This window comes from uncultured Campylobacter sp. (assembly GCF_905372745.1).
In the GTDB taxonomy this organism is placed as follows: Bacteria; Campylobacterota; Campylobacteria; order Campylobacterales; family Campylobacteraceae; genus Campylobacter_A.
Genome location: NZ_CAJPQR010000001.1, coordinates 1 through 115,343 on the forward strand (window position 1 = coordinate 1; position 115,343 = coordinate 115,343).

General features: G+C 45.3%; 106 protein-coding genes, 1 tRNA gene and 1 pseudogene (1 of these 108 running past the window's edge). 52 read left to right on the plus strand and 56 right to left on the minus strand.

Going from position 1 to position 115,343, the window contains the following annotated elements:
- A pseudogene (locus tag QZ157_RS00005) lies at positions 1-224 on the plus strand (methyl-accepting chemotaxis protein); the annotation flags it as partial.
- A gap of 237 nt (positions 225-461) precedes the next feature.
- Here the strand turns inward: QZ157_RS00005 and QZ157_RS00010 are convergent.
- Complete coding sequence (locus QZ157_RS00010; RefSeq protein WP_295140135.1) at positions 462-1,061, minus strand: prepilin-type N-terminal cleavage/methylation domain-containing protein; 600 nt, start codon at positions 1,059-1,061, stop codon at positions 462-464.
- A gap of 198 nt (positions 1,062-1,259) precedes the next feature.
- On the opposite strand from QZ157_RS00010, the gene QZ157_RS00015 reads away from it, so the two are divergent.
- From QZ157_RS00015 to QZ157_RS00025, 3 genes are all read left to right on the plus strand, one after another.
- On the plus strand, positions 1,260-1,724 hold the full coding sequence (locus tag QZ157_RS00015; RefSeq protein WP_295140138.1) for a hypothetical protein: 465 nt from the start codon (positions 1,260-1,262) through the stop codon (positions 1,722-1,724).
- Between the two features lie 113 nt (positions 1,725-1,837).
- Positions 1,838-2,095, plus strand: coding sequence for a hypothetical protein (locus tag QZ157_RS00020; protein ID WP_295140140.1), 258 nt, complete (start codon positions 1,838-1,840; stop codon positions 2,093-2,095).
- A gap of 82 nt (positions 2,096-2,177) precedes the next feature.
- Positions 2,178-2,576: a hypothetical protein gene (locus QZ157_RS00025; protein WP_295140143.1), complete on the plus strand. Its 399-nt coding sequence runs from the start codon at positions 2,178-2,180 to the stop codon at positions 2,574-2,576.
- A 216-nt stretch (positions 2,577-2,792) separates the two neighbouring features.
- Here the strand turns inward: QZ157_RS00025 and QZ157_RS00030 are convergent, their stop codons facing one another.
- The 3 genes from QZ157_RS00030 to QZ157_RS00040 all read right to left on the minus strand — a co-directional run bounded on the left by QZ157_RS00030 (position 2,793) and on the right by QZ157_RS00040 (position 6,737).
- Entirely contained in the window at positions 2,793-3,611 is an 819-nt protein-coding gene (locus QZ157_RS00030; RefSeq protein ID WP_295140145.1) for a DUF2314 domain-containing protein, read from the minus strand.
- Positions 3,612-4,181: 570 nt separating this feature from the next.
- Positions 4,182-5,000 carry a cytochrome-c oxidase gene (locus QZ157_RS00035; protein ID WP_295140148.1) on the minus strand — a complete coding sequence of 273 codons (819 nt, stop codon included), beginning with the start codon at positions 4,998-5,000 and terminating at the stop codon, positions 4,182-4,184.
- A gap of 192 nt (positions 5,001-5,192) precedes the next feature.
- Positions 5,193-6,737: an inorganic phosphate transporter gene (locus QZ157_RS00040; protein ID WP_295140151.1), complete on the minus strand. Its 1,545-nt coding sequence runs from the start codon at positions 6,735-6,737 to the stop codon at positions 5,193-5,195.
- 130 nt (positions 6,738-6,867) lie between these two features.
- On the opposite strand from QZ157_RS00040, the gene QZ157_RS00045 reads away from it, so the two are divergent.
- Positions 6,868-7,305 carry a GatB/YqeY domain-containing protein gene (locus QZ157_RS00045; protein ID WP_295140154.1) on the plus strand — a complete coding sequence of 146 codons (438 nt, stop codon included), beginning with the start codon at positions 6,868-6,870 and terminating at the stop codon, positions 7,303-7,305.
- Between the two features lie 1,300 nt (positions 7,306-8,605).
- On the opposite strand, the gene QZ157_RS10580 is transcribed toward QZ157_RS00045, so the two are convergent.
- The 15 genes from QZ157_RS10580 to QZ157_RS00120 all read right to left on the minus strand — a co-directional run bounded on the left by QZ157_RS10580 (position 8,606) and on the right by QZ157_RS00120 (position 23,852).
- Positions 8,606-9,868 (minus strand): methyl-accepting chemotaxis protein, encoded by a 1,263-nt coding sequence (locus tag QZ157_RS10580; protein ID WP_363147455.1) that lies wholly within the window; start codon positions 9,866-9,868, stop codon positions 8,606-8,608.
- Between the two features lie 13 nt (positions 9,869-9,881).
- A complete protein-coding gene (locus tag QZ157_RS00055) occupies positions 9,882-10,385 on the minus strand; it encodes a PAS domain-containing protein (RefSeq protein WP_295140157.1) in 504 nt (167 codons plus the stop codon).
- A 25-nt stretch (positions 10,386-10,410) separates the two neighbouring features.
- The gene (locus tag QZ157_RS00060; protein ID WP_295140159.1) at positions 10,411-11,661 is read right to left on the minus strand and encodes a type II secretion system F family protein; all 1,251 of its coding nucleotides are present in this window, start codon (positions 11,659-11,661) and stop codon (positions 10,411-10,413) included.
- Positions 11,658-13,415, minus strand: a complete 1,758-nt coding sequence (locus QZ157_RS00065; RefSeq protein ID WP_295140162.1) for a GspE/PulE family protein — start codon at positions 13,413-13,415, stop codon at positions 11,658-11,660. The genes QZ157_RS00060 and QZ157_RS00065 overlap by 4 nt, the downstream gene beginning before the upstream one ends.
- A gap of 59 nt (positions 13,416-13,474) precedes the next feature.
- Positions 13,475-14,368, minus strand: coding sequence for a transformation system protein (locus QZ157_RS00070; protein WP_295140165.1), 894 nt, complete (start codon positions 14,366-14,368; stop codon positions 13,475-13,477).
- Positions 14,361-15,185, minus strand: a complete 825-nt coding sequence (locus tag QZ157_RS00075) for an ATP-binding protein (protein WP_295140168.1) — start codon at positions 15,183-15,185, stop codon at positions 14,361-14,363. The genes QZ157_RS00070 and QZ157_RS00075 overlap by 8 nt, the downstream gene beginning before the upstream one ends.
- Positions 15,175-16,776: a pilus (MSHA type) biogenesis protein MshL gene (mshL, locus tag QZ157_RS00080; RefSeq protein ID WP_295140169.1), complete on the minus strand. Its 1,602-nt coding sequence runs from the start codon at positions 16,774-16,776 to the stop codon at positions 15,175-15,177. Before mshL ends, QZ157_RS00075 begins: the two co-directional genes overlap by 11 nt.
- Positions 16,754-17,179 carry a hypothetical protein gene (locus tag QZ157_RS00085; RefSeq protein WP_295140171.1) on the minus strand — a complete coding sequence of 142 codons (426 nt, stop codon included), beginning with the start codon at positions 17,177-17,179 and terminating at the stop codon, positions 16,754-16,756. The genes mshL and QZ157_RS00085 overlap by 23 nt, the downstream gene beginning before the upstream one ends.
- Positions 17,158-17,820: a type 4a pilus biogenesis protein PilO gene (gene pilO / locus QZ157_RS00090; RefSeq protein ID WP_295140174.1), complete on the minus strand. Its 663-nt coding sequence runs from the start codon at positions 17,818-17,820 to the stop codon at positions 17,158-17,160. Before pilO ends, QZ157_RS00085 begins: the two co-directional genes overlap by 22 nt.
- Positions 17,820-19,331 (minus strand): hypothetical protein, encoded by a 1,512-nt coding sequence (locus tag QZ157_RS00095; protein WP_295140177.1) that lies wholly within the window; start codon positions 19,329-19,331, stop codon positions 17,820-17,822. The genes pilO and QZ157_RS00095 overlap by 1 nt, the downstream gene beginning before the upstream one ends.
- A 107-nt stretch (positions 19,332-19,438) precedes the next feature.
- Positions 19,439-20,308 carry a GTPase Era gene (gene era / locus QZ157_RS00100; RefSeq protein WP_295140179.1) on the minus strand — a complete coding sequence of 290 codons (870 nt, stop codon included), beginning with the start codon at positions 20,306-20,308 and terminating at the stop codon, positions 19,439-19,441.
- Positions 20,305-21,627, minus strand: a complete 1,323-nt coding sequence (gene hslU / locus QZ157_RS00105; protein WP_295140181.1) for an HslU--HslV peptidase ATPase subunit — start codon at positions 21,625-21,627, stop codon at positions 20,305-20,307. Before hslU ends, era begins: the two co-directional genes overlap by 4 nt.
- A gap of 7 nt (positions 21,628-21,634) precedes the next feature.
- Positions 21,635-22,168 (minus strand): ATP-dependent protease subunit HslV, encoded by a 534-nt coding sequence (gene hslV, locus QZ157_RS00110; RefSeq protein WP_009494476.1) that lies wholly within the window; start codon positions 22,166-22,168, stop codon positions 21,635-21,637.
- Positions 22,169-22,615 (minus strand): 50S ribosomal protein L9, encoded by a 447-nt coding sequence (gene rplI / locus QZ157_RS00115; RefSeq protein WP_002945216.1) that lies wholly within the window; start codon positions 22,613-22,615, stop codon positions 22,169-22,171. It abuts the gene before it with no gap.
- Between the two features lie 13 nt (positions 22,616-22,628).
- Positions 22,629-23,852 (minus strand): argininosuccinate synthase, encoded by a 1,224-nt coding sequence (locus tag QZ157_RS00120; RefSeq protein WP_122873877.1) that lies wholly within the window; start codon positions 23,850-23,852, stop codon positions 22,629-22,631.
- Positions 23,853-24,018: 166 nt separating this feature from the next.
- Here QZ157_RS00120 and QZ157_RS00125 point away from each other — a divergent pair, with 166 nt between their 5' ends.
- From QZ157_RS00125 to QZ157_RS00140, 4 genes are read left to right on the plus strand one after another with little or no spacing between them, the layout of a single operon-like run.
- Positions 24,019-24,264, plus strand: a complete 246-nt coding sequence (locus tag QZ157_RS00125) for a S4 domain-containing protein (protein WP_295140191.1) — start codon at positions 24,019-24,021, stop codon at positions 24,262-24,264.
- Positions 24,261-24,662, plus strand: coding sequence for a tRNA (adenosine(37)-N6)-threonylcarbamoyltransferase complex ATPase subunit type 1 TsaE (gene tsaE, locus QZ157_RS00130; protein WP_295140193.1), 402 nt, complete (start codon positions 24,261-24,263; stop codon positions 24,660-24,662). Before QZ157_RS00125 ends, tsaE begins: the two co-directional genes overlap by 4 nt.
- Positions 24,655-25,383 (plus strand): LPS export ABC transporter ATP-binding protein, encoded by a 729-nt coding sequence (gene lptB, locus QZ157_RS00135; RefSeq protein ID WP_002947715.1) that lies wholly within the window; start codon positions 24,655-24,657, stop codon positions 25,381-25,383. The genes tsaE and lptB overlap by 8 nt, the downstream gene beginning before the upstream one ends.
- On the plus strand, positions 25,383-26,645 hold the full coding sequence (locus QZ157_RS00140) for an RNA polymerase factor sigma-54 (RefSeq protein WP_295140197.1): 1,263 nt from the start codon (positions 25,383-25,385) through the stop codon (positions 26,643-26,645). The genes lptB and QZ157_RS00140 overlap by 1 nt, the downstream gene beginning before the upstream one ends.
- A 100-nt stretch (positions 26,646-26,745) precedes the next feature.
- Here QZ157_RS00140 and QZ157_RS00145 read toward each other — a convergent pair whose 3' ends face one another.
- The 5 genes from QZ157_RS00145 to QZ157_RS00165 form a co-directional block, all read right to left on the minus strand.
- Entirely contained in the window at positions 26,746-27,351 is a 606-nt protein-coding gene (locus tag QZ157_RS00145; RefSeq protein WP_295140199.1) for a hypothetical protein, read from the minus strand.
- A 110-nt stretch (positions 27,352-27,461) separates the two neighbouring features.
- Positions 27,462-28,277, minus strand: coding sequence for an adenylosuccinate lyase (locus tag QZ157_RS00150; RefSeq protein WP_295140202.1), 816 nt, complete (start codon positions 28,275-28,277; stop codon positions 27,462-27,464).
- Between the two features lie 35 nt (positions 28,278-28,312).
- Positions 28,313-29,035: an arginyltransferase gene (locus QZ157_RS00155; RefSeq protein WP_295140205.1), complete on the minus strand. Its 723-nt coding sequence runs from the start codon at positions 29,033-29,035 to the stop codon at positions 28,313-28,315.
- Positions 29,029-29,250: a hypothetical protein gene (locus QZ157_RS00160; protein ID WP_122867930.1), complete on the minus strand. Its 222-nt coding sequence runs from the start codon at positions 29,248-29,250 to the stop codon at positions 29,029-29,031. The genes QZ157_RS00155 and QZ157_RS00160 overlap by 7 nt, the downstream gene beginning before the upstream one ends.
- Positions 29,243-30,709, minus strand: coding sequence for an acetyl-CoA carboxylase subunit A (locus QZ157_RS00165; RefSeq protein ID WP_122867933.1), 1,467 nt, complete (start codon positions 30,707-30,709; stop codon positions 29,243-29,245). The genes QZ157_RS00160 and QZ157_RS00165 overlap by 8 nt, the downstream gene beginning before the upstream one ends.
- Positions 30,710-30,985: 276 nt before the next feature.
- Here QZ157_RS00165 and QZ157_RS00170 point away from each other — a divergent pair.
- Positions 30,986-31,062 (plus strand) — tRNA-Arg (locus QZ157_RS00170).
- Between the two features lie 308 nt (positions 31,063-31,370).
- On the opposite strand, the gene QZ157_RS00175 is transcribed toward QZ157_RS00170, so the two are convergent.
- The 10 genes from QZ157_RS00175 to pbpC form a co-directional block, all read right to left on the minus strand.
- Positions 31,371-32,150, minus strand: a complete 780-nt coding sequence (locus QZ157_RS00175; RefSeq protein WP_295140209.1) for a MetQ/NlpA family ABC transporter substrate-binding protein — start codon at positions 32,148-32,150, stop codon at positions 31,371-31,373.
- Positions 32,151-32,338: 188 nt separating this feature from the next.
- Positions 32,339-33,112, minus strand: a complete 774-nt coding sequence (locus QZ157_RS00180; protein WP_295140211.1) for a MetQ/NlpA family ABC transporter substrate-binding protein — start codon at positions 33,110-33,112, stop codon at positions 32,339-32,341.
- A 153-nt stretch (positions 33,113-33,265) separates the two neighbouring features.
- Complete coding sequence (locus QZ157_RS00185; RefSeq protein ID WP_295140212.1) at positions 33,266-34,039, minus strand: MetQ/NlpA family ABC transporter substrate-binding protein; 774 nt, start codon at positions 34,037-34,039, stop codon at positions 33,266-33,268.
- A gap of 257 nt (positions 34,040-34,296) precedes the next feature.
- Positions 34,297-34,971 carry a methionine ABC transporter permease gene (locus tag QZ157_RS00190; protein WP_295140214.1) on the minus strand — a complete coding sequence of 225 codons (675 nt, stop codon included), beginning with the start codon at positions 34,969-34,971 and terminating at the stop codon, positions 34,297-34,299.
- Positions 34,971-35,927 (minus strand): methionine ABC transporter ATP-binding protein, encoded by a 957-nt coding sequence (locus tag QZ157_RS00195; protein WP_295140218.1) that lies wholly within the window; start codon positions 35,925-35,927, stop codon positions 34,971-34,973. The genes QZ157_RS00190 and QZ157_RS00195 overlap by 1 nt, the downstream gene beginning before the upstream one ends.
- 43 nt (positions 35,928-35,970) lie before the next feature.
- On the minus strand, positions 35,971-36,957 hold the full coding sequence (locus QZ157_RS00200) for a diaminopimelate dehydrogenase (protein WP_295140221.1): 987 nt from the start codon (positions 36,955-36,957) through the stop codon (positions 35,971-35,973).
- Between the two features lie 60 nt (positions 36,958-37,017).
- On the minus strand, positions 37,018-37,161 hold the full coding sequence (locus QZ157_RS00205; protein WP_002952601.1) for a hypothetical protein: 144 nt from the start codon (positions 37,159-37,161) through the stop codon (positions 37,018-37,020).
- A 40-nt stretch (positions 37,162-37,201) separates the two neighbouring features.
- Positions 37,202-39,823: a valine--tRNA ligase gene (locus tag QZ157_RS00210; RefSeq protein WP_295140226.1), complete on the minus strand. Its 2,622-nt coding sequence runs from the start codon at positions 39,821-39,823 to the stop codon at positions 37,202-37,204.
- 130 nt (positions 39,824-39,953) lie between these two features.
- Entirely contained in the window at positions 39,954-45,107 is a 5,154-nt protein-coding gene (locus QZ157_RS00215) for a FixG Ig-like domain-containing protein (RefSeq protein WP_295140229.1), read from the minus strand.
- Positions 45,107-47,275 (minus strand): penicillin-binding protein 1C, encoded by a 2,169-nt coding sequence (gene pbpC / locus QZ157_RS00220; protein ID WP_295140231.1) that lies wholly within the window; start codon positions 47,273-47,275, stop codon positions 45,107-45,109. The genes QZ157_RS00215 and pbpC overlap by 1 nt, the downstream gene beginning before the upstream one ends.
- A gap of 101 nt (positions 47,276-47,376) precedes the next feature.
- Here pbpC and fumC point away from each other — a divergent pair, with 101 nt between their 5' ends.
- The 19 genes from fumC (at position 47,377) to QZ157_RS00315 (ending at position 66,264) form a co-directional block, all read left to right on the plus strand.
- Positions 47,377-48,804 carry a class II fumarate hydratase gene (gene fumC, locus QZ157_RS00225; protein ID WP_295140234.1) on the plus strand — a complete coding sequence of 476 codons (1,428 nt, stop codon included), beginning with the start codon at positions 47,377-47,379 and terminating at the stop codon, positions 48,802-48,804.
- A gap of 10 nt (positions 48,805-48,814) precedes the next feature.
- The gene (locus tag QZ157_RS00230; protein WP_295140237.1) at positions 48,815-49,336 is read left to right on the plus strand and encodes a hypothetical protein; all 522 of its coding nucleotides are present in this window, start codon (positions 48,815-48,817) and stop codon (positions 49,334-49,336) included.
- 321 nt (positions 49,337-49,657) lie between these two features.
- Positions 49,658-50,806: a hydrogenase small subunit gene (locus QZ157_RS00235; protein ID WP_295140239.1), complete on the plus strand. Its 1,149-nt coding sequence runs from the start codon at positions 49,658-49,660 to the stop codon at positions 50,804-50,806.
- Between the two features lie 2 nt (positions 50,807-50,808).
- The gene (locus QZ157_RS00240; protein ID WP_295140241.1) at positions 50,809-52,527 is read left to right on the plus strand and encodes a nickel-dependent hydrogenase large subunit; all 1,719 of its coding nucleotides are present in this window, start codon (positions 50,809-50,811) and stop codon (positions 52,525-52,527) included.
- An 11-nt stretch (positions 52,528-52,538) separates the two neighbouring features.
- Positions 52,539-53,222: a Ni/Fe-hydrogenase, b-type cytochrome subunit gene (cybH, locus tag QZ157_RS00245; RefSeq protein WP_295140243.1), complete on the plus strand. Its 684-nt coding sequence runs from the start codon at positions 52,539-52,541 to the stop codon at positions 53,220-53,222.
- Positions 53,222-53,896 carry a HyaD/HybD family hydrogenase maturation endopeptidase gene (locus QZ157_RS00250; RefSeq protein ID WP_295140246.1) on the plus strand — a complete coding sequence of 225 codons (675 nt, stop codon included), beginning with the start codon at positions 53,222-53,224 and terminating at the stop codon, positions 53,894-53,896. Before cybH ends, QZ157_RS00250 begins: the two co-directional genes overlap by 1 nt.
- Positions 53,893-55,434 (plus strand): hypothetical protein, encoded by a 1,542-nt coding sequence (locus QZ157_RS00255; protein WP_295140248.1) that lies wholly within the window; start codon positions 53,893-53,895, stop codon positions 55,432-55,434. Before QZ157_RS00250 ends, QZ157_RS00255 begins: the two co-directional genes overlap by 4 nt.
- The gene (hypF, locus tag QZ157_RS00260; protein ID WP_295140251.1) at positions 55,418-57,643 is read left to right on the plus strand and encodes a carbamoyltransferase HypF; all 2,226 of its coding nucleotides are present in this window, start codon (positions 55,418-55,420) and stop codon (positions 57,641-57,643) included. Before QZ157_RS00255 ends, hypF begins: the two co-directional genes overlap by 17 nt.
- A gap of 51 nt (positions 57,644-57,694) precedes the next feature.
- Positions 57,695-58,108, plus strand: coding sequence for a nickel-responsive transcriptional regulator NikR (gene nikR / locus QZ157_RS00265; protein WP_295140253.1), 414 nt, complete (start codon positions 57,695-57,697; stop codon positions 58,106-58,108).
- Between the two features lie 131 nt (positions 58,109-58,239).
- The gene (nhaA, locus tag QZ157_RS00270) at positions 58,240-59,424 is read left to right on the plus strand and encodes a Na+/H+ antiporter NhaA (protein WP_295140256.1); all 1,185 of its coding nucleotides are present in this window, start codon (positions 58,240-58,242) and stop codon (positions 59,422-59,424) included.
- Between the two features lie 4 nt (positions 59,425-59,428).
- Complete coding sequence (locus QZ157_RS00275; RefSeq protein WP_295140259.1) at positions 59,429-60,712, plus strand: DUF2157 domain-containing protein; 1,284 nt, start codon at positions 59,429-59,431, stop codon at positions 60,710-60,712.
- Positions 60,709-61,236 (plus strand): GDYXXLXY domain-containing protein, encoded by a 528-nt coding sequence (locus QZ157_RS00280; RefSeq protein ID WP_295140262.1) that lies wholly within the window; start codon positions 60,709-60,711, stop codon positions 61,234-61,236. The genes QZ157_RS00275 and QZ157_RS00280 overlap by 4 nt, the downstream gene beginning before the upstream one ends.
- 238 nt (positions 61,237-61,474) lie before the next feature.
- Positions 61,475-62,281, plus strand: coding sequence for a hydrogenase nickel incorporation protein HypB (hypB, locus tag QZ157_RS00285; RefSeq protein WP_295140265.1), 807 nt, complete (start codon positions 61,475-61,477; stop codon positions 62,279-62,281).
- The gene (locus QZ157_RS00290) at positions 62,281-62,595 is read left to right on the plus strand and encodes a HypC/HybG/HupF family hydrogenase formation chaperone (RefSeq protein ID WP_295140267.1); all 315 of its coding nucleotides are present in this window, start codon (positions 62,281-62,283) and stop codon (positions 62,593-62,595) included. The genes hypB and QZ157_RS00290 overlap by 1 nt, the downstream gene beginning before the upstream one ends.
- Positions 62,592-63,689 (plus strand): hydrogenase formation protein HypD, encoded by a 1,098-nt coding sequence (hypD, locus tag QZ157_RS00295; RefSeq protein ID WP_295140270.1) that lies wholly within the window; start codon positions 62,592-62,594, stop codon positions 63,687-63,689. Before QZ157_RS00290 ends, hypD begins: the two co-directional genes overlap by 4 nt.
- Before the next feature lie 12 nt (positions 63,690-63,701).
- Entirely contained in the window at positions 63,702-64,751 is a 1,050-nt protein-coding gene (hypE, locus tag QZ157_RS00300) for a hydrogenase expression/formation protein HypE (RefSeq protein WP_295140272.1), read from the plus strand.
- 145 nt (positions 64,752-64,896) lie between these two features.
- Complete coding sequence (gene hypA, locus QZ157_RS00305) at positions 64,897-65,238, plus strand: hydrogenase maturation nickel metallochaperone HypA (protein ID WP_295140274.1); 342 nt, start codon at positions 64,897-64,899, stop codon at positions 65,236-65,238.
- Between the two features lie 141 nt (positions 65,239-65,379).
- Positions 65,380-65,670 (plus strand): hypothetical protein, encoded by a 291-nt coding sequence (locus tag QZ157_RS00310; protein WP_295140276.1) that lies wholly within the window; start codon positions 65,380-65,382, stop codon positions 65,668-65,670.
- A gap of 210 nt (positions 65,671-65,880) precedes the next feature.
- A complete protein-coding gene (locus tag QZ157_RS00315) occupies positions 65,881-66,264 on the plus strand; it encodes a hypothetical protein (RefSeq protein WP_295140279.1) in 384 nt (127 codons plus the stop codon).
- 993 nt (positions 66,265-67,257) lie between these two features.
- Here the strand turns inward: QZ157_RS00315 and QZ157_RS00320 are convergent.
- The gene (locus QZ157_RS00320; RefSeq protein ID WP_295140282.1) at positions 67,258-68,121 is read right to left on the minus strand and encodes a leucine-rich repeat domain-containing protein; all 864 of its coding nucleotides are present in this window, start codon (positions 68,119-68,121) and stop codon (positions 67,258-67,260) included.
- Positions 68,122-68,373: 252 nt separating this feature from the next.
- Here QZ157_RS00320 and QZ157_RS00325 point away from each other — a divergent pair, with 252 nt between their 5' ends.
- Positions 68,374-69,030 (plus strand): prepilin-type N-terminal cleavage/methylation domain-containing protein, encoded by a 657-nt coding sequence (locus QZ157_RS00325; RefSeq protein WP_295140484.1) that lies wholly within the window; start codon positions 68,374-68,376, stop codon positions 69,028-69,030.
- Positions 69,031-69,301: 271 nt separating this feature from the next.
- On the opposite strand, the gene QZ157_RS00330 is transcribed toward QZ157_RS00325, so the two are convergent.
- A complete protein-coding gene (locus QZ157_RS00330) occupies positions 69,302-71,851 on the minus strand; it encodes an AsmA-like C-terminal domain-containing protein (protein WP_295140283.1) in 2,550 nt (849 codons plus the stop codon).
- Here QZ157_RS00330 and mltG point away from each other — a divergent pair.
- From mltG to QZ157_RS00375, 9 genes are all read left to right on the plus strand, one after another.
- Entirely contained in the window at positions 71,781-72,743 is a 963-nt protein-coding gene (gene mltG, locus QZ157_RS00335; RefSeq protein WP_295140287.1) for an endolytic transglycosylase MltG, read from the plus strand. The two genes, QZ157_RS00330 and mltG, sit on opposite strands and share 71 nt — an antisense overlap.
- Before the next feature lie 64 nt (positions 72,744-72,807).
- Positions 72,808-75,024: an NADP-dependent isocitrate dehydrogenase gene (locus QZ157_RS00340; RefSeq protein ID WP_295140290.1), complete on the plus strand. Its 2,217-nt coding sequence runs from the start codon at positions 72,808-72,810 to the stop codon at positions 75,022-75,024.
- Between the two features lie 12 nt (positions 75,025-75,036).
- Positions 75,037-75,924: a malate dehydrogenase gene (locus QZ157_RS00345; protein WP_295140293.1), complete on the plus strand. Its 888-nt coding sequence runs from the start codon at positions 75,037-75,039 to the stop codon at positions 75,922-75,924.
- A 54-nt stretch (positions 75,925-75,978) separates the two neighbouring features.
- On the plus strand, positions 75,979-76,671 hold the full coding sequence (locus QZ157_RS00350) for an NlpC/P60 family protein (protein WP_295140296.1): 693 nt from the start codon (positions 75,979-75,981) through the stop codon (positions 76,669-76,671).
- A 295-nt stretch (positions 76,672-76,966) separates the two neighbouring features.
- A complete protein-coding gene (locus QZ157_RS00355) occupies positions 76,967-77,278 on the plus strand; it encodes a 4Fe-4S dicluster domain-containing protein (RefSeq protein WP_295140298.1) in 312 nt (103 codons plus the stop codon).
- Positions 77,275-78,435 (plus strand): 2-oxoglutarate synthase subunit alpha, encoded by a 1,161-nt coding sequence (locus QZ157_RS00360; protein WP_295140301.1) that lies wholly within the window; start codon positions 77,275-77,277, stop codon positions 78,433-78,435. The genes QZ157_RS00355 and QZ157_RS00360 overlap by 4 nt, the downstream gene beginning before the upstream one ends.
- Positions 78,425-79,270, plus strand: coding sequence for a 2-oxoglutarate ferredoxin oxidoreductase subunit beta (locus tag QZ157_RS00365; RefSeq protein WP_295140304.1), 846 nt, complete (start codon positions 78,425-78,427; stop codon positions 79,268-79,270). Before QZ157_RS00360 ends, QZ157_RS00365 begins: the two co-directional genes overlap by 11 nt.
- The gene (locus QZ157_RS00370) at positions 79,267-79,827 is read left to right on the plus strand and encodes a 2-oxoacid:acceptor oxidoreductase family protein (RefSeq protein ID WP_295140306.1); all 561 of its coding nucleotides are present in this window, start codon (positions 79,267-79,269) and stop codon (positions 79,825-79,827) included. Before QZ157_RS00365 ends, QZ157_RS00370 begins: the two co-directional genes overlap by 4 nt.
- A gap of 82 nt (positions 79,828-79,909) precedes the next feature.
- Positions 79,910-80,401 (plus strand): flavodoxin domain-containing protein, encoded by a 492-nt coding sequence (locus tag QZ157_RS00375; RefSeq protein ID WP_295140309.1) that lies wholly within the window; start codon positions 79,910-79,912, stop codon positions 80,399-80,401.
- A gap of 426 nt (positions 80,402-80,827) precedes the next feature.
- Here QZ157_RS00375 and QZ157_RS00380 read toward each other — a convergent pair whose 3' ends face one another.
- The 13 genes from QZ157_RS00380 to murJ form a co-directional block, all read right to left on the minus strand.
- Entirely contained in the window at positions 80,828-81,601 is a 774-nt protein-coding gene (locus tag QZ157_RS00380; protein ID WP_295140312.1) for a hypothetical protein, read from the minus strand.
- A gap of 52 nt (positions 81,602-81,653) precedes the next feature.
- Entirely contained in the window at positions 81,654-82,289 is a 636-nt protein-coding gene (locus QZ157_RS00385) for a YggS family pyridoxal phosphate-dependent enzyme (RefSeq protein WP_295140314.1), read from the minus strand.
- Positions 82,286-83,398 carry an RIP metalloprotease RseP gene (gene rseP, locus QZ157_RS00390; protein WP_295140317.1) on the minus strand — a complete coding sequence of 371 codons (1,113 nt, stop codon included), beginning with the start codon at positions 83,396-83,398 and terminating at the stop codon, positions 82,286-82,288. The genes QZ157_RS00385 and rseP overlap by 4 nt, the downstream gene beginning before the upstream one ends.
- Positions 83,399-84,618: 1,220 nt before the next feature.
- Positions 84,619-85,515 (minus strand): hypothetical protein, encoded by an 897-nt coding sequence (locus tag QZ157_RS00395; protein WP_295140320.1) that lies wholly within the window; start codon positions 85,513-85,515, stop codon positions 84,619-84,621.
- A 150-nt stretch (positions 85,516-85,665) separates the two neighbouring features.
- A complete protein-coding gene (gene pgsA, locus QZ157_RS00400; RefSeq protein ID WP_295140323.1) occupies positions 85,666-86,208 on the minus strand; it encodes a CDP-diacylglycerol--glycerol-3-phosphate 3-phosphatidyltransferase in 543 nt (180 codons plus the stop codon).
- Positions 86,209-86,535, minus strand: a complete 327-nt coding sequence (locus tag QZ157_RS00405) for a hypothetical protein (protein ID WP_295140326.1) — start codon at positions 86,533-86,535, stop codon at positions 86,209-86,211.
- Positions 86,532-87,317, minus strand: a complete 786-nt coding sequence (locus tag QZ157_RS00410) for an enoyl-ACP reductase (RefSeq protein WP_185898859.1) — start codon at positions 87,315-87,317, stop codon at positions 86,532-86,534. Before QZ157_RS00410 ends, QZ157_RS00405 begins: the two co-directional genes overlap by 4 nt.
- Positions 87,317-88,213 carry a 4-hydroxy-tetrahydrodipicolinate synthase gene (dapA, locus tag QZ157_RS00415; protein WP_295140330.1) on the minus strand — a complete coding sequence of 299 codons (897 nt, stop codon included), beginning with the start codon at positions 88,211-88,213 and terminating at the stop codon, positions 87,317-87,319. Before dapA ends, QZ157_RS00410 begins: the two co-directional genes overlap by 1 nt.
- The gene (locus tag QZ157_RS00420; protein WP_295140332.1) at positions 88,206-89,459 is read right to left on the minus strand and encodes a pitrilysin family protein; all 1,254 of its coding nucleotides are present in this window, start codon (positions 89,457-89,459) and stop codon (positions 88,206-88,208) included. Before QZ157_RS00420 ends, dapA begins: the two co-directional genes overlap by 8 nt.
- Before the next feature lie 8 nt (positions 89,460-89,467).
- Positions 89,468-90,541 (minus strand): quinone-dependent dihydroorotate dehydrogenase, encoded by a 1,074-nt coding sequence (locus QZ157_RS00425; protein ID WP_295140334.1) that lies wholly within the window; start codon positions 90,539-90,541, stop codon positions 89,468-89,470.
- A 41-nt stretch (positions 90,542-90,582) separates the two neighbouring features.
- Positions 90,583-92,307, minus strand: a complete 1,725-nt coding sequence (locus QZ157_RS00430; RefSeq protein WP_295140337.1) for an ABC transporter ATP-binding protein — start codon at positions 92,305-92,307, stop codon at positions 90,583-90,585.
- Entirely contained in the window at positions 92,304-93,692 is a 1,389-nt protein-coding gene (cysS, locus tag QZ157_RS00435; protein ID WP_295140339.1) for a cysteine--tRNA ligase, read from the minus strand. The genes QZ157_RS00430 and cysS overlap by 4 nt, the downstream gene beginning before the upstream one ends.
- Entirely contained in the window at positions 93,679-95,079 is a 1,401-nt protein-coding gene (gene murJ / locus QZ157_RS00440; RefSeq protein WP_295140342.1) for a murein biosynthesis integral membrane protein MurJ, read from the minus strand. The genes cysS and murJ overlap by 14 nt, the downstream gene beginning before the upstream one ends.
- Before the next feature lie 110 nt (positions 95,080-95,189).
- On the opposite strand from murJ, the gene QZ157_RS00445 reads away from it, so the two are divergent.
- Genes QZ157_RS00445 through QZ157_RS00475 form a run of 7 tightly spaced genes read left to right on the plus strand, consistent with a single transcriptional unit; the run spans position 95,190 to position 102,099 of the window.
- Positions 95,190-97,103 (plus strand): flagellar assembly protein A, encoded by a 1,914-nt coding sequence (locus QZ157_RS00445; protein WP_295140345.1) that lies wholly within the window; start codon positions 95,190-95,192, stop codon positions 97,101-97,103.
- A gap of 2 nt (positions 97,104-97,105) precedes the next feature.
- Positions 97,106-98,242 (plus strand): ABC transporter permease, encoded by a 1,137-nt coding sequence (locus tag QZ157_RS00450; protein ID WP_295140348.1) that lies wholly within the window; start codon positions 97,106-97,108, stop codon positions 98,240-98,242.
- Positions 98,243-98,986, plus strand: a complete 744-nt coding sequence (locus QZ157_RS00455; RefSeq protein WP_185898851.1) for an ATP-binding cassette domain-containing protein — start codon at positions 98,243-98,245, stop codon at positions 98,984-98,986.
- Positions 98,976-99,908 carry an MlaD family protein gene (locus tag QZ157_RS00460; RefSeq protein WP_295140353.1) on the plus strand — a complete coding sequence of 311 codons (933 nt, stop codon included), beginning with the start codon at positions 98,976-98,978 and terminating at the stop codon, positions 99,906-99,908. Before QZ157_RS00455 ends, QZ157_RS00460 begins: the two co-directional genes overlap by 11 nt.
- Positions 99,905-100,468, plus strand: coding sequence for a hypothetical protein (locus QZ157_RS00465; protein WP_295140356.1), 564 nt, complete (start codon positions 99,905-99,907; stop codon positions 100,466-100,468). The genes QZ157_RS00460 and QZ157_RS00465 overlap by 4 nt, the downstream gene beginning before the upstream one ends.
- Positions 100,469-100,496: 28 nt before the next feature.
- A complete protein-coding gene (gene ruvA / locus QZ157_RS00470) occupies positions 100,497-101,051 on the plus strand; it encodes a Holliday junction branch migration protein RuvA (RefSeq protein WP_295140358.1) in 555 nt (184 codons plus the stop codon).
- A gap of 13 nt (positions 101,052-101,064) precedes the next feature.
- On the plus strand, positions 101,065-102,099 hold the full coding sequence (locus QZ157_RS00475) for a D-alanine--D-alanine ligase (protein WP_295140360.1): 1,035 nt from the start codon (positions 101,065-101,067) through the stop codon (positions 102,097-102,099).
- 135 nt (positions 102,100-102,234) lie between these two features.
- On the opposite strand, the gene QZ157_RS00480 is transcribed toward QZ157_RS00475, so the two are convergent.
- On the minus strand, positions 102,235-102,885 hold the full coding sequence (locus QZ157_RS00480) for a type II secretion system protein (protein WP_295140363.1): 651 nt from the start codon (positions 102,883-102,885) through the stop codon (positions 102,235-102,237).
- Between the two features lie 114 nt (positions 102,886-102,999).
- On the opposite strand from QZ157_RS00480, the gene QZ157_RS00485 reads away from it, so the two are divergent.
- The 3 genes from QZ157_RS00485 to murF all read left to right on the plus strand — a co-directional run bounded on the left by QZ157_RS00485 (position 103,000) and on the right by murF (position 106,101).
- Positions 103,000-103,230 (plus strand): type II toxin-antitoxin system Phd/YefM family antitoxin, encoded by a 231-nt coding sequence (locus tag QZ157_RS00485; protein WP_002947827.1) that lies wholly within the window; start codon positions 103,000-103,002, stop codon positions 103,228-103,230.
- A complete protein-coding gene (locus QZ157_RS00490) occupies positions 103,230-104,399 on the plus strand; it encodes an alpha/beta hydrolase (protein ID WP_295140369.1) in 1,170 nt (389 codons plus the stop codon). Before QZ157_RS00485 ends, QZ157_RS00490 begins: the two co-directional genes overlap by 1 nt.
- A 265-nt stretch (positions 104,400-104,664) precedes the next feature.
- Positions 104,665-106,101: a UDP-N-acetylmuramoyl-tripeptide--D-alanyl-D-alanine ligase gene (gene murF, locus QZ157_RS00495; protein ID WP_295140372.1), complete on the plus strand. Its 1,437-nt coding sequence runs from the start codon at positions 104,665-104,667 to the stop codon at positions 106,099-106,101.
- 650 nt (positions 106,102-106,751) lie between these two features.
- On the opposite strand, the gene QZ157_RS00500 is transcribed toward murF, so the two are convergent.
- Positions 106,752-107,321 carry a hypothetical protein gene (locus tag QZ157_RS00500; RefSeq protein WP_295140375.1) on the minus strand — a complete coding sequence of 190 codons (570 nt, stop codon included), beginning with the start codon at positions 107,319-107,321 and terminating at the stop codon, positions 106,752-106,754.
- A 184-nt stretch (positions 107,322-107,505) separates the two neighbouring features.
- On the opposite strand from QZ157_RS00500, the gene QZ157_RS00505 reads away from it, so the two are divergent.
- Together QZ157_RS00505 and QZ157_RS00510 are read left to right on the plus strand one after the other, a co-directional pair.
- Positions 107,506-108,591, plus strand: coding sequence for a glycoside hydrolase family 3 N-terminal domain-containing protein (locus tag QZ157_RS00505; protein ID WP_295140377.1), 1,086 nt, complete (start codon positions 107,506-107,508; stop codon positions 108,589-108,591).
- A 401-nt stretch (positions 108,592-108,992) separates the two neighbouring features.
- The gene (locus QZ157_RS00510; RefSeq protein ID WP_295140380.1) at positions 108,993-110,312 is read left to right on the plus strand and encodes an amidohydrolase; all 1,320 of its coding nucleotides are present in this window, start codon (positions 108,993-108,995) and stop codon (positions 110,310-110,312) included.
- A gap of 267 nt (positions 110,313-110,579) precedes the next feature.
- On the opposite strand, the gene QZ157_RS00515 is transcribed toward QZ157_RS00510, so the two are convergent.
- The 5 genes from QZ157_RS00515 to rarD all read right to left on the minus strand — a co-directional run bounded on the left by QZ157_RS00515 (position 110,580) and on the right by rarD (position 114,922).
- Positions 110,580-111,155, minus strand: a complete 576-nt coding sequence (locus QZ157_RS00515; RefSeq protein WP_295140382.1) for a hypothetical protein — start codon at positions 111,153-111,155, stop codon at positions 110,580-110,582.
- Positions 111,156-111,265: 110 nt separating this feature from the next.
- Positions 111,266-112,546: a dihydroorotase gene (locus QZ157_RS00520; RefSeq protein ID WP_295140384.1), complete on the minus strand. Its 1,281-nt coding sequence runs from the start codon at positions 112,544-112,546 to the stop codon at positions 111,266-111,268.
- On the minus strand, positions 112,543-113,475 hold the full coding sequence (locus QZ157_RS00525) for an aspartate carbamoyltransferase catalytic subunit (RefSeq protein ID WP_295140387.1): 933 nt from the start codon (positions 113,473-113,475) through the stop codon (positions 112,543-112,545). The genes QZ157_RS00520 and QZ157_RS00525 overlap by 4 nt, the downstream gene beginning before the upstream one ends.
- Positions 113,476-113,542: 67 nt before the next feature.
- Positions 113,543-114,001 carry a hypothetical protein gene (locus tag QZ157_RS00530; protein ID WP_295140390.1) on the minus strand — a complete coding sequence of 153 codons (459 nt, stop codon included), beginning with the start codon at positions 113,999-114,001 and terminating at the stop codon, positions 113,543-113,545.
- Between the two features lie 30 nt (positions 114,002-114,031).
- Entirely contained in the window at positions 114,032-114,922 is an 891-nt protein-coding gene (gene rarD, locus QZ157_RS00535) for an EamA family transporter RarD (RefSeq protein WP_295140393.1), read from the minus strand.
- 153 nt (positions 114,923-115,075) lie between these two features.
- On the opposite strand from rarD, the gene QZ157_RS00540 reads away from it, so the two are divergent.
- Positions 115,076-115,343, plus strand: the 5' end (the start) of a protein-coding gene (locus tag QZ157_RS00540) for a class II 3-deoxy-7-phosphoheptulonate synthase (protein ID WP_295140396.1). Its footprint extends 1,070 nt past the window's final position; the window shows 268 of its 1,338 coding nt (coding positions 1-268); the start codon lies at positions 115,076-115,078; its stop codon lies off the right edge, out of view.

Consider the following 115,343-nt stretch of genomic DNA (forward strand, 5'->3'; position numbering starts at 1 on the left):
AAATCGAAGCTAACGCAAACGTACTAGCTCAAAGCATCAACGAGATGAGCGAGAGTATCAGAGAGCAAAGCGAGGGCATAAATATGATAAATCAAAGCGTGAGCCAGATAGATGATATAACCAAGCAAAATATCGGTATCGTAAGCACCACGAACGAAATCACGTCTCAAATCGACGACATGGCTAAAACGATAGTCGCAGACGTAAGGAAAAATAAATTTTAATCAAGCCGAATTTGGCTCTGGCGGGCTTTGTCGTAAATTTAGCCCGCCTTTAATCTTTTTTAAATGCATAAAGATATCCGTGTAATAAAAAGAGTCCAAAATAACTTATCTCAACGGTTTTTAATACTAAGTTTCTTGTGCAGTTTTTTATATACAATACATAAGGCTCTCTTTAACCTAAGCTCAAACCAAGGAGTATTTGGTCTTGAGTCAAGATTTTTATAATCTACTATTAAATCAGATATCTTCGTAACTTACTGTCATTGCACCGGTAATTGGGGCAACGGTTATAGTGGCTTTTTTGTGCTTTGTTTCAACTTTTATTACACAAGGAGATTGATAAAACGCACTGTTTATTGCATCATTACCATATCCTCTTGCTAAATTTCTAGGGTCTAATATACGACCGTATTCGTCAAAACCTATCTGATGCATTGGATCCGGCTGATAAACGACAGGGCAGTCGATATCGGCATATGTTACGCCGTATTTCTTATCTAAAACTCCTTCTATATCTCTTCCTATTTCACTTTTACTTATTACATAACTATTACTGCTTACCCTAATTCTCCAACGCTTCGTATACCAATTTGGATCAGTTGGATCGAATGTATTATCTTGCATCGCTAAAAGCTGAGTTTTTCTAACGGCAGCCATGATGTCGTCTACGGCAGAGCCTAACTGATCCCGGTCTAGTCTAGGTAAAGCAGCTAAAGCTAAAATGCCTACTGCGACTATAACAATGACGAGTTCTAGCATCGTAAACGCTTTTTTAAATTTATAGGATTTTTTGTTTATATAACGCTCTGTATTTAGGCAATCACTAATTTTACTCATATCTATTCTTTTTAAATATTTTTTAAGTTAATTTTACAACTTTGATTATAAAATCAAGCTAAATTTAATTTCAAATTTGATATTTTTGCCGTATATTTTTTAAATTTTAGTAAAATATTATAAAGGTATTTTAAAAGAATTGTTTAAAGACGCTAGTAGTAGAATATAAAATGTAATCTTAACTTAAAGGAATTTGGATTGAAAAACTTTTTGCAATCTGTCTTTATACTCGCCGCTTTTACCGCCGTCCTCTTTTATCTTTCGTATTTGGGAGTTAAATTTGATAAATTTGGCTCAAGCCCAGTGCCGACGCATTTTACCGTCACGCCGGACACCAAGATAGACCCGAACTCCGAGCTAGCCAAATACGTAACGCAAGAGGAAGTGGACGATTTTGCTTTTAGATACTGGGATATAGACGAATACGAGGAAAACAACGCCACCCTTAACGCTTTAAGAAATTTGCTGAGACTAAAAGATACGGATAAGATTTTAAATTTTATGACAAGAAACGGGCTTAGCGCCGACGTAAAGATGAAGGCAGGCACTACTCCGCTGATGTATGCTAGCTTTTATGACGACGAAACCACGGCAAAAAGACTCATGGAGATGGGCGCAAACGCTCATGCGAAAGATAACTACAAACTCTCGCCCCTGGCATAGAAAATAACTCTACAAAGACCGTTAAGCTACTGCTTGATAGCGGAGTTAAATTTAGCAATAAAGAAAAAATTCAAAGATATTTAAAAGCGCCCCAAAACGATAGGATAAAAAGCTTGACTATCAACGGAGATAATATATTTGTAGAGTATGAAGTAAAATACGGTCAGAAAAACGAAGGCTCAAAAGGCTGGATATTGCCTTTTGATTATATTACCTTTGGCAACTTTACCGAGATGCTACAAATACTATTTAGTATGGGGTATTTTGACGAGAATGGCAACTATTTTAAAGATATGGAATATATGCCAAACTACGAACCTATGCTAAATTTGCTACTAGACAACAACATTTCGGGGCAACCTACTTACTAGCAAGGAGCTGAAAGAGGCGTATAAAAAATGCTATATAAGACACAAGTGGGCAGTTGAAGACAAAGAAAAATACATCTATAAAATGAATCAAGGCAGAGACGAAGAGGCCGAAGAAAAGATAAAGAAAAAGTATGATAAATACAAATATGCTCCTTACTGGCACATATATCAAGACGGCCTCTTACAATACAAACCAAAGCCGATAGACCCGAAAAAGATAGAAGAATTTGACAAAGAGATAGACTACTATAAGCAACATTGTTCAGATGAAAATTCTACGTTTAAAGATACCGAATCTTTTGTAAAATGGGCAAATGAAGAAAAAAGATGGGAATATGTACGGCAGTTTTTAGAAGCGCACAAAAACAACCCCGCAAAGGTAATCTATATCGACGCCAATATAAGCAGTCAAGACAAAGAAAAGCTAATATCCAATAAACTAATCCAAAAATTAAGTAGTAAAAATGCCGCAGAGCGATAACAACGCAACGATAAATAACGATGAGCTAAACCTAGTCGTAGAAGAAGCATCTAAAGAGATAGCGGGCTGTTAAATTCTTTTGTAAGCCAGTAACCGCGATTTTGCTTTTATACGACACTAGGCCAATTTACCGACGGCAAAGAGCCGCGTGCGCGGCGCTATAAGCTCGCAAAGTGAAATTTGAGCCGTAAATTTAAGCTTTCTTGCGAGTATAAACTACTCGTTAAGCGCCTGCACTACGTGATCCCAGCCAAGCGCCCTAGCGTAGTCTAGTGCGGTTTTGCCGTGGATATTTTTAGCGTTTTTATCAGCGCCCTTAGCGAGCAAAATCTCGACCGCCGTACGGTTGCCGGCAATCGCCTCGCGGTGGAGCATCGTATAGCCCTCATCGTCGGCCTGCGTTATCTCTTTTGGATTTTGGCTTAAAAACTTTTGCAACTCTTCTTTCATATTTACGCTCATCGGATGCTCGATGAGATTTTGCGGATGCGTATCTTGCTCGTAGGCTAGCAAAACTACGTCCGGATCGCCGAAATCCAGCCCCCATGCCTCGTCGTGTTCGGCACGCTCGTCCTTACCCATAGCTTTACGCATGGCTTGCACGCTAAAGCCGCCGTATGCTCTACCGTCTACCGCAAACATCCAGTCGCTGATTTGCTCTAGCGGCACCGCGACTTCGTCGCCGCTTGCGACGCTAGTTAGTATGCCTGGGTCGTTGGCCAGCACGCCGTAAACGCGCTCGCCGTCAAAATACACGTCGTTTATCCACATGTGCTCGACCTCCGTATGGCCGCCGATATCTTGCGAAAAGGCAACCTTGACGCAAGCGAAGTCAAGCCCCGGGATAATGCGGTGATTTTCCCAGTATAGCTCGCGCCAAAAGTACCCAAAGCTCTCTCTAGCCTGCCTAAAAGCCTCTAGCATCGCCGCGTCTTCGCCGTCTGCATAAAACACAGGTTCGTTTTCTTCTTTGTTTGCGCCTTTGCTGTTTTTTGCGTCCGACTCGTCGCCTAATATCTTTTTAAATAGTCCCATATTTTTCCTTTAATTTGAGTTTGTATTTGTTTAAATTTACCGCAAAACCCTCGCGTAAATTCGCCTATTTCGGTGGCCCGTGCGCTCAAGGCTATGGGGGGGGGTGCGAAGGGAATGCAAATCGTCGCGTCTTGATTTAAAAAACGAGTCGCGAATGCTAAAGCCGTTTTCGGACTTTTCGTTTGTATCCATCGTCTGCTCCTTTCGTTTGTTTTCCGCTTTTTAGCGCGTTTGACTTGTGGCGGCTGCTTGCTTTTTAGCTTAAACTCAGAGCCGCGTTTTTAAGCTCTTATCGCTTTATGTGCGGCGATTGATATAATTTTAGCCGCGAAATTTTAAGCTAAATTTATAAAACCGCTTCGTCTAAATTTAGGCTTTAGATTTTTGCCGCTTTGCATCCGCAAAACCGATATGCATTCCGGCTGATTTAGCATGATTTTGCGCGCTTGTTAGATTTAACCGCGAATTTAGGCTAAATTTAAGCTTGTTTATCCGTTTTGCCTAGAGTGCAAAATTTATCTGCAAATTTAGTCGACGCGTTTAAATTTAGTTTGAGATTAGCCGCGAAATTTAGTCGCAAAATCTCTCGTCGGCGCGATTTTGCTTGCGTTTTTTAAAAAATTCTTCTTTATTTTTAGGATCCGCAAAATACTCGTCTTGCTTTTGCAGGCTTTTTTCTAGTAAGCCTTCGGCATTTTTGAGCGCGGCTTTGCGATCTTTAAATTTAGACGGAAATCGCTCTAAAAACACCGCCTCGTAAGGGTGGGCTTTCGTCCATTCGTTTGCCCGCGAAACGGCGGCTCGTTGCTTTTTTAGATCGCAAAAGGCGTAGGGATTTATCACGTCGCCTACAAGCTTAACGAAGGCTAAATTTACGTCCATAGTGGAGGCAAATACCGGGTCTTTTACGTCTAAGACCTCGGTAAAAACGATGAATCTATTTTTGCCGGCATAAAACCAAAATGCCGCCTCGTCCTTTAGCCCCAGATCAAAGGCGCGCGCGGCAACCGTCATTAACGTGCTAGGCGCGACTAGCCCCGGCGCGTCCTCGATGATTTTTATCGCCTTTTGCAGACTTTCTACGTTATTTTCCATGAGTAGGCCATCTATCGCATCGTAAACGCGTACGTAATTAGGCATGCCGCCGCTTGCCGAGTAGAGATTTGAGACGTAGATATCGACGGAATTTACTTTTTGGGGCGCATCGTCGGCCGTTTGCGATACGAATTTAGCATTTTTGCTCGGCGTAAAATTTAACGCATCTGCCCTAGGCATCGGCGTTTTCGTGGATATCGCGGGATCTTCTTGTTTCATAGCTGCGTATCCTTGCGCGTTTATGATCGTAAAAGCAAGCGAGGCCGCAAGCGCGGCGGATAAAATTTTACTCATATTTTTCCTTTTTAAAAATTACCGACTGAGCGCAAATGCCGAATGCAAGCGATAAATTTTAAACGCAAATTTGCACGGCAAAGAGCGTGCTAAATTTAGCCCAATTTTATAAAATCGGCGACGATTTTACGAGCTTTAGATTAAAATTTACGCAAGCAAACGACAAATCCGCGCCCAAACTACGGGTTAAATTTATAATCCTAGCACCGTTTTTAACAGCATATAAATGAGCGCCGCCGAGCCGCCTGCGATAGGTAAAGTGATGACCCATGCAAGCACGATAGGTTTGACCATTTTCCAGTTGGCGTCGCGGTTTAGGATACCGATGCCAAGCACCGCACCGATGAGGATGTGCGTCGAGGAAACAGGGATACCTAGCTTGGTAGCTAGCAGGATAACGGTACTAGCGGCTAGCTCGGCACTAAAGCCCGTCGTAGGTAGGATCTCGGCCAGCTTGCTACCGATCGTGGTGATGACCTCTTTGCCTAGAAACCAAAGCCCGACAACAAGCGAGATACCAAACGTCACCATCGCGATGCCCGGCACCGGAGCGGTGGCGTTTATGGAGCCTGTTTTTAGTACGTCTAGGATCGCGGCAAATGGGCCCACGGCGTTTGCGATGTCGTTTGCGCCGTGAGAGAAGGCGAACGAGGAGGCCGTAAATATCTGAAACCACGAAAAAATGCGGTTCGTGCTCTTTTCTGCGTTATCTTTTTTCATCACGTTTATCATCGCAAGCGTGGCGAGATATGTGACGATACCGATGACGCATATGATCCAGATCGTGCCGATGAATCCGATGTCTAGATTTAGGTGCGCTAGGCCCTTAAATAGCATCATCGAGGAGATGATGATCGCGCCGATGCCCGCCACCATCGGGATGTGTTTGCGCATGGCTTTTGACGTGTCGATCTCTTTTTCGCGCTCTTTCATGGCTTTGATGGCGAGCTTGTATTCGCTGCGTTCGCCACTTTCAACGTCATCCTCGTCAAGGACCGCGATCTTGCTTAGTATTCTTATCTGTTCGCTTTCGGGTTTTGTTTTTAGCTCTTGCAGATAGCGCTCTTTGTAGGCTTTACGCTCGCGTTTTAGTACCTTTAGCTCAAGGGTAAATTTGCGAGTAGGAATCAAAATTTTAGATTTTATGTAGCCGTAAATGAAGTAAGAAAGGATGCCTCCTAGCAGCGGCGAGATCACCCAGCTCACGGCGATCCTACCTATCTCACCCCAGGAAACCATAGCTAGAGCCTTATCTCCGCCCATCGTCGTAAAGCCCATGGTAAGCCCGGCGCCGACGATACCGCCCACGATCGAGTGCGTCGTGGAGATAGGTAGGCCTTTTTTAGACGCGATAAATAGCCAAATACCGGAGCTCAAAAGCGCCGACATCATAATCAGCACAAAAAGCATCGGCTCGGTGCCCTCCTGCGGGAAGCTCACGATGCCCTCGCGGATGGTTTTGGTTACCTCTCCGCCGGCGAATATCGCGCCGCTGAGCTCGAAAATAGCGGCTATAACTAGGGCTTGCTTTATCGTGACGGTCTTGGCGCCTACGCTCGTGCCAAAGGAGTTTGCGACGTCGTTGCCGCCGATATTAAACGCCATAAAGATACCGAAAATACTAGCGATACTGAAAAGCAAAAAGTGATGAGTTGGGATGTACTGATAGCCCCAAATGAAAAATCCAAACGCGGTAATTATAAAGATCGCAAAGGCAAAAAGATTGTCGCTTCTCAAGCAAGTCCTTTTAAAAATGAATGGTTAATTATAGCTACATTTTTCTTAAGCAAGCCAAATTTAGGCGGTTTTATTAGCTTTAAATTTTAGCTTCGTTATAATTCGACCACTTAAATTTAAAGGAGAAAAAGTGACTATCAGAGAGAAAATTTTAGATGATATCAAGACTGCGATGAAAGAAAAAGATAACTTTCGCCGCGATACGCTAAGGCTCATAAACTCGGTCATCAAACAAGTCGAAGTCGATGAGCGCGCCGAGATGACCGACGAAAAGGTGCTACCGATCTTGCAAACTCAGATCAAACGCCGCATGGACTCTATCGAGCAGTATAAAAACGGCGATAGGGATGATCTGGCACAAAACGAGCAAAAAGAGATCGACATCATAAACGGCTATCTACCGAAGCAACTAAGCGCAGACGAGCTGGAGGCCGAGATAAAAGCGATCATCGCAGGCCTTGGCGAGGGCGCAAATATCGGCACTGTAATGAAAGCGGCCAAAGAAAAAATCGGAGCCAGAAGCGACGGAAAGAGTATAAGCGAGTGCGCAAAGAGGTTGCTGGGCTAAATTTGCATTTAAATTTGACCGAATTTGCTTTGGGATTTGGTCAAATTTGAGGTGAGGGCAGGCGAGCGTCGCTTGCTTTTACTTTTTGTTAAGTTGGCTAAAATTAAAATGCTTAAATAGCGGGCGCAAACTTATTATGTTTCACTACTTACGGTTTTTATCGGCGCATTTTGTACGCCGTTTCTAAGGTAAATTTAGCAAATTACGGGTTTTTGCCTTTCATAAATTTGTATTTCGAGATTTTATGCAAGTACTTTCAATGTGCCGTTGCTAGCGATTTAGCGCGATTTCGGCAAATTTAGCGGCTAGCCATACTTGGGCTTTTGCTTGCGCTTGTTAAATTTAGCGGCTGTACTTATCTACGAATTTTTATAAAAAGCTTGTAAATTTTAGGTATAAATAAGCTAAAACGCCGATTGTCAGGACTATTTGACCGAGTTCAGCTTCAAGTCTCGGTAAACGGAAACTAGTTTTTGTCTTTATATTTTGATCGGTATAAAATAAATCGTAAAATTTTAATGCGTGTCGCCTTTAAATCAGCCGAGGTTAGCGGGTTTTGGGTCTAAATCCGGTTAAATTTCAAGTTGGTAAAATTTCCAGCCATTGTTTAGTTTGGTATTTAAAATTTGCGGCTTTGCATTTGATTTTTGGTTGGATTGGCAAACCTTGCGCTTTAAATTTTGGAGAGAACGGCGATATTTCTTAAAAGTTTTTAACTTAACTATATTTTTAAAAAGCGTAAACATAGCGAAGTAGATATGCTAAAGCGCGACGGCAAGGAGTTTATACTTGGTCTGCTATGCTGGTAAGTTTAGTTAATACCTATATTATCATAGTTCCTTTAATATGGCACGTTTTATTAGTGGCAAACAAAGCAAAGCTAGCAGGGAGCCTCGACTTGCTTTATCGCTACAAGCAGACAAAGGCATGCTAAATATAGATTAGCTAAATTTAAAAGTAACTTCTCAAGCATAGCGCAATGATAACGCTAAGTAAAAGTAAATTTTACACTTCATTTAAAGAACATATTTTGCTTTATGCGGCTTAGCTATGGATGTAGAGAGGCTGGGTTTGGATATATGGCAACACCAAAGATACAAAATAAGCAAAGCGCTTGCGATGAAGTTTTGATAAAAAGGTTGTATTGCATTATTTTAAAATCTATAAGAGTTATATATAGCAAGATGAAGTAGCGGATAATAATCCGCTCAAGCTTATTTAGCGCAAATTCGATACTTGGGCGACATTTGCTGTATATAGGCTTGGAATTTAAGCCAAATGACTTAAATTCCAAGGTTTTTTATTTGGCGCTTTCTTCTATGGCCAAGTCTATGATTTTAAATATCTCGCCGCTTGCTTGTTTGACTTTTGTAAATCTATCGACGAATTTTTGGATATCTTTTATGTCGTATCCGTTCTTTGACTCTTCTAGATTTGCCATTACTAGGTCGCTGATTTGTGTTGCCGGTACGCTAGCTTTTTCAAAGCTTTTTGAGTTTGCGAAATACGGCGCGGCGCTCTCATACCATGCGTTTAAATTTTGAACCTGACGCTCCATATTTTCATCATATCCTCTTTCGTTTATAACGTTAGAGTAAGCCGTTTGCAAATACGTTACGCGGTTAATCTTACCGATGATGCCGATGGTTTTATTTTCGACGTATTTTGAAATTTTTGCGCTCTGCGTCGCGCCCTGGCTAAAGACGTTTACGGCATCTTTAAATTTAGCTACGCTTACATTGGCTACTTGCGCTATTTGCGTGATTTTGTTGGAATTTTCGTTTAAATCGTTTGTCTGTTGCTGAAGAGTTTGGATGTTTATACCTATCTCGCTAGTGGCCTTTTGCGTATTTTCGGCTAGTTTGCGTACCTCGTCGGCAACGACGGCAAATCCTCTACCGTGTTCGCCGGCTCTAGCGGCTTCTATAGCGGCGTTAAGAGCAAGTAAATTCGTCTGCTCGGCGATATCTTTGATTAAATTTACAACCGAAGAAATCTCCTCGGTTCTATGCGTTAAATTTCTAATAGCTTCCGTAGACTGGCTTATTAGGAGTTCAAGGTCGCCCATATTAACGCTTAGCTCGCTTACCGCGGACATACTTTCGTTTGCCTTAGATGAAGTATCTTGCGCCATAGTCGCTATTTGAGTTAGATTTTTAATGCTTTGATTTAGGTCGTTTTGTACTTCCAAAATACCGTCGTTACCGTTTCCTAATTCGCTAAATTTTTCCGAAAGCAGACCTCTTACCTTGCCTTTTTGTCCGGCTTTTATGCCCTCTACGCCCTCGCTCATCGAAACGGCGTTACTTTTAAAAAGGCCGCGAAAACCTTCCGTAAAGATATTCCTATATGTTATTCCGCTTTCTGCAGATTTTACGCAAGTTCCCATTTCTCGCTGTAAAGCTTCGATTTGATCAAGCAAATCGTTTATTCCAAGGGCGATTTTACCAATCTGCGAATTTGGATCGATTTGTAAAATTCTAGGTTCTAAAAAGCCGTTTCTGGCCTGCTCGACTACGTTTAAAATTTCATCGTAATTTACTTTTTCTTTCTTAAAAAACATTTTTTTCCTTGGTTTATAGTCTTTGCAAGTTATTCATTAGCTCATCGTAGCTTTTATTTTTTTCTTGTAATATGCTGTCAAGAAGTTTTGATGAAGCATCCATTCCGCCGTTTTTTTCGGCTTCTAAAAGTTGCTTGTAGAGCGGTATAATAACATCTAGCGCTTTTGGATTGGGCTTACGGCGAACAGAATAATAACCGATAATTTCGCCATTTTGATCCAGGGATGCGGTTACGTTGGCAAATACCCAGTAAAAAGAACCGTCAAAGCTTTTGTTTTTAACATAGGCAAAAACTTCTTTTTTATTTTTTACATACTCCCATAAAATTTTAAATACTATGCGAGGCATATCAGGATGCCTTACGATGTTGTGAGGCTTACCGATAAGCTCGTTACCTTTTGCTCCTACTATTTGAGCAAAAGGTATGTTGCAGTATATTATTCTGCCCTTGGTATCTGTTTTAGAGACCAAAAAAGCATCGCTATTTACCTGTCTTTCCTGAAAGTTTTGTTGCATTAGCTTTCTTCCTTTTTCCTATTTCTTATTTGCGACCCTGAACCGCATTTCCAAGATCCCACATAGGCATAAATATACCAAGAGCCAAGAGTATAACCATGGCCGCCATAAACAAAAGCATAATAGGCTCTATATAGCCTGATATATTATCTACTAGGTCGCTAAATTTGGCTTTGTAATAATCCGTTACTTTCTCAAGCATTGCGTCTATTGCACCGCCTCTTTCTCCTGCGCTTAGCATCTGAATAAGCATACTCTCGTAAAGTTCGGTATCTCTCATAGCTTCAGTTAGTGATATACCTCTTTGGACGGCTATTTTTATAGTTGCGAGCTTATCGTGTATTTCTTGGTTGTCAACTGTCAATGTCGCCGTTTCCAAAGCCTCCGCTATCGGGATACCGGCTCTAACTAGTTCTGTAAAAATTAGGTTAAATCTATTCATGGTAGAATAAAATATGATTTTATTTATTAAGTACACCTTTAATAAAAATTTATCAAAGCCATACTTAAAATCTTGATTGGTTTTATATAGATGCTTCATAATGAAAATAGTAGCTATAAAACCAATTAACATATAAAGACCGTAATTACTAAGAGCGCTTTCTATGCCGAGTAGGATAATAGTCGGGGTTGGTAGATCTGCCCCAAGTTGCTCAAAAATCTCTCTAAATTTAGGTACGACATACATCATAAGTACTATAAAGGCAATGGCCATAGCCGACATTACGGTTATGGGATATCTCATAGCTTTTTTAAATTTTCTCTGATTTTCCCAAATTTCTTGCAATATATCAGATAGTTTTTGTAAAGACTCCGACATATTACCTGTATTTTCACCTAGTTTTATCATGGCTATAACTACATCGCCTAATTGATTTTTAAATTTCATAATAGCATCGGTAAGGCTTTGACCTTGGTTAAGATCGTCGTTTAGCGTCGTAAATATCGCCTTTAGTTTTTTATCTTCCGTTGACTTTGCCACCTCTTTTATGCTGTCGTGGATTGAAATTCCGGCATTTGTCATAACGCTTAATTGTCTAAAAGAAGCAATTAGATTATTTATCTTTATCTTTGAGCCGCCTAAAAAGACGGACATTTTTTCTACCAAATCTCCAAACTGTTCTTGAATGGGAACATTTTTTGTTTCTCCGACTTTTACGACTACGCCGGCATTCCTAGTTTTTGCTATGGCTTGCGCCTCGCTTTTATTATTGGCCTTTAGGGTCATCTTTTGCCTACGACCGTTAGCCATATATTCTACTTCAAAAAATTTCATATTTTAGCCACCCTAAATACTTCATCTATCGTTGTAACGCCTCTAGCTGCTCTTATGATTCCGTCTTTAAACATATCTATAAAGTGTTCTCTGTATGCAACTTCTTTAATGGCTTCTTTTGTCGTACCGTTTGCTATCATTGCTGAAATAGTATCGCTTATCGGTAAAACCTCGCTTATCATTTCTCGGCCCATATATCCCGTTTGAGAGCATTGATCGCAACCGACATGTTTGTAAAACTGATATTCTTGCGGTAAAAAGTCTTTAAACTGCTCTTGTAAATTTGAAGGTAAAATCGTCTTTTGTTTGCAGTTCGGACATAATTTTCTTACAAGTCTTTGAGCCTCTATGGCTACCAACGCTCCACTAATAAGATAAGGTTCTATGCCCATATCTGCTATTCTAGTAACCGCGCTTATCGCATCGTTCGTATGCAGCGTTGAAAATACTAAGTGACCGGTTAAGGCTGCTTGAATAGCAATGCGAAGAGTTTCCTGGTCTCTGATCTCGCCTATCATTATAATGTCGGGATCTTGTCTTAAAATAGAGCGAAGAGCGGCGGCAAACGAAAGACCGACTTTTTCATTGACGTGGACTTGTTGAATCATATTTAGTTGATATTCCACCGGATCTTCAACTGTAATGATCTTAGTCTCTACGCTTTTTATATCGTTTAGAGCCGCATATAGCGTAGTTGTTTTACCGGAGCCGGTCGGGCCGGTAACCAATATAATACCGTAAGGTGCCTTCATTGCTTTGTTAAATTTCTCAAAAGTAGCCGGATGCATACCTAAATTCTCAAGGCTTATTAGAACTTTTGACTTATCTAGGATACGTAAAACTATACTTTCGCCATGTAAAATAGGCAATGTAGAGATACGAAAATCGTATTCTTTGCCTGCTACTTGAGCTGAAAATCGACCGTCTTGAGGTTTTCTACGCTCTGCTATATCCATATTAGAAAGTAGCTTCATACGCGATACTAAAGGGGGAAATAAGTCTTTGTCAAATATAAAAAGCTCGGCTAGCATGCCGTCTATACGACCTCTGACGACGCAGTTTGTCGTAGTAGCTTCTATATGTATATCGCTTGCCCTACTAACGATAGATGTTCTTAAGATAACTTCAATAAGTTTTAAAATACCAGAACTATTTTCGTCGGCATTACCGCCAATAACCGTTGTAGACGAGAGCTCTTTTCTAATTTCTGCTACGATGCCTTTGACGCTATCGTTTAGCTCGACTTTGCTAAGATATTTGTCTATTTTGGCAGGATCTGCAATAACGGTTTTTAGTAGCTTTCTGCTAAATATAGACTGAAGCCTATCTTGGGCTGACATATCAAATGGATTTTTAAAGGCGACATATACCGCAATTTCATCTTCTTTGACAGGAAGGGCTTCGTGCGTTTTAAGTTGCGTCAATGGTGCTTTTTCGCAAAGCCTATAATCTATGTCCACATTATCTAGTTCAATATACTCTAGTTTAAATTTAGAAGCTATATATTTTAGAAAATCTTTTAAATTTACTGCAAAATTCTCTGTTATTTCATTTATATTTAATCTTTGTTTTTTATACAATTCACCTAAGATATCGTAGACGAGTTCGTCTTTTAAGTCTGGTATTTCTTGGTGGATTATTGTTTCAAAATCATCTTTTTCTTTTAACTGCATTGTGATATTTTGATACTGAGTATTCGATATTAATTCATTTTTTTGCGCAGTAGCTAAAAATAGTTCATAAACTTTTTTCACTAAAAAATATCCTTTTATTTCCTAAAATAAAATACATTAAGTAAGATACTACATAAATTTTACAGTGCAGTATCGTCTTCTATCTTTTTCATTAAATCTTCGATATTGGCAGAATTTGCCTTATCGTTATAAATTTTTAAAACGCTTATGGCATCGTTTTTTTGCTTAAGATTATATTTAGATTTAGCAAATATAATCCAACTTTCTTCGTTATTGCTATCCAATTCATTAGCGATTAGAGCCCATTTTTCACTATTTTGATAATCTTTTGTGCTGTAGTATCTTTTTGCTATCAAGACGGCTATGTCTGAACTGTTAGCTTTATCAAATTTTGCCTTTAACTCATCAACTGAAACCTCTGAGGCAGATGACTGTATTTGAAATTTATTAATGCCTTGCCCGCTTGATGTATTTTTTGATGAAAAGGAACCATCAGAATCAAAATTTATCTTTTCTTCTGTAGGTGTTTTTACGGCAATTTGTTTACCGCCTATATTTTTAGCTCCTGAAAAACTACCGATAGGGTCTGCACTACTTGGCAAATCATTGACATTTACCCAACCGTGTTGCTCTTCTTGCGGATCAATATCTCCAGCTATACTGACATTGCTATTTTGCTTTTCAGGCAGGTTTTCATTTATACCAAAATTGTCCGAATTTAAAAGAGTATTATCTGATGGGTCTAGATTTCTCTTTTGTTCGTTAATCTCTGAATGTTTAGAGTCTTTACTTGGCTCTTTAATTTCGTTACTTATAGCGCTACTAGCAACGCCGCTAACCAGTGAATCCTTTAGTAGATAAAATGTAAGCGATGATACCGATACGGATATAGCAAGTACGGCAGATACTGCGTAAATATAATTTTTTTTGTCTTTAAACTTAAACTCTTTTCTTTTCTTGTCATAGGCTCTCCATCGCCTTTCTAGCTCCAATACTTCGTATGTCTCAAGCATCTATAAGCTCCGATTTAATGGCTGCCATTTCTATTATTTTAGTTACCATCGTATTGCCTCCTATTATAGTAGGTTGATTTGCGTCAAAATACTCGTAAAGTTCAAAAATATTAAACATAAGCTTATTTAACATCCTTAAATTACCCTTGCTTAAACTATTTAAAATTTCAAACTGACTTTCCGTAAATTTTGAAAAAATATAATAAAACTGATTGTTCTGAAATTTATTCTCCAAATAAACCTTCATCTCGCCGACATCAACAGATCCCATTTCGATATTTTCCCATACTCTAGTCTTAAAATAATCTCTTGAAAGTATATCTTTGTCTATATACTCATGCGTAGCAAATAAAAATTTAAATAATCCGCTATCTGACATTATGCGAATCTTCTCCAGTAAAATTTCTGGATACAACTGAGATTCATCTAGTATGACTACTACCGGTTTTCTATCTTGCACGTCATCTGTTTTTGCTTTGTATATTTTAATAAATTGCTCGTAACTCCCTATCTTTTCTTGAGGTTCCTTTTTAAAAATTCCTTCATATAACGACGTTACGAATTCCGCTTCATTGAAAAAAGGATAAGGGAAAAAAACTATATCACCTTGCTCTTTTAGGTCTGAGACTATCTTTTTTAATAAAAAGGTTTTGCCACACCCAGGCTTACCGTAAAATACGATAAGCTTTACCGGTTTTTGCAATAAATCCAAAATTTTCTTATATGCTACTATAGACTTATCCAAATTGATATAGTCTGATTCTTGCCCTATATCGGCAAAAATATTTTTTATAGTAGTATATTTGTTACCGCTCATATATCGACCTTGAAAATCCCAAATCTTTTAGTGATTGATTTATCGGCGTTGGATTTGATATATCAACTATTCTTGGGGTTATTATAAAAACAAGTTCAGTAGTTCTTAGACTATCTTTTGTGCTCTTGAAAGCATTCCCGAGAACTGGAATATCTCCTAAAAAAGGAACTTTGGTATTGTCTTTACCTTTGGATTGAGCTATAAGACCTCCTAAAACAATAGTATCGCCGCTATTAACCTGTACTACTGTCGAAAGTTTTTTCTGTACAGTATCTGGAGCTATTTCACGTATGGCGGTACTTTGTCTAGTATCGTCTTCATTGTATTTAAAACTACTTAATGACGGGTTTATTCTAAGCATAATCTTATTGTCGTCTGAAACTTCCGGTAGAATATTTAGTAATATACCTATAAATACAGAATACTGCTTATATGTAACGGTAGTCCTACCGCTTAGGGAATTATTGTTTTGACTTTCTTGCTGGACGCGATAGTTTACATTGTCGCCTACGGATATTAAAGCTTGTTGATTGTTTAGTGTTGTAATTTTAGGGCTTGATACTATCTTTGTGCGGCCATTAGTTTCAAGGAAATTGAGTACGCCATCTAGGTTAAAGTTAAATCCGGCAATCAAATTCATACTTTGAGAAAAACCGCCTCCAAGACCATTTCCTCTATTTGACCAAAATAGATCATTTGCAGGTATTAATCCATAAGTTCTACTCAATGTAGTTGTAGGATTTCCGTTGGCATCTTGTCCTACTGTTTCTGTTACTCCGGTTGTAACTGGACGGTTATATAGTCCAGTTTTAAATCCTATATTAAATTTACTCCAATCCACGCCTTTTGTGTAGCTATTTGCAAGTTCGACAGATATTATTGATACGTCAATCACTACCTGTTTTTTTAGCCTTTCTTGTATATCTTTAATGTATTCGGAAACCCTCCTTAGCTGAGCCGCAGTACCAGTAACCGTTACTAGTCCTGCATTTGCATTAATAACAGGATCTGGTGCAACTATACTTTCTGTGGTATTATTTAGGATGGCTTTTATCTCTGTATCAAGCTTTTCCCAAAAATCAAATTTTTCTGTAGTCTTTATAATATTATCAAGCTTACCACCGCCGCTACCGATATCTCCGGCAGCCTGATCTTCTTGCTCTTCTCCAACTTCTGTGGGCGCTGAATCAACAGATGCTTTTGTTATTGCGGTACCCTCTCTAATGGAAGTTATGTAATCGATCTTAAAAGTCTTTGTTTGAAGAGAAGAAATTTTTAACACATCTTGAGAAAACGTATAGCTCATATCTTTTTCAGATAGCAATAAAGCAAAAATTTCATTTAGCGTTTTATCTTTTATGTTTACGCCAAAGATTTGCTCACCTATTGCATCTTTTGCAAACTGATCTTTTGATACGATACTAAAATGACACATATCTGAGAGTTGGGTTAGTATCTCTTGTACTGTAACTTGCTCGTTTATTTTAAGATTAAATACCCTATTATCACAGCTACCGGCACTAAGTGAAGATAATGTTAACGCCGTAAATATAGAAATAGGTATGATTTTATTTAATTTTAATGATAACATTTTTATTTTCCCCTTTTTTTAAATTTAAATCTATTTTTTGTTCTTTATTTGCTAGGATAGCACTTGATCCTCTGATTGCCGATAGTTCATATTCGCCTATTTTATCTCTTATTTGATACCATTTTCCATTAATTTTTGCTTTATTATTAAATAAAGCTTGTAATTCAAATATACTAGCCGTAGAGTTACTTTCAGTGTTATAGACGGCAGCTTTTGTTTTAAGAAAAGGATCCGACAGCTTATTTAAATCAGAAGCATCAAGTCCCTTCCTCTCTTTGTTTATAGCCGCAAATTTATTCTCATACCCCTCAATTTCGCTTTGGGTATCGCTGGCAAAAGATGCTAAATTTGCTAACAATAGTAAAGTAATGCCGTATGTTTTCATTGATATTTCATCCCCCATACATATACTCCTAGATTGCCCTTAAGTTTTCCGTTTGTGGAATTGATGTCTATATTGCTCACATCAACAACTAATTTTGATTCTTCAATGGCATTAATATATCCTACTATATCTTTAAAGCCACCGTCCACCGATATGTTTATATCTAGCATTTGCTCTATCTTTTCGGCGCTAGGTTCCTTAAAGGTGTTTGATATTTTTGTTATTTTTACATTATTTTTATTTGCTAGTAAAGCTAAGTTATCTAAAAAGTCGGCCCAGCTTTGTTCGCTAAATATCAAGTAAGATAACTCTTTTAGCTTATCATCAAAGTACTGGTTCATTTTTTGCGTATCTGCAAGTTTTATCTGTAATTGTCTAATATCATTTTTTTCTTGATTTATTTTGAAATTTCTATCGTTATTTCTATCGTTATTTAAACTTAAGCTATCAAGCTTATTATTAACTTCGTTTAGCTCGGTTGTCACAGAGCTATTTTCAGACATTGAGCTGTCATGGTACTCTTGTGCATACGGCATGATTGCATAGTATATAACGACTCCGCTAAGTATTAGACTTGCAAGAAGCATTACGGAAACTTCACTTGGTTTCTTATTGTCGAAATAGTTATCGATTTTTGTAAAAATATTATCATTTCTCATTATTTTATCTTTATAGTAACATTTGTTTCATATGAAGGAACTCCATATTTTTTGTCAAGGGATATCTCTTTTGTCGTTATAGAGTATTTATCTGAATTACTAATATTTTGTATAAGTTCAGTCAGTTTTTTCTCATCCTTGCTAACTAGCATAATCCTCATATCTCTATTTGAATTCACTATCTTGGCTGTTTGTATATCTTTGTTGTTTATTAGATTACTAAGTTCAAACAAAACTATACTTTTCATAGGATATTCTACTTTTTTATTATAAATTTCAGAGATCGTATTTTTTCTAAAATTCATCTTTTCTTCTTCTAGCCCGATATTTGCGGTTATATTGTTTTTTTCTTGTTGTAGCCTTGCTAGCTCTGCTTCTATTCTCTGTAAGTCTCTCTGGTTTACTTCAAGCTCGCTTCTCTTGTCAGCCGTATCTATATCTGTTATCGTAGCAAAAACGTAAAGATATATCGGCCAAGCTATACCGCCTAAAATACCCAGCAGAGAATACATTATTAGCTTACCGCTACTGCGTTGAAATAACGGAAGCGGCCTTAAAAAATTTGAAAAGTTGAAGCTATTGTCGCGAGTCTCTTGATGGTACTGCGCATTAACTACTAAGATTTCATTTAGGGTACTGGCTTGAACTTCTTTTGAGTTTATGGCTACTGAAACATTAAGGTTGCTTGCGATTAAGCCAATTTTTTCTTTAATGCATTCGCAAAAATCTCCCATCGGGATATCTGAGACTATATATAAATTTGATATATTGGCCCCGCCAAATCTATTTAAGCTATCAATTACATCGCTAGTATAATAAATTATCTCATCAAAAATTTCTATTATAAGAGACTTATTCCTTTCATCTGGCGTATTTGTACCGTCTTTTATGATATTAAAAAAAGAGCTATCATTTAACTTATCGCCGCTTAGTGTGGAAAATTTTTCGCTTATAGTTTTTGATGAGTACCTAAACGGCCTTGATTGCGCATATTCGCCGTTTTGATATACGGCTATAAAGGCATCGTCTTCTTGCATTACTATAAATGCGTCTACATTTTGGGCTGATAGTATATTTTTCTTATACAGCGCCTCAAAAGTCAAAGGGGCGGCTACTACATAGTCTATATACGGTACTTTTTTGACAAATAGCGAAAATAATTTATCGCTTGATAATACATCTGATATAAAGACATTGAAAATTTTATTTTCGGACGAAAGCCCGTTAAATTCGTTATATACTATTTTGTATTCGGCTGCCGGATCCAAACTAAATAATTCATAGGCTTTAATCGTGATTAAATTCGATACATCGTCTTCTTCGGTTGTGGACGGTATCTCCACATTTCCTACAATAAGATCTTTATATTTTATGTATGACACAAAATAGCTATTTTTATTGGCTTTGCTTAATTCCACGGGTTGAATTTTGTTGTCGGAAAAAGCAAAAGATGTTTGCAAGTATGGATCATACGCGACTATTGCCGGAGTAGCGTTTTTACTTTTTGCCATTTTTATCCTTCCTTTATCTGCGACTTGCTTTAAATTTAGCCACTGCTAAATCATATACAAATCACATATGTATTATATCATAAAAAGTGACGCAACTTAATAATTATTTATAAAATATTCAAGCTTTTTATAGTTTTTTCGTCTTTACGCCAGTCTTTTTTCACAACTACAACGAGCTTTACGAGGATTTTTTGTCCCGTAAAATTTGATATTAACTTTCTTGAATTTATCCCGATTCTTTTGATGGTTTGTCCGCTTTTTCCGATAATCATAGATTTATGTATCTCGCGCTCGGTAATTATGGTAGCATAAATTTCAGTTATTTCAGGTTTTTCTTTGACTTTATCTATGAGTACGTCGGTAGAGTAGGGGATCTCGTCGCTTAGATTGTCATAGAGCGCCTCTAGGATAAATTCGCGAAAAATTTCCTTTTCATTTGTCGGCGTTAAAAATTCCGGGTCGTAAAAATACTCGTGCTCCGGCAAAAGTTTGCAAATTTCATCCAAAAGCGGCTTTTTATAAGTTTGCCTTTTGACGCTAAAAGGCAAAAGCGCTGTAAATTTATCTTGAAATTTTTGATATTGCGCGATTTTTTCAAGCACTTTAGTGTTTGAGACCTCATCAACCTTGGTGAGCACCAAGATGTGAGGTTTTTGTGGATTTAAATTTAGAAATTTGACGTAGTCGTCTATACCGTCGTGAATAGGCGCCAAAAAGACAATAGCATCGCAGTCGCCCATCGATTTTATCGCTTCGTTTATCATGAGTTTATTTAGCGTCTTGTTGCTCTCGTGAAGTCCCGGCGTATCGGTAAAAACGACCTGATCTTCGCCGTTCATCACGATACCGCTGATCTTGCGCCTCGTGGCGTTTTGCTTGTGCGAGACGATGGTGATCTTCGCATCAAGCAAAAAATTTAAAAGCGAGCTTTTGCCTGCATTCGTACGCCCTATGATGCTAACAAAGCCTGATTTCATAAGATATATCTCGCTAGATCTTGATCCTCGACGACGTCTGAGAGGCGCTTTTCTACGAGGGCTTTGTCTACTTCTACCGTTTCGCCGCCGTGCTCGTTAGCCTCAAAGCTGATATCCTCTATCACGCGCTCGATCACGGTGTGTAGGCGTCTAGCGCCGATATCTTCCATTTTTTCGTTGGCGTTTTGAGCTATTTTAGCGATAGCTCTGATAGCGTCATCCGTAAATTTAAGATCCACGCCTTCTGTTTTTAAAAGTGCTTCGTACTGCTTAAGCAGCGAATTTTTAGGCTGAGTTAAAATTTGATACAGCGCGTTTTCATCTAGGCTATCAAGCTCTACTCGCAGCGGAAAACGCCCTTGAAGCTCCGGAATTAGGTCGCTTGGCTTGCTGATGTGAAAGGCACCTGCGGCGATAAAAAGGATGTGATCGGTCTTTATGGCGCCAAATTTGGTCGTCACCGTCGAGCCCTCCACGATAGGTAGCAAGTCGCGCTGTACACCTTCTTTGCTCGGGTCTTGCCTGCCGGAGTTTCCGGAGCTCACCGCGACTTTATCTATCTCGTCGATAAAGATTATGCCCTCGTTTTCGGCTCTTCGCACGGCCTCGGTTTTGATGCTCTCCATATCTAAAATTTTATCGCTAGCTTCGTTTTTGAGCGCCTCTTTGGCGTCTTTTACCTTCATCTCTTTTTTGACGGTTTTGTTGCTTAGGCCGATGATTTTAACAAAGCTCTCTTGCATTTGCGCCATATCGGGCGGCACGTTCGCACCCGCGTCAAAGCTATTTTGCACGACCTCTATTTCGATGCTTAGATCATCCAGATCGCCGTTTTCTAGCCTACTCATCATCTTTTCGTAGCTTTTTTCGTAGTCTGCTTTTTTCTCTTCGCTCGCACCCGTCGGCAGAGGCGGCAGGAGTTTTTTTATTATCTTATCTTTTACGTATTCATCGATTTTCTCGCGGTTTTTCTCGCGCTGTTCGGCTTTGACCAAATTTACCGACGCAGCCGCCAGGTCGCGCACCATGCTTTCTACGTCGCGTCCGACGAAGCCCACTTCGGTGTATTTGCTAGCTTCTACTTTGATAAACGGCAAGCCCATCATCTTTGACAAGCGCCTTGCGATCTCGGTTTTGCCCACGCCAGTCGAGCCTATCATTAGGATGTTTTTTGGCATGATATCGTCTTGCATCGTTTTATCCAGCTTCATCCTGCGGTAGCGGTTTCGTAGCGCGATGGCGATGATCTTTTTGGCGTCTTTTTGCCCGATGACGTAATCGTCTAAAAATTTCACTATCTCTTTTGGGGTTAAATTCATCTTTTCTCTATTCTAAAACGTAGGTTTTTATGTTCGTGTTCGTATAAATACAAATTTCGCCCGCGATCTTTAGACTCTCTTTTACGAGCTCCTCTTCGTCGATCTGGGCAAATTTATCCAGCGCGCGGGCGGCAGAGAGGGCGTAGTTGCCGCCGCTTCCGATAGCGGCTATCTTGCCGTCCTCCGGCTCTACGACGTCGCCAGTTCCGCTTAAAAGGAAAATTTTCTCGCGGTCAAGCACCAGCATCATAGCTTCTAATTTTCGCAGGTATTTATCCTTGCGCCACTCTTTGCTAAACTCGATCACCGCTTTTAGCAGGTCGCCTTTCGCGTGATCTAGGTTGTTTTCAAACATATCAAAGAGATTAAACGCATCGGCGGTGCTGCCGGCAAAGCCCGCCAGGACCTTGCCGCCGTGGATTTTGCGGATTTTTACCGCATTGCCTTTTAGCACCGTGTTGCCAAAGCTAACCTGCCCGTCGCCGCCGATGACCGATTTATTCTTGCCTTTGTAGGCTAAAATGGTAGTCGCGTGAAACACTTATTCGCCCTCGACGTCTAGTTTTAGCGTGGCGCGCACGGCGTGACCGAGCTTGACGTCCACTTCGTAGATACCTGTCGCTTTTATGGTGTGCGCGAAGTCAAATGCCTTTTTATCTACGACCAAATGATGATTTTTTTCTAGCGCTTCTGAAATTTCATCCTTCGTCACCGCGCCAAATAGCGCGCCGTTTGCTCCGAGCGGCTTTTTAACCTTGAGCGTGATTTTTTCGATCTCGGATTTTAGCTTTTCTATATTTGCGATCTCGTATTTTAGCTCCTCGGCCTTGCGTTTTTGCTCGGCTTCGTACTGGCGCAAAACATCTGGAGTCGCGGCTTTAGCAAAGCCTTTGCCGATTAGGAAGTTATTGCCATATCCTTCTTTTACCTCTTTGATTTCGCCGGCTTTTCCGAGCGATTTTACGTCTTTTATTAGTAGTACTTTCATTTTTATCCTTTATTTAGTTAAATTTTCGTCCGTTTTTGCGTCCGATGATAAATCTTAGCGCGTTTAGTTTGATAAATCCGTTTGCGTCTTTTTGGTCAAACACGCTGTCTTCTTCAAACGTACAAAACGCCTCGCTAAAGAGATTATCCGTCTTGCTATCGCGTCCTAGCACGATTACGTTGCCTTTGTAGAGCTCGACTTTGACCGTTCCGTTTACGTTTTCTTGACTTTTGTCGATGAGCGCTTGTAGCATGATGCGCTCAGGCGACCACCAGTAGCCGTTATAGATGAGTTCGGCGTAGCGAGGCATCAGCTCGTCTTTTAGGTGGGCCGCGCCGCGGTCTAGCGTGATACTCTCGATCGCGCGGTGAGCTTTTAGCATTATCGTGCCGCCCGGAGTCTCGTAGCAGCCGCGGCTTTTCATACCGACCGAGCGGTTTTCTACGAGGTCGAGTCTGCCGATACCGTGTTTGGCGCCTAGGCGGTTTAGTTCGGCTAGCAGCGCTGCCGGGCTCATTTTTTTGCCGTTTATGCTAACGGGATCGCCTTTTTCGTAGCCGATTTCTATTATTTCGCTTTCGTTTGGTGCGTCTTTTGGGCTTACCGTCCAGCGCCACATATCGGCTTCCGGAGCGTGAGCAGGGTTTTCAAGCACTAGACCCTCGTAGCTGATATGGAGCAAATTTGCATCCATAGAGTAGGGGCTTTTGCCCGGTTTCTTTTCTATTTTGATACCGTTTTTTTCTGCGTATTTTAGTAGCTTTTCGCGGCTGTTTAGATCCCACTCGCGCCAAGGGGCGATGATGGTTAGGTTATCTCCCAGCGCGTAGTAGCCTAGCTCAAAGCGCACTTGGTCGTTGCCTTTGCCGGTCGCTCCGTGGCTTACGCCGTCGGCGCCTACTTTGGCGGCGATTTGGGCTTGTTTTTTAGCTATCAGCGGGCGAGCTATCGAGGTGCCTAGCAGGTACTCGCCCTCATAAACGGCGTTTGCTCTAAACATCGGAAATACGAAATCCCGCGCAAATTCTTCTTTTAAATCCTCTATAAATATATTTTCGGGTTTTATGCCAAGCTCGAGCGCTTTTTGGCGTGCGGGTTCTAGCTCCTCGCCCTGGCCGATATCGGCGGTAAAGGTCACCACTTCGCATTTATACTCGTCTTGCAGCCATTTTAAAATAATGCTCGTATCAAGTCCGCCCGAATAGGCGAGAACGACTTTTTTCACGTCTTTTTTCATTCTCTATCCTTTATATTGAGATGACGCGTATTTTAGCCAAATTTGATTAATTTGTTATAAATATTTCCGCTAAAATCGCGTACGCTAAACGTCAAATTTATATTAAATTTAATATGTAGCTGCGAGGAATTAAAAATTTAAGCCAAATTTGGCTAAAATCGCCGCCATGAGAGTAGATAAGTTTTTAAATACCGTAAATATTACAAAAAGGCGCGCGGTCAGCGAAGATATGTGCAAAAGCGGCGTCGTGAGCGTAAACGGCGTCGTCGCCAAACCCGCCAAAGAGGTTAAAATCGGCGACGTGATAACGATCAAATTTTTAACGAGAGAGGCGCGCTACGAGGTGCTAGCGATCCCGGAGACCAAAAGTATCCCAAAATCAGTCCAAGCGCTATACGTAAAAGAGCTATGATAGAGCTAAATTTAGGACTTGACGAGCTTAGCGAGGTGGTAAAAATTTTACCCCAAAGCGGCGTCGTTATCTTGCAGGGAAATTTAGCCAGCGGTAAAACGACGCTAGTTAAAGCCATCGTAAAAGCTCGCGGCATCGATACGGAGGTTACTTCGCCCACGTTTTCGGTCATGCAAAACTACGGAGATAAAATTTATCACTACGATATCTATCAAAACGGACTTGACGCGATTTTACAAAACGGACTTTTTGAAAATTTGCTAGAGGAAGGGCTTCACCTAGTAGAGTGGGGCGACGAGCGACTGGAAAAGGCGCTAGAAAATTTGGGCGAAAAATGCGTCAAGGTAGTCATCTCGCCTAGCCAAAAAGGGCGAAAATACGAGGTTTACGGTGCATAAATTAGAAGTTAAAGATTTACAAAAAACGATCAAAAAAACAAACATCATAAAAGGCATCTCGCTGGAGGTCAAAAGCGGCGAGGTAGTAGGGCTGCTAGGCCCAAACGGCGCGGGTAAAACGACGACGTTTTATATGATATGCGGGCTCATCTCGCCCTCTAGCGGCAGCGTGTTTTTAGACGGCGCGGACGTGACGAAGGTGCCGCTGCATAAGCGCGCGCATATGGGGATCGGCTATCTGCCGCAAGAATCAAGTATATTTAAAGACCTCTCCGTCGAGGAAAATTTACTGCTCGGCGCCGAGATCTTATATAAAGACGAAGCCGTCCGCGAGAAAAAAGTAAATGAGATGCTAAATTTGCTAAATATCGAGCCCATACGCCTGCGAAAGGGCGTGAGCCTAAGCGGCGGCGAGCGTAGACGCTGCGAGATCGCTAGAAGCCTCATCATCACGCCTAAATTTTTGCTTCTGGATGAGCCTTTTGCCGGCGTCGATCCGATCGCCGTTAGCGATATACAAAGTATCGTTCGCGACCTAAAGAAGCTTGGCATCGGCGTGCTCATCACCGATCACAACGTCCGCGAGACGCTAGCCATCTGCGACCGAGCCTACGTCATCAAGGACGGTAGCCTGCTAGCTAGTGGCAGCGCGAACGAAGTCGCGAACAACAAACTCGTGCGCACCCACTATCTGGGCGAAGAGTTTAAATTTGTAGAATAATGCTAAAGCAAACTCAAGCTCCCAAAAATAAGCTCTCGCACACGTTGCGCTCGTGGCTGCCGATACTAAGCAGCAGCGTTGAGGAGCTAAAGGAGACGCTTGAGCCGTTTTTAGCGGATAATCCATTCGCTAGCGTGCAGCAGCGAAATTTAAGCGAGCTACCAAGCGCCGCGCCATCCAAAAAAGAGAAAAATTTCTTCAAAGAAATATCAAAAAACAGCGTAACTGATAGTATTGAAAGCTTTAGCGTGGCTAAAACAGGGCTTTACGACAAGCTAATCGAGCAGATAGATAAGCCGCTGTTTCCAACCGAAAAATCCCAAAAAATCGCGATGAAAATCATCGAGTGTATAAACGAGGAGGGCTACTACGAACCTGAAGTATTTGACGAATTTAGCGAGGCGGAGATCGAGTCGGTGCGAAAGCGCTTTGCCTACCTCGAGCCCGCCGGCATCGGCGCAAAGGACTACAAGGAGAGCTTTTTGTTTCAGCTTGAGGAGCTAAATTTGGACGAGAAGCTCTTTGAAAGCACCAAAAAGCTTGCTCTAAATTTCGAAAATCTCTCCCAAATGCGCAAAATCCCGCTCTATAACGAAGCTCTAGCCGTCATCAAGAGGCTAAAAAACCCGCCCGCGATCGAGTATATGAGCGAGGCTGCGGCGATCATCCCGGATATCGTCATCGACACGAGCTCGGGCGGTATCGAGGTGCGCATCAACGACGATTTTTACCCAGAGATCGTCATCGACGTCGAGGGGCTAGACGAAAAAGAGAGCTTCGTCGCCTCACGCGTAAAAGAGGCAAAGGACCTCATAGACGCGCTTGACATGCGAAAAGCCACGCTGCGAAAGATCGCCCTCATGCTGGTTGAGTATCAGTATGATTACTTTTTCGGCGGCGACATCAAGCCTATGCGGCTAAAGGACATCGCCGAGGATCTGGGGCGAAACCCATCGACCATCTCGCGCGGCATCTCAAACAAATACCTCGAATGTTCGCGCGGACTCGTGCCTATAAAGAGCTTTTTTTCAGCCGCGATCGACGAGGACGTCTCAAATAAGGCTATCAAGGACTTCGTGGCAAATCTCGTTCGTAACGAAAATCCTGCCAAGCCGCTTAGCGATCTAAAAATTTTGGAGTTTATAAAGAAGGAATTTAACGTCGAGGTCGTCCGCCGCACGATAACCAAATACCGCCTGGCGCTAAATATCGGAAGTTCTAGCGAACGAAAAAAGACGTATCTTTTGCAGTCGGGTAAGTAAAATTTACCGCAAGCGGGGCGAGTAGGGTAAATTTTCCCTAAATATCAAAATTTAGCCGAAACTTCGACGCGGCAAGGCGCTTTTGTTATTTTGATTAAATTTAGCCGTTTTGGTTTTTGGATTCAAAAAATTTGTAATAAAGCATATAAATTAATGATGTCAGTAAATATATTCCTATGCCAGAAAAAATACCCTGAAAAAGCGGTATATACTGAAATATCTCAAATTTGGTCGCAAAATCTATATAAAAACGCGGCCATCCTATAAAAGTAACGCCGCCGGTGACGATGTAGCCCGTGTAATACACGTATATCGCAAAAAAACCGAATATAAAGCTCAATACGAGTATTTTCCAGTTTAGTTTTTCTATACCCTCGCGATCGCCTATATCCGTGTCCATAAATACGGTGTACATGCAGGTAACGTAAAATACCATCTCCGCCGCCCAAAGCAGCCCCAGTACCCACATATAGCTCGTGTAAAATTCGATCTCCTCTTTAAACGGGCTCACATCGCTAAAGATTTGGATATTCGGAAAGTACTGCTTCATAAAATTTACGAACTCGCGGCAAATCTCGCAGCGAGAAAGGATGTCGCCAGGTATGATAAAAATGCCGAGGGCAAATAAAAAATAGACCGCCACAATGATGTTCGTAGCGACCTTGTCGTGGGTTTTACAATATTTATATAAAAAACTTTCTTGCAAAGTCGTCTCCATATCGTTTAAATTTAGCCAGCCGAGGCAGGGTTTACGTCCGCGCGGCTAAAACGCAAATTTGATTTAGCGTCAAATTTGCCCAAATTTGAAAGACAAATTTACTCCGCGCCCGACTCAAGCTCCTTAAAATACGGCTTCAAGCTCTCATAGGCGTTTTGGATACGCTGAAACTGCGTTTTGCACTCGTCCAAAAGTTCGGGGCTAAGCGCGGCGTGAAAGTCTGGATGATAGGCTTTGACAAGCTCCAGGTAGCAGTTTCGTACCTCCTCGAAGCTATCGTTTTTATCGCATCCAAGCACCGTAAAATGATCCTCAAAAAGGCTAGCAAGTGTTGCAAATTTGGCCTCGTTTTTCTTGGCGCAGATTTTGATGCGTTTTTTAAATTTTTCAAATTCCTCTTCGTTATAGTTAAAGATGATCGAAAATTTCATGTATTCGCTTTTGTTAAACAGCTCTTCCAGGCGCGCGCACTCGCCCAAATTTGCGATATTTAGGGCGATTTGACCCTCGGCGGATAAAATTTGCTTTGACTCAAAGCCCTTGATGATATGCGAGATGAAGGACTCGTTTGAGCGATCGAAGCTAAATATCGCGCCACCCCGCACGAAGGCGACGTCGACGAATACCATGGCTTTGAGCGAGTTTGGTTGGATGTAGTGGAGTTTGATGGTTTTATACTCGGCGAAGTTTAAATTTACGTTTTTTAGCTCGTATCTTTGGCAGAGTTTTTTTAGAAATTTGACGAAATATTTGCGCTGAACCTTCTCGTTTTCGTCGTAAAACGACATCACTTTGCCTTTTTGCCCCAGCGTCTTGGCGAAGTTTCGCTTTATGAGCGCTTGCAGCTCGAAAAACAGATCGGCGTCCGAGGTTTCTATGCTTAGAGATTCTAGATTTTGACTTACTTTTATCAAATTTTGCCTTTATAAAACGCACTTGAAAGCATTTTTTATTCCGCTTTTTCCCACACGGGCGTTTCATCTAGCGCGACGTATTCGCGCAGGCGCTCGTAGGGCTTGTAGTCAGCCTTATAAGCTAGGCTAGGGCAGTCTTTGACGTAGTAGCCTAGATATATCCAGCGTAAATTTAGCTGCTGTGCGAGTAAAATTTGCTGATAGAGCGAGTATCTGCCGATACTAAGGTCCGCAAAATCAGGATCGTAATAGCAATAAACCGCCGAGATACCGTCGCTAAGGATATCGACTAGATCGACGCCGATGAGCCGGCCGTCTGTAAAATACGCTATCTCCTTGCCAAACTCCGCATGCCCCGCGACGTAGAGCTCGTAGTAGCGGCGAAAATCCAGCTCGTAGTACTTCCACTCGCGCTTTTGCTGCATAAATTTATGATATTTTTTGTATAACGCCACGTGCGCGTCGTCTATGAGCGGCTTTGTGAGGATGATTTTGGTGTTTTCGTTTTTGCGTATCGTACGGCGGGCGGATTTGCTAAATTTAAAATTTAGCGCATCGACCCTGATATTTACGCACTCGCGGCAACCCGCGCAGTTTGGCTTAGAGAAATATTTGCCAAAGCGCCTAAAGCCGCGCCTAGCTAGAGCGTCGTTTACGGCAAAGTCGCAGCCGTCTATGTAGCGATACTCCATGCGCGAGTCCCTGTCCTTGAGGTAGGGGCAGGGGCTAGGCAGGGTGGAAAACGGCACGACTAGCACTTTTTGATATCCGCGTCCTTGACGTAGGCTAGAAACTCGTCACGCAAATTTTGCTCTTTGTGCGCGATGGCTTCTTCTTTGCTGAAAGTTTTTGGCTCAGGCTTTAAATTTTGCTTTGCGACATTTTTGGCGGCTGAATTTGAGCTCAAATTTGCATTTTGCTCCTTTTGCAGCTCTTTTTTTATATCCTTTAAACTATCGAAAAAATCATTCATCCGCGTGCTCCTCTTTAAATTTCCTAGCGTCTTTTACTCTTTGTATCGCGGCGGCGATGGCGGCGATTACCTCTTCGTTGTCTTCGTTGTCTTTGGTTTTCATCTTTTCTAGCAGGGTAGGCATCTTGTTTTCGACGTATGACGTGTCGAAAAATCCTCGCCTAAAGTCGCGCTCCTTACTGATGCTGAGCAAAAACGGGATCGTGGTTTTGACGCTGCCTTCGATCGTAAACTCATCCAGCGCGCGTTTTAGTTTATTTACGGCTAGATCGTAGCTAGGGGCGCGGACGATGAGTTTAGCCAGCAAGCTATCGTAAAACGGCGGTATCTGATAGTCTTTATATAGATGGCTATCCACGCGAACGGAAGGGCCTAGAGCAGGGTAGTAGCCGCTGATCTCGCCGGGACTTGGGATAAAGTTTTGCCATGCGTCCTCAGCGGTGATACGAGCCTCGATCGCAAAGCCTTGCGTGATGACGTCGCTTTGCTCCATATCTAGGATCTCGCCCGCCGCGATGCGGATCTGGCGCACGATGAGATCCACGCCCGTGATCTCCTCGGTCACGCCGTGCTCGACCTGGATACGGGTGTTCATCTCCATAAAATAAAAGTTGTTGTAATCATCGAGCAAAAACTCGATCGTGCCGGCGTTGGTGTAGTTTACGGCCTTTGCCGCGGCGACTGCGGTCACGCCCATGCTCTTTCGCAGGCTTTCGCTCATCGTCGGACTCGGCGCTATCTCGAGGATCTTTTGGTGGCGGCGCTGGATCGAGCAGTCGCGTTCGGCCAGGTGGATGATGTTGCCGTATTTATCGCCTAAAATTTGAAACTCGATGTGGCGCGGATTTACGACGTATTTTTCCATAAAAACTTCGTCGTTGTTAAAAAACGCCTTAGCTTCGCGCGTGCAGCTTTCAAAGCTAGACTCTAGCTCCTCTTCCTTCCATACCACTCGAATACCGCGTCCGCCGCCGCCGCCGCTAGCTTTTAGGATGACCGGGTAGCCGATACGTTCGGCGTATAGTTTGATGTTTTCTATCGTTTCGTTGTTTAGCTTTTCGGTGCCAGGCACGATAGGGATACCGTTTTTATTCATCAGATAGCGAGCGATGTTTTTATTGCCCATTTTGCGGATGACGTCGGCGGTAGGTCCGATGAAAACAAGCCCCGCATCCTCGACCTCTTTGGCAAATTCGTAGTTTTCGCTCAAAAATCCGTAGCCCGGGTGTATCGCGTCTGCGCCGCAAGCTTTTGCTACCTCGACGATGCGCTTGGCGTCTAGGTAGCCCTTGATCGGGTCGATGCCGATCTGATAGGCCTCGTCGGCTATTTTGACGTGCAGGCAGTCTTGATCGGGCTTGGTGTAAATGGCGACGTTTTTGATGTGTAGATCTTTGCAGGCGCGGATCACGCGAACGGCGATCTCTCCGCGGTTTGCGATCAAAATTTTATGTATCACTTGGCTTTCCTTTCTTGTCGTTTTCTGAATTTTACTCTTTTTTGCTTGCTGATGCTTGAAATTCGTTATTTATGCTATATTTATGGCGTAAGATAACATAAAGATTTTTTATAGACGATTAAATGCGGCAAATTTAGCGCATAAATTTGAAATTTTATATACTCGCGGTAAATTTAGCGCAATAAAATAAGCGAAAAAATGAAATTTTTGTAAATACATCAAAATTTATGAAAGATTTAAGAAACCTTTGGCTATACTTCACATTTCTTTTAAAGTGCGCTCGTAGCTCAGCTGGATAGAGCATTTGATTGCGGTTCAAAAGGTCAGGGATTCGAATTCCTTCGAGCGCACCACTATATCTCTAAAAACAATAAAATTCCCTATATTACAAGTACTTACATTTAACTTAGCTTTAAATAATTTTAATTTTGCGCGCAACCATATTTTACATTCTATTAGAGGAAAGTGCGATGGAAAAATCTAAAATTATTGCAGTTTTGGATGATATTTTAGTATCTAGTAGGGCATGGACATTTTGCTTAAGTTTTTAAAAAGTCTGCTATACGCGTGGATTATGAATAAGAAAAATAAATTCACTTTTAGAGTTTAAGAGATATCGTGCATGATTAATCGTATAAAAGCCGGCCTTGAGCCGGCTAAATCAAAACACGGGCAGGATCGCCCCGTCGTATCTTTTTAGGATAAACTCCTTCGTCTCGGGGCTGGTTGCGGCTTTAACCAGGGCTTTGATTTTCGGGCTGTTTTCGTTGCCCGCTTTGACCGCGATGATGTTGGCGTAAGGGCTTTCGGTACCTTCGATAGCTAGCGAGTCTTTTTTAGGATTCATGCCGATATCAAGGACGAAATTCGTGCTTATAGCGGCAAGATCGACTTCGTCCAGAGTGCGAGGTATCTGCGCACCCTCAAGCTCGACGAAATTTAGGCGCTTTGGATTTTTCAAGATGTCTTTTGGCGTGGCTAGCTCAGCACTCTTATCTAGCTCGATGAGGCCTGCTTTTTGCAGGATATTTAGCGCTCTGTTGCCGTTAGTAGGATCGTAGGCGATCGCGACTTTAGCGCCGTCTTTTAGCTCACTTAGGCTCTTTATCTTTTTTGAGTAAAAGCCCAGCGGCTCAAGATGTATCGCCGCGGCGGTTATCAGGGTCGTGCCTTTTGTTTCATTGTGATTTTTTAGATACGGCCAGTGCTGAAAGAAATTCGCGTCCAAATCGCCGTCTTGCGTTGCTAAATTCGGTATCGAGTAGTCGTTTATCTCTTTGATGACTAGATCGTAGCCCTCTTTTGCTAGGATGGGTTTGATAAACTCCATGATCTCTGCGTGAGGTACGGGCGAGACGGCTACTAGGATAGTGTGATCTTTGTCTGCTGCATAGAGGTTAAAGGCTAGCGCCAAACTTGCTAAAATTTTAAAAACTTTCATTATATTTTCCTTTTTATTTTGAAAAACGGCGCTAAAAAGGTAAAAGCTTTTACGCCGTTTTATTTTTGGAGATTTTTTTCGACTATTTTTTATTTTTTCAAATTTGAGCCCTAAAATTTAAATAAAAAGCGTCTGTAACGATTTTAAAAACTAAATTTTCGATGGCAAATCAGTCAAATTTGGCGCGATCAGAAGCTCGGTATCACCGCGCCTTGATAGCGCTTTACGATAAAGTCTTTAATCTCGGGAGTTAGTATCGCTTTATCTAGAGCCTTGATTTTCGGATTATTTTCGTTGCCGGCCTTGGTCGCTACGTAGTTGGTGTACGGGCTATCTTTATCCTCGAGGATTATCGCGTCTTTGGTCGGTTTGAGGCCGACATCCAGGGCGTAGTTTACGTTGATAAACGCTAGCGCGACGTCGTCGAGAGAGCGTGGCGTCTGTGCGGACTCCATCTCTTTAAATTTGAGATTTTTCGGATTTTCTATGATATCTAGCGGGGATTTGTATTCACCCTCTTTAGCCTTTACGATGCCGGCTTTCTCGAGCAAATTTATCGAGCGCGTCGAGTCTGCGGCGTTGTTTGAGATAGCGATAATATCGCCGTCTTTTAGCTCGTCTAGGCTTTTTATCTTTTTAGAATACGCGCCCATAGGCTCGACGTGAACGCCCACGGTCGGCACGATGTGAGTGCCTTTGTCTTTGTTAAACGACTTCATATACGGCAGGCCTTGGAAGTAGTTGGCGTCGAGTTCGCCGTTTTCGACGGCGATGTTTGGGATCACGTAGTCGTTAAAAATTTTGACGTCGAGCTTGTAGCCCTCTTTTTCTAAGATCGGCTTTACGACCTCTTCTAAAATCTCGGCGTGAGGTACGGGAGATGCGCCTACGGTGATGGTTTTGTCGTTAGCATACAGGCCGCTAGCTAAAAGCGCGCCAAGAAGTATTTTTGAAAATTTCATTATTATTCCTTTTTTGATAAAAAACGGCGCTAAAAAGGTAAAAGCTTTTACGCCGTTTTGTTTTAAGAGCGGTCTCTAAACTAAATTTGGATTCGTTGTTTCGTTAAATTTGCCCGCGCCGCTCTAAATTTGAGCGGGCGGGGCTAAATTTGATTAAAATGTCGGGATTATCGCGCCTTTATATTTTTCCTCGATAAATTTCTTTACCTCCGGGCTCGTGACGGCTTTGTCTAGAGCTTTGATTTTCGGGCTATTTTCATTGCCGACTTTGACCACGACGTAGTTGGTGTACGGGCTATCTTTACTCTCAAGCACGAGCGCGTCTTTGGTCGGGTTTAGGTTGGCGTTTAGAGCGTAGTTCGTGTTGATAACGGCGATGGCGACGTCATCTAGCGTACGAGGAACTTGGGCGGTCTCGATCTCTTCAAATTTTAGCTTTTTTGGGTTTTCCGTGATATCAAGCGGAGTTTTTAGAGGATTGTCGTTTAGCTTTATTAGACCTGCGCTAGCTAGCACGTCAAGCGCGCGGCTCTCGTTTGTCGGGTCGTTTGGTATCGCTACGGTGCTGCCGTCTTTTAGCTCTTTGATATCTTTTATCTTTTTAGAGTAAACGCCCATAGGCTCGAGGTGAACGCCAACTGTTTTAACTAGATGAGTGCCTTTGTTTTTGTTAAATTCCTCAAGATACGGCAGGTGCTGGAAGTAGTTAGCGTCTAGATCGCCGTCCTCGGTGGCTAAATTTGGAGTAGAGTAGTCGTTAAATTCTTTGATCTCAAGAGTAAAGCCATCTTTTGCAAGGATAGGTTTTACGACTTCTAAAATTTCAGCATGCGGAACCGGCGTAGCGCCTACGACGATTTTCTCGGCGGCATTTACGACGACCGTTAGGCTTAGAGCAACTAGAGAGTATTTGAGTAGATTTTTCATTTTATATCCTTTTTAAAATTTGGCTAGCATTTAAAAAAAGGATATGAGCGGAGGCTTAAATTTCTTTTTAAATGCTTAGCGAGACTAAGCGCTTAAAAAGAAATTTTGCGCTTAGCGTTAGTCTTTCGACGACTTAAGTTCAGTGAAGCGACGCATTTCGCACATATCTGATTTCATTTTCTATCCTTTCTTTGTAAAATTAATTTCGGGATTTTATGCAAAAAAAGTTTAAAAGAAAATAAAATCAGACGTAAAAATCATTTCTTTGTGATCTTATAAATAAAATTTCCTAATGATTGGAAAATTTGAACCATTATGATTAAAATCACGACGGTATAAAGCATGATATCGGGGCGAAATCTCTGGTAGCCGTAGTTTATCGCAACAGACCCAAGTCCGCCGCCGCCGACCGCGCCCGCCATCGCCGAAAAGCCGATAATGACGATAAGCGTGAGCGTGATAGAAGCTACGATGCCGGGCAACGCCTCTACAAACATCACCTTAAAAATGATCTGAAAATTTGAGCTACCAAAGCTCCTAGCGGCCTCGATGATGCCTTTATCGACCTCTTTTAGCGCGCTCTCTATGAGCCTAGCGATAAACGGCGCCGCGCCGATAGTAAGCGGAACGATAGCCGCGGTAGTGCCGATACTGGTGCCCACGATCAGGCGCGTGAGCGGGAAAAGCACGATGATGAGGATGATAAATGGAAAGCTTCTTAGCGTATTTACCGTAATATCAAGCGCGATAAATAGCGGTTTATTCGGCTTTAGACCGTCCTGCGCCGAAAGCACGAGCAATATAGCAGGCACTAAGCCTATCAAAAACGCTAAAAGCGTCGAAACCACGCTCATATAAAGCGTCTCGCCGATGGCCGGGAGCAAAATACGCTCGAAAACGTCGGGAAATTTAGAAAAATCTATGTCAAACATCACGCCACCTCCCATAATACGCCGCTTTGCTTGATGTACTCGGTCACGCGCGCTTCGTCTTTAGGATCGACGTTGATGACGAGCGAGCCTAGCACGTTTTCGTTTAGCTTCTCAAGCTTGCCCCAGACGATGTTAAAGTCGATATTTAGCGTGCGCGCCATGTGCGTGATGACGCTGTTTTGAGCGACTTCTTTCGGGAAAAAGAGCCTGATATTTACGCCCTCGCTCGGCAAAATTTCATCCTCGCCGAGGAATTCCTTCATCTTTTCGTCGGGTTTTAAAAATAGCTCCTCGATCGTGCCGCTGCCGATTATCTTGCCGCTTTCTAGCAGTACTGCGCGGCGCGCGATGCTTTTTACGACTTCCATCTCGTGCGTGACTAAAACGACGCTGATGTTTAGCGTTTGATTGATCTGTTTTAAAAGCTCTAGTATCGAATTTGTCGTATTTGGATCAAGCGCCGAGGTCGCCTCGTCGGAGAGTAAAATTTTTGGACTTAGCGCAAGAGCGCGGGCGATAGCAACGCGCTGTTTTTGTCCGCCGCTTAGCTCGCCGGGGTAGCTTGCGGCTTTGTTTGCAAGGCCGACTAGCTCTAGCAGCTCGCTTACTCTTTTTTTGATATCGCTATCTGAGTAACCCCAAAATTTAAGCGGAGTCGCGACGTTTTCAAACGCCGTTTTTCTCGCCATCAGCGCAAAGTGCTGAAATATCATTCCCACATCTCGCCTAAGTTCTCTTAGCTCTTTATCTTTTAGCGCCGAGATTTCTTTGTCAAATACCTTTAGGCTACCGCCTTGATAGTCCTCTAGGCCGTTTATGCAGCGAAGCAGGGTAGATTTACCTGCGCCGCTGTGGCCTACGATGGCGAAAATTTCGCCTTTTTCTACGGTTAGGCTGACGCCGTCTATGATCTGCGTCGCTCCGTAAAATTTCTTTAAATTTTCTATTTTTATCACTCAAATTTCCTCGTTCATAATTCCGCCGAAGCGCTACTAAAATTTATAAAATTTCGCGCCTTAGCTCGTCTGTGCTCTTTGGCGAAAGAAGTGCCGGAGCGATGTCAAACACGCTAAACGCGCCGCACTCGCCTTTTTGCGCCAAGCGATACGCCGCTCGGGCGTAGGCTACGAGCACGCTTGCGGTAAATTCCGGATTTGAGTCAAGCTTGAGCGAAAACTCGATCAAGTGTTTATTTTCGCCATGCTCGCCCGTCGCGCCGCTTCGCAGGACGAAGCCTCCGTGAGGGATGCCGCCGTGCTCTTTTTTTAGCGTTGCAAGATCTATAAAATGCACGCTCGTGTCGTAGTCGGCGAAGTAGTTTGGCATCGTTTTTATCTCTTTTTCTATGCGCGCTTTATCGGCACCCTCTTCGGCTACGACGTAGCACTCGCGCAGATGTTTTTCGCGCGTGCTAAGTTTTGGGTTTTCACCCGCGCGAACTCGCTCAAGAGCGCTTTCTATCGGCACGGTGTATTGGCGCGCGTCCACGACGCCCTCTATCCTGCGGATAGCGTCGGAGTGGCCTTGACTCACGCCTTTGCCCCAAAACGTATAACTACTGCCGTTTTCCAGCACGCTCTCGCCGAACAGTCTATTTAGCGAAAACAGTCCCGGATCCCAGCCAACGGCGATGATGCCAACTTTTCCGCCCGCTTTGGCTGCGGCGTCTACGGCTGCGAAGTGCTCAGGGATTTTCGCGTGCGTATCGAAGCTATCGACGACATTGAAATTTAGCGCAAACTCAGGCGTCTGCGTCGGCAGATCCGTCGCGCTACCGCCGCAAAGCACCAAAACGTCAAATTTATCCTTGTGCGATAAAATTTCATCCACGCTAAACACCGGCGCGCCGCATGTTTTTACTTCGTTTGGATTTCTGCGGCTAAAAACTGCTGAAAGCTCTAAATCCTTGCTATTCCTTGCGGCAAGCTCTACGCCGCGACCTAAATTTCCATATCCCAAAACCGCTATTTTTATTTTTTCGTTCATTTTTTATCCTTGATAAATTTTAAAATTTAGCGCGTAAAACGACGCGCCGCTGATTAAATTTCACTTCATCAGCAAATAATAAATTACGTATATCCAACTTAAAAATCCGTGAATTATCGCCCACAATATGCTTTTATTAGCTCCCCACGATAGCGCGACGGCTATGACCGTGCCTAGCGTAAATCCACCGATACTGCCTTTCATTTTTTCTCCTTGATTTAAAATTTAGGTTCAAACGAGCGGACTACTCGCCAAACGCCTTTAGCTCGTCGCATACTTTGGCGAATTTTTCCTGCGCGCTTTGCAACCCTTCGCGGTTGGCTTCAACCACGGCTTGCGGAGCGGAGGCTACGAATTTCTCGTTATTTAGCATACTTGATAGCTTTGCTATCTCTTTTTCTAGTTTGGTTTTTTGCGACCGCAGTCGCATGATCACAGCACTCATATCCACGCCTTCAAGCGGCACGAACGCCTCTAAATTTTCGCTCACGTCGCGCGCTGCGTTTTCTATTTTAGCGTCGCAAAACTCGATCTGTTCGCATTTAGCTAGCAGCGCGATATAGTTTGTCGCCTCGGTCAAATTTTCGCTTCCGTTTAGCTTGATGAAAGCTTTTGGGATTTTTGAGTTGCCTTGCTCGATAGTCGCCTTTGCGCGGCGTATAGCCACTATGGCTTCGATCACCAGCTCAAAGGTCTTTTCTATCTGCAAGTCGCGCTCATTAGCCTGCGGATACTCCTCTATCATGATTGAGCTTGCGCTTTCTAAATTTGAGCCGCTAAGCTCGTGGAAAAGGTATTCGGAGATAAACGGCATAAACGGACTAAGTAGCCTCATCGCCTCTTTAAATATCGCTCCAAGCTCCCTTACGCTGCCTTTATCGGCTTTGCTAAGCTCGATGCCCCAGTCGCAAAACTCGTCCCATAAAAATTTATAAATCGCATTTGCCGCGTCGTTAAAGCGGTAGGCGTCGATGTTCTCTCGCACTTCGCGCACGCACTCGTTAAAGCGGCTTAGCATGTATTTACCGAGTTTTGTTTCGATTTTGGCGTCGCTTAAATTTGCAAATTTAGACTCGTTTAGCAGTAGATATTTGCTCGCGTTGTAAAGCTTGTTCGTAAAATTTCGCACGAGCTTCATCTTTTCGTCGCTTAGCTTTATGTCGCGCCCCTGTACGGCTAGCAGCGCAAGCGTAAAGCGTAGGACGTCGGCGCTGTATTCGTCTATGCTAACGAGCGGGTCGATGACGTTGCCTAGACTTTTGCTCATCTTTCTGCCTTGCTCGTCTTTAACCAAAGCGTGCAGATAGATGTCGTCAAACGGCAGCTTGCCTAGCGCGTTTTCGCCCTGAAACATCATTCTGGCCACCCAGAAAAACAAGATATCAAAGCCCGTGATAAGCAGGTTGTTTGGGTAAAATTCGGCCAAATCGCCGTCAAACCATTTCTCGTTTTTTAGCTCCTCGCCGTTGCCCCAGCCAAGCGTACTAAACGGCCAAAGTCCCGAGCTAAACCAGGTATCAAGTACGTCCGGGTCTTGATGGAAATTTGCGCTTTTGCATTTTGGACACTGCGTCGGATCGCCTTCGTCCGCCCACTCGTGTCCGCACTTATCACAGTAAAATACCGGGATCTGATGTCCCCACCATAGCTGGCGCGAGATACACCAGTCGCGAAGCTCGCGCATCCAGGCGTTAAAGCTGTTTATCCAGTGAGCCGGGTAAAATTTAGCTAAGCCTTCGCCGACCTTTGCGATCGCGTCGTCTGCGATCTGTTTTTTGACGAACCACTGTTTTGAGATGTATGGCTCGACGACGTTTTTGCAGCGGTAGCAGTAGCCGACTTGATTTTCGTAGTCTTCGATTTTCTCGACGTTTCCGAGCTTTTCTAGTTCTGAGACGATGACGTCTCTAGCCTCTAGTCGCTCAAGCCCTTTAAACTGCGCACACTGCTCGTTTAGTATGCCTTTTTCGTCAAAAACGGTGATAAATTTTAGATCGTGTCTTTTGCCGACCTCGTAGTCGTTAGTATCGTGCGCGGGAGTAACTTTAACCAGGCCTGTACCAAACTCCATATCGACATGTTCGTCGGCGATGATCTCGATCTCGCGACCGATTATCGGCAGGACGACTTTTTTGCCGATCAAATTTTTATAGCGTTCGTCGTTTGGATTTGCCATGACGGCAGTGTCGCCGAAGTAGGTCTCAGGTCTGGTGGTTGCTACAACGACAAATTCGCTTGGCTTATCCGCAAAATAATATCTCAAATGATAAAGCTTGCCTTTGTTTTCCTTATGCTCGACCTCGATGTCAGAAAGCGCGCCGTCGTGCGTACACCAGTTTATCATGTAGTTTTCGCGTACGATGAGCCCTTTTTCGTAGAGATTTACGAAGGCTTTTTTGACCGCTTTTCTTAGCCCTTCATCCATCGTAAATCTTTGGCGCGACCATGCAGGCGAGATGCCTAGTTTGCGCATCTGATGCACAATCATACCGCCGCTTTTTTCTTTCCATTCCCAGACTTTTTGGACGAAATTTTCGCGTCCAAGCTCTTCTTTTTTGATGCCTTGATTTAGCAGCTGCTTTTCAACGACGTTTTGCGTGGCGATACCTGCATGATCAAGGCCCGGCTGCCACAGCGTTTTGTAGCCGTCCATTCTTTTGTAGCGCGTCATTATGTCTTGCAGGGTAAAGGTTAGCGCGTGCCCGATATGAAGCGAGCCCGTTACGTTTGGGGGCGGCATCATGATGCAAAATTTACGGCCGTCTTTGCGGATGTTTTTGTTCGCGTCTATCTCGAAATATCCGCGCTCTTCCCAAATTTTATAAAATTTATCTTCTATCTCTTTTGCGTCGTAAAATTCCGCCATATTTTATCCTTAATAATCGTTTAAAAAATGTCGGATTTTACTACAAATTTGCTAATAGTATGTTTAAAATAGGTTGTTTTTAAGAATAGGCAAAGAAAGCGAAGCGGCTAAAAAACCGCTTCGCAAAGGATTATTTGACGATAAATTCGTGCTGAGCTAGATCGTAGTCGCTCATGCTCTCGTCGTACATGTTTTCCGTGATGACCGCAGGTAGCATGCATTTACCGCTCATAACGACGCGAAGAGGCGTATAAAGCGTATTTTTATCGTCTTTACGGTAAAGACTGTAAAAGCTCAAAACCCTATCGTCCTCGATGTTTTGGTGCTCGAGCGTTAAAGAGCTTTTCGTATCCTCCGTTCTTGCATTTGGTACGATGTTTTCGTTTATCACCTCAAAGCAAGGGCTAATCGTCTCGTTTATCACGCCGTTTCTGATAAATTTATCCGTTCTTAGCGTAAGTTTAGAGTAGATGACGTCGTTTACTTTAAGCGCATTAATATCTATCTCTTTGCCGTCTTTATCGACGAAAGTTCTGTAGATATCAAGTCCTCTTTTGTCAAATTTATGATTTACGGCTAGCTTTTTATAGCCTGATGCGCTAACGCCTAGATACACGCTAGCGTTACCCTCCGGCACGATGGTGATTTCAGGCTTTTTCGGAGTGACGTTGATAGCGCCTCTGCCGCTAAAGTCTAGCTCGCGGCCGTCTGCTATTAGCTTAAATTTATTCTCGCTTGAGACGTCCTTGATATAGGCTCTTAGCGCTCTTAGCGTAAACGCGCGCTCCTGCGTGGAGTAAAGCTTGTCTACGTTTTTTATCAAAAAGTCGGCTAAAGAGTCGCTAAATTCGTTCTTTTCGAAGTGATTAGCGTGAAGAAGCAGGATAAAGGCTTTATTTCTCACGCTTGAGCCAAAATCCGAAGGATCGTCTGATTGCTCGTTAAAGAAATTATTGCCGACTCCTTTTAGCACTTTCTTGCTCTCTTCGTTTAGTCCTTCGTTTTTAAGCGTGGCCGCCATCAAGTAACCCTCTAGCGCGCCGCCTTCGTATCGTTTTTGATCGTAAAGCGCGTTTAGTTTTGATCTATCTAGCTTGCCTTGCGTACTTAGGATGTATGCGGCGTATAGCGCTTGGAAATTATTCACCGGATCGAAATCCCTAAGCCAGCCAAGAGCCTTGCTTTTTACTCCGCTATCTAGCGCAAAGCCTGATTTTTCAAGCGTTAGTAGCATATCTATAGCGTAGACGGAGGCGAAGTTGTTCGTATAGCTTAGCTGATTCCAGTAGCCGATACTGCCGTCTGTTTTTTGCATTTTGATTACGTCTTGCATGCCTGAAAGGACGAATCTTTTTCTGTCGGCTTCTCTTGCTTTAGCCTCTTTAGAGTCGCCGCCTCCAAGCACTAGGAAATTTAGCTCAAAAAGCTTACTAGAGCGCTGTTCGGCGCATCCGTAAGGGTAATTTACGAGTTTATCGCTGTTTGCGCTTAGCACGCCTTTGATAGAGCTTGAAGCGTCTATCGTGATATCGTTTAACTCTTCGTCCAGTTTAAAGGTCTTTTTCTCGCTCGCGTAAAACGTCTTAGCATAAGTGCTTAGCGGATAGGCGTGTATGACGTCTAGTTTTTGCGAGTAGGAGTAGCCCTCTTTGCCGTCGTTTGCGGTGAAATTTATATACGCTTTGCCCGTAGCGTTAGCATCGACCGTGAAATTTAGCTTAGCGTTTTCCTCGGGTTTTAGCTCGATACTATCTACGCCTAGTTTCGCATTTAGGTTGGTATCTAGGCTCAAGGCTACCTTTTTTGGCTCTTTAGTCGTGTTTATCACTCTTAGCGAGTAGTTTATCTTATCGCCCTCGATAAGATACGCCGTTTGAGTCGGTTTTAGGATGACGTCGTCTTTTACCTTTACGGCATTTACGCTAAAGCCGAGTTTGTCGCCGGCGACGCTAAGCGCGGCTAAATTTATCTCGGAGTTAAAGTCGCTAGGCACTTCTATCTCGAAATTCGCTACGCCGTCGGCACCGGCTTTTGCCGTTTGCATTTTGATATAGGTTTGTATATTTTTCTTATCTACCGGGCTAGCAAATTTAGCCATCCTCATCTCTAAAAGAGCAGCCGCAGCGTCGCCGCCGAAGCTTAGCACCTTGCCGTCTTTTTTAAATCCGCTTAAATTTGCGTAAAAGTCGTAATCAAGCACTCCGTCGTTTAAAATCATATCGAAAAACTCCAGCGGGCTTTTTAGCTTTTGATTGGTGATTTGCAGTACGCCCTCATCGACGGCAAATATCGTAACCTCGGCATTTGGCTCGGTTTTTACGCTAGCTTTAAATTTAGAGTTTGACCTTACGGTTTTTGGCGCTTCTATGAGCGTATTTGCACTGCGGTAGGATTTATCGGCCTTTACGTAGATTTTATCGTAGGTTCTAAAAGGCAGAGTATCGTTGTCCGCTACGCGCACGACCGAGGCCGTGACGTAAAGCCCCTCAAAGTCGAAATCAAGGTTAAATTTAGCGCTTGCGACGTTGTTTTGGACATTTACGACTTTATACTTTTTGACGTCGCCCGATTCTAGCGTCACGATAGCGATACCGCTTTTTAGTACGGAGCTTACGTCTGCTATTAGCTCGTCGCCTTTTTTATAGATTTTTTTGTTTAGCTTGATTTTGGCTTTTGCCAGCTCTTTTGTCGGCTGTAGCGTCTCGCCGTAATCCCAGCCGCTGACGTAAATGTTTAAATTTGTCGAATGCCCGCTAAGGATGTCTGAAACCGTAACGACGTAATCGCCGCTTTGCTTAAAGTCGTAGACGAACTCGTTTCCGCTAAGAGTATCGCTAAAGACCTTTTCGTAGCGGCTGTGCCATCTTAGATAGCCGTCTTTATCGTAGTTGTAGTCCCAGATTTCTTTTTTTATCTCGATAGCTTTTTGCCTGTCTTTTATCTCCTCGTCCTTAAACGGATCGATACTTACCAAATTTAGCGTTAGTTTAGAGTTTGAGTCGATGTAGGTATCGTTTGCTTTTACTCCCACCATCGCGTCAAACGGATAAACGTTAAAGTTCTTGCTAGCGCTTACGTTTTTGCCGTCGTCGTTTATGTTAAAGACCGCCGTACCTTTTAAAACGCTTGCGATTTTGGATTTATTTTCCAGCTTAAACAAGGTTTCGCCCTTGCCCTCATCGTCTAGTTCTACTTGCTTGACGCTTTGGTCTAGGCCGTTTGCGGCGTATTCGTCGTTGCTAAATTTATACTCTTTAAATTTATCGTTTTTGTAGTCTTGTTGATATAGATTTATCGTTACGTCGCCTTTTAGATTTGCCGCCGCGCCGCCGAAAAGATACGCGCTTTGCAATTTAACGTCCATAACGTCGCCTAGAGCGTAAATTTCTTTTTCGAGATTAACCTCGTTTTTGATGCGTTGCGGAGTAAAAGACTCTACGGAAAAGTCGTAGCTATCTATGAGCTTGTTAGCAAAGATTATCTCAAGCCTAAACGAACCCGTTAGCCCCGAGTTTACCGGCTCGTCGAAATTTATGACGCCAAGCTCGGTCGTATTTACGCTTTTATCTAGGATCGTTTTATTTTGCGGATCTTTGATTTTTAGCTTAACTGGCATATTTGCTAGCCCTTTAAACAGCGCGTTTTTGATGATAATCTCGCCTTTTATATTTTCCTGCGGGCGGATGATATCGCTGGCAAAATGCAAATAAGCGTCGTAAATTTCGCTTCTATCTTGAACGTCTAAATTCGACTCCTCGTTTAGGCGTTTGTTTTGCGATAGAGCGATGAAGCTTTGCTCCTTGCCTAGCGTTACGACCGCGCTTGCTACGTCTTTGCCGATGTCTTTTTTATTAAATTTAAACACGCCTTCGTCGTTTGTGATACCGCTTGCGATGAGGCTATTTTTGGCAGAGTAAATTTTAACGTCCGCGTTTGCGACGACTTCGTTTTTACTTAGGCGGTTGGCAAATAAAAACACCTCGTCTTTTGAAATTTTCGCGCTTAGGCCGATGTCGGTTAGATAGACGGCTTTTTTGGCGCTTTTATCTTTATCGTAGTAGATCGTGACTAGATAAACTCCATCTCCGCCCTCGGCAAAATCAAGCTTTATTTTGTATTTTTGCATCTCGTTTTGAGCGCCGCCTAGGTCGTAGTTTCTGCTTGCGACTTCTTCTACGTAGTCATCAAGCGGAGTTTGGGTAAAATTTAAAAAGTATCTTAAATTCGGCTCTTTTAGCTTTTCTACGACGACTTTAGCGGTATTTAAATTTACGCCTTTTACGCCGATTTCACCGGCGCTAGATAAATAAGAGCCTTTATCGGTAAATTCCAAAAACGGCTTATAATCGCCGGTTTTGACGCTAAACTCCGCATCTTCTCGCAAAATTCTATCCTCATCGCCGAAGCCTTTTTTTAGCGTGACTTTGTACTCGGTTTGAGGCTTTAGTTCGTCGCTGGTTATATCGACGTAGCGGTAGTATTTCGTATCACTGTTATCGGTGTATTCCAGTTCGCCTACTTGTAGATTTTTTATACCGTCTATTTTTACGTATTTATTTAGGTTGTAAGTATCGAGCCAGTCGTTTAAAAATATCCTAATGCCTAGCTTGCCGCCCTCTAGGCTAACGGCTTTGACGTCGTCTAAATACATAGTTTTAGCTCTATCGTTATCGACGAATTTTTCTTGTTCTTCAGGCTCGTTAGTCGCCTCGTAGTCGTCGTTTAGGTTTGCGCCGGCCTTGCTTTTTAGATTTTTCGAGACGGCAAATACCAAATTTTCGCCTTTTTCAAGTAGCTTTATTTGAAAGCTTTTAGGAGTTTTGGCTACGATTTTGTATTTGATGTTTTGCTTGGCCAAATTTTGCTTATCATAAATTTTAAAATTCGCCGTAAATTCTTCCTCGCTAACCTCGTCGTTAAATACCGCTAAAAAGGTATCTTTGGTGTACTGGGTTATGCCCGAGAGCTCAAAATCTCCACCGTAAATTTTAACCTTGCTTTCGCCTTTTTTGCACGAGTAGCTTACGCCCTTTGCCAGCGGTTTTTTTGGATAAAACAAGATGGAGTCCGAGCCGTATTCAAATGCGCCGCTGATTTCGGGCGAACACTCGATTATCTTTTTGTGCGTTACTTTGCCGATTAAAGACTCGTCTTTTTGCGCGTATTCTACGCCTAGGCTTACCGCACCTCCTTCTAAAATTTTGCTTCCGCCCTCAAGCGTAAAGGCGCTTAAATTTGCCGCCAAAACGCAACTTAGGCTTAAGCCCATGAGTTTATAGTTCATTAAAATCTCCTTATTTCCATGTTTATTTCGCTTAAATTCGAGTTTTCATCCAGACATCCGAGCTTGTGTTTGCCTTGCGTTAAATTTAACGTATTTTCGCTAGCGTTTTTTACTTTTTTCCACTCGTTTTCGTCTATCTTGAGGTATATCTCGTCGCCGATATAAGCGTAGCATTTTAGCATAACTTTAGTTAAATTCTCATCGCTTAGCAAAATTTGATTATTCGTCGGCATAGCAACGAGTGGTTTATAGCTTTTAAATTTATAATAACAAGGACTATCTTTGATGTCTGATTGCGTTATAGCGCCGTTTTTGAGTAAAAACCCGACCTCTTCGCTCCTGATACTCTCGCAAACGTCTTTTAGCTCTACGCCCTCTACCAGCCAGTCGTCTTCCTCGTCTTTGCACTCTTTAAATTTAAACGCGTCAAGGCAGGTTTTTTTGCTCTCTATGCCGCTTGGAGCGCTCATGAAAGATAATTTTTGCTTTTGAGCCAACAGCTTAAATACGTCAAAAACTGCGCGCGAGGCGTCGCTAAATCCGCTTAAATTTTGCGTCTTTTTGCCATTAAAGTTGCCAAACCACACCGCAACCGTGTAGTCGCTATTTACGCCTATCGTATAGATATCGCGAGAGCCGTAGCTGGTGCCGGTTTTAAAGGCGATTTGCGGCGTATTTTCGGCGTATTGCCACGCGACGCCAAGATAACTGCGGGAGGCGGAGGAGAGCATCTTTGAGGTTAGATACGCGCTTTGCGGGGTGATTAGCCGTCCGTAGCCCGGTAGCGTCTTGCCTGCGACTTCAAGAGGCTTTAGCTCGCCGCCGTTTGCGTAGATCGTGTAGAGGTGGGCTAAGCTTAGCAAACTCATTTCCGCGCTTCCAAGCGCGATACTATCTGCGTAAAATTCCTTTGGACGGCTCACCAAATGCACGCGCGAAAGCAGCTCGTAGAGCGAATTTTCTCCAAGCTTGTTGTTTAGGCTAACGGCGGGAATATTTAGACTGAGCGCTAGCGCCTCGGTCGCCGAGATGATGCCGAAAAACCTACTGTCGTAGTTTTTGGGCGCGTACTCTCCGAGGAAAATTTCCGTATCTATCATCTGGCTTTTTGGCGTGATGAAACCCTCGTCGAGTCCTAGCGAAAATATAAACGGCTTTAGCGTAGAGCCCACGTTTCTACTCATCGTTACGCCGTCGTTTTGCCCCTGCGCAGCGCGCCAGTCGTGCGAGCCCACGTATGCCGCTACGCTCATATTTTTGTTGTCGATGATTATCCCGGCGGCGTTATTTGCGTCTTTTGATTTTAGCGAGGCTGCGGTATTTTTTATCGCGTTTTCGAGTAAAATTTGCAAATTTAGATCTAAATTCGAGTGCGTAACGTCGTTTTTTAGAGCTTGCGCGGCGTAGTGCCTGGCCTTATAAACGGCATCGTAGCGTTTGTTTTTAAAAGGCTCTCTTTGCGCTCTTTGGAATGCGCTTTGATCTATTACGCCTGCTTTATAAAGTAACTTTGCGACGCGGTTTTTTAGCGCGTTGATATTTGATTTTTTATCTAGGCGGTTGGCGTTGGGGTTTTTTGGGATCGTGCTTAAAAGCGCGCATTCGGCGATACTAAGCTCGCTCAAGTCTTTGCCGAAGTAAAACCTAGCCGCAGCCGCCGCACCCTCGATATTTCCGCCGTATGGAGCGAGGTTAAAGTAAAAATCTAAAATTTCGTCCTTGCTGTAATGCCACTCAAGCTGAAGCGCGGTAAAGATTTCTTTAAATTTATTCGCGTAGGTGCGTTCATCTCGCTTCATCATACGCGCGACTTGCATCGTGATCGTGGATGCGCCGATGCGGTTAGAGTGCGTGAGATTATGCGCGGCAGCGCGGATCATGGCAAATGGATTTACGCCGATGTGGTAGTAGAAAAATTTATCCTCAAACAAAATGACGCTATCTTTTAGTGTCTGCGGGACGTCTTTAGCCTCAAATCTCCAAATTTCGTCGCTACTAGGTCGAAGGGCTATGATTTGGCCGTTTTTATCAAAAAGTATGAGCGAATTTTCCCGCTTTAGCGCTTTCGTGTCAAGCGGATAGGCAAAGTCAAGCGCCAAAAAAGCTACGAAGCAAATCAGGGCGACTGCGGCGAAGTATTTGATAAATTTAGCTAAAACTCTTTTCATTTCGCGATTATATCGAATTTGCGCGTAAAATCTCGAAAGATTAAATTTATGATAATTGATATATAATTTCAAATACTAATCTAAGCAAAGGAGATAAAGGCATGGAATATAGAATAGAAAAAGACACGATGGGCGAGGTAAAGGTTCCGAATGACAAGTATTGGGGAGCGCAGACGCAGCGCAGCCGTGAAAATTTCGAGATCGGAGTGGGGCTGGAGACGATGCCGCGAGAGGTCATAGAGGGCTTTGCCTATCTAAAAAAGGCGTGCGCGCTGGTTAATCGCAAGCTGGGTCGCCTAGACGAGCCTCGCACCGAGGCGATCGCGCAGGCGTGCGATGAAATTTTAAACGGCAAGCTGGACGGAAATTTCCCTCTAGTCGTGTGGCAGACGGGCTCAGGCACGCAGTCGAATATGAATTTAAACGAGGTCGTTTCAAACCGCGCGATGGAGATTTTGGGGTTAAATTTCCGCGATAAGGCGGCGCTGGACGCCAAAGACGCAAAATTCGTGCATCCAAACGATCACGTAAATAAAGGTCAGAGCTCAAACGACACCTATCCTACGGCGATGCGAATAACCTTTGTGCTGGAGCTTCAAAAAAAGCTGCTGCCGGCGATAGAAAAGCTTGAAGCAACGCTGGATAAAAAGACCGCCGAGTTTGCGGGGATCGTAAAGATCGGCCGCACCCACCTGCAAGACGCCACGCCGCTCACGCTCGGACAAGAATTTAGCGGCTACGCGCATATGCTAAAGGCTAGCAAGGCGCAGATCCTAGCTACCATGCCGTTTTTAGAGGAGCTTGCTATCGGCGGCACCGCGGTAGGCACGGGGCTAAACTCGCACCCGAAATTTAGCGAGATGGTAAGCGACGAGCTAAACGCGCTAACGGGCACGGCATTTAAATTTAAATCCCATCCGAATAAATTCCACGGCCTAACCAGCCACGACGCCGAGGTGTTTTTAAGCGGCGCGCTAAACGGCCTGGCGGCAAATTTGATGAAGATCGCAAACGACGTGCGCTGGCTGGCAAGCGGGCCAAGATGCGGCATCGGCGAGATAAACATCCCCGAAAATGAGCCTGGAAGCTCGATAATGCCGGGCAAGGTAAATCCGACGCAGTGCGAAGCCGTCACGATGGTCGCCGCGCAGGTGATGGGCAACCACGTCGCGATTTCCGTCGCCGCAAGCCAGGGAAACTTCGAGCTAAACGTCTTTAAGCCGGTGCTTACGTACAACCTCATCCAAAGCATCCGCCTGCTAAGCGACGCGATGAATAGCTTTGAGAAACACTGCGCTTGCGGTATCACGGCAAACGAGGCTAAAATCGATAAGCTGCTGCACGAAAGCCTGATGCTCGTAACCGCGCTAAATCCGCACATCGGTTACGCAAATGCCGCCAAGATCGCCAAAACCGCGCACCATAACGGCACGACTCTGCGCGAGGAAGCGATAAAATCGGGCATACTAACCGCCGAGGAATTTGACGCGTGGGTGGTGCCTGAGGATATGATCTCGCCGAAGGAGTAAACTCGGCGCTTTGCTTTTTGGGCTCGGTGAGATTTGGGCGATTTTGCCGAGCCTAAGTAAAATCCATAAATTTAAGAGCGAAATTTACGGTTGCGCCTTAAGTTTTACTCAAATTTGCCGATATACTTTTAAATTTAAAGGTACGGCGATGGATGTAAAACTAAACATAAATTTAAACTCAAATTTGATGAATTTAAGTAAAAGCGGCTCGGCTGTCGCAGGCGGGGCAAATTTAAAAAACGTAAATTTGCAAAGCAGCGATAGGGGCGATATCTTGCGCGGCGCGTCAAATTTGCCTAGCGGCTCAAACGAGGGCGAAAGCAGCGCAGATATCCTAAAAAAACAGCTAGAAAAACTACAAAAACGGCTAAAAGAGCTTGAAGCCGCGATCAAGCGGGTAAAAGCGAGCAAAAATCCATACGCAAAGGATATGGCGGCCTCGCTTGAAACGCAAAAGGGAGCGGTGTTTGCGCAGATAATGCAAATAAGCGCGCGAATTTTAGAAATGCAAGGCGGTCAGGGTAAATTTTGACGCCGTAAATTTGTATTTCAAATTTTAAAGCCTTTAAGCCAATTAAGAAATAGGGCGATTTTGGTTTTAAAATATCAAAATGTAAAAATACTTTATTAAATTTATCTTTTTATACTTTAATTATTTTTAGAGCTTTCTTTGCAAAAATATCACTAAAATAACAATATACTTAATTATTAAAACTAGTTCTTTTGCTAAATATAGAATTTTAAATTTTAGTTGTAATATTTCAATATTTAAAGCTATTTGATAATAATTAAAGACAAATTTACTCTTTTATCAAACCATGCCAAAATGCAAATTTCACTCCAAGGAGAGAGCATGAGAGATGATGTCCTAGTTGGGATAAACGAGAGGCTTAACGTGCTTGCCGCGCTTCCGACTCTAAAAAGCGGTTCAATCGGCGAAGCTTTAAAGAAAAGCGGATTTAGCAGGCGCGATTTTATGAAATGGGCGGGCGCGATGACGGCGTTTATGGCGTTGCCTGCATCTATGGCGCCAACCGTAGCTAGAGCCGCCGAGCTTAGCGATAGACTGCCCGTGATATGGCTACACATGGCCGAGTGCACTGGATGTAGCGAGAGTTTGCTTCGCACCGATGCGCCGAGTATAGATAGCTTGATTTTTGACTACATCAGCCTCGAGTATCACGAAACCGTGATGGCTGCGGCAGGCTGGCAGGCCGAGGAAAACCTAGAAAGCGCGATCGAAAAATACAAAGACAGATACATCCTGCTAGTCGAGGGCGGCATACCTACGGGCGAGACGGAGAACTATCTAACGGTCGGTCCTTTGGGGCTTAGCGGCCTTCATCACGCAAAGCACGCGAGCGAAAACGCCGCGGCGATATTTGCTATCGGTACCTGTTCGAGCTTCGGCGGAGTGCAAGCTGCAAAGCCAAATCCGTCAAATTCCGTAGGCCTATCAAAAGTAGCTTCAAAACCGGTCATAAACGTCCCGGGCTGTCCTCCTAGCGAGAAAAATATCGTGGGCAACGTCCTTCACTACATACTTTTCGGTACTTTGCCCGCACTTGACGTATTTAACCGTCCAAAGTGGGCTTACGGACTTAGGATTCACGATCTTTGCGAGCGAAGAGGGCATTTTGACGCGGGCGAGTTCGTGCAGACCTTTGGCGACGAGGGCGCGAAAAACGGCTACTGTCTCTATAAAGTCGGCTGCAAAGGCCCATATACGTTTAATAACTGCTCGCGCGAGAGATTTAATCAGCATACTAGCTGGCCGGTGCAGGCGGGTCACGGCTGCATAGGTTGTTCGGAGCCTGATTTTTGGGATACGATGGGGCCTTTTGAGGAGCCGATGGCAGATAGGCTGTTTAACACGGTTTTGGGTCTAGGCGCCGATAACGTCAGCGATAAAATCGGCATCGGAGTGCTGGCGCTCGCAGGCATCGGTATAGCAGCGCACGCCGCGATAAGCATTTTTGCTAAAGACAAGGAGGAGGCGTAAAAATGAGCGAGCAAAGAATAGTAATAGACCCGATAACAAGAATAGAAGGCCACCTGCGCATAGAGGTCGTCGTAGATGAAAATAACGTAGTTAAAGAGGCCTACTCGGGCTCGACGCTCTGGCGCGGCATAGAGCAGGTCGTAAAGGGGCGAGATCCGAGGGATGCGGGATTTTTCATGCAGAGGATTTGCGGAGTTTGTACGTTTTCGCACTACCGTGCGGGCATCATGGCCGTCGAGAACGCTCTAGGTATCACGCCTCCGCTAAACGCGCAGCTAACGCGTACGCTGATGAACAACGCCCTTTATATGCACGATCACGTGGTGCATTTTTATCAGCTTCACGGCCTTGACTGGGCGGACGTGGTTTCGGCTCTAAATGCGGACGTACGCAAGGCTAGCGACGAAGCGTTTAAATACTGCGACACTCCTTACGCAGCCGGCGCAGATAAACTAAAAGAGGTAAAAGAGCGCGTCGAAGCCTTCGTAAAAAAAGGAAATTTAGGGCCTTTTGCCAACGCCTACTGGGGACATCCGACCTATAAATTTACGCCTGAGCAAAATTTGATCGTACTTTCGCACTATTTAGAGTGTCTAAGGATACAAAGGACGGTAGCGCAGATGATGGCGATATTTGGCTCCAAAAACCCGCACCCCCAAAGCCTAACCGTGGGCGGCGTGACCTGCGTCATGGACTTGCTAGATCCTGCAAGACTAGGCGAATATCTAACCAAATTTCAAGAAACGGCCGATTTTATTAACAGGGCGTATTATCCAGATCTCGTCATGGCTGCTAAAGCCTACGGCAGCGAGCCTAGCGTACTAAAGGACGTCGGCGTGTCAAATTTATTCGCTTACGACGAGTTTTTAGTCGGTAGAAACGAGTATCTGATCCAAGGCGGAGCTATCCTAAACGGCGATATCAGCAAGGTTTACGAAGTAGACGGCGATAAGATCACCGAGGAAGCCACTCGCGCATGGTATAAAAACCCGGCCCCGCTGCATCCTTACGACGGGCAGACCGAGCCAAACTATACCGGTCTAAAAGATATGAAAACTCTAGACGGTCACGGCAAAGAGGTAGATACTAAAGTCTTTGACGAAAAGGGCAAATATAGCTGGATCAAAGCTCCTCGCTATGAGGGCAAACCTATGCAGGTTGGTCCGATAGCCAGCATCGTGATAAACTATGCCAAAGGCAACGAGCGCGTGGTAAAAATCGTCGATAAATTTTTAAAAGATACGGGGCTTCCGCTCGAGGCGGTATTTTCTACTCTGGGTAGAACCGCAACCAGGATGCTAGAGGCCAAGCTAGTAGCCGATCACGGACTAACTGCATTTAATAGCTTAGTAGAAAATCTAAAAACCGATCAAGAAACCTGCGCAAAGTACGTCATAGATAACGACAAAGAGTATAAAGGAAATTTCCAAGGCAATGCCCCTCGCGGAGCGCTCAGTCACTGGTGCCGCATAAAGGGCGGCGTGATAACTAACTGGCAAGCAGTCGTGCCTAGTACGTGGAACGCCTCGCCAAAAGACGCTGCAAACGTACGCGGAAGCTACGAGGAGTGCCTCATCGGGCTAAAGATCGCCGATCTAACCAAGCCGCTTGAGATCATACGCAAGATACATTCGTACGATCCTTGTATCGCATGTGCCGTACACGTGATGGATGCGCGCGGCACGCAGCTGGGCGAATACAAAATCAATCCGAATTTGTGAAAGGAGCGGCTATGAGCGAGCATAAATTTGACCGCAAAAGCGAGTATGAATTTTCCATCGGGCTTAGAGCGACGCACTGGATCAGGTTTTTTGCCATTACCTTTTTGGTTGTGAGCGGATACTATATATCGTATGTTTTCGTTAGTCCCGAGGTCACGACCCAGCCCGTGCTGTTTATGAACGCCAAGTGGCGCGCGGCTCATCAGATCGCTGGATTTGTCCTGATAGCGTGCTTTATTTTCAAGCTCTACCTATTTATATTTGACAAATACAGCCGCAAAGAGGTCGTGAGCGTAGTTGATTTTTTTAATCCCAAAGTCTGGATAGCGCAGATAAAATACTACCTGTTTTTAGGTCCGCACCCGCATATAAAGGGCGTTTATAACCCGCTTCAGTTTGCGTCGTATTTTTTCTTTTATTTGGTGCTTTTTCTGATCTGCCTAACGGGCCTCGTGCTCTACGTCCACGTCTATCACGAGGGGCTTGGCGGGCTACTTTACGAGCCGATGAGGCAGTGCGAGGAGCTCATGGGAGGTCTAGCTAACATCCGCACGATACACCGCGTTTGCATGTGGGTCATCATCGTTTTTGTAGTCATTCACGTGTATATGGCGGTATTTAACGCAGTAAAAGGCAAAAACGGAGCTATGGACGCGATTATTAGCGGCTACAAATACGTAAAAGACGAGCACTGATGCGCGTTTTAGTGCTTGGTATCGGCAACGTGATGTTTGGCGACGAGGGAGTTGGGGTGCATTTTGTCAAAATGATGGAGCGAAACTATAAATTTAGCCCTAAATCCTCGGCTAAATTTGGCTCCGCTTTAAATTTGGACGATAAATTTGACGCGTCAAATTTGGACGTCGCAAACTCAAATTTAAGCGGCGATATCGCTCGTCGCGGCGGCTTTAAATTTAACGCGGACGGCGCAAATTTGGAGCTAAAATTTATCGACGGCGGTACTCTAGCTATGGCGCTCACGCCCGTTATCGCTTGGGCGGATGTTTTGATAGTTGTTGACTGCATAAGCGCCGAGGGCGGCGATACGGGGGATGTGTATTTTTTCGGTTATGAGCAGATGCCGCCCGCCGTCTCGTGGAACGGCTCCGCGCACGAGGTCGAGATGCTAGAAACCTTGCGGCTAATGGAGCTTGCGGGCGATTTGCCGCGGACGAAAATTTTAGGTATCGTGCCAAAGCGCATCGAGCCTATGAGCTTTGAACTCTCAGCGCAGGCGCAAGAGGGGGCAAATTTGATGGAAAAGACGCTTTTAAACGAGCTTTCGCGTCTTGGGGTTAGCTACGAAAAGATCGCAAATTTTAGCGTTTCAGACATCGCTTTAGAGTTTTCAAAAAAGGGCGCGATATGATTTTAGCTTACGAGTTTGACGGTGCGAGCGAAAATTTCGCGTTTTTTCTTAAATTTTACGCGCAAAAAAGCGGGTTAAAATTTAGCATTAAAAAGGAGCTAGACTTAACGACGCTTTATACTGAAGGCTCGCAAGAGGAGCTTTTGGCGTTTTCCGATATGCTCTCTAGCGCGCTTCCTCACAGCGTATTTTTGCGCGGCTCAAAGGTCTACGCGAGCGAAAATTTACCCCAAGGCGAAGCAAGCGAGCCTATAAACTCCCTCTCAAACATCACGCCGCGCGTCGTTAGCGCCTATCTAAAAGGCGAGCTAAAAGAGTGCGAAAACGGCGTTTTTAGCGACGTTTGCGTTTTTGCGGACGGCAAATTTACGCCCGTGACGAAGGCAAATTTTAGCGAGCTTTTAGAGTTTGCTTTTAAAAATTTAAGTGCTGGCGAAAGCGTTAAATTTAAAGATATTAACGGCGAATTTGAAGCTTTAAATTTCACTGAACTAAACGCAAATTTTAATCTTTTAATGCCGACGAATCTTAAAAATTTGCCTAAAATTTTTATCGCAAACGAAGCCGAGCAGGTTGCTCTAGCAAGCTACGAAAAGCCCGCCGTTACGCTAAAAACGACGGCGATCTACCGCGGCAATCACCCAAGCTCTCCTAGATTTTTTGACGTCTGCGCGGCTAGAGATATTTTCATCTACGCTCTTTGCGACAAGCTTTTTAAAGCGGGCGTAAATTTTATTGTGTTAAAGGCGCAAAAGCCGCCGTTTAAGGCCGTAGTGCTTGAAAACGGATACATTTTTAGCGGCTCTAGGATTTATTATTCTAGCGCAAATTTGAGCCAGATAGAGGGCGCTACGGATAAAAATCTAGCCGCTTTTAACCTCACAAAAAAAGAATTTGACGCAGACGGCGAGATAGCTAGGATATTTTTAAGCAGGTTTAAAGACGATGAAGTTAAAATTTACCCCAAATTTGATGATTTTAACGTCTTAAATTTCGCCTTGCCAGCAAGCTTTGAGGAGCTTTACGCGCAGATGAGGCGCAAGGAGGGTGGCAAGAGTTTGCTTCAAAAATACGGCGAAAGCTTTAGCCTGCCGCGCGGCGAGCTAAACGTACAAAACGGCTTTTTCGGGCTGTTTTGTATGGCTGGGGCGCTGCTTGGATTTGATAGCGATGCGCAAAAAGCGGGAGAGATTTTACTGCAAAACGCGAGCGATTTTAACGGCGCAAAAGGGCCTAGGCTCGATTTTAAAATGCTAAACAAAACGCATTTTGACGTCGTTAAATTTGCCAGAAGCGGCATGAGCTTTAGGCTCGCAGGCGTCGATGCTAGGCTGCTTAGCTACGGATACGCCGAGTCGTTAGCGTATTTTTTGAGCGATTTTTCAGACTCGCTAAAGCAGGATTTTGGCGTGCGAAACGCTCTACTTTGCGGCTCGCTTTTTGAAAACAAAACGCTTGCAAATTTGACGTTAAAGCATCTAAAAACGGGCTTAAACGCCAAATTTAGCAAAGAGTTTTTGATTGAAGAGATGTTTTAAATATGAAATTTCAGGCCTGGTTCAAGGTGTTGGTTTTCGCCCCTTTGTTTATAATCTAGCCCTTAAATTCGGCCTTGCGGGCGAAATTTACAACGACGACGAGGGCGTGAAACTAACGCTTTGCGGCCCACGCGAGCAGATAGAAAAATTTGAAAAAGCGCTGTATGAGGAGCTACCAAGCCTCGCTCGCATCGACGAGATGAGAAAAACCGAGCTAGCGGGCGCGAAATTTGACGAGTTTAAGATAGTCGCCTCAAAATCAGCTAAAAAGCACGCGCCTATCTTGCCCGATTTTGCCCTTTGCGCAGACTGCGAGCGCGAGTTTTACGACCCTGCAGACCCGAGGTATCATTATCCTTTTATCAACTGCACCAACTGCGGCCCGAGGTTTTCTATTATCGAGTCGCTGCCTTACGACCGCGCAAACACGACGATGAATGCGTTTAAGATGTGCGAATTTTGCGGCGGCGAATACAAAAATCCGCTAAATCGCCGCTATCACGCCCAGCCCGTCTCATGCCCAAACTGCGGGCCAAGGCTTGCTTTAAAAGATAAACTCGGGCGGGTTTTAGCGCGAGATAACGGAAGCGCGAAGCAGGCCGCGCGCCTCATAAACGAGGGTAAAATTTTAGCCGTAAAAGGGCTTGGCGGATTTCATCTGATGTGCCGTTTAAAGGAGGATACGGTAGGGCTTTTAAGAGAGCGAAAAAAGCGGCCTAAAAAGCCATTTGCCGTGATGTGCAAGGATATTTCGCGTGCTAAAAAATACGCTCAAATTTCACCCGAAGAAGAGCGGCTTTTAAGTTCAAATTTAAAACCTATCGTTGTCTTGCAAAGCTTGCCGGGCGCGCCGGTTCCGTCAAATTTAGCACCGGGACTAAATAAAATCGGCATATTTTTGCCCTACACGGGCGTTCATCTTTTACTTTTTGAGTACCTGGAGGGCGACGTCATCGCTACCTCGGCCAACGTCTCTGGCGAGCCAATAATCTACGACGAAAAAGACCTGCTAGAAAAGCTTGGCGGCGTGATAGATTTTTACCTAGATAACGACCGCGAGATACACTCGCCAAGCGACGATAGTATCGCGTTTGTAGCGGGCGGCGAGCCAGTTTTTATCCGCACTAGCCGCGGAGTGCATCCTAAGTTTATCCGCACGAAATTTAAGAGCGAAAAGACTGTTCTAGCCGTCGGAGCTGAGCTAAAAAATCAGTTTGCGATCTTTAAGGACGGCGAGCTGATGGTAAGCCCATATATCGGCGATCTAAAAAACGTCACGACTTATGAGCGGTTTTGCGCGCTAATCAATCTTTTTAGCGAGATTTACGAGCTAAAATTTGACAAAATCGTAGCCGATTTGCACCCGCATTTTTTAAACCTAAAATGGGCGCGCGAGTACGCTGCGAATTTCGGCTCAAGTATCACGCAAATCCAGCATCATCACGCGCATTTGCTTTCTGTGATTTTAGAAAACGATCTGGACGCAAATCGCGAATATTTGGGCTTTTGCTTTGACGGTACGGGATACGGCGCGGACGGGAGCATCTGGGGCGGAGAGATACTAAAAGTGCGTGGCAAAGAGTACGAGCGAGTTTGCAAATTTGACGAAATTTTGCTGATCGGCGGCGAAGCTAGCGTGAAAAATATCTGGCAGATAGCTTATGCCGCGATTTTAAAATATGATCTAGAGCGCGAGGCGGAGGCGTTTTTGGCCAAATTTGAGCCCTCTAAGCTAAAAAATCTAAAAATCCTGCACGAAAAGCAAATAAACTGCGTCAAAACCAGCTCGCTTGGACGCATATTTGACGCGTTTGCGGCGGTGATCCTCGGACTTGATAGTATCAGCTACGAGGGCGAGGCGGGGATGAGCCTAGAAGCGCTTTTTGACGCAAATTTGGACGCCTGCTACGAGTTTGAGATCAGAAGTGACAAAATTTGCTTTAAAGAGGCCTTTAAAAGAGCTTTAAAAGACGATGCAAAAACGGCTGCGACGGGCTTTATAAAAGGGCTTGCAAAGCTTGTAGCAGACGTGGCTTGCGCGCAGCCAAACGACGTCTTGCTAGCCGGCGGCGTTTTTCAAAATAAAGCCCTGCTTGAAAATGTAATTTTAATTCTTAAGCAAAAAGGTAAGAATTATTACATAAATAGAAATTTTACCTCCAATGATTCGAGTATAGCTATCGGTCAAATCGTATTTACATTAATATAAATTAAAGTTTCCTGATGTATAATATGTAATATTTTCTTTAAGGAGGCGATAGTGGAAAACATCATCAGGTTTAGCGTATCGTTGCCAAAACAACTCCTAGATGAGCTAGATAGCAAGATAGGCGCTCAGGGCTATGCTTCAAGAAGCGAATTTACTCGCGATTTGATTAGAGAAAAAATAGTAAATGACAGCTGGAAGGACGCGGATGAGGATCTTATCGGCGTTTTGACGCTCATTTATCTACATCACCAAAACGACCTCGTCGTGAAAATGATGGACATCGAGCACAAGGCGAACCTGCATATCGCCTGCACGACTCACGTCCACGTGGATCACGATAACTGCCTAGAGACTCTGATACTGCGCGGCAAAGCGGGGTCTATCGAGAAATTTTCAGAAAAAATGGGCGGACTAAAAGGGGTTAAATTTGCAAAACTCACCAAGGCCGCCATCCCGCGCTCATAGCGCTTAAAATGCGGGCGGGTCTGATAAGCTCTATCAAATTTGCCCGCAAAAATCTCTTTTTTATCGCGCATTTAGCCCTTTGATGTTAAAATCGCCGGAATTTATCGCTATTTTTATCCTAAGGCTAAAATTTGAAACATATCTCTTTTAAAAATTTCGTCCAAAACGAGGCTAGTTCGGGTATCTTGCTCATCCTTGCCGCGATTTTTGCGATGATATTTCAAAACGGCTTTTTAAGCGAATTTTACAACTCCTTTTTACGTATAAACATGGGCGTGGTTTTTGGCGAATTTAGCCTGCAAAAGCCGCTTATTTTGTGGGTAAACGACGGGCTCATGGCGGTTTTTTTCTTTCTTTTAGGGCTTGAGCTAAAGCGCGAGATAGTCGAGGGCGAGATGCGAAATCCTGCTCAGATCGTGCTACCTATCGTGGGTGCGGCCGGCGGCATCGTCATGCCTGCGCTCGTTTTTTACGCGTTTAACCACGCCGATGCTTTCGCGCTAAAAGGCTGGGCGATCCCGACCGCGACGGACACGGCGTTTGCTTTGGGGCTTATCATGATCCTTGGCAAAAGAGTGCCGGCGAGTCTTAAAATTTTCCTCGTGACGCTCTCTATCATCGACGACGTTTGCGCGATTTTGATAATGGCGATATTTTATAGCGGCCATCTATCTGTAGTATCGTTTATGGTTGCCGGAGCGGCTACTTTGGGACTTTTGGCTTTAAATTTAGCCGGCGTAAATAAAAAAGCCTGCTACGTGATTTTAGGCATTATCCTTTGGGTGAGCGTGCTAAAATCGGGCGTGCATGCGACGCTAGCGGGCGTCGTGGCGGCATTTTTCATACCGCTTAAGGCAAAAGATGGCGAGGGCTCGATGCTAAAGCAGATCGAGCATGACTTGCACGGTTACGTCGCCTTTTTCGTGCTGCCGGTGTTTGCCTTCGTAAATGCTGGCATCTCGCTAAAAGGCATCGGGCTGGAGCAGATTTTCCATCCCGTATCGCTGGGCGTCATACTTGGACTGTTTGCGGGCAAGCAGCTTGGGGTATTTGGCTTTTGCTTTCTTGCGATCAAATTTAAGCTCGCAAAGCTACCAAAATACTGCAATCTGGCCCAGTTTTACGGCCTTTGCGTACTTACCGGCATCGGCTTTACGATGAGTCTCTTTATAAATTCGCTCTCCTATCACGACACCTACGAGTTTGCCTACGCCGATAAGCTCGCGGTACTCATCGCGTCGCTGATCTCGGGCGTGACGGGCTACGCGATGCTCTACTGGGCCGGGCGACACAGGATAATGAAATGCGTGGAGTAGAAAAATGATGATATTTCATAAAAATTTTCTCGCAGACGAGCTTGCGAAATGGCGAGAAGAAGGGCTATTAAGCGACGAGGCGGCGCTCAAGATAGCAGCTAGATACGATATAGATTTATCGGGCGCAAACGAGTGGCGAAGCTTTATATTAAAGCTCGTTGCGTATCTGTTTTTGGCGCTTTCGCTATTTACGCTTGTAGGCGCAAACTGGGAGGAGCTGCCGCGCGCTGTGAGGCTAATCATAGTGCTTGGCATACTCGCGGCGGTAAATTTTAGCGGAGTTTTGGCGCAAAAAAACGGCAAAGAGACGCAGGCTACGACGCTGTTTTTCCTAGGTAACTTTTGCTATGGCGCGGCGATCGTTTTAGTCGCGCAAATTTACCATCTAGGCGAGCATATGCCTAACGGCGTGCTGCTGTGGGCGGTCGGAGCTTTGGCGCTCGGGCTTGCTACGCGTAAGTCCATCATCGCATTGCAAGCTCTTGTTTTGGGGCTTATTTGGTTTTTGATGGAGTTTGAATTTAGCGGCGTCTCGCACGGATTTTTGTTATTTATAGTAGCCTACGCGGCGGTGCTTTGGCGCGACGACTCGAGGTTGCTGACCGCTGCGCTTTTTGCGAGCGTGTTTGCTTATATCGTCTCTTTCGTGCTTTACGAGCGGTATTTTCTAGCTGATTTGCGCGTGGACGATGCGCTTTACGGCGTTCATTTTTTTACTCTTAGCTACTGCTTACTCGCCGTTTGCGCCTCGTTTTTGCTTGAGAGGGCGGGTAAATTTGAACTCGCGTTTTACCTTAAAAACATCGGCATCGTCTGCGGTGCGGGCATCTTGTGCTTTGATATGTCGCTTTACGAGGACTTGCATTTTTCTCGTCCGTGGTCTTACGGCACCCAGAACTACGAAAATGTTTTAAACGGCGTTACATTTTTAAAAAGCGTGTTTGGGGCGTTGTTTATGGCTTTTTGCGCAGCCTCTTTGGGACTTGCGTTTTACTTTAAAAAATACGCCGCTGCAATAGTCGGAGTGCTTTTGGTCGCGCTACCGTTTATCTTAGACGCGTTTGCGGGCTACGAGGAGGGCGTGTTTTCGCTCATCGGCGTTTGCGTCGCGGTCGCTCTCATTAAACAAAATAATATGAAATTTGGCATCGCGCTCATCTTTTGGGTGGCGTTTGTGCGATATGTCGATCTAGTTGGTGATTACGTCAGTGCTAGCGCGCTGTTTTTGGTATTTGCGCTGGTGGTGCTCGGGGTATCTAGGATCTCTAAAAAAAGGAGCGCGAGATGAAACTAAAGCTGATTTTTGCCGCGGCGGTATTTCAAATTTTAGCCGTGATCGCGATGCTTGCGTATGCGTATGCGCCGATATATTTTGGCAAAGAGATATTGCTGCAAACTACGCTTTACGATCCGCGCGATATGTTTCGCGGCGATTACGTGCGCCTTAGCTACGGCTTTGCAGGCATTTACGAGCTGGACAAAAGATACTCGAATTTGAGCAAAAGACAGCAGCTGCACGGTGCTAAAATTTACGCCGTTTTAAAGCAGGACAAAGACGGCAAATATAAATTTGACAAATATAGCTTTGAGCGGCCTAACGGCGGGACGTTTTTAGCGGGCAGGGTTGATTATAATACCGCAAATTTCGGCATCGAGGCCTTTTTCATGCCGCCTAAAAAGGCGCAGCAGATGGAGCGAGATATGATGGAGTTTAACGCCACCGCCGTCATCAGCGTGATGGATAACGGCAAAGCTCGTATCAAAGATATCGTGCTAGAAAAACCAAACGCAGCAGAATCTAACAATCGTTAAATTTACGGGCGGCTGGAGGGCTAAATTTGACTAGACTTACCCGAACTCAAATTTAGCCCGAGCCGTCAAATTTGGCGCGACTCAAATTTGAGTCAAATTTTAACCCCTCGCCGCTATCATAAAAATCTCAAAGTATAAACAAAACGCAACGAAATAATATCCGCAAGGTATGAAACTAAAGCGGGATTTTAACATCTAAGAGTATAATAACCCCAAAAAATCGCTAAGGAGAAACAAAATGTGTAAAGATTGCGGATGCTCGCTGGGCGGGCACGACCACGCTCATACTCACGCCGATGGCACGACACACTCGCACGCTCACGATCACGGCGTCGAGCACGGACACGGCGCGGCTCACGAGCATAGTCACGGCCATGCGCACCCGGCGCTAAACGAGAGCAAAACGGTTGAAGTAATAACTAAAATTTTATCCCAAAACGACGAAGAGGCCGCGCACAACCGCGCTCATTTGGACGAGCACGGGATTTTATGCGTAAATCTCATGAGTAGCCCCGGTAGCGGCAAAACTACGCTTCTTGAAGCTACAATAAAAAGCGGTAAATTTAAAATCGGCGTCGTCGAGGGCGATCTAGAGACCAACCAAGACGCCGACCGCATAATAAAAGCCGGCGGCAAAGCCCATCAGATCACGACCGGGCAGGCATGTCACCTGGATGCGTTTATGGTGCACGAGGGGCTTCATCATCTGCCGCTAGAGGGCCTTAATATAGTTTTCGTAGAAAACGTCGGCAACCTCGTATGTCCGGCTAGCTACGACGTCGGCTCGCACTTTAACGTCGTGCTGCTATCGGTGCCTGAAGGCGACGATAAGGTGGCCAAATATCCCGTGATGTTTCGCGCCGCCGATCTCATCGTGATAACTAAAACTTCGCTGTTGCCGCATTTTGAATTTGACGTGAAAAAAGTCGTCAAAGAGGCTCGTAAACTAAATCCAAAAGTCGATGTTGTCGAGCTTGACGCAAAAACGGGCGAGGGCATGGAGAAGTGGCTGGATTTTTTAAAATTTAAAAAAGAGCTTAGATAATGTGCCTATCAATCCCGTCAAAAGTGGTCGCGATCGACAAAGATAACGTCGCTACCGTAGAGACGCTAGGCGTGAGTCGCCGCGTGAGCCTCGATCTCATCGCCGAGCCCGTAGCAGTTGGCGAATATGTACTCATCCACGTCGGCTACGCGATGGAGAAAATCGATACGAAATTTGCGCTAGAAAGCATCGAAATCTACCGCCAAATCGCCCAAGATATGCAAAACGGCCAGATCGGCGCAGACGAGGGCGACGCGGGACTAGGCGCCATGCAAGCGGCGGCAAATAAGCCGGAATCAAAGGAAAAAGCGTGAATCTAATCAATGATTTTCGCGATAAAGAGCTTATTTTAGCGCTTTCAAAACTCATCAAAAAAGAGAGTGTAAAACCGCTAAATATCATGGAAATTTGCGGCGGACACACGCACTCGATCATGAAATTCGGCCTACCGCAGCTAGTCGGCGAACATATAAATTTCGTCCACGGCCCGGGCTGTCCAGTCTGCGTGATGCCAAGAAGCCGCATAGACGAGGCTATCAAGCTAGCCCAGATGCCGGGCGCGATCCTCTGCACTCTAGCCGATATGATGAGAGTCCCTGGCTCAAACACCAGCCTGCAAAAGCTGCGCGGCGAGGGTTGCGACATCAGAGCGCTATATAGCCCGCTAGACTGTATCAAGATCGCGCGCGAAAATCCCGAAAAGAGCGTGATATTTTTCGCGATCGGGTTTGAGACGACGACGCCTATGAGCGCAAATTTGGTGCAAAAGACGCTAGAGCTCGGGCTAAAAAATCTATTTTTCCATATAAATCACGTTACGGTCCCCGCACCAGTGCGAGCGATCCTAAACGACGAGGACGTCAAAATCGACGCGTTTTTGGGCCCTAGCCACGTGAGCGTGATCACGGGATACGGCATCTACGAGAGTATCGCGGCCGAGTATAAAAAGCCTATCGCGGTTAGCGGATTTGAGCCGCTTGATCTGATGGACGGCATCCTAAACCTCGTTCGCCAGCAAAATGCGGGCACGCACGAGGTCTATAACGAATACGCCAGAGTCGTCACGCGCGAGGGCAATCAAAAAGCAAAGGCGCTCATAGACGAGTTTTTCGAGCCGTGCGACTTCTCGTGGCGCGGTCTTGGCGCGATCGCGCAAAGCGGTATGAAGCTGCGCCCCGAGTACGCCGAGCTTGACGCGAGAGTCAAATTTGACTGCAGCGTGCAAAGCAAAGGCGAGAGCAAGGCCTGTATCTGCCCTGAAATTTTACGCGGGCGAGCAAAGCCCTTCGACTGTAAAATTTTCGCTAAAGCCTGCACGCCAAAAACCCCGGTTGGCTCGTGCATGGTCTCTAGCGAGGGCGCATGCGCGGCATACTACAAATACGGCGACGTCAAAAGCGCGGGCTAAGAGGAGGCAAAATTGAGCAAGATAATGCTAAGCCACGGCGGCGGCGGCGAGGAGATGAACTCGCTTATAAACGAGACGATTTTTAGGATATTCGACAATGAAATTTTGCGTGAGAGCAACGATAGCGCGATATTAAATTTTAGCGATTTTGGCGCGGACGAAAAATCTAGCGACTCGGTAAATTTGACGTCCAAATTTAACGGCAAACTAGCCTTTAGCACCGATAGCTTCGTGGTTACGCCGATATTTTTTAACGGCGGCGACATCGGTAAGATCGCAGCGTGCGGCACGATAAACGACCTAGCCATGGTGGGTGCTGAGGCAAAGTACCTAAGCTGCGCGCTAATAGTCGAGGAGGGGTTTGAGATCTCCGAGCTAGAGCGCGTGCTAGGCTCGCTAGCCGCCGTCGCTCGCGAAAACGGCGTGCAAATCGTCTGCGGCGATACCAAGGTCGTACCGCGCGGTAAATGCGATAAAATTTTTATCAACACGAGCGGTATCGGCGAGATCATCTGCGAGGGCGTGGAGCTAAAAAGCCTGCGCGCGGGCGCTAAGATCCTGATCTCGGGCGACGTGGGCAGGCACGGTGCCGTGGTGCTGGCTAGCCGCGAGGAGCTTGATCTGCAAAGCAAGCTAAAAAGCGACTGCAAAGCGCTAGTGGGCGCGGTAAAGGCGCTGATAGAGGGCGGCGTAAAGCCTCTGTGTATGCGCGACGCAACGCGCGGCGGACTCTCGGCGGTGCTAAACGAATGGGCGAAATTTAGCGGCCTAGACATCCTCGTGCGCGAGGAAGATATTAGGGTTAGCGACGAAGTGACGGGCGTTTGCGAGCTGTTTGGCTTTGAGCCTTATGAACTAGCCAACGAGGGTACGTTCGTGCTGGCCGTAGATGAAAAAGACGAGGCGTGCGCGCTTGAGATTTTACGCAAATTTGACGCTAACGCAGCTTTGATCGGCGAGATTTTGTGTGCTGCAAACGGCCGCGTCATCCTGCAAAACGCATACGGCTCGAAGCGCTTTTTAGAAGCGCCAAAAGGCGAGCTGCTGCCTAGAATATGCTAGGCGCGGCGATGGATAGATTGAATTTAGGCGTGCTAGATTTTCGGGCTTGCACGGCGCTGGAATCGCCTTGCAAAATTTATCAAATTTACGCCTTAGACGCGTCCGCACAAATAAAATTCGCTCCGTCCGCAATCAAGGAAATCTGATGCACGAACTAAGTATAGTGCAAAGCCTAGTCGCGCTTTGCGAGAAAAACGTCGCCGCAAACGGCGCAAAAGAGGTCGTGAGCCTCGAGGTTCGCATCGGGAGGCTAAGCGGCGTCGAACCTCACTACCTAGAAAGCGCGTTTGAGGTTTATAAAACGGGTACGATCTGCGAAAATGCCGAGCTTGCAATCATCGTGCAAAACGTCGCCGTGGAGTGCAAAAGCTGCGGTTTTAGCGGCGAGCTAAGCGAAAACGACTTCACTTGCCCGACCTGCGGCTCGCAGGAGCTTGAGGTCACGGGCGGCGAGGATATGCACCTCATGCGCCTTGAGATGCGGTGATTTGCTGCAAATTTTAGCTCAAATTCGGTACTTAAATTTGAGCGATTTTTAAAATTTACTTCCAAAAACGCGGCAAATTTAACAAAACCCTATTTGTTTGCCCCTCTAAAACGCGCCTAGATAAATTTAAAAGGAAGCCTGATGCCCAAATACTCATTTGAAACCATAGAACAAATGCTGCTAAAATGCGTAGCCCGGGGCGGCGAACCGGAGCTTAGCTTTCGTCTGCGAGGCGTGGAATACATGATCATCGCCTATGCGTATCGCTGTTCGTTTCAAAGGTGCGCGGACGAGACGGGCGCAAACGCGAGCGGCGAGCGGTATTTCGCCACGCTGCAAGAACTCTACGCCGCGCCGCAGATAGACGGATGCTCGCTAGAGGAACTTTGGGATGAGGCGGATGAATTTTACTGTCCTAATTTTGAGCCGTGAGACCCCAGATTTGCGCGGCGCAGGCAAACGCGCGGGTAAATTTGAACTAAATAATATAAATGGGTTCTGCTTGGGATTATAGCGCGAAAGAGCGTGGCGCGGGCGGTAAATTTAGCGCGGAATTTGATGGTCTCGACCTAGCCGGGTGTGCCGAGTCTGGGCCAGCTACGGATTTACGCGAGCGCGGAGGTTTTGCGAGGCGGCTTAAATTTGCAAAGCGGACTTAACGGCGACGCAAACGCCCAGATGCAGGGTTTAAATTTGAAGCGCAAAAAGAGCAAAAACGTAAAATTTAGCCAAAGCGGTGGCGTGATTGAACAAATTTTACTTAGCGAGCAGGCTACGGCGTGTTTTACGTTTTCGGACGATTCGCAGTTTTTGGCGTTTGCCGAGTGGACGGCTGATAAAATGCAGCTCGTAAAGGTGCTGTGGCTAGCGAACATGAGCATAAAAACCGTTGACGGGCTCCAAAGAGTCGCGAAGTTTTTGTCTTTTAAGGACGGTTTGCCGGGTATTTTGGACTCGCCGATTTTTATGCCTGAAAGCTTTTGGATGGATGTTTGCGATCTTTTCGGCGATGAGATCAAAGGCTAAATTTGACGCTACAAAACGCCCGCGCCGCTAGCGATAAATTTAAAACGCAAGCAAATTTAATAAAAATCGTAGTCCCAGCAAGACGGCGCAAAATGCCAAAGCCAGCCGCAAATTTGCAGGAAATACACAAAAATCTACTGCCAGTGCGCTAATTTTATAGTGGCCGTTTTTTGCCTTGAGCGCATTTTGTGCGTCTGCGTACTGTATCTATGCCTAGTTATCTTGCTAGCTTCGGCGCCGTTTTTATCAAATTTGACGCGGACGCGATTTTGGCTCTACGGCGCGAAATATCGCAGCGAGGCTCACGGTTTTCGTTGTTTTACCGCCGTACGCGGTCTATAAAGATTACAAATTTACGAAAATCCGCAGCGAGCCAGTCTATTTTAAGGGCGAAATTTTTGCTATGCGGTTATCGGCGCTGGTATTTTGGACTTTTTAGCCTCTAAAATGTAAATTTAGTATGCACCGAGTGCCAAAACCGACCGCAAATTTACAAATCTACGGCCGCAAGTCGATTATTAGAAGCCATTTTTTTTCCGAGAGTGTTTAGCGCGTCTACATACTACATCTACGCCAGGTTGTCTTGCTAGCTTCGGCGCCGTTTTTATCAAATTTAACGCGGACGCGATTTTTGGCTTTGCGGCGCGAAGTATCGCGGAGACGTTTGGCGTTTTGCTCACGGTTTTAGCGGTTTTACCGCCGTATGCGGTCTATAAAGATTGCAAATTTACAAAAATCTTCGACAAACCTAGCCTATTTTAATGGCTAAATTTTTGCCGCGCGGTTATCGGTGCTTGTATTTTGGGCTTTATTTTCGACTCGGTTTTTTGCCGCATTTAAGTATGGCGCTCATGTCGGCATCCCGTGCGCGCTGTTTTGTCATATCAAAAATAGCAAAGAGCACAAATTTGATTAAATTTGCCAAAAGCCCACGAGTGCAAGGAGCAGCCAAGCGGCGCGGAGTATCAAATTTGGCTTTATTTAACCCGCAAACTAGCGGTCAAGACCCAAAACCTCCCGTGCCTTTTGCTTGCACGCCTCAAATTTTTGCTCAAGCTCCGCGCGCTTTTGCGCCTCGTTTTTAGCTCCTATCTTGATATGTCCCGAGCCTCGCCCTAAAAATTTTACATATCCCGTATCCTTAAACTCCGTCGTAAGCGGCATCTTCGCGCCCTCTACGCCCTCGCAGACGAGCTGTACTAATGCGTATTCTTCTAGCGCGAAGGCTTGGGGGTAGATGTTTATTTTCTTTAAATTTTTAAGCGCGACAAGCGGCAAGAGCGCCGGATAAGGCGCTTTGCACTTCACCCAAATGAGCTTTAGCGCCTCAAGCGCGCCTAAATCTCTTAAAAACTCAAAGTCTTTAATCGGCTGATCCCAATCAAGAGTGCCGTTTATGCCTAGATACCGCAGCGAAGCTATGCCGCTAAGCCCAGAAAAATCGCTAACTCTTCGTAAATTTTCAAAATGCGCCGATTTTAGGCTCTTTAGCTCCCTTAGCGGCGAAAGATCGCAAAAGCCGGAGACGTACTCCAAAACCAGCTCGCGCAAAAGAGGCAACCTGGCTAGAAAATCGATATTTTTTACTTGGATTTTGGTTATGCGTAGGCGCTCTAGACGTTTTAGCTTAGGCAGTGCGGCGATTTGCTCCTTGCTAGGCAAGTGCAGCGTAAGCTCCTCTAGTCCTTCGCACTCAAAAATCCGCTCCCAAAGAGGCGTATCGGCACCCACGGTAGCGATCTTTAGATTTTCATTAGCTTGCGTGCCGCTTAGCATATACCTAAAACGCTCGCCGCCCGGCACCATCGCCCAGTAATCGTCTCTGCCCTCTAGCATATCCCCAAAGTGATGAATCATTTAGTATTCCTTTATTTACTTTATCTAAAAGCGTTTAAATTTAGCCGTCTTTTTTGCGGGCAAGATTTAGTGTTTTTGCTTATTAAATTTAGCTTTGGCGCGATTATAGCTTAAATTTGCAACTATAAAAAGAGCCGCTTAAAAACGGCGCCAAAGCGATAAAACCCGTGTCTGCAAAGAAAATAAAGACATTTTAAACGCCGTTTTTGGTATAATCGCGAAAAATTAAAACAAAGGAGAAAAGTGAAAACAATGGCAAATAAATACTTAGTAACAGGACTAACTCTCCAAGAAGCCCGAAAAAATACGAAAAACACAAGCTCGTTCGCAACAAAAAAAGCTTTTACTATGATAGAGCTGATATTTGTCATCATTATAATAGGTACTCTAGCGGCTATAGCCGTACCTAGGCTAAACGTAGGCAGGCAGGAAGCAGAGGCTATGAGAGAGTTTAAAAATATAGTAAATGTTCTTGACGAGGCACAGCAGTACTTTGCCGCGCATGGTAATGCTCATTTTGGTTTTGAGGGAACACGTAACTTTACAACGAAAAAAGACGGCTTTAGAGTAGAGTATGATACCTATGAAACGTTTTTTTCAGATAGTATTTATGACCCTGATAGTCAGAGTGCTAACTATGCTAGCGTAAATGAAATTGTAAACCTAGGGGACGGTTATGTATGCTTTAAAGTTGGGCGCGGGAACTACTATAGCGTAGTCGCGGGAAGGATCGTTCCGAGATATGCCGTAACTCTACAATATAGCGGAGTGAGTTCTGGCCTAAGAAACGCGCTATGTAACAGGGTATTAGACCTTTTAAGGGAAAAATATCCGCCTAATTTTGACGCGATGCCGGATACGCATATAATAGACTATGAATATCGTAACGGAATGATGGGAACTTATTAGTAATTAATTTACAGGCTTATCTCGCACGATACACCTTGGATGAGATAAGCCTCTTTTACTGCATTATTTTATATGATACTCTAAAAAACAGATATCAAACCGACAAATTACCCAAACATTTGATGCGCGCCTAAATAAAACTTCGTCAAATTTACGTCTGACGGCTTGCGCTAAAACGGTTCAAATTTAACCTCTAGCGTTTTAGCTAGATTTAAAAGCAAATTTAAGACGTCTGCGCCGCAAAAACAAAGGCAAGAGCAAGTCCGAAAACCTACTCAAATATCAAAAACGGCGCTTCAAGTACATTTCTGATTATCTTAAACGGCGAAAGTAAGGTATCTTGCAGGATTTGCGTCGAGTACTGCGGCTTTTGCAGAGTTCCTCGCACCTTGATCACAGTTGAGAGGGTGCGGTCTTTGCCAAGCACGATCTGATTTACGAGCGGGATTTTATCGATGATGGAGCTGGCGTCTTTTAGCAGCTTTAGTTCTAGATCCACGTCGATCTCTTTGGTTGCGAGATTTATCGTGCCGTGGCCGCCTATATCGGCGCTCGAGCTTTCTAGCTCGATGGCTAGAAACTTTAGCGTATCTGCCTTTTTCTCAAACAAAATTTTGCCGAATTTTACCGGATAGCCGTCGGCGCCGAAGTCCGGCGTCTTAAACACGAGCAAGGATGGTACGGAGTTTAAAAACGTGAGAAGCTGATTGTAAAACGTGTAGTCTTTTAGCGTGGCGCCTATTAGCCTTGCTTCGCCTTTAAAATCATCGGTGCTTTTGCCTAAAACGCGCATTTTAAAGCTGCCGCCCTCAAAGCTTTTGATGTTAAAGATCGAGTTGATAAACTCGCCCCTGATGTCGTTTGCCCACATTTCAAATTTTTTGTCCGATTTTATGAGCGAAAAGTTGCCGCGAGCGGGCTTTGCGTCAAATCTCACCGTCCCGCCCGCGCTTTGGCCGCTATAAGCTAGCAGATTTAGGGTTGCGTTAAAATCATTTAAAATAAGATTTGAGCCCTTGGCTTCAAACTCGATATCGCCGCCTTTTTCGCTTAAATTTTCTCCACCGCTAAGCGCCAGATCAAGCTCGTTTATAAAAAGCTCCGTCTTGCCGCCCGCGATTTTGAAATTTAGCCCGCCGCTTTTGCTCTTGCCCGTTGCGCCTTTTGCGTTTACGTCAATGGCAAAGCTATCGGCATCATATGGCGAGCCGTCTTTTTTAAACAGCGGAGTTTCAAATTTAACGTCGTTAGCCTCGATGCTAAGATTTTCAAAATCTTTGGTTTTTATATTTACGCCGCCTTCAGATATTTTTAGGCTTTTTAGCAGCGGCGAGTATGGCAGTAGGCTCTTTACGTCAGACAAATTTATCTCGTTTTGCGCGCCGAATTTTAAGCTGGCGGTAGCGGGCGAAGCGATATCTAACCTCGTATCCTTGCCGCTAAAATCAAGCGTAGAGGAAAACGTTACCGAGCCAAGCTTTAAAATTTCGCTCTTACCGAAGGCTAAATTTAAGCCCTTTAGCGTGCCGTTTATGTCGCCTGCGAGCTTGCCTAGATCAATATTTGCCGCCGCGTCCGCGCTAAAAAAGTCCATCCCCGTATTTTTCGCGTTTACCTTTAGCTTGTCGTTTAAAAGCTCGACGTCTGCGGTACCGACGTTAAATTTAGCTCCCGCGATCAGGGTCTGGCCGCCTGAGACCTTAAATTTACCGTTAGTCGTCACCTCTAGCGGGTCAAATTTGATATCAAGCGCGAGTTTGCCGTCCGTTTTGCCGCTTAGTTGCTCGACGGGAATCTCGATGTCGTAGGCTTTTAGTATGGAGTTTACGCTTTTATCAAAAAGGGCCGAGGTTTGCAAATTTAGCGTGAGTCCCGCGCCTTTTTTCTCAAAAATTTTATAGATTTCAAGGGTGCTTGCGTTTAGATTTTTGCCCTGCCACTTCGGGTTTTTTAGCGTGAAAAACAGCGAGCCTTTTTTTAGCTCGACATCGACTGCTTCGGCGGTGGCGGCGGGCAACTTTTCGTGAAATTTAACCTTTACGTTTTTTGAAATTCCCTGCGCGCTAAGCTCGTTTAGATAGGGTTCTTGCTTGTTTAGATCAAACCTGCCCCGAAGCGATTTTACGAAGTAGTTATCCGCCGTGACGTAGCCGTAGATCCAGCTTTTTATCTCTTTATCCAGTCCCGTTTTTGCGCCCAGCTCGTCCATAAAGCCCCTTAGGCTAGTCGCGTTTATGTCGCCAAGCTCGTATGTTAGCTCGCCGCCTTTGAGATTTACCGTAGCGTTTCCTTTTAGCTCGTGGCTGGAAAACGTGCCGTTAAAATCGTAAATTTGACGCCTAAAATCAGCATTGCTAACGCCGCTTAAGGTGATGTTAAAGTCCTTAAACTCTAGTAGATAAACATTTGCGACGATGCCGTCCTCGGTATCCTTGAAATTTGAGCTAACCGCCAAAAACGGGCTATCTAGATAAAAAACGTCGTCTCTGTAAAATAGCGTGGACTCGCTGTTTAAAAACTTAACGCGCTCGAGTAAGATTTCCTCAAACAATCTATCGATCCAGACGATGTTTTTAGAAAGATCCAGCAGTGCGTCCTCGGAGCTATCCTTGGCGCTTTGTTTAGGTATCTCGATATTTTGCGCGCGTAAAATTATTTTTTTATCGAGTTTTATATATAATTGCTCTATTTTAAAGCCGCCCGCGCCGATATTTTCTATCTCGACGCCGTGTTTTAGGACGGCTATAAAAATGACGAATATCAAAACCGCAGGGATCAAAATGCGCCAAATTTTCTTCATTATCAGCGAGATGATTTTCATATTTTTTCTGAGCTTTCTTGTTTATCTTAGCCGCCCGGTGAGCGTGAGCGAGGTCATTTTCGTGCCTCAGGGCAGTACGCTCGGGATTATATCATATCTAAGCGAAAAAAATACGGACGCGAATAAATTTGACGCCGTGGTCTTGCGCGCTATGGGGCATGTGCAAGCAGGCTGGATAGACCTGGACGCGACAAAGCTTAGCAAGCTTGATTTTTTATATAAACTCACGACCGCAAAAGCGGCTCTAACGCAAATAACGCTAATTCCCGGCGAAACGACGGCCGTATTTTTACAAGAGATCGCAAAAAAGCTAAATTTAAGCGAGGCAAAGCTAAATGAATTTTACTCCAAATTTGCTCCGCTAGAGGACGGCTTTTTGGTGCCTGAGACCTATAAAGTGCCCCTTGGCGTAAACGAAGAGCAACTAGCGGCGCATCTGGTAAATTTATCTAAAAAATCACACGAAAAAACGGCTAAAGAGCTGCTTGGAAACTACGACGAAAAGCGCTGGAGCGAGTATCTCGTGACGGCCTCGGTCGTACAAAAGGAGGCTGCGAGCGAGGATGAGATGCCCCTTGTGGCCTCCGTCATACAAAACCGCCTAAAAAAGGGCATGAAGCTACAGATGGACGGCACGCTAAACTACGGGTTGCATTCGCACGAGACGGTCACGGCCGAACGCATACGAAGCGATAAGAGTAAATTTAACACCTATCTAAACGAAGGCCTGCCGCCAAGCCCCGTCTGCACCGTGGGCCTAGCTGCGATAAGAGCGGCGATAAAGCCCGCGCAGAGCGAGTTTTTGTACTTCGTTCGCGATAAAAAGACGGGCAAGCATAAATTTAGCGCGACGTACGAGGAACACGTAGGTGCGATAAACTCTCAAAAATAGCCCGCCAAAAGGCGTTTTAATATAAATTTGGATAAGATTTTGCGAAATTTATTTAGGAGGAAAGATGAGCGACATAGTCTATACTAGAACCGATGAATCCCCGCTACTTGCTAGTTACTCGCTGTTTCCGATCCTGCAGGCGTTTTTGCGTGCGGGCGGTATAGAGATAGAGCAGGCCGACATAGGGCTAGCCGCGCGGATCATCGCCGCTTTTAACGACAAGCTGCCGCCTGAACTGCGGGTGAGCGACGATCTGGAGATGCTACGAAATTTGACGCAAGAAAAACGCGCGAATATAATTAAGCTGCCAAACATCTCGGCAAGCTTACCTCAGCTAAACGCCGCTATCATGGAGCTTCGCGCTAAGGGCTACGATCTACCGCCATGCCCGTCCGAGCCAAAAACGTCGGAGGAAAAAGACGCTGCCGCTAGGTACGCCAAAGTGCTAGGAAGCGCGGTAAATCCGGTGCTACGCGAGGGTAACTCAGACCGCAGATGCGTCGGTGCGGTAAAACGCTACGCCCGCGAAAACCCATATAAAATCACCCCTTTTGAAAAAGATAGCAAAACCGAAGTCGCCTATATGAAGGGCGGCGATTTTTACTCCTCCGAGCGCTCGATTAGCTTTGAAACGGATGAAAAATTACGCGTGGAGTTTATCTCAAAAAGCGGCGAAAAATGCGTGCTAAAAGAAAATTTGGCGATAGAAAAAGGCGACATAATCGACGCTAGCTTTATGAGCGCGCGAGAGCTAGACGCCTTTATAAAGGAGCAAATCGCAGACGCGAAGGCAAAAAATTTGCTCTTTAGCGTGCATCTAAAAGCCTCGATGATGAAGGTGAGCGATCCCTTGATTTTCGGGCATTTCGTAAAGATTTTTTTCGCGGAAGTTTTTGAGGAGTTCGCAGACGAGCTAAAAAGCGTAAACGTCAGCGAAAACAACGGGCTAAAAGACCTTTTTGCGCGGATTTTAAATTTGCCTCAAGCAACGCAGGAAAAAATAAAAGCCAAATTTGATGAAATTTATGCCGTAAGGCCAAATTTAGCGATGGTAAACTCGGCTGTCGGCGTTACAAATTTACACGTTCCTAGCGACGTTATCATCGACGCTTCGATGCCCGCGATGATAAAAAATGGCGGCAAAATGTGGGATAAAGATGGCGCCCTACGCGAAACCAAAGCCGTGATACCAGATAAAACCTACGCCGTCGTTTATGAGGCCGCGATCGCGGATATCAAGGCAAACGGCGCGCTAGATCCCGCTAAAATCGGCAGCGTCTCAAACGTCGGGCTGATGGCGAAAAAGGCCGAGGAGTACGGTAGCCACGATAAGACATTCGTGATGGGCGAAGCGGGTGAGGTGCGCGTGGTAAATGCAAAAGGCGAAATTTTATTTAAATTTGAGCTAGAAAAAGGCGATATATTTAGGATGACGCAGGTCAAAGACGTCGCCGTGCGAAACTGGGTCGAGCTAGCACTAAAACGCGCGAAAATCACGGGACAGAAGGCGATATTTTGGCTGGACGAAAACAGGGCTCACGACCGAGAAATCCTAAAAAAAGTAAGAGCGCAGCTAGCTAGCGCGGGTACCGGCGGGCTTGATATAGAGGTCATGTCTCCGGCGACGGCTTGCAAAAAGTCGCTTGAGATCATGAGGCGCGGCAAGGACTGCATCAGCGTCACGGGCAACGTCTTGCGAGACTATCTGACCGATCTTTTTCCGATCTTGGAGCTTGAAACCAGCGCCAAGATGCTCTCTATCGTGCCGCTGCTAGAGGGCGGAAGTATCTTTGAGACGGGAGCTGGAGGTAGCGCGCCCAGGCTCGCCGAACAGCTACTGGAGCAAAATCATCTAAGCTGGGATAGTTTGGGCGAGTTTTTGGCTCTGGGTGCTAGTCTGGAGCAGCTGGCGGGCTTTAAACAAAGCCCCGAGGCGCAAATTTTAGCCGATACGCTAAATGCGGCCGTGGAGCGCTATCTAAAAGAAAACAAGGTTCCGCGGTTTGAGGTCGGCGAGCTAGATACGCGCACGAGTCACTACTACATCGCGCTTTACTGGGCGAGCGAGCTTGCCGCTAGCGGTACGCAGCTGGGCGATAAATTTAAGCTTATCGCTCAAAATCTCGCAAAAAACGAGAGCGTAATCGCGGATGAAATAAACGCGGCGCAAGGGCGCAAGGTCGATGTAGGCGGATACTATAAGCCGGATGATAAAAAGGCTAGAGCGGCGATGAGGCCCAGCGCGACGTTTAATCAAATTTTACAAAATCAAATTTTATAAAAAAGGAAAAAAATGAAAATTTCAGTTATCGGAGCCGGAAACGTAGGCGCAAGCGCGGCTAGCGCTATTTTGCTAAGAGGCATCGCAGACGAGATCGCACTGGTGGATATATTTGGCGACGTGGCGCGCGCAAAGGCGATCGATCTATCTCAGAGCGCGGCGGTTTTCGGTCTGGACGCGAGCGTCGCGGGCGGCGATGATTTTGAGCTAGTTAAGGATAGCGACATCGTAGTTGTAACGGCCGGAAGCCCTAGAAAAGAGGGGCAGACTAGAGAGGACCTGCTACTAAAAAACGCCGGCATCGTAAAAGGTACGGTGGAAAAAATCGCGAAATTTGCCCCAAACTGCGTCATCATAAACGTAACAAATCCGCTCGATGCGCTCACGTATCTAGTCTATAAAACGAGCGGTTTTGATAAAAATAGGGTGCTAGGAATGGCTGGCGAGCTAGACTCCGCGCGTCTAAAATACGAGATCTCTCAAAAAACCGGACTAAAAAACAGCGCATTTAGCGCACACATCATAGGCTCGCATAACGACGATATGGTGGCGCTGCAAAGCAACGTTAGCGTGGATCTGGGCGGCGAATTTGACGCGGTAGCGCAGGAAGCAAAAACGGGCGGCGCAAAGATCGTTAAGCTACTTGGCACGTCGGCGTATTACGCTCCGGGCGCGGCTGCGGCTAAGATGTGCGAGGCGATAAAAACCGGCAGCGAGCAGTGGCTAAGCTGCTGCGTGATAGAGGGCGAGTGCGCGGGTGGTAGGCTCGTGAAGCTAGGCAAGGGCGGCGTGCGTGAGATAAAACGTCCTAGCGCGGAGGAAAAGGCGGCGCTTGAAAAAGGCGAATCGCAAACGGCTGTAAATATCAAATTTTTAAAAGAAAGCGGGGTAATCGCGTAGCCGATGCTTGTAAATTATAAAATTAAAATTTACGCCATGTTTTTAGCGGCTTTTATGTCGGGGTGTGCCAACGTTTCGCCAAGCGCTCCAAAAAGCAACGTCCCGGTCGCGGCGCTAACGATGCAAAGTCAAATCCAAGCCGCGACTTCGCTAGAAAAGAGCAAAGTCCAAAACTCGGTAGTCGAAGTGACGCAAAGTAAAATCGGCGGGTTTGACGTAAAAGAAAAGGCATTGCTTGACCTTATGCAAAAATATATAGGCAAAAAAGACGGCGGCGATTGTTCCGGCTTCGTGACGCTGATTAATAGGCAATTTAGTCTAAATTTATTTGACGAAAACGAGCTTGATAAATTTTACACCGCTCGCGGGCTAAAAAGCGAAGCGATGTTTAGGCTTTACGAGAGTAAAAATTTGATCTCGTTTGAAAATCCCGAGGTCGGCGATTTGATATTTTTCAACAACACGACTAAAAGCACGAAAAATAACAAAAAAGCCAAAATAATCACTCACGTAGGCATCGTAAGCAGCGTAGAAAAAGACGGCACCGTGGGCTTTACTCATCATGCAAAGGGCAAAAATGCGGTAGATTTTATGAATCTAAACGATAAAAACGTCCGCAAAAACGGCAAAAAAGAGCTAAATTCATTTGTCGCGACTTGCAAGGATAAAAGCGCGTCGTGCCTTGCGTCAAATAGATTTGCCGGTTTTGGCAAAACGCACGCAAACGGGAAAAAATCGCGAATTTAGCGGCCGTGCCGCATTTGCGTAAATTCGGCGCGAAATTATCCAAGCCGCAAAGTTTGATTTTGGGCTTGATTATTTACTGCGCCCTCTTTTTGCCGCAGCGGTAGTTAAATTTAAGTTTAAAATTTATGCGGTAAATTTACCGCCCACTAGCCTAAGCGCCGCGCAAAAGCGTTTCAAATTTTCCGACATAATCAAAAATTTATTTAAATTTAACTTTTACCGCGCGTTTTAAATACTAAATTTAACAAAATTGCTATAGAATTATCGTTACTAGTTAAATTTGATAAGGAAAAATATGCTGATACGAAACGACGTTCCCGTTTGGGTCGATATCTCGCGCTGTAAGGCATGCGATATCTGCGTGAGCTGCTGTCCTGCGGGCGTGTTGGCGATGGCCGTAGAGCCGCGCGCCGTGCTAGGTAAAACGATCGAAGTGGTGCATCCGGAGGCCTGTATCGGGTGCAGAGAGTGCGAGCTGCACTGCCCCGATTTTGCTATTTACGTGGCGGAGAAGGGATTTAAATTCGCCAAACTAACCGCCGAAAGTAAAGAGCGCGCGACCGCCGTAAAAGAGAATAAATTTGAAAAATTAGAGGCGGAGCAATGAGCGAGTTTTTAAATAATAACGGCGGCAAAAGAGAGATCATCGCTAGCGGCAACGAGCTAGTCGCGCTTGCGGCGGTTGAGTGCGGGTGTAACTTTTTCGGCGGTTATCCGATCACGCCAAGTAGTGAGATCGCGCACGAACTAAGCGTGCTGCTGCCAAAGCACGGCGGCAAATTTATCCAGATGGAGGATGAGATCGCAGGCATCTCGGTAGCCCTTGGAGCCTCGATGAGCGGTGCAAAGGCGATGACTGCAAGCTCGGGCCCCGGCATCTCGCTAAAGGCCGAGCAGATCGGTCTTGGCTTTATCGCGGAGGTACCGCTAGTGATCGTAAACGTCATGCGCGGCGGCCCTAGCACGGGGCTGCCTACTCGCGTGGCGCAGGGTGATCTCCTACAGGCGAAAAACCCGACTCACGGCGACGTAAACAGCATCGTTATCGCGCCTTCAAGCCTAGAGGAGTGCTATACGCAGACCGTTCACGCGTTTAATCTCGCCGAGAGGTTTATGACGCCCGTGTTTTTACTGCTAGACGAAACGATCGGGCACATGCACGCAAAGGCCGTGCTGCCGCAGGTTAGCGAGCTAGAGATATACTCGCGCAAGCAGTTTAGCGGCGATCCCGCGGACTACCGTCCGTATAAAGCCGCGCCCGACGAGCCAGCGACGCTAAATAAATTTTTCGGCGGTTACCGCTATCACGTCACTGGCCTGCATCACGGCGAGACGGGCTTTCCAACTGAAGACGGCGCTGTCGTGGACTACAACATCAAGCGCCTTTTTAACAAAATAAACGCGCACGCGCACGAGATCGAGCTTTGCGAGGAGTTTATGCTAGATGACGCGGAGATTTGCATTATCGCGTTTGGCTCCGTGGCTCGCGCGGCAAAGGAAGCGGTGCTAAATTTACGCGAAAAAGGCGTGAAAGTAGGGCTTTTTAAGCCTATCACGCTATTTCCGACGCCAAGCGCGAAACTACGAGAAATCTCGGCTAAATTTAGCAAAATTTTGATCTGCGAGCTAAATTTGGGCCAGTATACGGGCGAGATAATCAAAACTACGCTAAGAGAGGACTTTAAAACTCTGCTAAAAGCCAACGGCCGCCCGATCAGCCCGCAAGAAATTGCGCAAAAAATAGGAGAATTCGATGGCATTTAACTACGACGACTACCTACGCACGGATAAAACGCCGACTCTGTGGTGCTGGGGCTGCGGCGACGGCGTGATACTAAAAGCGCTAATCCGCGCGATCCATAAGCTAGGCTGGGACATGAACGACGTGTGCGTGGTCTCGGGCATCGGCTGCTCGGGACGCTTTAGCTCCTACATCAACTGCAACACCGTCCACACCACGCACGGTCGCGCGATAGCCTATGCCACGGGTATCAAGCTAGCAAACCCCGATAAACACGTCATCGTAGTAACAGGCGACGGCGACGGGCTAGCCATAGGCGGCAATCACACGATCCACGGATGCCGCAGAAATATAAATTTAAACCACGTTTTGATAAATAACTTCATCTACGGGCTAACAAACTCCCAAACAAGCCCGACTACGCCGATAGGATTTTGGACGGTGACGGCGCAGCAGGGCAACATCGATCCGAATTTTGACGCGTGCAAGCTCGCAACCGCCGCAGGAGCGACCTTCGTAGCGCGCAGCAGCGTGATAGAGCCTGCAAAGCTGGAAAAGATATTTGCCGAGGGCTTTGAGCATGATGGATACAGCTTTTTTGACGTATTTTCAAACTGCCACATAAATCTGGGCCGCAAAAACAAGATGGGGCAGGCTACGCAGATGCTGGAGTGGATAGACGGTCGCACGGTGAGTAAGGCCAAATTTGACGCGATGAGCGAGGATGAGCGGGGGGGTAAATTTCCTCTCGGAGTGCTGCATAAAGACGAGTCGCGCATGGAGTACACCAAGGCCTACGATATGGTGATAAAAGCCGCTAGAGACGGCGAAAAAATCGACTTTGGAGCGCTAAAATGAAAAGGCAGTTAAGATTCGTCGGAGTGGGCGGCCAAGGCGTGATACTGGCCGGCGAGATTTTAGCCGCGGCCAAGATCGAGGAGGGCGGATACGGCGTCAAAGCCTCGACCTACACCTCGCAGGTGCGCGGAGGACCGACGAAGGTCGATATCATTTTGAGCGAGCGCGAGATTTTTTACCCGTACGCAAACGAGGGCGAGATCGAGTTTATGCTCGCTACCGCGCAGGTTAGCTTCGAGCAGTTTAAAGACGGCGTAAAAGATGGCGGCATCATCGTCGTGGAGCCAAATTTGGTACGCGCAAGCGACGAAGACAAAAAAAGGTGGAAAATCTATGAAATACCCATCATCTCCATCGCCAAAGACGAGGTTGGCAATGTAATAACTCAAAGCGTCGTCGCGCTCGCAGTCGCCGTGCAGATGAGCGGCTGCCTGGATGCCGAGCTCGTAAAGCGCGTAATGCTCTCAAAAGTACCTAAAAAAGTCTACGCCGAGAACGAAAAAGCCTACGAGCTGGGATTAAAATACGCGCAAATTTGCCTAGAAAACGACAAATAAAAGCGTGATTTGAAATAAGATAAATTAAGTATTATTTCGTTATACTTCGGGTATTGATTTATCTAAATTTAAGGAGAGTAAAATGAGTATCGGCATATTTTACGCAAGCGCAAAAGGCCATACAAAGGCTGCTTGCGAGTATCTAGCAGGCAAACTCGGCGCGCAGCTAGTCGAAGTAAAGGACGCTACGGCGCAGGATTTTGCTAAATTTGACGTCATCATCGTAGCGGCGCCTAGCTACGGCGACGGCGAGCTTTCGGCTGACTGGGCGGAGAAATTGCCGCTTTTAAAGGCAGGCAGTAAAGGCAAAAAAGCCGCCATCGTAGCCGTAGGCAATCAAGCCAATCACCCCCAAACGCTTTTTAGCGGTGCAGTGGACTTTCTGCCGTATCTAAAGGACGCGCAAATTTTCGGCGCTAGCGACGCGGACGGATATAAATTTAACCACTCCGCGTTTTTCATTAACGGCAAATTTGCAGGCCTAGCCCTAGACGTCAAGGGCGATGAAAACTACGCAAAACGCATCGACAAATGGGTCGAGGAAAATAAGCCTACTATCTTAAATTTATTCTGATTTTCTTGCCGCCTTGTCTAAAACGGGCAAGGCGGTTTTACTTCTTTTTTTGTAAATAAAATTTCACAAATACGGTTCGTTAAATTATTATGTCAAATAGTAGTCGATAGTATCCGCTTGCATGTTTGGCTGGATTCAATTTCATTTCAAACTTTGAGCGTAAATTTATCGCATTAAATTTAACTTACTCACCGCGGTTTTTAAAACTAGTGCAAAATTTGATTTACAGCAATAAACTCGCCTGTATTTTACGCCTAAAACGTTTAGATAAAGCGGCAAAACTATCAAATTTAAATAATTGCTACAATATTTTTACAAATATCAAAGATGAAAAACAGCAAAGTTATGTTTGACCAAAAAAAGGCCAATCTAAGCTCTTGATATACGAAATTTAGGTTGCTAGTTTATCCCTGGCTCGTAGCAAATTTACTTGCCAAAGAGCCTCTTTATAGCGCCCAAAAAGCCGCCAGAGTCCTCGTTTTTGTTGCTTTCATTTTTCTTTTTATCCAGCTTCATAGCTTCGCTTAGTTGCTTGGCCGCCGTGTCGGCGTAGATAAACGCACCTTCGGGGTCGCAGTTAAAAAGATTTGAGTAGCACTCGGAACTGTTTAGATCAAGCGGGTTTGGCATGATGACGTCTGTCGCCTCAAGCAGCCCGTAGCCGTTTTCTACGCTAAATTTAACCGCGCTCAAAAACGCAGGCAAATTTTGCTCGTAAAACTCGTCCGTTTTGCGCTTGATCTCACCGCCTGCGTTGTAGTCCTGCCAAAATTTAGCCAAATTTACCGCGCTTATAAATGCGCCCGATGAGTAGTTTCCATTAAATTCGCCCGTAAATTTAGCTTTTATTTCAGGCGGTATAACGCCGCTTATGTCGCTTAGATACCGCTTAAATTCGTCGTGTTCGTCCGCTAAAAAGCTAAACGCCGTGCCGCGCGTATAGAAGTATTTTCTAAAAAATCCCTGCACGGCGGCGAGTATGTAGCCGTGTCCCATCGAAAAGCTCTCATCGTCCTTGGTTTCAAGCGCGATTTTAAGAGTATCGATGTATTTTTGCGCGTAAAAATCTTCCATGCCGTGCTCTTTTGCAAGCATTTTCGCAACCGACCAGTCGCCCTCTCGCGCGCTTTTTAACGCGTCAAAATACCACTGCTTGATCTCGCTTTCGTTGATCGGATGATAACTCACGTCGTAGCCCATTTTGGCTCCTTTTTAGGTAGATTTTTCTAAATTTAAACGGATTGCGACTGATCTACGTGTATAAAATCGACCCCAAACGAATCATATTCGAGCCGCATTTTATCGCTAGCTCAAAATCCCCGCTCATACCCATCGAGCAAATTTGCGCGCCGTTGGGTTGTAAATTCTCGTAAATTTTACGCGTAGTCTCAAAGCTTTTTTGCACGACTTTTTCGTCCTCTACGTGCGCGCCGATACTCATCACGCCGATGGGTTTTAGAAATTTACACTCATGCGCGATTTGTAAAAATGCAGTCTCGGCAGCTTCGGGCAAGATACCTTGTTTCGTGTCTTCGCGCGCGGAGTTTATTTGTAGCAGGCAAGGCAGCTCGCGATCAAGCCTCTTATCCACTGCAAGCGCAGCCTCTACGCTCTCGCAGCTTTGCCAAAGAGCAGGTTTGAGCGCTAGCAGGTGGTTTATTTTGTTGCTTTGAAGTCGTCCGATAAAGTGCCACTCGATCGGCAAATTTGACAAAATTTCGCTCTTATTTTTGAGCTCTTGCACGCGGTTTTCGCCAAAGCTCGTTTGCCCTTGCCTAAAAAGCTCCAAAACCTCTTTCGTCGTTACGTTTTTGCTCACGGCGATTAGCTTCACGGCTTCGCCCGTGCGCGCATTTTCGATGCGTTCTAAAATTTGCGCGAGTTTCATTGTCCCGCTCCACTTAGGCGCATCACGTCGTTAAAGGTCGCAAACGCCATCAGGCAGAGCAAAAACGCCCAGCCGCAGTAGGTGAGGCCGATATAGACTTTTTCGTTCATCTCGCGGCGGAAAATGAGCTCATAAAGGTTGAAAAATATATGTCCGCCGTCAAGCGCCGGGATAGGCAGCAGGTTTAGCACGCCTAAATTTACGGAGATCAGCGCTGCGATGATGAGTAGGGTCGAGACGCCGATGCCTGCGGCTTTTGAGGTGATGTCGGTGATCTGGATGATGCCGCCCATCTCTTTTAGCGGCACGACGCCGACTATCAGCTTTTCAAGTCCCGTAAATATGAGCTTTGAGGCGTTTACGGTCTCAACGAGCGCAAATTTGAGCGAGCTAAAGCCGGTGTTTCGTATCGTGACGGCCTCGCCTGATGGCGAAATGCCGATGAGCGGTTTTTCTATCTTTTCGCCAAATATCGTCATGCTTTGCCCGATTTTAGGCGTCAAATTTATCGTTTTTATTTCGCCCGCGCGCTCGAGCGTGATCGCGGTGGAGGTTAAATTTACGTTTTTACTTATCTCGTCCCACTCGCTGATTTTGATGCCGTTTATGTTTAAAATTTTATCGCCTTTTTGCAGTCCGGCACTTGCTGCGGCGGAGTTTTCTAGCACTTTGCCCACAGTCGGCGCTAGCCTCTCAACTCCGATATGTCCGAGCGCGATAAAGATAAAAAACGCCAAAGCGAAGTTAAAAAACGGCCCCGCAAAAAGGATAAAAATGCGTCCTAGCGGGCTAAGCTTCGTATAGCTGTCGGCATCCTCGTTTTTTAGCCCCGGCTTGGCGTCCTCTTGCCCTTTTAGGCTCACGTAGCCGCCAAGGGGTATCGCTCCGATGGCGTACTCGGTGCCGCCGATGGTTTTTGAGTAGACGCTTTGCCCAAAGCCCACGCTAAATTTTAGTACGCCGACTTTTAGCATGCGAGCTGCGAGAAAGTGGCCAAGCTCGTGAAAAAATATGAGAAAGCTAATCACCAAAACCGTGATCAAAAAGTGCCACGAATACGCGTAAAGCCCGACCGCAAGGATAGCGGCGGTAAGTATAATTCCTTTCAAAATTTGCCTTTTAAGTAGATTTTAAACGCGATTTTAGCGAAATTTTATAAAACTCCGCTTGAAACCGCGGTCAAGAGCCGTTTGCGCGGCATTTTTGGCGGGCAAATTTGCGCAAAACGAATCAGTGCGGCGCACGACTGAACGGAGTTAAATTTTAGGTCGTAAAGGTGCAGGTAGGGCGCAGTCTAGCTAAGCCTACGGGCGGACGGCTGAGAGAAAGCGCTGGCGCGAAAAGCCGCAAGCAAGGTTAGTAGGGTTTGGGAAGCCAAAACCGAATAAAAGGAACTAAAATGAAACTATACGCGCGGGCTGATTTAAGGCTAACGGAGCGTAGAGCAAAAAATAGCGCTAGGTAACGGCGTCAAAATTCGGGATAAATTTAGCGCCGATAAATTTAAATAAACGAGCAAGCAGTCAAGCTGCTAAATAAAAATAGAGATGCGGGCAAACGATGACGAGGGCGAGCCAGCAAATTTGCGTAACGATGAAAATTTTAGACAAAACGCCGTATAAAAATAACCCAAACAAAGCATAAAGGCGCGGACATGGCGCAGTATCGCTAAGTCTACGGACGGACGGCTAAAAAGGCGCGAGCGATACGGCGCATAAAAAGGTTCGCGGCTAGACGGAGTCGAATTTATTGGGAATAACAGCCGCAAATAAGCGCAAAAGTCTAAGCCGCGCGGCAAAATAGCAATCAGACCGCGACTAAAACGAAAATAAACGGCGCGGTAAAGCAAAACAGCAAAAGCAGGCGGCGGCATTTGCTCCGATAAAAGCATCTCGCGGCAAAATCTCGCAAATAAAAATGCGCAAAATAGCTCGCCTAGTAGGCGTAAAGCGCTGCAAATACGCTCCGCGCGCAATCGACCAAGACTTCTTAAGCGTAAAAATATCGCAAATTTATCCGCCGTGCGGTAAGGCTCGGTCAAGCTCCTCAGATACCGCGCCCATCGCACGCGAGATACCGCGGCAAACTCTGTACAAAGCAAATAAGGCGAGGCCGTCAAGCCTCGACGCGAAACGTCCTAAAATGCAAACGAGTTGTAATTTATCCGTTAAATTTAACGCAAGCCGCCGTGCTAAGCTGCATTAAATCGCTTTAAATTTAACGTAAAAGCAAGCGAGCGGCTTTAAAATTCGGCGTAAATTTACCATAAGCCGCCCTTCTACCGCGCGTCAAATTTGAGCGCAAACCAGGCTAATTTTAGAGCGTAAATTTAGCTAAAAACCTCATTTAGCCAGGCTAAAATTTTGGCTCTGCTTAGCCCTTTGCCGGCGGTTAGGGCGGTTTTGTCTTTATTTGCGAGATCAAATTCTATCCCAAAATGCGACTTTACGCTCGCGATAAAAGGCTTTAAATCTAAAATGTCGGGGTAGGGCAAGGCATCCGGCGCTACTTGCTGTAAAAAGCTCACGCCATCGTCGTCAAAGTCGATACACGCACTGGGAACGTCGTCGTTGCTGATTTGTATATCAAAGGTTTTGTCGTTTATAAACGGCGCAAAAATGCGGATCTGCAAGTGAAATTTACGCTTTTTCTCATCCTGCCCTAGATACTCGTTGCTAAACCAGTAGCCCAAATTTACGGCGTTTAGTATAAACTCAAAATCATAAGGATCAGCAGGCGTCGCGCCTATGCGGCGCAAAAGCTCGTAAACGGGCAGCTTTTCTCGCAGCGCGTCATAATACTCGTAAAGCTCGCCAAGCAGCGGGTGAGCGCGGCCGGCCTTTTCTTGCAGGCGTAAAATCTCGAAAATATACCTGTGCGCAAACGAGCGATGCGCTATGCTGCGGTGCGCCTGAGAGCTAAGATAGTCTAAAATTTCGGGTTTACGCGAAAAGCTAAACGCGCTCCAAATTCCGCGCAACGTTTCTAAATCGTTATCGCTCGCGTCAAATTTACCCTCGCGCGTCTTATCGTAGTCTAGCGCGCAACCTAGCAAAAACTCGCCTAACTCATCGCTCATAACCTCGCCGATTTTGGCTAAATTTTTAGCGTTGTGATAAAAGCTGACGTCAATTATCTTTTTATTTAGCTTTTGGGCTTGTTTTTTTAGCGCGGGTTCTAGACTCTGCGTTCGTTCTACGATGATGTCTCTTAGTCCATGATCCATATTTTCTCTTTGTTTTAAATTTATTTTTAGTTTATGCTAGCCGCGTCGCCGAGCTTAAAATTTTGTATTTAAATTTACGTAAAAGCTTCTCGCGCCGACTTGAAAAATCGCATATTTTTTGCTCGGTAATAAAAGCCGTCCGCGCTAAATTTAGCTCTTTTTCGTCGCTTTTATATACGCCGCGACGTACTCAAAGCCCGAATACAGCGTTAGCGCGACGCTAAGCCAGAGCAAAAACTCGCCAAAAGGCCACTGCATGGTTAAAAAGCCGATCGCGACCATCTGGCAGACGGTTTTTACCTTGCCCGCCATCGACGCGGCGACCTCTACGCCATCGCCGGCCATCACGACGCGAAATCCCGTGATAAAAAACTCGCGAACGAGGATGAGATACACGGCCCACGGGCTCGCGCGGTCTATCATCATGAGTCCTAAAAACGCGCCCAGAGTTAGCATTTTATCTGCAAGCGGGTCGATCACGGCTCCAAGCTTGGTCTTTTGATCCCACGCGCGCGCGATAAATCCGTCAAAAAAGTCCGTGACGCTAGCGATCACGAATACGAGCGCGGCAAAGTAGTTCATCCAGCTAACGTGCACGCTTGAGAAGGAATTTACGCTAAGTAGCAGCCAAAACATCAGAGGCGCGAGAAATACGCGCAGGAAGGCTAGGGCGTTTGGTAAATTTAGGCTCATTTATTTTGTTCTTTCTTTTTGATTTCGGAGTTTAAAATTTGACGGCTCAGCACTAAAGTCGGCGTCAAATTTGCCGACCCGCATTTTGCTTGATTTGATCGGTCGCGGATTTGCGCTTTGGTTAAATTTGCTCGGCGCTTCATCAAATTTGAGCGACTTTTGATTTAATTTTAGATCAAATTTAAAAGATTCGTCCGCGCCGCAAAATTTACTTTTAGATTTTAAATTTTCAAATTTAGCCTGCAAACGCGTTAAATTTATACTGCCGAATTTGCCCGAAATGCGAGCAAACGGCAAAGGAGCGCAGGCTAAATTTGCTTTTTTCATTTAAACGTAGTACCGCCGTCGATGATGAATGTGTGGCCCGTGACCCAGCTAGCTTTTGAGCTACAAAGAAACAAACATGCGCCGGCGATATCTGCGGGCTGACCCATGCGGTTTAGCGGGCTTAGCTCGGCCGTTTTGTCGCGCACTTCTTCGTAGTTCGTAAAAGCCCTAAGCGCGTCCGTCTCGATCGGGCCGCCGCTAACGACGTTTACGCGGATATTTTTTTCGCCAAGCTCGGTTGCCGCATAGCGCGCCATAGCTTCTACCGCGGCTTTTGCGGTGCCGTGGCCTGCGTAGTTTTCTATGTAAACTAGATTGCCCGTCGATGAAAGCGAGATGATACTGCCGCCGCCCGTTTTTTCCATGCGTTTTGCGGCTTCTTGCGCGCCCACGACGAATGCATTTACGGTTGCGGTGAAAATGTTATTGATACCGCGAGGGCGAAGTTTCATAAATTTCGTATATCCGCCTGCGACCGGACGACCCGAGATGATAGCGTTTGAGATGAAAAAATCGATGCGGTCAAAGTCTGCGTCGATCTCTAAAAATAGATCTTTGTAGGTCTCGGGTTCTAGTATATTTAGCGCGTAGGCTCTGGCTTTTATGCCGTATGTCGCTTCAAGCTCGGCGGCTTGGGTTTTGGCTAGCTCTTCGTTTGAGTTATAGGTAAAGGCGATATTTACGCCCTTTGCGGCGAATTCCTCTACGATGGCGCGTCCGATGCCGCGCGTTCCGCCGCTGATTACTAGAGTTTTGCCTTTAAATTCGTTTTCGCAATTCATTAAAATCCTTTTATGTTATATTGTTTTATGGTTTGTTCGATTTTTTTGAGATTTTCGACGCTCGGCTCGCAAAGCGGCAGGCGGTACTCGAGGCTTGATATGAGCCCGGCGATATACATCGCGGCTTTGACCGGGATCGGGTTACTCTCGCAAAACATTATTTTATTTACCGCATAAAGGTCGTCGTTTATGGCTTTTGCGCGCGCAAATTCGCCTTTTAGCGCAAAGTGGGTCAAATTTGAGATTTCGTCCGGGAGTAAATTTGCCGTGACCGAGATCACGCCCTTGCCGCCGTTTGAGAGGATAGGGTAGTTTATCGCATCCTCGCCGCTGATGACGGATAGGTCTGGCTCGTGCGCGAGCAGATCGACGCAGCGCTCGATACTGCCGGTGGCCTCTTTTACGCCGTAAACGTTCTCACACTCTTTAAACAGCCTAAAAACCGTGCACGGCTGGATATCGACGCCTACGCGGCCGGGAACGTTATAGAGTAACACCGGGATTTCGACGCTTGAGGCGATTGCTTTGTAGTGGCGATAGAGGCCTTCTTGCGTCGGTTTGTTGTAGTAAGGCGCTACCGAGAGGATACCGTCTGCGCCGTGATCTTGAGCAAATTTTGCTAAACCTACCGCCTCGTGAGTGGCGTTACTGCCGGCGCCCGCGAGTACTTTTACGCCGGTGTTTTTGCAGGTATTTACGGCGATCTCGATGCAGATTCTATGCTCGTCGTGCGTTAGAGTCGCGCTCTCGCCTGTGGTGCCTACGGGTACGACCGCGTCGATGCCGTTTGCTATTTGTCTTTTGATTAATTTTTCATAACCGATTTCGTCTAGTTTACCGTCTTTAAAAGGCGTAATCAGCGCCGTCATAGCGCCCGTTATTACTTTTTTATTCACTTTTTTCCTTTCTTAGGATGATCGTCGTGGATTTTTCTTTTCTCGCGTATTTTTTGCAGATTTCGTTTAGATCGGCCGGTTTTAGCGCGGATGTTTTTTCAGGCAGCTCAAAAAGCGGCTTTATATCGCCTCTAACGAGATATCCGCCGTATAAATTCGCAACCTTCGACGCGCTATCTAGCGAGTAAATGAGATCGCTTTTTAAGCTATTTTTTATCTTAGTTATCTCGTCTTCGTCGATTTTTTGCGTCTTTGCGTTTTCGAGCACTCGCCAGATCTCTTCCTCTACGGCCTCGGCCTTGACGCCAGGGTTGCAAACGGCTAGCACGATTAGCAAGCTCTCGTCGATGTTGCTCATATTATAGACATCCACGCTGTTTACGAGGCACTTTTCATCTATCAAAACGCGCTGTAAAACAGAGCTTTGCCCGCTGCCTAGATACTCCGCTAGCGCGCCTAACGCAGGCTGATCTTTGTGATTAAACGGCGGGATTTTAAAAGCAAGCGCTAGCATCTCTACCTCGCTATCCTTGTAAATTTCAGCCCTTTTTGCGCCGTTTTGCTCGGGCTCGATGCAGTGGAGTTTTGGTAGCGATTTTTTGTTTTTTATGTTTTCAAAATGCTTTTTACCTAGCTCAAACGCGCTTTTTTTATCTATGTCGCCGCTGATTAGCAGGATCGCGTTTTGCGGCTGATAGTATGTCTCGTGAAATTCTTTTATATCCTCTATGCTCCAGTTTCTGATATCGCCGATAAAGCCGATCGGAGTCCAGTGATACGGGTGATAACTAAAAGCGACGTTAAAAAGCGTAAAGTACAAAAAGCCGATCGGAGAGTTGTCCGTGCGCCATCTGCGCTCCTCGGTCACGACGTCGCGTTCAGGCTGAAATTCTTTATCTTTTAGGCTCAAATTTTCCATTATATCGGCGTAAAGCCTAAGAGCCTCGTCTAGGTTGCCCTTTGAGCATTTGACGAAATAATGTGTATAATCAAATCCCGTGCTAGCGTTATTTACGCCGCCAAAACCCTTTACGATCTCGTCAAATTCGCCCGCTTTCATATTTTTCGTAGATTTAAAATTTAGATGTTCTAGCATGTGCGCGATGCCGCTTTTACCCATGGTTTCGTTTCGCGAGCCTACGCGGTAAAACACGTCCACGCTAATTACGCTAGAGCCCTTGCTAGCGGGGATGTGATAGATCTCAAAGCCGTTTTTGAGCTTTGTTTTGGAGTATTTTATAAGCATAAATTTCCTTAAATTTTGTTTTTTATATCGCAGCCCACCGCTTCGCTAATCGAGGCGAAATTATCCTCTTTTAAAAGCTTTAAAATACCTTCGTTTATCTGTTTTGCGATGTTTGGGCCCTTGAATATAAAAGAGGTGTAAATTTGAACCAAATTTGCGCCAGATTTTATGCGTGCGTATGCCTCCTCGGCGCTGTCTATGCCGCCGCTTGCGATCAAAACCGTCTTGCCGTAAAGCTCGCTAGCAACCGCGCTAAAAAGCTCGCGCGAGCGTTTGGCGATGACCTTACCGCTTAGTCCGCCGAAATTTTGTAAATTCGCAGATTTTGATAGCGAATAATCAACGCTCGTATTATTTACGATGATGCCTTTTGCGCCGCTTTCTACGGCCGTTTTGCAGATCTGCACGGCCTTGTCGTCGTCCATGTCGGGTGCTATTTTAAAGATTATCGGCTTTTTTGCGATCGGCGTAAGGCGCGCAAATAGATCTTTTATAAAGCTTTCTTCTTGTAGTTCGCGTAGGTTCGGGGTATTTGGCGAGGAGACGTTGATGACGAAGCAGTCGCAAATTTCGTTAAATTTAGCGACTAAAATTTCATAGTCTTTTATCGCCTCTTCGTTAGGAGTGATTTTGTTTTTACCGATGTTGGCAAAAAGCGGTATCGCAAAGGGATAGAGCTTGCCGACGCGCGCGCCAAGGGCGTCTGCACCCTCGTTGTTAAAGCCCATCGCATTTTGGATACTCTCTTCTTCGATTAGGCGAAAAAGGCGCGGCTTCGCGTTGCCCTCTTGCGCTTTTGGCGTCACGGTGCCAAACTCCACGTGCCCAAATCCGAGCGCTGCTAGCGGGCGTAGCATAGTAGCGTTTTTATCAAAGCCGCCGGCGATTCCTATGGGATTTAAAAAGCTAGTTCCTAGCAAATTTTGCGAAAGAGCCGCGTCCGCGACGACGCAGTTTTTAGCTACGATACTATAAAGTCCCGGAAATACGCAATCTGAGATACTTAGCATTTTTTCGACGATTTTGTGAGCGGTTTCGGGGTCAAATTTAAAAAATATGGATTTTAGCGTTTCGTAATTCAAATTTTATCCTTAAATTTTGAGCGATTTTATCAAATTTAGGCTTAAACAAGGGCTTCGCCTTTTAGTTTCGCGTAAATTTCGCAGCTCTTGCTAAGCGCCTCGTCGGTATCAAAACCGACCACTTTTCCGCCGCTGATAACGGCTATTTTATCTGCATTTTGCACCGTGCTTAGGCGGTGCGCGATGATAAATATTATCTTTTCTTTTTGTAAATTCGCGATGGCTTTGGTTATCTGCTGCTCGCTTTCGTTATCTAGCGCGCTCGTGGCCTCGTCAAATATCAAAATCTGCGGATCGTCGTAAAGCGCGCGGGCGATGGCGATGCGCTGACGCTGGCCGCCCGAGAGATTGGTGCCGAATTCATTTAAAACGGTCTGTGCGCCCTCGGGTAAATTTGACACGAAATCATAAGCATTTGCCGTTTTTAGTGCGAGCTCGACCTTGGCTTCGTCGTATTCGCGGCCATAGGCGACGTTGTTTGCGACCGTGTCGTTAAAGATATAGACGCGCTGGGTCACTAGGCCGATATTTTGCCGCAGAGAACCTAGATCGAAATTTTTGATATTTTCGCCGTTTATCTCGATCGCTCCGCCGTTTACGTCGTAAAATCTCATAAGCAAATTTACGATCGAGCTTTTTCCGCCGCCGCTACTGCCCACGAGCGCTACGGTTTGGGATTTGCTCGCGCTTAGATTTACGCCTTTTAGCACCTCTTTATCGTCGTAGTTTAGTCTGACGTCTTTGAAATTTATCAAATTTATTTCAGCCGGCACGGGCTTGTCGCCGCTTAAAATTTGAGGCTCTTTATCAAGTAGCTCAAAGGTTCGCTCTGCCGCGACCACGGCGTCTTGCATCTTGTTATAAAGGCCTGAAATGCGCTTAATGGGCGTATAAAGCATGAAAAGCGCGGTTAGAAACGAAAAGAAGCTTCCCATCGTCAAATTTCCGTCTATGACCTCTTTGCCGCCGATGATGACGACTGCCGCGACGCCCACTGAGCCGAAAATTTCCATCATCGGACTTACCATCTCGTTTACTTTTACGCTTTTTAAATTTAGCTTAAAAAATTTAGCGTTTTCGTCGGTAAATTTAGCGTGCTCAAACTCCTGTGCGTTGTTTGCTTTGATGATTTCGATATTGGTAAAAATTTCGCTCAGCTTAGAGCTTATATCGGAGGTTTTTTCCTGCGAGGCGCGGGAGATTTTTTTCATCTTTTTTGCGAGCCTTGAGAGCGGATAGACGGCTGCAGGCATGATAACTAGCGCAAAAAAAGCAAGCTGCAAGCTCTGATAAAGTACGACGCAAAGTAGCCCGACGATCGTGATAGCCTCGCGGATGAGTTCCGGGATCATGGAGCTAACGATGCTTCTGATGCGGTCGATGTCGTTGATATTTCGGCTGATTAACTCGCCCGTGCGGTAGTCGTTAAAAAACTTCATATCCAAATTTAGTAGGTTTTTTAGTAGCTTTTCGCGAAATCTCCTCACGATATCTTGCCCGATATACGCCGTAAAATACGCCTGCAAAAACGTCCCAAGCCCCTTTAAAAAGTAAATCGCAATGATGGCGTAGGGCAAAAGATAAAGCAGGTCTTTGTTTTTTTCGATAAAAATTTTATTTAGCACGGGCTCGATCACCCACGCCGATGCGGCCGTACCGCCGCTAGCCATCAGCATGCCGGCGATCGCGATGATAAAATACGAAATATAATCCCTAAAGTAGGGCGCAAACCGCCGTAAAACCTCTTTTAGGCTCATCTGTTTCATATTTTTTCCCACATGCAGCCGTTTGGCGTATCCATGAGGCTGATGCCGTTTGCGGCTAGCATATCGCGGATTTTATCCGATAGCTCGTAGTTTTTGGCCGCTTTAGCTTCGTTTCTTTGATTTATCAGATCCTCGATGTAGGCTCGCTTCTCGTCGCTCACGCCAAACTGAAAATACTCAAACACGTCTACTTGCAAGATACCTAACACGCGAGCTATCAGCTCTAAATTTGCCGCGATTTCGCTTTTTTTGGCTTTATCTTTCGGATTTGCGTCTAGCTCGTCGTTTGCGCTGCGGACAAACTCATCTACGCTAGCAAGGGCTTTTGAGGTGTTTAGATCATCGCTCATCGCGGACATAAACTCGCTCTTAAATTTCTCGTTCGCGCTCAAATTTGCCGCGACGCCAAGAACTCGTTTTTTTAGGCGGTAAATTTTATCTAGGCGCTTTTTTGCTGCGTTTAGATCATCTTCGCTAAAGTTAAAATTCGCTCTGTAGTGGCTAGAGATCAGATAAAATCTCACTGCCTCGCCTAAATTTCGCTCCAGCGCGTCTTTAACGAAAAAGCTATTTCCCAGGCTTTTGCTCATTTTTTCGTTATTTACTTGGATAAAGCCGTTGTGTAGCCAGTATTTAGCCAGGCTTTTATGCTCGGCGCAGCGACACTGCGCGGCCTCGTTTTCGTGGTGAGGAAAGAGTAGGTCAAGCCCGCCCGCGTGGATATCTATCTCAAAATTTTCGCCGCTGCTTAGGTGCTTTTTTATCATCGCGATGCACTCGGTGTGCCAGCCGGGGCGACCGCGGCCAAACGGGCTTTCGTACCATTTCTCGTCAAATTTCCACAGCACGAAGTCTTTTTTATCCTCTTTTTGCAAATTTGACTCGACGCGAGCGACGTTTGCTTCGGTGTCAAATTTACCGCTCAGGCTCAGATACTCCGCGTCTTTTGCGGTGTCAAAGTAAACGCCGTCTCCCGCAATCTCGTAAGCAAAGCCGTTTTTTAGCAAAATTTCGATGTAGCCTATCATCTCTTTTAGCGTCTGCGTCGCCTTTGGCTTGACGTCTGGCTCAAGTACGTTAAGCGCGTTCATATCGCGCTCGTAGCTTGCGATGTATCTATCCGTGATCGCTTCTAGACTCTCGCCACTCTCGCTCATTTTCTTTAAAATTTTATCGTCGATGTCGGTGTAGTTGCGTACGAATTTGACCTTATAGCCAAGCTCGCTTAGCGTGCGTCTAAGCAAATCAAAGCTAATCGCGCTTTTAGCGTGTCCTAAGTGCGCATCGTCATAAACCGTCGGACCGCAGACGTAAATGCGCACAAAGTCACTTTTTACGGGCTCAAATTCTACTTTTTTTCTCTTTACGCTATCAAAAATTTGCATCTAAAAATTTCCTTAAAAATATCAAAATCACTGCTTCTAAAACCAAAACTGCGCTTAAAAGCGTCATTTTTTTAGGCTCAATTATAGCTAAAAATTTCCTTACACCAAAAAATTTGACGTTTAAAGCTAGCGTCAAAAACCCGCCCAGCGAGCTAGCAAGCGCTAGTCCGAATGCGCCGTAAATTTGCATCAGCGCGACTGCTAAAACGAGGTTAAAAACGAGTGTGATAACGGCGATTTTGGAGGCTAGCTTTTGCTGCAAATGCGCATAAAGCCAAAGCGAAAAAAGCTTGGCGAGTCCAAAGGGTAAAAGCCCGATCATATATGCTGCCAAAACGCTCGCAGTCGCTGCCGTATCGGCCTGCGTGAAGCTTCCGCGCTCAAAAAGCAGCTTGATGATAGGCTCGGCCAAAACGATGCCGCCGATAGTCGCCGCAAAAAGCAGGAAATATAAAATTTCAAAGCTTTTTCGCATCCATTTTAGAGCTTCGGCTTCGTTGCCGGCCTTGATCTGGCGCGTGATTTTAGGAAAAAGTGCCGTCGAAAGCGCGATTGCAAATATCGCTAAAGGTAGCTGAAAAATGCGGTTGGCGTAGAAAAGATAGCTGATCGATCCGGCCGCCAAAAACGACGCCAGCCACGTATCCATAAACGAGCTTAGCTGCATCGCGGAGGATCCCACTAGACCGTGGAAAAAGTTGCTAAAAAAGCCCTTTGTATCGGCTCTTTTGCCGCGGGCAAATTTAACTAGGCCGCCGAAAAATAGCTTTGAGATGCCGTTAAATTTAAGCGCGATAAGGTGCGCGATAAGCTGCAAAACGCCGCCTACAACGACGCCGAAACTCAGATAATAAGCCGCGACTTTAGGCTCCTGTCCGCGAGCCAAAATCAAAGAACCGATCATGGCTAAATTTAACAGCGCCGTCGAAAATGCCGTCGTCGCAAAATGCCCGCGATACTGTAAAAGCGAGGCTAAAAAAGTAACGGCAAAGATGAGTGCGAGGTAGTAAAAGTTGATTTTTACGAGCGGAACGGCTTCGTTTATGTCGCTAGGCGCTAGGCCCGTGGCGATAACGGCGGTAAAAAACGGAGCAAATAAATTTACCAAAAGCGTGAGAATGCCGATAAAGGCTAGAAATTTAAGAAAAATCTCGGCGCTAAAGAGCGATTTTTTGTTTGATTTAGTAAAATTTGGCAAAAAAGCGTTGGCAAAGGCCCCCTCGCCAAAGATACGGCGCAGTAAATTGGGTATCTTAAACGCGATGAAAAATATGTCGCTATAAATGCCCGCGCCCAAAGTAGAAGCCGTGAGCAGGTCGCGCACGAGCCCTAAAACTCGCGAAACCATAATGCCGATACTGTTTGAAAAAAAGCCCTTGATAAACACGAAAATCCTAGTAAATTTTTAGCGCAATGATAGGCAAATTTAGTTTTAAAAGACGTAAAATCAAGAGTTTTTAATGAAATTTTAGAGATAATCGACTAAAAATCAAAAAATTGCGAGAGTATCACGTGCCAGAAAACCAAAACGCGCAAACGTACCTTGAAGACATCGAGATAGAAACGCCAAGCCCGTACGGCGAGGTGCTAAATCTAGTTAGAAATTACGGAGTGGATAATAAATTTATAGATTTTGAAATTTTGGACTTTAAAACCGAGTGCAAAATAGTCGGAGAAAAATCGCCAAGAATGCTAGCCCAAAGCAAGCTAAGCGTCTTTGACGACGATAAATTTTACGTAGAAAAGGTAGAGAGCCTAAAGCAAATTTATAGAGTCAAATTTTACGATCTTAGGCGCGCTAAGTCGGTCGTGCTGCCTAGCATAGCTATAAACGCCAATAAAAATTTAACCAAAATTTTAGCTACCGTTTCGCGCGGAGGAGACGCTGTTTATTTTGAAGAACTTGGCAAAAAGATGGTTGATTTCATCTATAAAAAAATGATAAAAGTAGGCATCCTAATCGGCATCAGAGATAAAACGATGCATGAGGAGATAGCTAAAATTACCTCCGCGCTAAGAGTGAAGGAATATCTGGATAAAGACTACGTTTTTACGGTGACGCAAGGCGTAGAGGCTAAACCCTCGGTGGATGATGATTTGATATTTTATTATAAAAGCAAGATAAAAAACGCGGACGAAAACGGCAAAATCGATCACGCAAACAGAGGCTATCTACTAGGAGCGATAGAAAACGAGCTGATAATAGAATATATAAAAGCCAAAGACGGTTCTAGCGGCCGCGACGTGCGCGGAAACCTCCTAGCTATCCAAAAAGCCAAAACTACGATAACTAAAATGCCCCAAATCACCGAAAATATCTACTGCGCCGAGGATGAGACTGGCATAAGATATTTTTGTAAAAAGGCGGGCTACGTTTATGAAAAAAACGGAGTCTTTGATATCAAAGACGAGCTAGACGTAAATGAAATTTCTTTTAAAACCACCGGTTCTGTGGATGCGGGGCTAGATACCAGCGTCACGCTAAACGTAAAAGAGCGAGATATAAATAAAGACGCCATAGGCACGGGCATGACTGTAGAGGCCAATGAAGTAAATATCGAAGGCAATGTCGCCGCAAATGCCGTCGTAAAGGCAAATAAAGTATCTATAGGCGGACAAACCCACGCAAAATCTTTAATCGAAGCTAAAGAAGCAAAAATAGCCGTGCATATCGGTAGCTTTGAGGGGGACAGCGTCGATATAGACCGTTTAGAAGGCGGCAGGGTAAAAGCTAAAATCGCTCGCATAAAGTCGGTTCTAGGCGGAGAGATAATCGCAGAAAGCGTAATCATCGACACTCTAGCGTCAAATGCGAAAATAATCGTAGCAGATAGCGTGGAGATAAAAAGGCTAAAAGGCGTGAATAATAAAATTTTAGTAGATTTTAGCATGGTAAAAAACTCGGGCGAAAAGATAAACGAAGCTACGGCAAAGATAAAAATCATAAGAGAGCAAATCGCTAAAATGCCGCGAATCCTAGAGTCTAAAAGATGCGTCATAGAGGAAAATAAAGGCCCTATAAACGTCATCAAAGCTAAGATCGAGGAGCTAAAAAACTCAAGCATTACGCCGCCGGCTACTTTTATAAAGAAGCTAAAAGAGTACCAGCAGCTAGTGCACGAGTATAACGCGCTTTTAAAGGATTTTAGAGAAAAAAAAGATATGATAGCCGAGCTAAAAGAGGAGATAGTGGGAATACAAGAGGGGATTTTTAACTCCAAAGTGATAAATCACGATAAGTGGCGCGAATTTAACGAGGTTAAATTTAGGCTCGTAGATCCGGCTCGCGATATAACCTATAACACCAGAGAAAACGAGATCGCCCGCGTACTAAAGATCGCAAAGGTTCAGACCGAGGAGGGCGATATAGACTACGTTATCAAGAAAAATAACAACCTAAGAAAGGTCTAAATTTGCCTTTTTCTTTAAAATTTAAGAGTAAATTTTTTGAGTGCGCGCAAGAGGGCGAAGCGCTAAAGATAAACCTAAAAAACGACTGGAACTACAAGCTACCCGCTAAAATTTGGAGGGCTACGCAAAATCTACTTAGCTCGAATAAATTTAGCAAAATCGTCTTAAATTTTAAAGACGTAAAAGAGTTTGACTACGCCGCGGCTCTATTTTTAAAAAATACTTTACAAAATGCGCGTAAAAGCTATGAGCTTATAAATTTAACCCCGCACGCGCAAAAGATTTTTGATTCGATAAATAGCGAGGTAAATCCCAAAATAAAACAGATCATAAACTCCAAACCGCGCGGAAATCCGCTCTCGCAAATCGGCAAAAATTTAACCACTTTTTTTGCGGGATTTTGCGCGTTTTTAAATTTCATGGGTGAGTTTTTGGTCAAATTTAGCAAGATATTCATGCTAAAAAATATCCGCGTGAAGGAAATTTTGGCTTATTTCGAGGATGCGGGTATAAAATCGGTTTTTATCGTGTGCCTTACCTCTTTTCTTATCGGTATAGTGCTAGCTTATCAGGGTTCAAGCCTGCTTGCAAGTTTTGGCGCTACGATAATAATCGTCGAGATGATGGGGCTTTTGACTCTGCGCGAGATAGCTCCGCTCATCGCCGCTATCATCGTAGCGGGGCGTCTGGCGTCTAGCTTTACCGCGCAAATCGGCGTTATGAAAATCACCGAAGAGATCGACGCGATGAAAACGATGGGATTTGATCCGTTTAAATTTCTAGTCCTGCCTCGCGTGATAGCTCTCATCGTCGCCATGCCGCTTATCGTGTTTTTAGCCGACGTGGCGGGGATACTAGGCGAGATGGTCGTGATGGAAAACTACCTAAATATCAGCTTTGATAGCTATCTGGCGAGGTTTGGTCAAGAGGTGGATATCAAACACCTTTACGTCGGGCTTTTTAAGGCTCCGTTTTTTGGCGTCGTGATCGCGTTTATCGGCTGCATGAGAGGCTTTCAGATCGGCGGAAACACTCAAAGCGTGGGCACATATACGACCGTAAGCGTTGTAAATGCGATATTTGGCGTGATCATGGTAGACGCGCTGTTTTCGATTATTTTCACGCAGCTAGGCATATAAATGATAATAAAAGCGACTGATTTAACGACGAAATTTGGCGACAGAGTGATCCACGACGGGCTAAATTTTCACGTAAACGAGGCTGAAATTTACGGGCTACTAGGCGGTAGCGGCACGGGCAAATCGACGCTGATGAAAACGATGATATATCTAAAAGAGCCAAGCGCCGGCAAAGTCGAGATGCTGGGGCGCGATCTATGGTCGCTAGACGAAGCGGCTAGACAGGAGATGAAGCTCGCTTGCAGCGTGATGTTTCAGTTCGGCGCACTTTATACCTCGATGAACGTGCTGGAAAATATCTACATCCTACTAAAAGAGTATAGCGGGATGAGTGAGCGCTCTATGCGCGAGATAGCGATGTTTTGGCTGCAAAAAGTAGGCCTTAGCGAAAACGTCGCTTTGCAGTACCCAAGCGAGCTAAGCGGAGGTATGAAAAAGCGCGTGGCGATGGCTAGGGCTCTAGTGCTAAGTCCTAAAATTTTGTTTTTAGACGAGCCAAACTCCGGCCTTGACCCAAGTAGCGCGCGGGCGTTTGACGAGCTGGTGGTGGAGCTACGAGATACGCTTGGCGTTACGGTCGTGATGGTGACGCACGATATAGACAGTATCTGCACGATTTTAGATAGATTTTTGATACTTCAGGATAAAAAGATAGCCTTTGAAGGGACTTTTGAGCAGCTGATGCAAATGCCCGAAAATCCGCTCGAAGAGCTTTTAAAAACAAGGAAAAACGGTGGGAAATAAAATAAATTATACTTTGATAGGCCTTTTTTTCGTGCTAGTAGTGAGCGCGCTAGGTATCGCGGCGTGGTGGCTAGGCGGATACGGGAAAAAGGCCGATGATTATAGGTCGTATTTCATCAAAACCACAAGCTTGCCAAGCGGTATAAAAAGGGACTCCACGGTCAAATTTATCGGCGTAGATGCGGGCACGGTCAAGGATATCCGCTTTGCCGACGAAAAAGAGGCGCTCATCGAGCTTGAACTCTCCGTGAGAAAAGACCTGCCTATCAAAAAAGACAGTACCGCTTCTGCCCAGATACAAGGAATAACCGGCATCGGCTACCTAAATATCTCTAGAGGAAGCGCAAACAGCCCGCTTTTTAGCAAAAACGAAAAGGCCTACATCGGGCTTGAGGCCGGTTTTTTCGACAAAATCGGCGATAGAGCCGAGTATCTAACAAAAAATTTAGAGTCTACCTTTAAAAATATCAATAAATTTTTAAGCGACGAAAACGCGGCTAAATTTTCATCTATCCTGGCTTCGGTTGATGAAGCCGCGAAAAAGATAAACGCCGGAAATCTCGATATAAACGCGACTATCGCAAACGCAAACGAGGTTTTGGCAAATGCAAATTTGACGCTAAACGAGCTAAAAAAAGCGCTAAAAAATGCATCCGGCACGCTTGAGTTCGTAAATTCGTTTACGACGAAGGCCGCGGATGCCGCGCAGGCGCTAAAAAATCTACAAACCGCGATAACAGAAAAGATAAAAAGCGGCGAATACGATGTAAAGGGCGCGCTAAATACGCTTAGTGACGAGACGGAAAGGACGCTGCTAAGCTTTCAAAAGCTGATTTCTGATTTTAGAAATACTCTTTTTAGACTCGAGGACGACCCGTACGATTTTTTCTTTAAAGACACGCAGAAAAAGGACGAAAAATGAAAATTTTAAGCACGGTTTTAGCCGCGTCGGCGCTGTTTTTTAGCGGTTGTAGCGTTTTGGCAAAGCCTGCTCCTAGGACGAATTATTTTATGCTAGGCAGCACGGAGGATAAATTTAAAGAGTGCGCAAACAAGCCCCAAAAAACGGTTTTTATCGAGGAGGTGCGGGTTTTTGGTGCGTATGAGAGCCGCGAAGTCCTAAAAATAGACGCAAACGGCGAGATCCGTCCGCTAAAAAATATCAAATTTTTAGTGCTCCCAAGCGAGATGGCGAGGCGAAATTTGATCATAGCCGTGAGCGATCAGTGCGTGTTTAAGCCCTCTTTTAAAAACGCGGACGTCAGCGTGAAGTCAAATTTACTCACACTCCAAATCAAAGATCAAAAAGCGCAAATTTCGATGTTGTTTAGCTTTTTTAAAGACGGCAAAGAGCTAAAAAGCGTCGTGTTAAGCTCGCAAAAAGACGCAGGCGCTGACGAGGGCGAAATCGCAATGAAGGCGCTAAACGCCGCCTTTAGCGAGGTTACGGATAAATTTTTGCAAGAATTAATCAAATTTTAGAGATAATCGCAAATTTTAAAGGAAAACGATGATAAAAGCGATCGAGGGCATCATAATCAAAAAAGAGCCCGCAAATCTCATCTTAAAAACAGCCGGCGGCGTGAGCTACGGCGTAGCTATCTCGCTTTTCTGCTCGGCAAAGCTCGAACGAGGCCAGAGCGTGGAGCTAAATATCACGCAAATCATCCGCGAGGATGCGGACTTGCTTTACGGATTTTTAGATAGCAACGAGCAAAAGATGTTTGAGATGCTGATAAAACTAAGCGGTATCGGCGCGGCGACGGCGATGGCGGTGTGCTCGAGTCTAAATCCGAACGCATTTTTAAACGCGGTAAAAAGCGGAGACGCTGCGGCGCTGCAAACGGTGCCGGGCATCGGCGCAAAGACGGCTAGACGCATCATCGCCGAACTTAGCGACGCAAAGATGACGATGGACGAAAATCTGCCTAGCCATCAGCACGAAGCGATCTTGGCGCTTGAGAGTCTTGGCTTTAAAAGAGAAAAAATAACCAAGGCACTTAGCGAGTGCGACGCGCAAAATACGGGCGAACTCATCAAACAAGCCCTAAAAAAACTAGCATAAAAAAGGAAAAAATATGAAATTTGCTGTGATATTTGGCGCTAAAAGCTACGAACACGAGATCAGTATCGTAAGCGCCATAGCCCTAAAAAAGGTGCTTAAAAACGAGCCTTTGTTTATATTTTGCGATAAATTTAGAGAATTTTACCTGATAAACGGCGCCGATATGAAGGCAAATTTCTTTAGCTCTGGCAAGTATAAAAACGCCAAAAAGCTCATTCTTAAGCAGGGCGGATTTTTCGCGGGCGGGTTGCTCGGCGAGAAAAAGGTCGAAGCGGACGTATTTATAAATTTAGTCCACGGTATGGACGGCGAGGACGGCAAGATCGCGGCGCTGTTAGAGTTTTACGGCCTTAGCTACATCGGCCCTCGCGTGGAAGCTAGCGCGCTAAGCTACAACAAGGAGTTAACCAAACTACTAGCGCAAAAAGCGGGCGTAAATACCCTAAACTACGAGGTTGTAAGCAGAGAAAAGGCGCCTAGCCTGCCGCTACCTGTGATCCTAAAGCCGCTCCGACTAGGAAGCTCGATAGGAGTTAGCGTGATAAAAGACGCTAGCGAGCTAGAATACGGCCTAGACGTGGCGTATGAGTTTGATAAAGAGATCCTGGTTGAGCCATTTATAGAGGGTGTCAAGGAGTACAATTTGGCAGGTTGCAAGGCGGACGGAGAGATCAAATTTTCCATCATCGAAGAGCCAAAAAAGAAGGAATTTCTAGACTACGAGCAAAAATATATGAGCTTTTCAAACGAGAGTAGGGCGCGCGAGGCCGACATCGGCGCAGAGCTAGCCGCCAAGCTAAAGCAAAGCTTTGAGCGCATCTACAACTGCGGTTTTGACGGGGCGTTGATACGTTGCGACTTTTTCGAGATAAACGGCGAAGTATATCTAAATGAGATCAATCCAAATCCGGGCAGCTTGGCGAATTATCTATTTGAAGATTTTGAGGGGACTCTGGAGCAACTCGCCGCAAGCTTGCCCAAAGAACGCGAGATAAATATCGACTATAAATTTATCAACTCCATAACGTCGGCAAAGGGCAAGTTGTAGAAAATATCGAGTCAATTTTGTAGCTCAAAATGTTTATAAGATTTAAGTAGTCGTAAGCCTTTACGGAAGTAGGACGCTTTTTATTTTAGACTTAGCGTCCTAAGGATGACGACGGTTTGACAAACCGTCAGTTTATCAATGAGGATAGAGTATGGAGTCTTCTATCTGGTTTATGAATGGTATCTCATACATATCAAACCCTGCATCTTTTGATTTATACTTCTTTTCTATTAGCGTCCTTAACTTGTCGCATACCCTGCTGTCTCCGGGCTGTAGCGCTCCTTGTTCGTTGTAGCGCCAGTTGTTGTTTATGATTACGCCGTATTTATTGGAATTAGACATGTAGCCCACATTTAGTGTCACGCAATATTTTACGAAGTCGCCGTACATAGTGTCAACCAATTTTGTCATAAACAGCCAAGGTTTGGATCTGCGTCCGCTGCTGGGTGCAGGATCAAGACCGTTGTCTACGCCGTACTCTACGATAAAATGCGGTCGAGATATATCGTAACTTCTATCTGGACTATCGGGGGCAGCTATATTTTTAAATGCAAAGTCGGTCTTACCCGTAGACGCATAATAGTTTTGTACTTCGTCTACCACCTGATTTATGTTCGTAAACATCGTAACAGCCAAGGCATCATCTCTACTAGCGTTTATCCTAGGTATAGCTATAGCAGCCAATACGCCTAATATCACTATCACAAATATAAGCTCGATCATAGAAAACGCGCGCCTTGCGGTCTTATTGTCTTTACATTTTTTTACTGTATAATATTTGTTCATTAATTTCTCCTGCTTAACTAAAAATCAACCAAATATAATACAATATGCTATTTTAATTTAAGTTTAAAGGATGATACGCTATATTTTACACAAAATTTTACGCAAAGAACATAAATGACTACTTTTAGCAAAGATGAAATTTACACGGCGACCGAAGTGGTGCGAAATTTTAGCGCCGTTTTAGGCAAGGTCGGCAAGGCGCAGATGAAGCGCGCGGTGATCGTCAAAAATAATAAATTTGAAGCCGTGCTGCTAAATATGGGCGAATATGAGCGCCTATGCGAGGCTGTCGAGGTTCTTCAAAGCATATATGAGGCTAAAAAACGAGCCGGAAGCGGCGAATAATGGCGGTCAAAGAGGTAAAATACGGCGGTAAAATTTACCGCATCAGCTACGAAACCGTAAATCCCGCAAACAAGGACGTCGTGCTATTTTTGCACGGCTGGGGCGCGAACAAGGAGATCATGAAAAAGGCTTTCGGCATGTATTTTAAGGACTTTCGGCACGTTTACGTCGATATGCCGGGCTTTGGCGCGAGCAGTATGCACGGCGCGCTAGCGACGAAAGATTACGCAAAAATCATGAAATCCTTTTTAGACGAACTTGGCGCAAGTCCCAAAATCATCTTTGGACATAGCTTCGGCGGCAAGGTTGCAACCCTGCTAAATCCCGAATATCTCGCGCTTTTAAGCTCGGCGGGCATCGTAGCTAAAAAGCCGCTTTGGGTGCGATTTAAGATCGCTTTGTTTAAGTTTTTAAAGCTGTTCGGTCTAGGGTTTTTATACAAATTTTTCGCCACGAAAGACGTAAAAGGCATGAGCAAAACGATGTACGAGACCCTAAAAAACGTCGTCGATGAGGACTTTAGCTCTAAATTTGCGGACTTTGGCGGCAAGGCGTTTATATTTTGGGGCGAGGAGGACAAGGCCACGCCTCTAAAAAGCGGCGAACGCGTAAGTCGCCTCATCAAAAACAGCGAATTTCACGCGCTAAAGGGCGATCATTTTTTCTTTTTACTCCACGCGCGCTATATCGACGGCGTCGTGAATGCGGGGCTAAATTTGACGGACTTGGATGATGAAAGCGGCATAGAGAGCGTGAAAATTTTAAGCCAGAAAAACTATGAAAATTTGAGCGAAGAAGCCTGGCGCGCCGACGAAAACGGCGATCTTAAAAACGCTGCCGAGCAAAATTTGACGGAATCTACCCAAGAGGCTTTGGAACAAGAGGTCGCCATAAATACAAAAACCGTCTCGCAAAGCAGCCTTTTTGACGAGCAGTCGCAAAGCGGCGGCCTTGTGGATCAAAATCCGCAGCCTAACGATGTAAGCGACAAAAACTGTCAAGTTTTTAAAGAAAATTTGTTTGACGGGCAAGAAAGCGCGCAAGATAAAGCTGAGCCCAAAAGCAATGTTTTAAACAGCGACGAGCAAAATCAAATTTTGCAAAAAGATGAGTCGGGCAATCAAAAAAGCCCCAAAAAGCCGGTACAGCAAACGTTTGACTTAAGCTAGCGCACTTAGATATCAGCATTAAATTTATGCGGGTTTGGCAGGCCTGCATCAAATTTACGAGCTAAATTTAAGCCCAAAATCTGTAAAATCTCAGCTGATAAATTTGCATTTTGCGGCGCAAAAATAAAGCAGGGCGGCTAAATTTGGCTCTCAAATTTAACAAAAAACTATCAAAATTTACGCCAAATCTGCAAAAAAAACTGCAAAATGTCAAATTTGGCAAAAGCGGCAGGGAAAGCCCGCCCAAACGAACCTAGGAGAAAAAATGAACGAAACCCTCATAAACATCGGCCTTGCCGCGACGCAGATTTTATTTACGTTTGCGCTCGGATTTTATCTCATCACCTGCCTTCAGTGGTTTTCTTACAAGTTTGAGCGCGTGCTGTTTCACTTCACTAGGCCGCTGTGGCACGTGTTTTTCCTTATCGTGCCGATCGTGCTTTTTTACGGGGCGGAGCGATTTTTCTGGATTTATTTTTACTTTGCGCTGGTGCCAAGCCTCGCTCTTTGGCATAAAAAGCTCGATAAAAAGCTGGTTTTTACGCCGAGAGTCAAGCGGTTTTTTGTTATCCTAGTGTTCGCCGTTATCGCTAGCTACGCTGTCTATCTAGCGACGCAGCACCGCGTAAATCTAGGCGTAGTCCTGCCGCTCGTGGCTTCTTTTGCGATTAGCTTTTTGTTGGAAAAGGCTAAATTTAAAGCCTACGAAAACAGCGCGCGCAAAAAGCTAGCCTCGATGCCGGAGCTTAAAATCATCATGATAACGGCGAGTTTTGGCAAAACCAGCATCAAAAATTTCCTATTTGAGCTGCTTAAAAATGACTTCGTCTGCCGCAAAACCCCTCGTAGCGTAAACACGCTAGCAGGCCTCATCCAGGACGTAAACAACGAGCTTGCCGCCGGTACGCAAATATATATCGCCGAGGCGGGCGCGCGCCTAAAAGGCGACATCGCGCAGATCACGGAGTTTTTGAACCCGCAGATCGCGATCGTCGGCGAGATCGGCGCGCAACATATCGAGTACTTTAAAACGCTCGAAAATATCCGCACCACAAAGCTTGAGGCTCTTAGCTCAAAGCGCCTAGAAAAGGCTTTCGTACACAGCAGTACGCAGGCAAGCGAGGGCGAGAAGATAGAAATTTACGATAAAGATCTAAGCAGCGTGGAGGCGAGCTTGGATGGGGTCAAATTTAAGCTCGGCCAGGGGGAATTTAGCTCGCCGCTGCTTGGTAAATTTAACGCCGCAAACCTAGCCGTCTGCGTCAAAACCGCGCTATATCTGGGGCTAGACGAGGCCAGGATCGCCGCAGCTCTAGCGCGTCTAAAAAACGTCGAGCATAGACTCGAGCGTATCGATGCCGGCGGTAAAATCATCATCGACGACGGTTTTAACGGCAACTTTAACGGTATGAGCGCGAGCTACGAACTAGTCGGTAGCTACGAGGGGCGCAAGGTGCTCGTGACGCCGGGCATCATGGAGAGCAGCGACGAAGAGAACGAAAAGCTAAGCAAGATCATCAACAAGACCTTTGATATCGTCATGCTAACAAGCTCGCTAAACGCAGTCGCGCTACTAAAGCACCTAAGTAGGCCAAAAGTTATCGTCATCAAGGACAAATCAAAAATGCAAGAAGTCCTGGCGCAAAACACTAAAGCGGGCGATCTGATCCTTTTTTCAAACGACGCTCCAAGCTTTATGTAGGCGCGTTTCCAGTCAAATTCGGCGCGCGAGCTTATTTTTGAGCGTTTTTGATCTACATAACGTAGGATTTGGCGGATAGTCGGTTTTATCTCCGTTAAATAGGCTGTAAATTTACGTTAGCTTTTTAGCGGATTAGGCGGATTATAGAAGGCGCGATTTTACGGGCTTGCTTGCGGCGGCCTTCGCGTGATTTCGTAAAACTGCAAAGCTTAATGATAGAATACCAAGGCTATAAAAAGCTCTTGGAGTTTAGCGGAGCGAATTTAGCGTGCTAATCTTTTGCCCTCGCTATGCGACTATGCAATGACGAAAACCGGCTAGAATCTCAAAGACGTAGACAGGATTGCCTGCGGCACGGACGCCTCACGCGAGGAGAATTCGTCGGCAAGGGTATATTACGCGCAGATAATAAAGCCTTGAAAGTACCGAGCGACAAAAACGTACGCGAGAGTCTGAGAGGCCTACTTGAAAAAGTAAATCTGGCGTTTTGCTATCGCTCGTAACGACTGCAAAATAGGTCTAAATTTGATATTACCGGGCTGACGGTTTTTAAATATCTGGCTTAAATAGTCCAAATTTGCCGAATTTTTATGCTGGATTTGGATTTAAGGCGCCGTAAAATTTGGATTCTGGCTAGTATTTAGTCTGTTTTATGTCGTCAATTTAAATCTAACCAAATTCGCCGAGTCGGCTTTTTCTTTTAGTTCTTTTGAGCCAAATCTTAAAATAATTTTATTGCCGGAAACCGCGGATAGCGATAGTAAAAAGGCATCTAGTTGCGCGTCGTCATTCGTATATTTTATCTCTAAAATACTTCTCCAGCCCTTGCAAATGCGAAATCCCGTATGCTCACGAGCGCTCGTATCAAGTATAAAAATAGAATCTAAATCAAATCTCGCTCCGTTAAAAGCTATTAAGTTTTTGTTTGTTACATATAAGCCTTTGTGGATCAAATTTACAATAAAAATATATATTAATAACATGCAAAAAATAACAAAAATAGCAGCGCACACCTTTAGAAATAGGCTTTGATCTGCGAAGTCTTTAAATATTACCGTATATATAAATACCGCTATACAAACCACGGCAAATATAAATTTAATAAAAAGATTTTTAATGTGTTTTTCCTTATATTCACATAAAATATACTCGTCTTTATCTAGCTTGATATCGTTTTTTGGCGGGATATTTATAGCACAATTAGTATCTAAATTTATCACATATGCCCTTTTGACTAAATTTTAAACAATATTTTCAAAAATTATATCAAATATTTTATTAATACCAATCTAAATTTACGAGCGATCAGTCGCAAAAAGCGCCTAATAGCACCTAACCCCCGTTTCAAATTTCTTAAATTTATATAAAATAGTGTAAAATCCACAAAAACAAAAAAGGAAAAATATGAAAAAATTTATCGCCGCGCTTTTTTCGGCTCTGTTTTTGGCGAGTTTGCCGACCGCGCTAAACGCCGCTGATGCGCAAGCGCAAGAAAAGCCGACTCTTCGCAAAATGATAGCCCAAATGATAATGGTCGGCTTCAACGGCTCTGATCCCAAAACCGCCAAAGAAGCCGTCTCGGAGGCCAAATATCAGCGTTTCGGCGGCGTGATGCTGCTTGGTAAAAACATCTCGGACAAAAAGAACCTCACGGCGCTAACAAGCGCATTTAAAGAGGCTCAAGGGGGCATTTTTATCGCTATCGACGAGGAGGGCGGACGGGTCACGAGATTTAAGGATAAAGAAGATTTTGAGACCTTTATCTCGGCGCAAAAAGTGGCAAAAACGCTTGATCTGGGTGCTGCTGGCAAGCTTTACGGCAAGATGGCGCAGCAGCTAAAAGACGTCGGCGTAAACGTAAATTTCGCTCCCGTGGCCGACGTGCTAAATCCAAAATCCACCATCATCGGCTCGCGCGGCAGGGCGTTTAGCGCCGATATAGACGAGGTTTCGCTGTATGCGAGCGAGTTTATGAAGGCCTCGCAAGCTCGCGGCGTGATAGCTGCGATGAAGCACTTCCCGGGCCACGGCAACGTCGAGGCCGACAGCCACACGGCAAAGGTCGTGATAGAAAATTTCGACTACGGCGAGCTTAAACCGTATTTTGACGCGGTTCGCAAAAACGAAGCCAAGATGATAATGGTCGGCCACATCTACCTCATGCAGCGCGACGCCGAGCTGCCGGCCTCGCTCTCGCCGGCGATCATCGACGGCTTGCTGCGCGGCGAGCTAAAATTTGACGGCGTAGTCATCAGCGACGACATGCTTATGGGTGGGCTAAAGGACTTTACGCTACAAGAAAAGGTGATAAACTTTATCAACGCGGGCGGCGACGTGATGCTCTTTAGCAACTACAAGATAGACGGGCGCAGGACCGCGGAGCTCGTCACGCAGCTAGTCGTGGACGCGGTTGGCGCCAAGCAGATACCAAAAGAGCGTATCGAGGAATCCTACGAGCGGATAATGAAGCTAAAAAATAGCATAAAATAGGCTAACCGTATGGCAAATTTGAGCTTTTGCGCGGAGTTTGTTTGCGGTTAGTCGGTCTGTGCGACGACCGAAGTCAAATTTGCCTTTTTGTCTAGTTTTGTAAATTTGAGTTCAAATTTGGCGCGAATTTTAAATTTGAACTTAAATTTAACGCCCAAATTTTTACTACCTAGCTCGCCAAACCCGCACCGTTTTGGCGCAAATCGCGGTTTTAAAACCGACCGAAATTATCCACGGCAAGAAAAGTAAATTTAATCAAATTTGCGCTAAACAGGTCGGCTTGCGAAAAATCAGCATTAAATTTATCATTGTTCGGCTAAAATTTAAGCTTTTAAAATTAATTTTTATGTATAATATATCTTTAAGTAAAATAATAAAAATTCCAAATTTAAGGAGCAAAAATGGACAATGTAGCAGCAAAAGTCGAAGCGCTAAAAGACGAAATGGTGAAAAATAGGCGATTTTTTCACTCGCATCCCGAGACGGGATTTTTCACGTTTTTTACGACGGCAAAGATCGCTAGCGAGCTAAAAAAGCTCGGCTACAGCCTAAAAATGGGACGCGAGATAATGAAACCCGAAGCTAGAGCAGGTCTTGGCAGCGAAAAAGATAAAGAGAGGTATCTAGAACGTGCAAAAAGCCTGCTAAGCGCCGACGAGCGAGAGTTTTTACCCGTGATGGAGGATGGGCTAACGGGTGTGGTGGCCGAGCTTGATACGGGCAGGCCGGGCAAGACGCTTGCGTTTAGATTCGACATCGACGGCGTGGACGTGACCGAGAGCAAGGATGAGGCGCATAGACCGTTTAAAGAGGGCTTTAGAGCCGATATAGACGGCATCACGCACGCCTGCGGGCATGACGGACACATCACGATCGGCCTTGCGATGGCTAAACTCATCGCGCAAAATTTGGACGACTTTAAGGGCAAATTTAGATTTATATTTCAAACCGCCGAGGAGGGCACCAGAGGCGCCGTGCCGATGGAGCAAGCAGGCGTGCTAGAGGGCGTGGACTACCTGCTAGGCGGTCACATCGGCTTTCAGGCAAAGACTAGCGGCGGCATCATCTGCGGTACGAACAAGCTTCTTGCGACGTCGAAATTTGACGTAAATTTCACTGGTAGATCGGCTCACGCGGCGGGCGCTCCGCAAGAAGGCGCAAACGCTCTGCTGGCCGCAGCCCAGGCGGCTCTAGCCATGCACGGTATCACGCGACATGCCGACGGCGTCACGCGTATAAATGTGGGCGTTTTGCGAGCGGGTGAGGGTCGAAACGTCATCGCGCCAAACGGCTACATCGCCTGCGAAACGCGCGGCGAAACGACCGAGCTAAATGAATTTATGTTTCAAAAATGCATGGATATCGTAGCGGGCGTCGCACAGATGTACGGCGTGCAGTACGACGTGAAGCTAACCGGCGGCACGAGCGGGGGCGATAGTAGCGAGGAGATCACCGACATCTACGAGCGCGCCGCGCGTCAGTCGCCTTTTATCAAGGACGAACTCATCGTGCGGGATCTAAATTTCGGTGCTTGCGAGGACTTCGCACATTTTATGCACGCCGTGCAAAAAGCAGGCGGCAAGAGCGGCTATCTGATGATCGGCACCAAGCTGGCCGCTGGGCATCACAACGGCGCGTTTGACTTTGACGAGAGCGCGCTACTATCGGGTACGGACGTGTTTTTGCGCTCGGCGTACGCGATAAACGGCAAGGACGCGTGAGGCTAAATTTGAACCGAATTTAACTAATTTGCGTCGCTTGCGCTCGGCTTGATCGATTTTTTAATCATCGATTAAGCTGACGCGGCGGCGTAGATTTATATTTTTTAGCTCTTAAATTTTGATAAATTCGGCGGTCGGTCGTAAATTTGATTAAATAAAAAGCCGTTTGGGTTGTAAATTTGGCAAGTTAAATACAGCACTTAAAATTGCGCGGCGACAAGGCTAATTCGCCGATATCAAAACCGCAAATTTTAAACGGATTTAAATTTATTTGCTCTCTTTTTCCAGGTAGAAAATCTTAAAAAATAAATCTCGCAACAAGACGACCGATAAAAACAGTCCAAGTAAAGAGAAAAAAAGTTGAAAAACCGTTATGACGGCAAATATTTCAAATTTTGTATCAAACGTTATCTCGATACGAGTTCCATCGCGTAAAACTATGCCGTCTACGCCTACGCAGCCAAAGAAATAATCATATATAAAAAATGCGCTAAGCATAAGACCAAGCACCGACATCGGCCAGCTTATGTTCGGCGCTTTGCGTCTATCAGAAATAACGAATAATGCACTCAAAATTATCGCCAGTAGCAGCCCAAGCACCCACATATAGCTCGCGTAAAATTCTATCTCTTGCTTAAACGGACTTATGTCGCTAAAAATTTGGATATTTGGAAAGATTTGCTTCATAACTTCTACGAAACTGCGGCAAATTTTGCAACTAGATAATATATCCTCGGGGATGATAAAAATCCCGAAAGAGGCAACAAAATAAGCGATAAAAATGTTTTCAAGAAACCGCTCTTTTGTATTTTTGACGGTTTTGGTCGCGTGTTGATTTTGCAATACTTGTCCTATGGTTTCAAATTTTATTTTAGTCGTTGTTAAAATTTGACCATACGGCAGCCTTAGCCACCGCAAAGTCAAATTTCAAATTTACGTCAAATTTGATCGGATCACGCTACGACGCTTGGAAACTCAAACACTGTTTTTCCGCTTTTTATCGTGATTATCGCCGCGCCTTTTAGCGTCTTGCCTAGCAGTGGGGAGTTTTGAGATTTTGATTTATTTAGGCTTTTGTCGTATAGATACTCGAAATTTGGATCGATTATCGCGATGTCGGCGAGGTAGCCCTCTGCGATCACGCCTTTGTCCTTTAGTTTTAAAATTTTAGCCGCGTTATAGGACGTGAGAGCCGCCATCTGCTCGATACTTATCACACCGTCGTTTACCAAATCTAGCGTCATAGGCACGAGGGTTTGTAGGCCGAGTATTCCAAATGGCGCCTTGTCGAATTCTAAAAATTTCTCGTCGTTATGGTGCGGGGCGTGGTCGGTCACGATGACGTCGATGAGGCCGCTTTTTAAGCCGTCCCTGATCGCCTCTACGTCTGATTTCGTGCGAAGCGGCGGCGACATTTTAAAGTTCGTATCGTAGCCTAGCAGCTCGTCCTCAGTGTAGGTAAAGTGGTGCGGCGTCGCCTCGCAGGTCACGTTTATGCCGGCTGCGCGAGCCTGCGCGATGAGCTTTAGCGACCACTCGGAGCTAACGTGCGCGATGTGGATGTGGCCGCCCGTGAGCTTGGCTAGCAGTAGATCGCGCGAGACCATGATCTCTTCTTGCTCGCGCGGCATGCCTTTGATGCCTAGTATCGCCGAGACGCGGCCTTCGTTCATGTGGCCGCCGCGGCATAGCGAGCAGTCCTGGGAGTGGTTGATGACGAAGCTGCCGAAGTGCTTTGAGTATTCAAGCGCGTATCTCATCACGTCGCTGCTGGCTACGGGCAGGCCGTCGTCGCTAAACGCCACTGCACCCGCCTGCGTCATATCGCCCATCTCCACGCACTTTTTGCCGTCCATCTTGCTAGTTATCGCGCCGATAGGCAGTAGGTCGATGAGGCCGCGAGCTTTTGCCTTAGCTACCATATCGCGCGTGACGACGGCGTTGTCGTTTACGGGGTTTGTATTCGCCATCGGGCAGCAGGTGGTTACGCCGCCGGCGACTGCGGTTTCGGAGCCCGTGTTTATGTCGTCTTTGTACTCAAGGCCGGGATCCCTAAAATGCACGTGCATATCGATTAGACCCGGCATCACGAGCTTGCCGCTAGCGTCTATTACTTTATCTGCCGCAGGTTCGTCCGCGGTGATTAGAGCTATCTTGTCGCCGTCTATTAGGACGTTTGCTTTTTGCGAGCCGTTATGATTTACGATCGTGCCGTTTTTTATGAGAGTTTTCATTTTGCGCCTTTGTTTTTGATGAGAGTATCTAGGATCGCCATCCTGACGGCGACGCCGTTTTCGACCTGATTTAGCACATGCGAGTAGCGCGGATCATCGGCTACGTCGGAGTTTATCTCAACGCCGCGGTTTATAGGGCCCGGGTGCAGGATCATGACGCCCTCTTTGGCGTATTGCATTTTACTAGCGGTTAGGCCGAAAAATTTGGAGTATTCGCGCACAGACGGAAATGCTATCTCATCATCCTGGCGCTCGAGCTGGATACGCAGCATGATGATGACGTCCGAGTCCTCGATGGCCTCGCGCATATCGGTGCAAATTTGACAGCCAAAAGCCTCCATGCCAGTTAAAAACATCGGCGGGCCAAAGAGCTTAACCTTGGCTCCGAGCGTTTTTAGGACGTAGATGTTTGAGCGCGCCACGCGGCTATGAAAGATATCGCCGATGATGGCGACCGTGAGATTTTCTAGACTGCCGCGATTTTCTAGTATAGTAAAAAGATCAAGCAGCGCTTGGCTAGGGTGTTCATTGAGGCCGTCGCCCGCGTTTACGACGTGAGCGTCGGTATTTTCAGCTATAAATTTAGCCGCGCCCGAGCTGTAGTGGCGCACGACTACGACGTCCGTTTTCATTGCGACGATGTTGTGGACGGTGTCGATGAGCGTTTCGCCTTTTTTGGTGCTGGAGTTTGAGGCGGTGAAATTTATCGCGTCGGCTCCGAGGCGCTTAGCCGCGATCTCAAAGCTCGTTCGCGTCCTAGTCGAGTTTTCGAAAAAGGCGTTTACGGTCGTTTTGCCGTAGAGCGACTTGGCTTTTTTGGTCTCGGAGTTGTTTAGCGCCTTAAACTCCTTGGCTAAATTTAAGAAATGGTAAATTTCGTCTTTGGTTAAATTTGCAGCGGTTACGAGGTCTTTTTTGGTATAGCTCATCCGTTTTTTTCCTTAGAAAGATAGAGTTAAATCAAAAAAGCGATATTACCCCGTTTTTACTTAAGATTTAATTTTGTAGCTTGCTAAACTCCGCGCCCAGACGCTGTCTGATCTCGTCGCCCGCGCGCTCGCCGTCTTTAAAGTTTTCCGTGACGAGATCGTCTAGGCGGCTAAGCACCTCAAAGAGCTCGCTTTCCCATTTGTCCGGGTTTCTAGCGGTGTTCATCGTCTCGATAAACGTCAGCTTCTTGCTCATCTCGCTTAGGCTTTCTAAAAATTTTTCTTTTAGATCCTCGTTTTTTAGGGCGTCGTCGTAGAGTGCTTTCATTTTTAATTCCCTTAGCTCGCCGTTAATGATCTCGCAAAAATCCTTGTACTTTTGCACCGAAATTTGACGCGCGGCCTCGGGGGAGTTGTTTGCTAGAGTGCCGTTCTCGTCGATCTTTCTGGTTAGCTTTTGTATCTGCGCGTAGAGCACTAGCGCGGCTATGACGCAGATGACGGCGTAAAATGCGATAGATGACATTGTTTTTCCTTTTTTGATTTAAATTTGCGGTTATACTGAAATTTTGCTTTTTTTACTATAAATCGCGCTAAAGCTAACCACCGCCAGCGCGCTCCAGATGAGTAAAAACGACAGCGCCTTAAGCGCGCTAACTTGCTCGCCGTAGTAAAAAACGGCAAGCAAAAGCTGCATCGAAGGCGAGATATACTGCAAATAGCCGATCGTGCTCAAATTTAGCCTAGTAGCCGCCGAGTTAAAAAGCAAAAGCGGCACGACGGTCGCAGGCCCGCAAAGCGCGATCAAAAGCCCAAACCACGAAAAACTAAAGTGATTTTGCCCGCTAGCGGCTACGAAAAATAGCGCAACAAGCGCGATAGGAGCTATGAGCGCAGTCTCGACGAAAAGCCCCTCTAAAGATGGCACGCTAAGGCGCTTTCTGATAAGCGAATAAAATCCAAACGTGATAGGCAAAATAATAGAGATGATAGGCAGGCCGCCCGCGTCGTAAATTTGCACGCCGATAGCGACAAAGACGATGCCGACGGCAAATTTACCCGCGCGCGATAGCTTTTCTTTTAAAATCAGCACGCCAAGGAGCATGTTTACGAGCGGATTTATGAAGTATCCCAGGCTAGTTTCCACGATTTTTCCGATATTTACGGCGTAGACGTAGATCCACCAGTTGGCGGCAATGAGAAGTCCCGTGACAAACAGCCAAAACGTGGTTTTTTTGTTGCTTAAAATTTTCTTTGCGGCGCCTAGTTTGCGGCTAAATTTGAGCAGTAAAAATAAAAGCAGCACGGACCAAAGGATGCGGTGAGCTACGATCTCGGTAGCCGAAAGCGCGCTGAGTTGTTTAAAATAAATAGGAAAAACGCCCCAGATAATAAATACCGACAGGCCGTAGATTAAGCCGATTTTGGTTTGATTTTTGTATTGCATTTTTCCGCTTTTTTTGGCGAAATTATATTTATTTGTCGTTAAGCAGAGCTTATGCGGCGAAAAAATGCGAATTTGAAGCTAAAATTTGAAATTTTATCTGTAATAAAATTTCTTTTAGCTAAAATCGGGGTTATTTTTAAGAAAGGTTTAAAGATGTGGAGTAGAGATTCGTGGAGAAAATTTAATATCTTGCAGCAGCCAAGCTACCCCGACGAGGTCTTGCTAAAAAAGGCCGAGGATAAACTAAAGACGATGCCGCCGCTAGTTTTTGCCGGCGAGGCTAGAAATCTAAAACAAGATTTGGCTAAAGTTTGCAACGGCGAGGCGTTTTTGCTCCAAGGCGGCGACTGCGCGGAGAGTTTTTCAAATTTTAACGCCGTAAATATCCGCGATATGTTTAAAGTGATGCTACAAATGGCGA

Excerpts from the sequence above, each read along its gene's own strand:
- QZ157_RS00010 (WP_295140135.1), bottom strand. The coding sequence starts at position 1,061 with ATGAGTAAAATTAGTGATTGCCTAAATACAGAGCGTTATATAAACAAA.
- QZ157_RS00025 (WP_295140143.1), top strand. The coding sequence starts at position 2,178 with ATGAATCAAGGCAGAGACGAAGAGGCCGAAGAAAAGATAAAGAAAAAG.
- QZ157_RS00030 (WP_295140145.1), bottom strand. The coding sequence starts at position 3,611 with ATGGGACTATTTAAAAAGATATTAGGCGACGAGTCGGACGCAAAAAAC.
- QZ157_RS00035 (WP_295140148.1), bottom strand. The coding sequence starts at position 5,000 with ATGAGTAAAATTTTATCCGCCGCGCTTGCGGCCTCGCTTGCTTTTACG.
- QZ157_RS10580 (WP_363147455.1), bottom strand. The coding sequence starts at position 9,868 with ATGTTTTTTAAGAAAGAAAAAGTAAATTACGATGAAATTTTAAACGTA.
- QZ157_RS00055 (WP_295140157.1), bottom strand. The coding sequence starts at position 10,385 with ATGCAACAAAACTTTCAGGAAAGACAGGTAAATAGCGATGCTTTTTTG.
- QZ157_RS00060 (WP_295140159.1), bottom strand. The coding sequence starts at position 11,661 with ATGAAATTTTTTGAAGTAGAATATATGGCTAACGGTCGTAGGCAAAAG.
- QZ157_RS00070 (WP_295140165.1), bottom strand. The coding sequence starts at position 14,368 with ATGCTTGAGACATACGAAGTATTGGAGCTAGAAAGGCGATGGAGAGCC.
- QZ157_RS00075 (WP_295140168.1), bottom strand. The coding sequence starts at position 15,185 with ATGAGCGGTAACAAATATACTACTATAAAAAATATTTTTGCCGATATA.
- mshL (WP_295140169.1), bottom strand. The coding sequence starts at position 16,776 with ATGTTATCATTAAAATTAAATAAAATCATACCTATTTCTATATTTACG.
- QZ157_RS00085 (WP_295140171.1), bottom strand. The coding sequence starts at position 17,179 with ATGGGGGATGAAATATCAATGAAAACATACGGCATTACTTTACTATTG.
- pilO (WP_295140174.1), bottom strand. The coding sequence starts at position 17,820 with ATGAGAAATGATAATATTTTTACAAAAATCGATAACTATTTCGACAAT.
- QZ157_RS00095 (WP_295140177.1), bottom strand. The coding sequence starts at position 19,331 with ATGGCAAAAAGTAAAAACGCTACTCCGGCAATAGTCGCGTATGATCCA.
- era (WP_295140179.1), bottom strand. The coding sequence starts at position 20,308 with ATGAAATCAGGCTTTGTTAGCATCATAGGGCGTACGAATGCAGGCAAA.
- hslU (WP_295140181.1), bottom strand. The coding sequence starts at position 21,627 with ATGAATTTAACCCCAAAAGAGATAGTGAAATTTTTAGACGATTACGTC.
- rplI (WP_002945216.1), bottom strand. The coding sequence starts at position 22,615 with ATGAAAGTACTACTAATAAAAGACGTAAAATCGCTCGGAAAAGCCGGC.
- QZ157_RS00120 (WP_122873877.1), bottom strand. The coding sequence starts at position 23,852 with ATGAAAAAAGACGTGAAAAAAGTCGTTCTCGCCTATTCGGGCGGACTT.
- QZ157_RS00125 (WP_295140191.1), top strand. The coding sequence starts at position 24,019 with ATGAGAGTAGATAAGTTTTTAAATACCGTAAATATTACAAAAAGGCGC.
- tsaE (WP_295140193.1), top strand. The coding sequence starts at position 24,261 with ATGATAGAGCTAAATTTAGGACTTGACGAGCTTAGCGAGGTGGTAAAA.
- QZ157_RS00140 (WP_295140197.1), top strand. The coding sequence starts at position 25,383 with ATGCTAAAGCAAACTCAAGCTCCCAAAAATAAGCTCTCGCACACGTTG.
- QZ157_RS00160 (WP_122867930.1), bottom strand. The coding sequence starts at position 29,250 with ATGAATGATTTTTTCGATAGTTTAAAGGATATAAAAAAAGAGCTGCAA.
- QZ157_RS00175 (WP_295140209.1), bottom strand. The coding sequence starts at position 32,150 with ATGAAAGTTTTTAAAATTTTAGCAAGTTTGGCGCTAGCCTTTAACCTC.
- QZ157_RS00180 (WP_295140211.1), bottom strand. The coding sequence starts at position 33,112 with ATGAAATTTTCAAAAATACTTCTTGGCGCGCTTTTAGCTAGCGGCCTG.
- QZ157_RS00185 (WP_295140212.1), bottom strand. The coding sequence starts at position 34,039 with ATGAAAAATCTACTCAAATACTCTCTAGTTGCTCTAAGCCTAACGGTC.
- QZ157_RS00190 (WP_295140214.1), bottom strand. The coding sequence starts at position 34,971 with ATGTTTGACATAGATTTTTCTAAATTTCCCGACGTTTTCGAGCGTATT.
- QZ157_RS00200 (WP_295140221.1), bottom strand. The coding sequence starts at position 36,957 with ATGAACGAAAAAATAAAAATAGCGGTTTTGGGATATGGAAATTTAGGT.
- QZ157_RS00205 (WP_002952601.1), bottom strand. The coding sequence starts at position 37,161 with ATGAAAGGCAGTATCGGTGGATTTACGCTAGGCACGGTCATAGCCGTC.
- QZ157_RS00210 (WP_295140226.1), bottom strand. The coding sequence starts at position 39,823 with ATGGCGGAATTTTACGACGCAAAAGAGATAGAAGATAAATTTTATAAA.
- QZ157_RS00215 (WP_295140229.1), bottom strand. The coding sequence starts at position 45,107 with ATGAACTATAAACTCATGGGCTTAAGCCTAAGTTGCGTTTTGGCGGCA.
- pbpC (WP_295140231.1), bottom strand. The coding sequence starts at position 47,275 with ATGAAAAGAGTTTTAGCTAAATTTATCAAATACTTCGCCGCAGTCGCC.
- fumC (WP_295140234.1), top strand. The coding sequence starts at position 47,377 with ATGGAATATAGAATAGAAAAAGACACGATGGGCGAGGTAAAGGTTCCG.
- QZ157_RS00235 (WP_295140239.1), top strand. The coding sequence starts at position 49,658 with ATGAGAGATGATGTCCTAGTTGGGATAAACGAGAGGCTTAACGTGCTT.
- QZ157_RS00240 (WP_295140241.1), top strand. The coding sequence starts at position 50,809 with ATGAGCGAGCAAAGAATAGTAATAGACCCGATAACAAGAATAGAAGGC.
- cybH (WP_295140243.1), top strand. The coding sequence starts at position 52,539 with ATGAGCGAGCATAAATTTGACCGCAAAAGCGAGTATGAATTTTCCATC.
- QZ157_RS00250 (WP_295140246.1), top strand. The coding sequence starts at position 53,222 with ATGCGCGTTTTAGTGCTTGGTATCGGCAACGTGATGTTTGGCGACGAG.
- QZ157_RS00255 (WP_295140248.1), top strand. The coding sequence starts at position 53,893 with ATGATTTTAGCTTACGAGTTTGACGGTGCGAGCGAAAATTTCGCGTTT.
- QZ157_RS00275 (WP_295140259.1), top strand. The coding sequence starts at position 59,429 with ATGATGATATTTCATAAAAATTTTCTCGCAGACGAGCTTGCGAAATGG.
- QZ157_RS00280 (WP_295140262.1), top strand. The coding sequence starts at position 60,709 with ATGAAACTAAAGCTGATTTTTGCCGCGGCGGTATTTCAAATTTTAGCC.
- hypB (WP_295140265.1), top strand. The coding sequence starts at position 61,475 with ATGTGTAAAGATTGCGGATGCTCGCTGGGCGGGCACGACCACGCTCAT.
- QZ157_RS00290 (WP_295140267.1), top strand. The coding sequence starts at position 62,281 with ATGTGCCTATCAATCCCGTCAAAAGTGGTCGCGATCGACAAAGATAAC.
- hypA (WP_295140274.1), top strand. The coding sequence starts at position 64,897 with ATGCACGAACTAAGTATAGTGCAAAGCCTAGTCGCGCTTTGCGAGAAA.
- QZ157_RS00310 (WP_295140276.1), top strand. The coding sequence starts at position 65,380 with ATGCCCAAATACTCATTTGAAACCATAGAACAAATGCTGCTAAAATGC.
- QZ157_RS00320 (WP_295140282.1), bottom strand. The coding sequence starts at position 68,121 with ATGATTCATCACTTTGGGGATATGCTAGAGGGCAGAGACGATTACTGG.
- QZ157_RS00325 (WP_295140484.1), top strand. The coding sequence starts at position 68,374 with ATGGCAAATAAATACTTAGTAACAGGACTAACTCTCCAAGAAGCCCGA.
- mltG (WP_295140287.1), top strand. The coding sequence starts at position 71,781 with ATGACGAATATCAAAACCGCAGGGATCAAAATGCGCCAAATTTTCTTC.
- QZ157_RS00330 (WP_295140283.1), bottom strand. The coding sequence starts at position 71,851 with ATGAAAATCATCTCGCTGATAATGAAGAAAATTTGGCGCATTTTGATC.
- QZ157_RS00340 (WP_295140290.1), top strand. The coding sequence starts at position 72,808 with ATGAGCGACATAGTCTATACTAGAACCGATGAATCCCCGCTACTTGCT.
- QZ157_RS00345 (WP_295140293.1), top strand. The coding sequence starts at position 75,037 with ATGAAAATTTCAGTTATCGGAGCCGGAAACGTAGGCGCAAGCGCGGCT.
- QZ157_RS00350 (WP_295140296.1), top strand. The coding sequence starts at position 75,979 with ATGTCGGGGTGTGCCAACGTTTCGCCAAGCGCTCCAAAAAGCAACGTC.
- QZ157_RS00355 (WP_295140298.1), top strand. The coding sequence starts at position 76,967 with ATGCTGATACGAAACGACGTTCCCGTTTGGGTCGATATCTCGCGCTGT.
- QZ157_RS00360 (WP_295140301.1), top strand. The coding sequence starts at position 77,275 with ATGAGCGAGTTTTTAAATAATAACGGCGGCAAAAGAGAGATCATCGCT.
- QZ157_RS00365 (WP_295140304.1), top strand. The coding sequence starts at position 78,425 with ATGGCATTTAACTACGACGACTACCTACGCACGGATAAAACGCCGACT.
- QZ157_RS00370 (WP_295140306.1), top strand. The coding sequence starts at position 79,267 with ATGAAAAGGCAGTTAAGATTCGTCGGAGTGGGCGGCCAAGGCGTGATA.
- QZ157_RS00375 (WP_295140309.1), top strand. The coding sequence starts at position 79,910 with ATGAGTATCGGCATATTTTACGCAAGCGCAAAAGGCCATACAAAGGCT.
- QZ157_RS00380 (WP_295140312.1), bottom strand. The coding sequence starts at position 81,601 with ATGGGCTACGACGTGAGTTATCATCCGATCAACGAAAGCGAGATCAAG.
- QZ157_RS00385 (WP_295140314.1), bottom strand. The coding sequence starts at position 82,289 with ATGAAACTCGCGCAAATTTTAGAACGCATCGAAAATGCGCGCACGGGC.
- QZ157_RS00395 (WP_295140320.1), bottom strand. The coding sequence starts at position 85,515 with ATGGATCATGGACTAAGAGACATCATCGTAGAACGAACGCAGAGTCTA.
- pgsA (WP_295140323.1), bottom strand. The coding sequence starts at position 86,208 with ATGAGCCTAAATTTACCAAACGCCCTAGCCTTCCTGCGCGTATTTCTC.
- QZ157_RS00405 (WP_295140326.1), bottom strand. The coding sequence starts at position 86,535 with ATGAAAAAAGCAAATTTAGCCTGCGCTCCTTTGCCGTTTGCTCGCATT.
- QZ157_RS00410 (WP_185898859.1), bottom strand. The coding sequence starts at position 87,317 with ATGAATTGCGAAAACGAATTTAAAGGCAAAACTCTAGTAATCAGCGGC.
- QZ157_RS00420 (WP_295140332.1), bottom strand. The coding sequence starts at position 89,459 with ATGCTTATAAAATACTCCAAAACAAAGCTCAAAAACGGCTTTGAGATC.
- QZ157_RS00430 (WP_295140337.1), bottom strand. The coding sequence starts at position 92,307 with ATGAAACAGATGAGCCTAAAAGAGGTTTTACGGCGGTTTGCGCCCTAC.
- cysS (WP_295140339.1), bottom strand. The coding sequence starts at position 93,692 with ATGCAAATTTTTGATAGCGTAAAGAGAAAAAAAGTAGAATTTGAGCCC.
- QZ157_RS00455 (WP_185898851.1), top strand. The coding sequence starts at position 98,243 with ATGATAATAAAAGCGACTGATTTAACGACGAAATTTGGCGACAGAGTG.
- QZ157_RS00465 (WP_295140356.1), top strand. The coding sequence starts at position 99,905 with ATGAAAATTTTAAGCACGGTTTTAGCCGCGTCGGCGCTGTTTTTTAGC.
- ruvA (WP_295140358.1), top strand. The coding sequence starts at position 100,497 with ATGATAAAAGCGATCGAGGGCATCATAATCAAAAAAGAGCCCGCAAAT.
- QZ157_RS00475 (WP_295140360.1), top strand. The coding sequence starts at position 101,065 with ATGAAATTTGCTGTGATATTTGGCGCTAAAAGCTACGAACACGAGATC.
- QZ157_RS00480 (WP_295140363.1), bottom strand. The coding sequence starts at position 102,885 with ATGAACAAATATTATACAGTAAAAAAATGTAAAGACAATAAGACCGCA.
- QZ157_RS00485 (WP_002947827.1), top strand. The coding sequence starts at position 103,000 with ATGACTACTTTTAGCAAAGATGAAATTTACACGGCGACCGAAGTGGTG.
- QZ157_RS00490 (WP_295140369.1), top strand. The coding sequence starts at position 103,230 with ATGGCGGTCAAAGAGGTAAAATACGGCGGTAAAATTTACCGCATCAGC.
- murF (WP_295140372.1), top strand. The coding sequence starts at position 104,665 with ATGAACGAAACCCTCATAAACATCGGCCTTGCCGCGACGCAGATTTTA.
- QZ157_RS00505 (WP_295140377.1), top strand. The coding sequence starts at position 107,506 with ATGAAAAAATTTATCGCCGCGCTTTTTTCGGCTCTGTTTTTGGCGAGT.
- QZ157_RS00510 (WP_295140380.1), top strand. The coding sequence starts at position 108,993 with ATGGACAATGTAGCAGCAAAAGTCGAAGCGCTAAAAGACGAAATGGTG.
- QZ157_RS00520 (WP_295140384.1), bottom strand. The coding sequence starts at position 112,546 with ATGAAAACTCTCATAAAAAACGGCACGATCGTAAATCATAACGGCTCG.
- QZ157_RS00525 (WP_295140387.1), bottom strand. The coding sequence starts at position 113,475 with ATGAGCTATACCAAAAAAGACCTCGTAACCGCTGCAAATTTAACCAAA.
- QZ157_RS00530 (WP_295140390.1), bottom strand. The coding sequence starts at position 114,001 with ATGTCATCTATCGCATTTTACGCCGTCATCTGCGTCATAGCCGCGCTA.
- rarD (WP_295140393.1), bottom strand. The coding sequence starts at position 114,922 with ATGCAATACAAAAATCAAACCAAAATCGGCTTAATCTACGGCCTGTCG.